The organism is Fervidicoccus fontis Kam940 (assembly GCF_000258425.1).
Taxonomy (GTDB): domain Archaea; phylum Thermoproteota; class Thermoprotei_A; order Sulfolobales; family Fervidicoccaceae; genus Fervidicoccus; species Fervidicoccus fontis.
Genome location: NC_017461.1, coordinates 863,807 through 979,149 on the forward strand (window position 1 = coordinate 863,807; position 115,343 = coordinate 979,149).

109 protein-coding genes, 7 tRNA genes and 3 pseudogenes (2 of these 119 running past the window's edge) are annotated in these 115,343 nt (G+C 36.2%); 54 read left to right on the forward strand and 65 right to left on the reverse strand.

What is annotated here, in order from left to right; genetic code table 11:
• The 6 genes from FFONT_RS04495 to FFONT_RS04520 all read right to left on the reverse strand — a co-directional run.
• Positions 1-545 carry the 5' end (the start) of an OPT family oligopeptide transporter gene (locus tag FFONT_RS04495; protein WP_014558047.1) on the reverse strand. Its footprint begins 1,357 nt before the window's first position, so 545 of the gene's 1,902 nt are visible here — the first part of the coding sequence; it begins with the start codon at positions 543-545; its stop codon lies beyond the left edge, outside the window.
• A gap of 177 nt (positions 546-722) precedes the next feature.
• Positions 723-822, reverse strand: a tRNA-Thr gene (locus FFONT_RS04500).
• Between the two features lie 222 nt (positions 823-1,044).
• A tRNA-Leu gene (locus tag FFONT_RS04505) sits at positions 1,045-1,128 on the reverse strand.
• 50 nt (positions 1,129-1,178) lie between these two features.
• Positions 1,179-1,820, reverse strand: coding sequence for an ABC transporter ATP-binding protein (locus FFONT_RS04510; protein WP_014558048.1), 642 nt, complete (start codon positions 1,818-1,820; stop codon positions 1,179-1,181).
• Entirely contained in the window at positions 1,808-2,533 is a 726-nt protein-coding gene (locus FFONT_RS04515) for an ABC transporter permease (RefSeq protein ID WP_014558049.1), read from the reverse strand. The genes FFONT_RS04510 and FFONT_RS04515 overlap by 13 nt, the downstream gene beginning before the upstream one ends.
• Positions 2,534-2,583: 50 nt before the next feature.
• Positions 2,584-3,564: an ABC transporter substrate-binding protein gene (locus tag FFONT_RS04520; RefSeq protein ID WP_014558050.1), complete on the reverse strand. Its 981-nt coding sequence runs from the start codon at positions 3,562-3,564 to the stop codon at positions 2,584-2,586.
• 896 nt (positions 3,565-4,460) lie between these two features.
• On the opposite strand from FFONT_RS04520, the gene FFONT_RS04525 reads away from it, so the two are divergent.
• The gene (locus FFONT_RS04525; protein WP_014558051.1) at positions 4,461-5,261 is read left to right on the forward strand and encodes a hypothetical protein; all 801 of its coding nucleotides are present in this window, start codon (positions 4,461-4,463) and stop codon (positions 5,259-5,261) included.
• Position 5,262: 1 nt separating this feature from the next.
• Here FFONT_RS04525 and FFONT_RS04530 read toward each other — a convergent pair whose 3' ends face one another.
• On the reverse strand, positions 5,263-5,826 hold the full coding sequence (locus tag FFONT_RS04530) for a nicotinamide-nucleotide adenylyltransferase (RefSeq protein ID WP_014558052.1): 564 nt from the start codon (positions 5,824-5,826) through the stop codon (positions 5,263-5,265).
• A 75-nt stretch (positions 5,827-5,901) separates the two neighbouring features.
• On the opposite strand from FFONT_RS04530, the gene ubp reads away from it, so the two are divergent.
• A complete protein-coding gene (ubp, locus tag FFONT_RS04535; protein ID WP_014558053.1) occupies positions 5,902-6,327 on the forward strand; it encodes a UBP family nucleoid-associated protein in 426 nt (141 codons plus the stop codon).
• On the opposite strand, the gene FFONT_RS04540 is transcribed toward ubp, so the two are convergent.
• Complete coding sequence (locus FFONT_RS04540) at positions 6,324-6,977, reverse strand: peroxiredoxin (RefSeq protein WP_014558054.1); 654 nt, start codon at positions 6,975-6,977, stop codon at positions 6,324-6,326. The two genes, ubp and FFONT_RS04540, sit on opposite strands and share 4 nt — an antisense overlap.
• 200 nt (positions 6,978-7,177) lie before the next feature.
• On the opposite strand from FFONT_RS04540, the gene FFONT_RS04545 reads away from it, so the two are divergent.
• The 5 genes from FFONT_RS04545 to FFONT_RS04565 all read left to right on the forward strand — a co-directional run bounded on the left by FFONT_RS04545 (position 7,178) and on the right by FFONT_RS04565 (position 13,724).
• On the forward strand, positions 7,178-8,545 hold the full coding sequence (locus tag FFONT_RS04545; RefSeq protein ID WP_014558055.1) for a nucleotide sugar dehydrogenase: 1,368 nt from the start codon (positions 7,178-7,180) through the stop codon (positions 8,543-8,545).
• Between the two features lie 307 nt (positions 8,546-8,852).
• Entirely contained in the window at positions 8,853-10,343 is a 1,491-nt protein-coding gene (locus FFONT_RS04550) for a UbiD family decarboxylase (protein WP_014558056.1), read from the forward strand.
• Positions 10,340-11,239 (forward strand): UbiA-like polyprenyltransferase, encoded by a 900-nt coding sequence (locus FFONT_RS04555; protein WP_014558057.1) that lies wholly within the window; start codon positions 10,340-10,342, stop codon positions 11,237-11,239. The genes FFONT_RS04550 and FFONT_RS04555 overlap by 4 nt, the downstream gene beginning before the upstream one ends.
• A 483-nt stretch (positions 11,240-11,722) precedes the next feature.
• A complete protein-coding gene (locus tag FFONT_RS04560) occupies positions 11,723-12,478 on the forward strand; it encodes a DUF2208 domain-containing protein (RefSeq protein ID WP_014558058.1) in 756 nt (251 codons plus the stop codon).
• A 400-nt stretch (positions 12,479-12,878) separates the two neighbouring features.
• On the forward strand, positions 12,879-13,724 hold the full coding sequence (locus FFONT_RS04565; RefSeq protein ID WP_014558059.1) for a hypothetical protein: 846 nt from the start codon (positions 12,879-12,881) through the stop codon (positions 13,722-13,724).
• On the opposite strand, the gene FFONT_RS04570 is transcribed toward FFONT_RS04565, so the two are convergent.
• A complete protein-coding gene (locus tag FFONT_RS04570) occupies positions 13,689-14,057 on the reverse strand; it encodes a hypothetical protein (RefSeq protein ID WP_014558060.1) in 369 nt (122 codons plus the stop codon). The two genes, FFONT_RS04565 and FFONT_RS04570, sit on opposite strands and share 36 nt — an antisense overlap.
• 171 nt (positions 14,058-14,228) lie before the next feature.
• Here FFONT_RS04570 and FFONT_RS04575 point away from each other — a divergent pair, with 171 nt between their 5' ends.
• The 8 genes and pseudogenes from FFONT_RS04575 (at position 14,229) to FFONT_RS04605 (ending at position 21,783) form a co-directional block, all read left to right on the forward strand.
• Complete coding sequence (locus FFONT_RS04575; protein ID WP_014558061.1) at positions 14,229-14,903, forward strand: archaellin/type IV pilin N-terminal domain-containing protein; 675 nt, start codon at positions 14,229-14,231, stop codon at positions 14,901-14,903.
• Positions 14,904-15,176: 273 nt separating this feature from the next.
• A complete protein-coding gene (locus FFONT_RS04580) occupies positions 15,177-15,860 on the forward strand; it encodes a hypothetical protein (protein WP_014558062.1) in 684 nt (227 codons plus the stop codon).
• Between the two features lie 13 nt (positions 15,861-15,873).
• On the forward strand, positions 15,874-16,362 hold the full coding sequence (locus tag FFONT_RS04585) for a flagellar protein FlaG (protein ID WP_014558063.1): 489 nt from the start codon (positions 15,874-15,876) through the stop codon (positions 16,360-16,362).
• A 1-nt stretch (position 16,363) separates the two neighbouring features.
• Positions 16,364-16,879 (forward strand): hypothetical protein, encoded by a 516-nt coding sequence (locus tag FFONT_RS04590; protein WP_014558064.1) that lies wholly within the window; start codon positions 16,364-16,366, stop codon positions 16,877-16,879.
• Positions 16,880-16,882: 3 nt separating this feature from the next.
• Positions 16,883-17,587: an ATPase domain-containing protein gene (locus tag FFONT_RS04595; protein ID WP_014558065.1), complete on the forward strand. Its 705-nt coding sequence runs from the start codon at positions 16,883-16,885 to the stop codon at positions 17,585-17,587.
• 4 nt (positions 17,588-17,591) lie between these two features.
• Positions 17,592-18,806 (forward strand): annotated as a pseudogene (locus FFONT_RS07320) (type II/IV secretion system ATPase subunit); the annotation flags it as partial.
• A 12-nt stretch (positions 18,807-18,818) separates the two neighbouring features.
• A pseudogene (locus tag FFONT_RS07325) lies at positions 18,819-20,129 on the forward strand (Hint domain-containing protein); the annotation flags it as partial.
• Positions 20,130-20,142: 13 nt separating this feature from the next.
• Positions 20,143-21,783 (forward strand): type II secretion system F family protein, encoded by a 1,641-nt coding sequence (locus tag FFONT_RS04605; RefSeq protein ID WP_014558067.1) that lies wholly within the window; start codon positions 20,143-20,145, stop codon positions 21,781-21,783.
• Between the two features lie 4 nt (positions 21,784-21,787).
• Here the strand turns inward: FFONT_RS04605 and metG are convergent, their stop codons facing one another.
• A complete protein-coding gene (gene metG, locus FFONT_RS04610) occupies positions 21,788-23,494 on the reverse strand; it encodes a methionine--tRNA ligase (protein WP_014558068.1) in 1,707 nt (568 codons plus the stop codon).
• Positions 23,495-23,714: 220 nt separating this feature from the next.
• Between metG and FFONT_RS07100 the strand changes: the two genes are divergently transcribed.
• Genes FFONT_RS07100 through FFONT_RS04625 form a run of 3 tightly spaced genes read left to right on the forward strand, consistent with a single transcriptional unit; the run spans position 23,715 to position 27,044 of the window.
• Positions 23,715-24,839 carry a 4Fe-4S binding protein gene (locus FFONT_RS07100; protein WP_014558069.1) on the forward strand — a complete coding sequence of 375 codons (1,125 nt, stop codon included), beginning with the start codon at positions 23,715-23,717 and terminating at the stop codon, positions 24,837-24,839.
• Positions 24,840-24,849: 10 nt separating this feature from the next.
• Positions 24,850-26,088: a 2-oxoacid:ferredoxin oxidoreductase subunit alpha gene (locus FFONT_RS04620; protein WP_014558070.1), complete on the forward strand. Its 1,239-nt coding sequence runs from the start codon at positions 24,850-24,852 to the stop codon at positions 26,086-26,088.
• Positions 26,085-27,044, forward strand: a complete 960-nt coding sequence (locus FFONT_RS04625) for a thiamine pyrophosphate-dependent enzyme (protein WP_014558071.1) — start codon at positions 26,085-26,087, stop codon at positions 27,042-27,044. Before FFONT_RS04620 ends, FFONT_RS04625 begins: the two co-directional genes overlap by 4 nt.
• A gap of 70 nt (positions 27,045-27,114) precedes the next feature.
• On the opposite strand, the gene FFONT_RS04630 is transcribed toward FFONT_RS04625, so the two are convergent.
• Entirely contained in the window at positions 27,115-28,371 is a 1,257-nt protein-coding gene (locus tag FFONT_RS04630) for an aminotransferase-like domain-containing protein (RefSeq protein ID WP_014558072.1), read from the reverse strand.
• A 390-nt stretch (positions 28,372-28,761) separates the two neighbouring features.
• Here FFONT_RS04630 and lysS point away from each other — a divergent pair, with 390 nt between their 5' ends.
• The 5 genes from lysS (at position 28,762) to FFONT_RS04655 (ending at position 34,470) form a co-directional block, all read left to right on the forward strand.
• Positions 28,762-30,321: a lysine--tRNA ligase gene (gene lysS / locus FFONT_RS04635; RefSeq protein ID WP_014558073.1), complete on the forward strand. Its 1,560-nt coding sequence runs from the start codon at positions 28,762-28,764 to the stop codon at positions 30,319-30,321.
• Positions 30,322-30,471: 150 nt separating this feature from the next.
• Positions 30,472-31,920, forward strand: coding sequence for a proline--tRNA ligase (gene proS, locus FFONT_RS04640; RefSeq protein WP_014558074.1), 1,449 nt, complete (start codon positions 30,472-30,474; stop codon positions 31,918-31,920).
• Between the two features lie 50 nt (positions 31,921-31,970).
• Entirely contained in the window at positions 31,971-32,204 is a 234-nt protein-coding gene (locus tag FFONT_RS04645) for a hypothetical protein (protein ID WP_148683661.1), read from the forward strand.
• A gap of 16 nt (positions 32,205-32,220) precedes the next feature.
• Positions 32,221-33,111, forward strand: coding sequence for a VIT1/CCC1 transporter family protein (locus tag FFONT_RS04650; RefSeq protein ID WP_014558076.1), 891 nt, complete (start codon positions 32,221-32,223; stop codon positions 33,109-33,111).
• A gap of 99 nt (positions 33,112-33,210) precedes the next feature.
• The gene (locus FFONT_RS04655; protein WP_014558077.1) at positions 33,211-34,470 is read left to right on the forward strand and encodes a glycosyltransferase family 4 protein; all 1,260 of its coding nucleotides are present in this window, start codon (positions 33,211-33,213) and stop codon (positions 34,468-34,470) included.
• 501 nt (positions 34,471-34,971) lie between these two features.
• On the opposite strand, the gene FFONT_RS07330 is transcribed toward FFONT_RS04655, so the two are convergent.
• The 7 genes and pseudogenes from FFONT_RS07330 to yciH form a co-directional block, all read right to left on the reverse strand.
• Complete coding sequence (locus tag FFONT_RS07330; protein ID WP_014558078.1) at positions 34,972-35,121, reverse strand: CBS domain-containing protein; 150 nt, start codon at positions 35,119-35,121, stop codon at positions 34,972-34,974.
• Positions 35,112-35,255 carry a hypothetical protein gene (locus FFONT_RS07105; RefSeq protein ID WP_211206219.1) on the reverse strand — a complete coding sequence of 48 codons (144 nt, stop codon included), beginning with the start codon at positions 35,253-35,255 and terminating at the stop codon, positions 35,112-35,114. The genes FFONT_RS07330 and FFONT_RS07105 overlap by 10 nt, the downstream gene beginning before the upstream one ends.
• 15 nt (positions 35,256-35,270) lie before the next feature.
• A pseudogene (locus FFONT_RS07360) lies at positions 35,271-36,190 on the reverse strand (chloride channel protein); the annotation flags it as partial.
• Between the two features lie 1,007 nt (positions 36,191-37,197).
• Positions 37,198-38,334: a peptide chain release factor aRF-1 gene (gene prf1, locus FFONT_RS04670; RefSeq protein ID WP_014558082.1), complete on the reverse strand. Its 1,137-nt coding sequence runs from the start codon at positions 38,332-38,334 to the stop codon at positions 37,198-37,200.
• Positions 38,335-38,367: 33 nt separating this feature from the next.
• Positions 38,368-38,441: transfer RNA gene (locus FFONT_RS04675), tRNA-Pro, on the reverse strand.
• Positions 38,442-38,530: 89 nt separating this feature from the next.
• Positions 38,531-39,481 (reverse strand): transcription initiation factor IIB, encoded by a 951-nt coding sequence (locus tag FFONT_RS04680; protein WP_014558083.1) that lies wholly within the window; start codon positions 39,479-39,481, stop codon positions 38,531-38,533.
• 104 nt (positions 39,482-39,585) lie between these two features.
• Positions 39,586-39,885 (reverse strand): stress response translation initiation inhibitor YciH, encoded by a 300-nt coding sequence (gene yciH, locus FFONT_RS04685; RefSeq protein ID WP_193803949.1) that lies wholly within the window; start codon positions 39,883-39,885, stop codon positions 39,586-39,588.
• 218 nt (positions 39,886-40,103) lie between these two features.
• On the opposite strand from yciH, the gene FFONT_RS04690 reads away from it, so the two are divergent.
• Both FFONT_RS04690 and FFONT_RS04695 read left to right on the forward strand, forming a co-directional pair.
• Positions 40,104-40,179, forward strand: a tRNA-Arg gene (locus FFONT_RS04690).
• 393 nt (positions 40,180-40,572) lie between these two features.
• Positions 40,573-40,818 (forward strand): ATP synthase subunit c family protein, encoded by a 246-nt coding sequence (locus FFONT_RS04695; RefSeq protein WP_148683849.1) that lies wholly within the window; start codon positions 40,573-40,575, stop codon positions 40,816-40,818.
• Positions 40,819-40,865: 47 nt separating this feature from the next.
• On the opposite strand, the gene FFONT_RS04700 is transcribed toward FFONT_RS04695, so the two are convergent.
• A tRNA-Ala gene (locus FFONT_RS04700) sits at positions 40,866-40,938 on the reverse strand.
• Positions 40,939-41,390: 452 nt separating this feature from the next.
• Here FFONT_RS04700 and FFONT_RS04705 point away from each other — a divergent pair.
• Positions 41,391-41,765 (forward strand): hypothetical protein, encoded by a 375-nt coding sequence (locus FFONT_RS04705; RefSeq protein ID WP_014558086.1) that lies wholly within the window; start codon positions 41,391-41,393, stop codon positions 41,763-41,765.
• 110 nt (positions 41,766-41,875) lie between these two features.
• Here the strand turns inward: FFONT_RS04705 and FFONT_RS04710 are convergent, their stop codons facing one another.
• Genes FFONT_RS04710 through FFONT_RS04730 form a run of 5 tightly spaced genes read right to left on the reverse strand, consistent with a single transcriptional unit; the run spans position 41,876 to position 46,664 of the window.
• Complete coding sequence (locus FFONT_RS04710) at positions 41,876-42,505, reverse strand: V-type ATP synthase subunit D (RefSeq protein WP_014558087.1); 630 nt, start codon at positions 42,503-42,505, stop codon at positions 41,876-41,878.
• On the reverse strand, positions 42,502-43,887 hold the full coding sequence (locus FFONT_RS04715) for a V-type ATP synthase subunit B (RefSeq protein ID WP_148683850.1): 1,386 nt from the start codon (positions 43,885-43,887) through the stop codon (positions 42,502-42,504). The genes FFONT_RS04710 and FFONT_RS04715 overlap by 4 nt, the downstream gene beginning before the upstream one ends.
• A gap of 40 nt (positions 43,888-43,927) precedes the next feature.
• Positions 43,928-45,709, reverse strand: coding sequence for a V-type ATP synthase subunit A (locus tag FFONT_RS04720; protein ID WP_148683662.1), 1,782 nt, complete (start codon positions 45,707-45,709; stop codon positions 43,928-43,930).
• Positions 45,706-46,323, reverse strand: coding sequence for a V-type ATP synthase subunit E (locus FFONT_RS04725; protein ID WP_014558090.1), 618 nt, complete (start codon positions 46,321-46,323; stop codon positions 45,706-45,708). Before FFONT_RS04725 ends, FFONT_RS04720 begins: the two co-directional genes overlap by 4 nt.
• Positions 46,324-46,349: 26 nt before the next feature.
• A complete protein-coding gene (locus FFONT_RS04730; protein WP_148683663.1) occupies positions 46,350-46,664 on the reverse strand; it encodes a V-type ATP synthase subunit F in 315 nt (104 codons plus the stop codon).
• A gap of 130 nt (positions 46,665-46,794) precedes the next feature.
• Between FFONT_RS04730 and FFONT_RS04735 the strand changes: the two genes are divergently transcribed.
• From FFONT_RS04735 to FFONT_RS04760, 6 genes are all read left to right on the forward strand, one after another.
• Positions 46,795-48,798 (forward strand): V-type ATP synthase subunit I, encoded by a 2,004-nt coding sequence (locus FFONT_RS04735; protein ID WP_014558092.1) that lies wholly within the window; start codon positions 46,795-46,797, stop codon positions 48,796-48,798.
• A gap of 15 nt (positions 48,799-48,813) precedes the next feature.
• Entirely contained in the window at positions 48,814-49,479 is a 666-nt protein-coding gene (locus FFONT_RS04740; RefSeq protein WP_014558093.1) for an NERD domain-containing protein, read from the forward strand.
• A 12-nt stretch (positions 49,480-49,491) separates the two neighbouring features.
• Complete coding sequence (gene thyX / locus FFONT_RS04745) at positions 49,492-50,310, forward strand: FAD-dependent thymidylate synthase (RefSeq protein WP_014558094.1); 819 nt, start codon at positions 49,492-49,494, stop codon at positions 50,308-50,310.
• A 211-nt stretch (positions 50,311-50,521) separates the two neighbouring features.
• Positions 50,522-50,926 (forward strand): CopG family ribbon-helix-helix protein, encoded by a 405-nt coding sequence (locus tag FFONT_RS04750; protein WP_158308317.1) that lies wholly within the window; start codon positions 50,522-50,524, stop codon positions 50,924-50,926.
• Between the two features lie 115 nt (positions 50,927-51,041).
• On the forward strand, positions 51,042-51,515 hold the full coding sequence (locus tag FFONT_RS04755; protein ID WP_014558096.1) for a RecB-family nuclease: 474 nt from the start codon (positions 51,042-51,044) through the stop codon (positions 51,513-51,515).
• Between the two features lie 38 nt (positions 51,516-51,553).
• Complete coding sequence (locus FFONT_RS04760) at positions 51,554-51,730, forward strand: preprotein translocase subunit Sec61beta (RefSeq protein ID WP_014558097.1); 177 nt, start codon at positions 51,554-51,556, stop codon at positions 51,728-51,730.
• A 631-nt stretch (positions 51,731-52,361) separates the two neighbouring features.
• On the opposite strand, the gene fbp is transcribed toward FFONT_RS04760, so the two are convergent.
• From fbp to FFONT_RS04790, 6 genes are all read right to left on the reverse strand, one after another.
• Complete coding sequence (fbp, locus tag FFONT_RS04765; protein WP_014558098.1) at positions 52,362-53,462, reverse strand: fructose-1,6-bisphosphate aldolase/phosphatase; 1,101 nt, start codon at positions 53,460-53,462, stop codon at positions 52,362-52,364.
• A gap of 79 nt (positions 53,463-53,541) precedes the next feature.
• Complete coding sequence (gene rtcA / locus FFONT_RS04770) at positions 53,542-54,630, reverse strand: RNA 3'-terminal phosphate cyclase (RefSeq protein WP_014558099.1); 1,089 nt, start codon at positions 54,628-54,630, stop codon at positions 53,542-53,544.
• A 13-nt stretch (positions 54,631-54,643) separates the two neighbouring features.
• The gene (locus FFONT_RS04775) at positions 54,644-55,627 is read right to left on the reverse strand and encodes a thiamine-phosphate kinase (protein WP_014558100.1); all 984 of its coding nucleotides are present in this window, start codon (positions 55,625-55,627) and stop codon (positions 54,644-54,646) included.
• Positions 55,614-56,219 (reverse strand): tRNA(Phe) 7-((3-amino-3-carboxypropyl)-4-demethylwyosine(37)-N(4))-methyltransferase, encoded by a 606-nt coding sequence (locus FFONT_RS04780; RefSeq protein ID WP_014558101.1) that lies wholly within the window; start codon positions 56,217-56,219, stop codon positions 55,614-55,616. The genes FFONT_RS04775 and FFONT_RS04780 overlap by 14 nt, the downstream gene beginning before the upstream one ends.
• Positions 56,220-56,650: 431 nt before the next feature.
• A complete protein-coding gene (psmB, locus tag FFONT_RS04785; protein ID WP_014558102.1) occupies positions 56,651-57,286 on the reverse strand; it encodes an archaeal proteasome endopeptidase complex subunit beta in 636 nt (211 codons plus the stop codon).
• Positions 57,287-57,686: 400 nt separating this feature from the next.
• A complete protein-coding gene (locus tag FFONT_RS04790; RefSeq protein WP_014558103.1) occupies positions 57,687-59,252 on the reverse strand; it encodes an acyl-CoA carboxylase subunit beta in 1,566 nt (521 codons plus the stop codon).
• Positions 59,253-59,371: 119 nt separating this feature from the next.
• Between FFONT_RS04790 and FFONT_RS04795 the strand changes: the two genes are divergently transcribed.
• Together FFONT_RS04795 and FFONT_RS07000 are read left to right on the forward strand one after the other, a co-directional pair.
• A complete protein-coding gene (locus FFONT_RS04795) occupies positions 59,372-59,584 on the forward strand; it encodes a biotin/lipoyl-containing protein (protein WP_014558104.1) in 213 nt (70 codons plus the stop codon).
• 181 nt (positions 59,585-59,765) lie between these two features.
• Positions 59,766-59,930 (forward strand): hypothetical protein, encoded by a 165-nt coding sequence (locus FFONT_RS07000; RefSeq protein WP_014558105.1) that lies wholly within the window; start codon positions 59,766-59,768, stop codon positions 59,928-59,930.
• Between the two features lie 93 nt (positions 59,931-60,023).
• Here FFONT_RS07000 and FFONT_RS04800 read toward each other — a convergent pair whose 3' ends face one another.
• Entirely contained in the window at positions 60,024-61,193 is a 1,170-nt protein-coding gene (locus FFONT_RS04800) for an MFS transporter (protein ID WP_014558106.1), read from the reverse strand.
• Between the two features lie 116 nt (positions 61,194-61,309).
• Here FFONT_RS04800 and FFONT_RS07345 point away from each other — a divergent pair, with 116 nt between their 5' ends.
• Positions 61,310-61,480 (forward strand): hypothetical protein, encoded by a 171-nt coding sequence (locus tag FFONT_RS07345; protein WP_425276990.1) that lies wholly within the window; start codon positions 61,310-61,312, stop codon positions 61,478-61,480.
• Between the two features lie 174 nt (positions 61,481-61,654).
• Here the strand turns inward: FFONT_RS07345 and FFONT_RS04810 are convergent, their stop codons facing one another.
• Entirely contained in the window at positions 61,655-63,268 is a 1,614-nt protein-coding gene (locus FFONT_RS04810; protein WP_014558108.1) for a hypothetical protein, read from the reverse strand.
• A 282-nt stretch (positions 63,269-63,550) separates the two neighbouring features.
• On the opposite strand from FFONT_RS04810, the gene FFONT_RS04815 reads away from it, so the two are divergent.
• The gene (locus FFONT_RS04815) at positions 63,551-63,733 is read left to right on the forward strand and encodes a ribbon-helix-helix domain-containing protein (RefSeq protein WP_148683665.1); all 183 of its coding nucleotides are present in this window, start codon (positions 63,551-63,553) and stop codon (positions 63,731-63,733) included.
• Positions 63,718-63,996 (forward strand): PolB1-binding protein PBP2 family protein, encoded by a 279-nt coding sequence (locus FFONT_RS04820; protein WP_014558110.1) that lies wholly within the window; start codon positions 63,718-63,720, stop codon positions 63,994-63,996. The genes FFONT_RS04815 and FFONT_RS04820 overlap by 16 nt, the downstream gene beginning before the upstream one ends.
• 2 nt (positions 63,997-63,998) lie before the next feature.
• Here the strand turns inward: FFONT_RS04820 and FFONT_RS04825 are convergent, their stop codons facing one another.
• From FFONT_RS04825 to FFONT_RS04845, 6 genes are all read right to left on the reverse strand, one after another.
• Complete coding sequence (locus FFONT_RS04825) at positions 63,999-65,339, reverse strand: glycerate kinase type-2 family protein (protein WP_158308318.1); 1,341 nt, start codon at positions 65,337-65,339, stop codon at positions 63,999-64,001.
• A 68-nt stretch (positions 65,340-65,407) separates the two neighbouring features.
• Positions 65,408-66,073, reverse strand: a complete 666-nt coding sequence (locus tag FFONT_RS04830; RefSeq protein ID WP_014558112.1) for a hypothetical protein — start codon at positions 66,071-66,073, stop codon at positions 65,408-65,410.
• Between the two features lie 19 nt (positions 66,074-66,092).
• Positions 66,093-66,548 carry a universal stress protein gene (locus FFONT_RS04835; protein ID WP_014558113.1) on the reverse strand — a complete coding sequence of 152 codons (456 nt, stop codon included), beginning with the start codon at positions 66,546-66,548 and terminating at the stop codon, positions 66,093-66,095.
• Between the two features lie 278 nt (positions 66,549-66,826).
• Complete coding sequence (gene pyrH / locus FFONT_RS04840; protein ID WP_014558114.1) at positions 66,827-67,522, reverse strand: UMP kinase; 696 nt, start codon at positions 67,520-67,522, stop codon at positions 66,827-66,829.
• A 48-nt stretch (positions 67,523-67,570) separates the two neighbouring features.
• Positions 67,571-67,744: a hypothetical protein gene (locus tag FFONT_RS07005; protein WP_158308319.1), complete on the reverse strand. Its 174-nt coding sequence runs from the start codon at positions 67,742-67,744 to the stop codon at positions 67,571-67,573.
• 50 nt (positions 67,745-67,794) lie between these two features.
• A complete protein-coding gene (locus FFONT_RS04845; protein WP_148683667.1) occupies positions 67,795-68,289 on the reverse strand; it encodes an HIT family protein in 495 nt (164 codons plus the stop codon).
• A gap of 120 nt (positions 68,290-68,409) precedes the next feature.
• Here FFONT_RS04845 and FFONT_RS04850 point away from each other — a divergent pair, with 120 nt between their 5' ends.
• Together FFONT_RS04850 and FFONT_RS04855 are read left to right on the forward strand one after the other, a co-directional pair.
• The gene (locus FFONT_RS04850; RefSeq protein ID WP_158308320.1) at positions 68,410-70,014 is read left to right on the forward strand and encodes a dihydropteroate synthase-like protein; all 1,605 of its coding nucleotides are present in this window, start codon (positions 68,410-68,412) and stop codon (positions 70,012-70,014) included.
• Positions 70,007-71,164 carry an iron-containing alcohol dehydrogenase gene (locus tag FFONT_RS04855; RefSeq protein ID WP_014558118.1) on the forward strand — a complete coding sequence of 386 codons (1,158 nt, stop codon included), beginning with the start codon at positions 70,007-70,009 and terminating at the stop codon, positions 71,162-71,164. The genes FFONT_RS04850 and FFONT_RS04855 overlap by 8 nt, the downstream gene beginning before the upstream one ends.
• 79 nt (positions 71,165-71,243) lie before the next feature.
• Here FFONT_RS04855 and FFONT_RS04860 read toward each other — a convergent pair whose 3' ends face one another.
• Complete coding sequence (locus tag FFONT_RS04860) at positions 71,244-72,251, reverse strand: DHH family phosphoesterase (RefSeq protein ID WP_014558119.1); 1,008 nt, start codon at positions 72,249-72,251, stop codon at positions 71,244-71,246.
• Positions 72,252-72,563: 312 nt separating this feature from the next.
• Between FFONT_RS04860 and FFONT_RS04865 the strand changes: the two genes are divergently transcribed.
• Entirely contained in the window at positions 72,564-73,361 is a 798-nt protein-coding gene (locus tag FFONT_RS04865) for an inositol monophosphatase family protein (RefSeq protein ID WP_148683669.1), read from the forward strand.
• A gap of 15 nt (positions 73,362-73,376) precedes the next feature.
• Positions 73,377-76,337 (forward strand): isoleucine--tRNA ligase, encoded by a 2,961-nt coding sequence (ileS, locus tag FFONT_RS04870; RefSeq protein WP_014558121.1) that lies wholly within the window; start codon positions 73,377-73,379, stop codon positions 76,335-76,337.
• Here the strand turns inward: ileS and FFONT_RS04875 are convergent.
• Complete coding sequence (locus FFONT_RS04875) at positions 76,324-77,136, reverse strand: carbon-nitrogen hydrolase family protein (protein WP_014558122.1); 813 nt, start codon at positions 77,134-77,136, stop codon at positions 76,324-76,326. The genes ileS and FFONT_RS04875 overlap by 14 nt on opposite strands.
• A 93-nt stretch (positions 77,137-77,229) precedes the next feature.
• On the opposite strand from FFONT_RS04875, the gene FFONT_RS04880 reads away from it, so the two are divergent.
• Entirely contained in the window at positions 77,230-77,841 is a 612-nt protein-coding gene (locus FFONT_RS04880; RefSeq protein ID WP_014558123.1) for a VIT1/CCC1 transporter family protein, read from the forward strand.
• 104 nt (positions 77,842-77,945) lie between these two features.
• Positions 77,946-78,233, forward strand: coding sequence for a 30S ribosomal protein S26e (locus tag FFONT_RS04885; protein ID WP_014558124.1), 288 nt, complete (start codon positions 77,946-77,948; stop codon positions 78,231-78,233).
• A 35-nt stretch (positions 78,234-78,268) separates the two neighbouring features.
• On the opposite strand, the gene FFONT_RS04890 is transcribed toward FFONT_RS04885, so the two are convergent.
• The 9 genes from FFONT_RS04890 to FFONT_RS04930 form a co-directional block, all read right to left on the reverse strand.
• Complete coding sequence (locus FFONT_RS04890) at positions 78,269-79,111, reverse strand: TIM barrel protein (protein ID WP_014558125.1); 843 nt, start codon at positions 79,109-79,111, stop codon at positions 78,269-78,271.
• A gap of 47 nt (positions 79,112-79,158) precedes the next feature.
• Complete coding sequence (locus tag FFONT_RS04895) at positions 79,159-79,944, reverse strand: ribonuclease Z (protein ID WP_014558126.1); 786 nt, start codon at positions 79,942-79,944, stop codon at positions 79,159-79,161.
• Complete coding sequence (locus FFONT_RS04900; protein ID WP_014558127.1) at positions 79,937-80,947, reverse strand: TRM11 family SAM-dependent methyltransferase; 1,011 nt, start codon at positions 80,945-80,947, stop codon at positions 79,937-79,939. The genes FFONT_RS04895 and FFONT_RS04900 overlap by 8 nt, the downstream gene beginning before the upstream one ends.
• 6 nt (positions 80,948-80,953) lie before the next feature.
• Positions 80,954-81,832: a ribose-phosphate diphosphokinase gene (prs, locus tag FFONT_RS04905; protein ID WP_014558128.1), complete on the reverse strand. Its 879-nt coding sequence runs from the start codon at positions 81,830-81,832 to the stop codon at positions 80,954-80,956.
• Between the two features lie 26 nt (positions 81,833-81,858).
• Positions 81,859-83,889, reverse strand: coding sequence for a DNA topoisomerase I (locus tag FFONT_RS04910; RefSeq protein ID WP_014558129.1), 2,031 nt, complete (start codon positions 83,887-83,889; stop codon positions 81,859-81,861).
• A gap of 48 nt (positions 83,890-83,937) precedes the next feature.
• Complete coding sequence (locus tag FFONT_RS04915) at positions 83,938-84,234, reverse strand: DNA-directed RNA polymerase subunit K (protein WP_014558130.1); 297 nt, start codon at positions 84,232-84,234, stop codon at positions 83,938-83,940.
• Between the two features lie 90 nt (positions 84,235-84,324).
• A complete protein-coding gene (thsA, locus tag FFONT_RS04920; RefSeq protein ID WP_014558131.1) occupies positions 84,325-85,989 on the reverse strand; it encodes a thermosome subunit alpha in 1,665 nt (554 codons plus the stop codon).
• Positions 85,990-86,563: 574 nt separating this feature from the next.
• A complete protein-coding gene (locus FFONT_RS04925; RefSeq protein ID WP_014558132.1) occupies positions 86,564-86,845 on the reverse strand; it encodes a carboxymuconolactone decarboxylase family protein in 282 nt (93 codons plus the stop codon).
• 242 nt (positions 86,846-87,087) lie between these two features.
• A complete protein-coding gene (locus FFONT_RS04930) occupies positions 87,088-87,999 on the reverse strand; it encodes a hypothetical protein (RefSeq protein WP_148683671.1) in 912 nt (303 codons plus the stop codon).
• A gap of 360 nt (positions 88,000-88,359) precedes the next feature.
• Between FFONT_RS04930 and FFONT_RS04935 the strand changes: the two genes are divergently transcribed.
• A complete protein-coding gene (locus tag FFONT_RS04935; protein WP_014558136.1) occupies positions 88,360-88,680 on the forward strand; it encodes a hypothetical protein in 321 nt (106 codons plus the stop codon).
• Positions 88,681-88,932: 252 nt separating this feature from the next.
• Complete coding sequence (locus FFONT_RS04940; RefSeq protein ID WP_014558137.1) at positions 88,933-91,494, forward strand: adenosylcobalamin-dependent ribonucleoside-diphosphate reductase; 2,562 nt, start codon at positions 88,933-88,935, stop codon at positions 91,492-91,494.
• A gap of 44 nt (positions 91,495-91,538) precedes the next feature.
• Here the strand turns inward: FFONT_RS04940 and FFONT_RS04945 are convergent, their stop codons facing one another.
• Positions 91,539-92,426, reverse strand: coding sequence for an MBL fold metallo-hydrolase (locus FFONT_RS04945; RefSeq protein WP_014558138.1), 888 nt, complete (start codon positions 92,424-92,426; stop codon positions 91,539-91,541).
• A gap of 185 nt (positions 92,427-92,611) precedes the next feature.
• On the opposite strand from FFONT_RS04945, the gene FFONT_RS04950 reads away from it, so the two are divergent.
• Positions 92,612-92,719 (forward strand) — tRNA-Met (locus FFONT_RS04950).
• A 210-nt stretch (positions 92,720-92,929) separates the two neighbouring features.
• Here FFONT_RS04950 and FFONT_RS04955 read toward each other — a convergent pair.
• From FFONT_RS04955 to FFONT_RS04965, 3 genes are read right to left on the reverse strand one after another with little or no spacing between them, the layout of a single operon-like run.
• Complete coding sequence (locus tag FFONT_RS04955; protein ID WP_014558139.1) at positions 92,930-93,979, reverse strand: ABC transporter ATP-binding protein; 1,050 nt, start codon at positions 93,977-93,979, stop codon at positions 92,930-92,932.
• Complete coding sequence (locus FFONT_RS04960; protein ID WP_014558140.1) at positions 93,964-94,764, reverse strand: ABC transporter permease; 801 nt, start codon at positions 94,762-94,764, stop codon at positions 93,964-93,966. The genes FFONT_RS04955 and FFONT_RS04960 overlap by 16 nt, the downstream gene beginning before the upstream one ends.
• On the reverse strand, positions 94,761-95,888 hold the full coding sequence (locus FFONT_RS04965; protein ID WP_148683672.1) for a substrate-binding domain-containing protein: 1,128 nt from the start codon (positions 95,886-95,888) through the stop codon (positions 94,761-94,763). Before FFONT_RS04965 ends, FFONT_RS04960 begins: the two co-directional genes overlap by 4 nt.
• 274 nt (positions 95,889-96,162) lie before the next feature.
• On the opposite strand from FFONT_RS04965, the gene FFONT_RS04970 reads away from it, so the two are divergent.
• Positions 96,163-97,284 (forward strand): mRNA surveillance protein pelota, encoded by a 1,122-nt coding sequence (locus FFONT_RS04970; RefSeq protein WP_014558142.1) that lies wholly within the window; start codon positions 96,163-96,165, stop codon positions 97,282-97,284.
• Positions 97,285-97,455: 171 nt separating this feature from the next.
• On the opposite strand, the gene FFONT_RS04975 is transcribed toward FFONT_RS04970, so the two are convergent.
• The 4 genes from FFONT_RS04975 to FFONT_RS04990 form a co-directional block, all read right to left on the reverse strand.
• Positions 97,456-98,502: a radical SAM protein gene (locus tag FFONT_RS04975; protein ID WP_014558143.1), complete on the reverse strand. Its 1,047-nt coding sequence runs from the start codon at positions 98,500-98,502 to the stop codon at positions 97,456-97,458.
• On the reverse strand, positions 98,502-99,227 hold the full coding sequence (locus FFONT_RS04980) for a nucleotidyltransferase domain-containing protein (protein WP_014558144.1): 726 nt from the start codon (positions 99,225-99,227) through the stop codon (positions 98,502-98,504). Before FFONT_RS04980 ends, FFONT_RS04975 begins: the two co-directional genes overlap by 1 nt.
• A gap of 135 nt (positions 99,228-99,362) precedes the next feature.
• Positions 99,363-99,857, reverse strand: coding sequence for a DUF2286 domain-containing protein (locus FFONT_RS04985; RefSeq protein ID WP_014558145.1), 495 nt, complete (start codon positions 99,855-99,857; stop codon positions 99,363-99,365).
• 97 nt (positions 99,858-99,954) lie between these two features.
• The gene (locus tag FFONT_RS04990) at positions 99,955-101,175 is read right to left on the reverse strand and encodes an aminotransferase-like domain-containing protein (protein ID WP_014558146.1); all 1,221 of its coding nucleotides are present in this window, start codon (positions 101,173-101,175) and stop codon (positions 99,955-99,957) included.
• Between the two features lie 388 nt (positions 101,176-101,563).
• On the opposite strand from FFONT_RS04990, the gene FFONT_RS04995 reads away from it, so the two are divergent.
• The 3 genes from FFONT_RS04995 to hypF are packed head-to-tail and all read left to right on the forward strand — an operon-like array spanning position 101,564 to position 105,635.
• Positions 101,564-102,526: an ATP-binding cassette domain-containing protein gene (locus tag FFONT_RS04995; protein WP_280101546.1), complete on the forward strand. Its 963-nt coding sequence runs from the start codon at positions 101,564-101,566 to the stop codon at positions 102,524-102,526.
• Between the two features lies 1 nt (position 102,527).
• Positions 102,528-103,289, forward strand: coding sequence for an ABC transporter permease (locus FFONT_RS05000; RefSeq protein WP_148683674.1), 762 nt, complete (start codon positions 102,528-102,530; stop codon positions 103,287-103,289).
• Positions 103,290-103,322: 33 nt separating this feature from the next.
• Positions 103,323-105,635 (forward strand): carbamoyltransferase HypF, encoded by a 2,313-nt coding sequence (gene hypF / locus FFONT_RS05005; protein ID WP_014558149.1) that lies wholly within the window; start codon positions 103,323-103,325, stop codon positions 105,633-105,635.
• Position 105,636: 1 nt separating this feature from the next.
• Here hypF and hypE read toward each other — a convergent pair whose 3' ends face one another.
• From hypE to hypD, 3 genes are read right to left on the reverse strand one after another with little or no spacing between them, the layout of a single operon-like run.
• Positions 105,637-106,695 carry a hydrogenase expression/formation protein HypE gene (hypE, locus tag FFONT_RS05010; protein WP_014558150.1) on the reverse strand — a complete coding sequence of 353 codons (1,059 nt, stop codon included), beginning with the start codon at positions 106,693-106,695 and terminating at the stop codon, positions 105,637-105,639.
• A gap of 6 nt (positions 106,696-106,701) precedes the next feature.
• Positions 106,702-106,938, reverse strand: a complete 237-nt coding sequence (locus tag FFONT_RS05015; RefSeq protein ID WP_014558151.1) for a HypC/HybG/HupF family hydrogenase formation chaperone — start codon at positions 106,936-106,938, stop codon at positions 106,702-106,704.
• A gap of 2 nt (positions 106,939-106,940) precedes the next feature.
• Positions 106,941-108,134, reverse strand: a complete 1,194-nt coding sequence (gene hypD, locus FFONT_RS05020) for a hydrogenase formation protein HypD (protein WP_211206224.1) — start codon at positions 108,132-108,134, stop codon at positions 106,941-106,943.
• Between the two features lie 176 nt (positions 108,135-108,310).
• On the opposite strand from hypD, the gene FFONT_RS05025 reads away from it, so the two are divergent.
• Genes FFONT_RS05025 through FFONT_RS05040 form a run of 4 tightly spaced genes read left to right on the forward strand, consistent with a single transcriptional unit; the run spans position 108,311 to position 112,242 of the window.
• Complete coding sequence (locus tag FFONT_RS05025; RefSeq protein ID WP_014558153.1) at positions 108,311-109,354, forward strand: 4Fe-4S dicluster domain-containing protein; 1,044 nt, start codon at positions 108,311-108,313, stop codon at positions 109,352-109,354.
• A complete protein-coding gene (locus FFONT_RS05030; protein ID WP_014558154.1) occupies positions 109,341-110,180 on the forward strand; it encodes an FAD/NAD(P)-binding protein in 840 nt (279 codons plus the stop codon). The genes FFONT_RS05025 and FFONT_RS05030 overlap by 14 nt, the downstream gene beginning before the upstream one ends.
• Positions 110,177-110,959 carry an NADH-quinone oxidoreductase subunit B family protein gene (locus tag FFONT_RS05035; RefSeq protein ID WP_014558155.1) on the forward strand — a complete coding sequence of 261 codons (783 nt, stop codon included), beginning with the start codon at positions 110,177-110,179 and terminating at the stop codon, positions 110,957-110,959. The genes FFONT_RS05030 and FFONT_RS05035 overlap by 4 nt, the downstream gene beginning before the upstream one ends.
• Before the next feature lie 11 nt (positions 110,960-110,970).
• The gene (locus FFONT_RS05040; protein WP_014558156.1) at positions 110,971-112,242 is read left to right on the forward strand and encodes a Ni/Fe hydrogenase subunit alpha; all 1,272 of its coding nucleotides are present in this window, start codon (positions 110,971-110,973) and stop codon (positions 112,240-112,242) included.
• A 5-nt stretch (positions 112,243-112,247) separates the two neighbouring features.
• On the opposite strand, the gene FFONT_RS05045 is transcribed toward FFONT_RS05040, so the two are convergent.
• From FFONT_RS05045 to iorA, 5 genes are all read right to left on the reverse strand, one after another.
• Positions 112,248-112,931, reverse strand: a complete 684-nt coding sequence (locus FFONT_RS05045) for a pantoate--beta-alanine ligase (protein ID WP_014558157.1) — start codon at positions 112,929-112,931, stop codon at positions 112,248-112,250.
• Positions 112,921-113,742, reverse strand: coding sequence for a diphthine synthase (gene dph5, locus FFONT_RS05050; RefSeq protein WP_148683677.1), 822 nt, complete (start codon positions 113,740-113,742; stop codon positions 112,921-112,923). The genes FFONT_RS05045 and dph5 overlap by 11 nt, the downstream gene beginning before the upstream one ends.
• A 206-nt stretch (positions 113,743-113,948) precedes the next feature.
• A tRNA-Lys gene (locus FFONT_RS05055) sits at positions 113,949-114,025 on the reverse strand.
• Positions 114,026-114,108: 83 nt separating this feature from the next.
• Complete coding sequence (locus FFONT_RS05060) at positions 114,109-114,720, reverse strand: indolepyruvate oxidoreductase subunit beta (RefSeq protein WP_014558159.1); 612 nt, start codon at positions 114,718-114,720, stop codon at positions 114,109-114,111.
• 2 nt (positions 114,721-114,722) lie between these two features.
• On the reverse strand, positions 114,723-115,343 hold the end of the coding sequence (iorA, locus tag FFONT_RS05065; RefSeq protein WP_148683678.1) for an indolepyruvate ferredoxin oxidoreductase subunit alpha. 1,281 nt of this gene lie beyond the right edge of the window; the window shows 621 of its 1,902 coding nt (coding positions 1,282-1,902); its start codon lies beyond the right edge, outside the window; the stop codon is at positions 114,723-114,725.

Consider the following 115,343-nt stretch of genomic DNA (forward strand, 5'->3'; position numbering starts at 1 on the left):
ATTCCTTCTAAAAATTTGAAAATTCCTCCTATAATTCCTCCAGTGAGGAGAGGCTTTGTTGAAGCACCTCCTTTGTCTCCTACTATTAAGACCTCTGCGCCAGCTTTTCCTTCGGGGAAAGGAAGCTTTTCTTCTTTTATGTATGGCTTTCTAATGATAGTTGTTAACGCCGCTCCAAGTGTTCCTGCAATAGCAACTAATGCGGTAGTAGTCCAAAATGGCAAGTTCATATAGATATTGATAATTATCAGTGCTGGCAACGTGAAAATTGCTCCAGCCGCCAAAGCCTCTCCAGCGCAAGCTATTGTCTGAACGATGTTATTTCCAAGTATGTTTCTAGTACGCATTGCCCTAAAGACGGCTATTGCTATGATTGCGGCAGGTATGCTTGCACTTATAGTCATTCCAGAATATAAACCTAAATATGCATTTGTCGCAGCGAAAAGCAAGGCAAGGATTATACCGAGAATCAAGTATCTCAGAGATAGTTCGGGCATAGCTTTTTCAGGCGGAACATAGGAAGTCTCTTTTTTCTCTTCACCCATTATGAAATCACCTTTTTTTAAACTTTTATTACAAACATTTAAAAAAATAATCTAAATTTTGCACTATATAAAAAATTTGCAAAAAGAATTAAGTTAAATAAAAGTTTTATAAAAAACTATTTAAAAATGTTAAATAATTATTTAACATAAAAAATAAGACAAATAAAATAAAACAGAAGCCGCCGGCGGGACTCGAACCCGCGACCCCCGGCTCTCCCTGATTTTTTAATTTAAACCGTACGAGGCCGGTGCTCTACCGGGGCTGAGCTACGGCGGCAGTCATGCAAATTAAATTTTTAAAAAATAGAAGTTTAAAGTTTTTACTTCAAATTCATTAAGATCAAAGTATCTTTAACTAGATTAGTTTAATTCAAATTCCTATAAAAATATCTAATCAAATTTTTTGATGAGTATTAACTACAAATAAAACCAGTAAGATAGAACCTTAGTCTCAAAGAAGATTGTTGCTTTTACAATTAACTACATAGCAAAAGAAAGATGCGGGGGGTGGGATTTGAACCCACGCAGGCCTTCGCCAACGGATCTTAAGTCCGCCCCCTTTGTCCTGCTCGGGCACCCCCGCTCTTCAATTATTAATTAAATCTTCCACTTTTATTTCTTTAACTGCACCTTTTATTTTTTATTTGCTTCTATAACATCCTTAATTCTTGCAGGCCTATGAGTCAGAACAATTATCCTATCGCTTATCTCCATCAGCTCATCCACCTGATGAGAGACAATTATAATTCCAAGTCTAATTTCCTTTTTAAGGTTCTTCAAGAGTGTTTGAAGGATGGATATAGAAGAGGAGTCAAGTCCAGTATATGGTTCATCCAAAATTAAAATATCGGGCATTATTATAAGGGCTCTAGCTATAGAAGCTTTCCTTGCTGTTCCCCCGCTCACCCTATTAGGATATTTGTCTAGGTGATCATTTAAGGAGAGGAGCTCGGAGACATAACTCAGCCTTTCTTCTATCTCTCTCTCACCTGCTCCGCTTATCTTCAGTCCTATGACAATGTTTTCTCTAAGTTTGAGCCATGGAAGTAAGAGGTTATCCTGAGGCACATATCCGATCTTCCCCCTAATTTTCACCTCTCCGCTATCTTTATTTTCAAGCCCAAGGATCGTTCTTAGCATAGTAGTCTTCCCGCATCCATTGGGCCCCATTATTCCGAGTACTTCACCTCTATTTAGTTTGAATGATATGTTGGAAATCACAGGACCATCGCTGAAGCTTTTAGTCAAATTTCTAACTGCGATCAGTTCATCCACCTTCTCGACCACCCTTCTATAGGCTTGAGAACAGCTTCATCTAAGAGGATCATGAGCAGAACTAGAAGAATGCTCCAGGCGAACACTCCTTGCTTATATCCTAGGTCGTAGGAGTATAGAAGCATATATCCTATCCCCCCGCTTGCCCCAAGGGCTTCAGCGACTACAGTGATTCTCAAAGCGCTTCCGATCGCTGCTCTACTCCCTCCGATAAGATAGGGGAGAGTGCCAGGAATAATCAAATAAAGCAGCTCATGCCTTTTCTTTGCACCGAAGACCTTGAAGAGTTCTCTGTACTTCCCCTCTATGCTCTGCATTCCGCTAATTCCAATGCTCAAGAGGATAGGGTATGACGTGGCAGAGACGACGAAGATAGGAGGAAGACCGCTGGTCACTCCATATATGATTACAAATATTATGGACCATACCAGGACGGAAATGCTCTGAATAAAAGTGTTCAACGCAGTTATGAAGCTCCTTAAATGTAGGTTTATGTGATAGGCGATCAGAGAAATCATAGCTAAAGCAAAAGATAAGGCGAAACCTAAAAAGGTGTTCTCCAGAGTTTTAAAAACGTTTCTAGCTATGGAAATGATCCCTTGGATTTCTATGTAAAGAGCTACGGATGAGAGAGAAGGTATAGCGTAAGGGTATGTCCTCTCTAATGCTATCCATAGTATGAAGAGAAAAATAATAAGGTAAATCCATCCCAAAATACTAAGTCTTCTCTTTAACTTTCTCTCACTCCTAAAGGGCGAGTTTTTTATTTGTAAAATACTTGATCACCTATACTACTTGGATCACTTGTGAGATATCCTCCGATCCATGCAAGCTTCCAGGAGCTTCTTATTCCATCTATAACGCCCTGGCTTAAGTTGTTGTCGAGAACTGTTACCCTAGAGTAAAGGTACTCAGCCGTCTTTTCATTTAAGTTGTAAATGCTCATTAAAGCAGAGATGGTTTCATTTTCATTCCCGTTCCAAATATTAACGGCATCTTCCCTCGTCTTAAGGAAGGAGTTAATAAGCTCCTTATTGTTAGATGCGCTCGGAGAAGCCACCCATATGAGCATTACCGGCTCACCGCTCATGTTTGCCTCCTTCCAAAAAGTTTGGTAATCAGCGATTATAGAGGCATTGTAATTGACTACAGCCTCAGAAACGAATGGCTCCCATGCGATAATTGCATATATGTCATTTTCCCTCATTACGTCCAGAAAGGATCCTGGAAGCGTGTTTATGGCATAGATCGTGTCATTTCCCTTTCCCTGCTCGCTAACTGTTATGTTGTATATATACTTCATGTAAGCCTTGAACATCATATATGTACCAGTAGAGAGGAGAGTCGCGACAGTCTTACCCTTTAGTTCTTGAGCTGAGATGTTTCCCTTTACAGTCAGGATCGCCTGGTTTTGAAGCATTTCAGGAGCTATTATTTTTACGGAGATATTTTGAAGTAACATGTTAGCAGCCATTTCGCTCGGTATAACTGCTACATCTATGCTCCCGCTTGCAAGAGCATTTATTATATCTGTAGTCTTGTCGAACCTATATACTTGAAGCTCATAGCCGTATTTTTCGCTTAAGTTGTAGTACTGCATTATGTCTAACGTGCTTATTCCTCCCTGCAGAGTACCGGCCCTTATTATCATAGGGGAGGACTCCTTCTCTCTGTAAAATGCATAAGATGCGCCTAAAGCAACTGCAACTACAACTATTATTATTAAAATATATTTTGTATTCATGGTATCACCCGAGATCATGAGATAAGCATTTGAGCATACTCAACTGACCTCCTCCCCGCCCTAAAGGGCGAGGGTTCCCTTTAGGGAATTCATCGGTTCCCCGCATCTATTCGGGCTTACATCTTTCATCTGCGGGGCAGTCGAGGGGATCAGAGATCCCCTCATCTGGAGCTTGTTTATGGGGTTGCCGAACCCTCATCCAGCAGTTGGGGAAAACCCCTCATCCTCGACACACCTCTCCAGATATTCATCATCAAAACAAAATAGAGAACATAGAGCTTAAAAACCTTCACCCCACCTTAAAAGGCAAGGGTTTCAGTTGTAATATGATATCTCAGCCCAATGTTTGGACTTCTTAGAGCATGTTATTGTTTTATATCAAATCCTCTATCCTTGAACTCAGAGCGCCCGGAGAGTCCTTCTTTTGTGACCCATATCATTTGCATTCATCCCTCTTTAATTGGCCTCAACTTGTAGTTCACCTCTCATAGAGAGCTCGAGGTAATCGCTATAGGGAAACTCTACATCTCTGAAATTTTATTTTAAATCAATATTTATAGGAACTTTTATGAAATTCAAACACTTTGCAAAGGCATTTATAAAGCATAACTCTAATAAAAATAAAATTGATTATTAATCCGATGGTTGTTTGTCTTAAAGATAAACGAGGTCCGTTTAGTATTAAAGTGTATAAAAAAGTATATACTAAAAATTTAATAATGTTTTTACAATAATTTTTTTACAGTATTTAATAAAATCTGCTAATTTTATAAAAAAATACGGTGAAAAAACAATTTATTAAAAACAAGTGAATTTTTTTACCAAAAATATTAAAAATAAAAACTTTCAAATTTTATAGAGTTAGATTTAGAAAACTTGTTAAAAAAGGGAGAATTATGGAAAGATATCCAATAAATGGTTTATTTGCATATTCTGCTCCTATTGGAACTAATGTATCTTGTATAGATGTGCTGATAAGAGAGAATATGGCAAATAATACCAACAAGACTATTGCAAAGATATTGCAAGAAGTAGTATTGATGGGCCTGCCAATATTAGATATGAAGTATTCCTTGAGTGAGGATGGAGAAGCTGGAATAATGTTCTTGGTACTAGCATCAGGTGAAGATCAGGCGAAGATGTTAATTGAAAGGATAAACGGCTTTTCCTCGAACATTAAAGCATCATTAGGAAGAAAATACAAGAGGACTTGCTATTCTAATATTGCTTTTCCAGTAAAGTTCTCCGGTAGCCGTTGGATATATATGGGACCTGCAAACCTTGACGGCATACTCTTTGATTTGAAGAAGATCTTGGGGAAGCAAGTAGAGTCATACATTTTAAGGCAACTGGGAAGATATATAGGAAAGAACATTTATGAGTATTATACAGAATCCCTGGGACATATCGATTCTCTAGAGGAGACTATACGCTTTCTTTCAATGCTCTTCCAGATTTCGAGTTGGGGGATTATTGAAGAATACGAGATCTCCGAAAACAGGATAATGCTAATCATCAGAGATCTGTGGGAAGTGGTCGTTTTGAAAGAGAAGCAGTCTAGCGATAAGCCGAAGCTGACTCTAGGAGTAATTGAGGGTTTCTACAGCTCATTAACAAAAAGAGATATTAGAAGCGAAGTAGCTTTAGTGAAGAAGGAGGAAGGAGTTTATAAGACAGAAATACAGGTTTACTTTTAAATTAATCTAATGAGTTTTCTTCGCCTAAGATGTGCCTTTCGCTTGGGCTAGTAATGTTTTTAAGCCTCTCTGTTGCTTTTATTGAATCAAGAAATTCTGCGACACTCTTAGGTACGAGCTCCCTCCACTTGTCATTCTGCTCAGCCATATACCTTCTAATAAGAGTCCCATTGTATATTTCCCTCTTATACGGCTTTGGCACTATAACATTGAACCCTGCCTCCCTCAGTATTTGACTCACTATCGGGTTACCTATAAAAATTGCCTCTGAATGTGGTGAAGCGTAAATTGCGTGATGCGCAGATGCTATATGTATCTCAAGAGTTGGAAGAGCAGATGTTATGACCCTAGAGAGGTCAAAACCCGCCTCCTTCATGGCTAGCCTTATCATTTCTATCCTCTCTCCAGCGGTGAATGGGTTCCTCTCTGTGTGGCTTTCTGTGCTCATGCCTACTAAGAAGACGATTTCTTCATACTCTTTCAGAATGTTTTCTGCGACATATAAATGCCCTTTATGGAAGGGCTGAAACCTTCCGAAGAATATCGCTCTTCTCGGGAATTTCATAAGAATCACTTTTTGAACATAACGAATTGTTTATTAAATTTCAAGCTTAATAAAAACTTATGTTCCTCTCTCTGAATGGTGAAGGCTACGAAGCTTGTCGTGAGAAATGAGAAGATAGTGAAGGCTTTTGAGTGCTATAAAGAAAAAATAAAGGAATATAACAAAAAAGTCAGCGGAATGGGGTACTATCTAAAGCCTGTACATATAGTGACTAAAAAGGTTGGGGAAGAAATTAGAATATATAGATATTTTGGAAAGTACTGGTGGAAGATAGAGTATTTAGGCTTAAAAGGAAATAAGCCTGTAATAAAGTGGATATACATAGGAAAAAATAAGCCGATAGAATCCCTTCCAGATCCCCCGATCAACCCTCTAGAAGGATTTTCCTTTTACACATTAAAGGGGGACAAAGATCATATTTATGTGAGCGAAAGGACTTATACAAAATTTCAAAATAAAATAGAAAAAATATTGTTGGGAGAAAAAATCTGCTCTGATTAAATGCTTTTGTAGCAGAACCACCAATCGAAGCACTCATGCTTCTTTAGCCTTTCAGGTATATCATTTTTGTTGTCAACTGGACTTAATATTACCTTGTCTCCTATAAGCTCATTGTTCGGCCAGTTCGCAGGTATAGCAACTCCGTATTTATCGGAAGTCTGCAAACCTTTAACCATCCTTAAGATCTCATCGATGTTTCTTCCAAGCTCTTGCGGATAATAGAGGATTGCCCTTATAATGCCTTCTGGATCAATGATGAATACTGCTCTGACGGTTGATGATCCCTCGGCTTGGGCGTGGAGCATTCCGAATAGTGAGGCGACTCTTCCCGTGTTGTCGCCTATTATTGGAAAGGTTATCTCTATGCCGAACTTCTCCCTTATCCACTCATCCCATTTAATATGGCTGAATACCTGGTCAACGCTCAAGCCTATAAGCTGTACATTAAGCTCCTCGAACTGCTTTATCCTTTTTTGAAATGCTACAAACTCAGAAGTGCATACCGGCGTGAAATCTGCTGGATGGCTGAATAGCACTACCCATTTACCCTTAAAGTCGTCTGGAAACTTGATCCTTCCATATGTTGTCGATGCCTCAAAAGATGGCGCTTTTTCTCCTATTTTTGGCATTACGTTCACATTTGAACTCATTTTTCCACCAAATAATAATCATTTATAATTTTTAAAAAGATATGGTATATATTTTTAATTCGATAACTCTATATATGCTTTCATATATATCCAGTAAAGATGTGAAAAAGTTCTTTGAAAAGTTTGCATTTTAAAAAAATTTATAAAAAATTAAAATTAATATTTAAATGATCAAATAATTTAATGTGAGGAATGCAAACATGGTACTTCTTGGAAAAAGCAGAAATGAGGCGTCCAATCTTCTCTTAAACGGTGAGCTTACTGTTTCCGTTTTTGGCTTGGGCAAAATGGGTCTCCCCCTTGCTCTGGTTTTCGCAAGCAAAGGAGCTAAAGTATACGGGGTGGATCTCAATGAAAATGTCGTTGAAATGGTAAACAGAGGGGAAAACCCGATTAGCTTTGAGCCCGGGGTTGGAGAGCTCCTGGAAAAGGCCGTCAAGGAAAAAAGACTTACCGCTGTAACAGATGGGGCACTGGCCTCATCTAAAAGTGATCTGATAGTACTGCTTGTCCCAGTATATGCAAATGCGAAAGGAATTAGAATGGAGCTTATGGAAAAGGCTATAGATGAAGTCTCAAATGGGATCAGAAAAGGGGCTATAGTAGTAACAGAGACTACATTGCCTCCAGGAACTACGGAATCTTTTATACCTAAAATTGAGAATGTATCTGGATTCAAGGCAGGGATTGATTTTGGAATTGCTCATGCGCCTGAGAGGACTATGAGCGGGAGGGTGATAAAGGATATTACTGAGAGCTACCCCAAAATCATCGGCGCTATTAATGAAGCTACGTTAGAGCCGCTGATCGGAATCTACTCAGCAATAAATAAAAAGGGGGTTGTTCCTGTATCAAGCATAAGAGTTGCCGAGGCCGTGAAGGTCTTTGAGGGGGTTTACAGAGATGTTAATATTGCTCTTGCAAACGAGCTAGCTCTGATCTCTGAAAGGCTTGGCATAAACGTGAATGAGGCTATTGATTCCGCTAATACTCAGCCATATAGCCACATACACAGACCTGGTGCTGGCGTGGGAGGACACTGTATAGGTGTATATACATGGTTTCTCATTCATTCATTCCCAGAACTTTCAAAAATAATGAAGATTGCGAGGGAGACAAATGATAGCATGCCTCTGCATATAGTTGAGTTAACTGTTAAAGCTCTCAACCTTGTAAGAAAGCCTGTAAATGGAGCTAGAATTATTGTATTTGGATTGAGCTATAGAGGTGGGATTAAGGAAACGATAAACTCGCCGAGCTTTCCGCTAATCAATGAGTTTTTGAAGTGGGGGGCAAATGTTGAAGTCTACGACCCGTACTTTTCTAATGAAGAGATCATGAGTTATGGATTTAAGCCGTTTAACGGAAACTTTGAGGGGGCAGATGCAGTTGTTGTGGTAACAGATCACCCACAGTTCAAAGAAGTTGACTTAAGAGATCTTAAGGATAAGATGGCTACTCCAATTATAATTGATGGAAGATACATATATGCGACTGCAAAGGGAATCGAAAATTTCATTTACGCGTCACCTGGAATCCAGATTAGGTGCCCGAAGAGCTTTCAATAGAAACCAAAATTTTCCTTTTGGCCTAATTTTAGCCTAAAAAGAGTGTCCCATTAAATTCGATCAATTATTTTCCTTATCTATTTGGCTTAAATTTTAATTTAATGTAGGTGAGGAAGATTGAGATCTATTACCTTGGCCCTTTACTAAACCCATATAAACAACCAGAGTAAAATCTTTAATATATAATGCTCACAATAAGATTAATGTCTTATATAAACTGCTATAGGGAATTTGCTACAGTATAATATTTAAAAGAGCCCAATCCCGTTTGATTGCTTCAAAGTTCGTATTGAGAAGATAAAAATCGGTGATTCTGTTGAATCCTCTATTAGGAATTAAAGAATATGTAGAGTGGCTTGAAGAGAGGGAGCTCTTGGTCAGAGTTAAAGAGCCGCTTTCTCCTATTCTTGAAATACCTTACTTTTTGAGAAAAGTTATGTACTCAAGCGGTCCAGCTGTTTTATTTGAAAGCGTAAAGGGGTTTGAAGGATGGAGAGTTTGCGGGAATCTCTTTCCTAGTGTTTTCACTATTTCTTCTGCACTTGGCATAAATAGCTTTGAAGAAATTTCGGAAAGGCTTATATCTCTTATTACACATCAGCAAGCTCAAGGCATCACTGAAAAGATTAAAGCATTTAGCGATGCAAGCAAACTATTAGGCTACTTTCCTAAGAAGGTGAACAAAGCTGAATTCGAGGAAAAGGTTATCGAGGGCAAGGATAATCCGTTGGATAAGATACCGTTTTTTAAGACATGGCCTATGGATGGGGGAAGATATGCGACATTCCCAATGGTGATAACAAAGGATCCTGCAAAAGGAATCATAAATATGGGAGTGTATAGAGTAATGATTGTAAACGGCAGAAAGGGAATAATCCACTGGCAAGTACACAAGAGGGGAGCTATGGCATATTCGGTGACGAAAGAAATGAAAGCAAAAGAAATGCCAGTGGCGATAATTATCGGAAGCGATCCTGGCACGATGATCTCAGCCGTATCTCCTGTTCCATATCCTATTGACAAGATGCTGTTTGCAGGAATGGTTAGAGGAAGGGGAGTTGAGCTGTTTGAGCTCGATAACGGCATACCGGTTCCGTCCAATTCGGAAATTGTAATCGAGGGAAGCGTGAGGGTGGATGAGCTTGCAAGCGAAGGCCCGTTTGGGGATCACTGGGGGTATTATGATACTCCAACAGAAATGTACCCAGTTTTCACTGTAGAGAGAGTTTACATGAGAGAAAACCCGATCTATTACGGAAGCGTTACGGGTCTTCCCCCGCTTGAAGATGCTGTCATGGGAAAAATCGTTGAGAAGATGTTTAAGCCTTTCATAAAGCTCCTCCTTCCAGAAGTAGTTGACATAAGCTATCCTGTATATGGGATCTTTCAGGGAATGGTTGTAGTTTCGATTAAAAAGAGGTACCCAGGGCAGGCTAAAAAGGTGATGAATGCTCTTTGGGGCTTAGCCCAGTCCTCTCTTACAAAAATTGTAATTGTAGTTGATGAAGACATTGATGTGAACAACTTAGATAAGGTGATATGGGCTGTTTCCAGTAATGTAGAACCGCAGAGGGATGTGGTGGTAATTCCTTACACGCATACAGATGCTCTCGATCCTGCGAGTATATCACATTCTTACGGTGGGAAGCTCGGCATTGATGCCACTAGAAAGCTTCCTGAAGAGAACTTCGGTAGGGAGTGGCCTAAAATTGTTGAAGATGATAAAAATGTGAAGGAAAAAATTGATCCTCTTGTTGAAAAACTGCTTAAAAGCTTTAAGGGGTTGGATAGATTTTGAGCCTAAAATGGGATCCTGGAGAAGTTAAGAAGAAAAGCTCACTAAATGCAATTTTAAAGCTACTAAGAATAGAGCACACTCTTCTCGATCTTCCTTTCACATATGCTGGAATGGCTCTTACCCACTATCCCATTACGTTAAGAGAAGTGGTGCTCGCCACTTTTGCAGTAATTGGGCTAAGAATAGCTGGAATGACCTACAACAACATAGCAGATGCAGATATAGATAGAAAGAACCCAAGGACTGCTAGGAGACCTTTACTCACTGGGGATGTAAGCTTCAGAGATGCTTGGATCCTTGTAGCTTTAGGAAGTTTGATCTATTTCGCCTCTGCATTTTTCCTCAGCTTTTATGCTTTCATCTTATCTCCTATTTTATATATAGTTATTATGACCTACCCGTTTGCAAAGAGGTTTCACCCGTTTCCCCACCTTCACCTAGGTTTGTCCCTCGCTCTTATAGTATTCGGAGGCGCTATTGCAACTTCCGGAGAATATGTCAATAATTTAATGGAGGCAATTGAATCTGTCCCATGGACATATTTTTTCGCTGTGCTCTTCTGGGGGAGCGGCTTTGATGCTATATACAGCATAATGGATGAGGAGTTTGATAAAAGCATGAAGCTCGGAAGCGTTGCAGCAAGGTTCGGGAGCAGGGGCGCACTGATGTTTTCCCTTGCAAATTACATAATCTCGTCTTTATTTCTCCTAATTGCTTGGAGGCTATATAACTTGGGGCTTTTAACCTTGGCATCAATGATCATTTCGATCTTTATTATGTTTTACCAAGTTGCATCATGCTTCATTGACATAAAAAATGTTCCCAAGGCCTTTAACTTAAATTTAATAGTAGGAGTGATAGTTTCTATATGCATCCTAATAGACTTGCTTCTTTAATTTTAAAGCCTAGACAAGCTGTTTTGGGGTTTCATAAAAGTTTATAGGGACTGATATTGATTAACTGATTTGAGATAGAGAATATATTCCTCAAATACTGTGCGCGTGAAATCCCCAAAGCCACATGTAGAACCAAGAAGGGATGCACCAACTAATATAAACTTATATAGGATTTGAACCTCATTTTTATAAGTAAATGCAAAATATATAAATTAGCTTTTAAAATTCTTCAACTATATATAATTCCAGAGAAAACTTGTAATTTACAACTGAAACCCTCGCCCTTTAAGGCAGGAGGAGGTCAGCATAATAAATCCAAAGATATCTTTTCCTCTTTCAACTGAACCCTTAGTTCTTCAAACATAAATGATGTATAACTGTAAACTTTGACATTTTCTAATTGACGAAATTAAAAATATTTATAAGTCTTAAAAATCAAGTTTTTAGTTCAAGAAGGATTTGTCAATTCGCTGGAGGATAATAATGTCAATGCCTTTTCAGAGCAAAAGACAGATCGCTATTGGACAAGCCTCAATAATTATTTTCTCGATAGCAGCTGGATTTTTGGGGAGGAGCGGCGCTGTATATTGGCTCTTCATAATACTCTACTTTATCTTGTACATGATAATAATGACTAAATTTGGACAACCAAAGCTTCCTAATACCGCAAAGGCAGATTTAATTTCTAAAGGAAAGGTACTGTTTGAGGAAAACAAGGCAATGGAAGTTGCTAGCACTGACAGGCAATATGTAGTAGAGATGCAGGATCAGCTTAAAATGCTTCAATTTACAACTCTCTTCTCCTTTCTTGTACTGATATATTTCTTTATAGCAATAGGACCTGTAACATCTCTTATAGCTCCAAAGTTCTCTAATGAGAAGATTGGGTATTCCGTCTCATATTTTATTTTGTTTGAAGGTAGCTTTTTGCTGAGCATTTTTGGTCAGTACCTTTCAGTAAGAAATTACAGTAGGAGTGGAAAGAAATTCGTTACTATTAACATGCCAAGAACATTTTTCGTTACAAGCGAAGGAATAGTGCTCAAGGGAATGATGAGCTCAACAGGTCTAAAGTTTCCTTTAACTGCCTACAAGATAGTTCTTAATGAAGAGAGAAAGTTCGTTGAACTGGTTAATGAGACGCAAAAGGCAATAAATAAGATCAGGCTGTATACGAAAAGTCCAAATAAGCTTTACGAGGTAATTTCAAATAAAAATAGCTCTGCTGATGAGAAATAGAATGAAAATAATTAGACTTATTTTTAAAGCAATGATGATAAATTACTAGCGGAGCGGATGCAATGAAGTCACCTGTCTCAGCTGAGTTGTATCCATTATAAATACAATTTGGATCGATTTTTTGAAAGAGACTAAAAGTTTTACATCAAATTGCTAAGTAGCTTTCCTCTTTTTTATACTATCTTCTAATCGGTCTGAAACAATATGGTATTTCCGCATTTTGTAATTAAGATTTTCTTTATTTTTCATTACAAATAATATTCAGAACAGTAATATTTGGGCTTATTTGTTTGCTAAATTTTTGTGGCATTATCTTAAAATATAATTATGTAAAAAATTTTCTTGAAATTTTACAATATATATTATATTTTATTTATAACAGCAATAATGGTAAATGTTTATGATACTTGACAGTAGTATAGAAGAAAAGTTAAGGACTTTAAAAAGACTGGATGGAGTAATAGACTTTTCAAAATCCTCCGTTCAAATTGAAATAGTCTTCCTATTCTTAATTTATGGAAGGGATCTCACTCCCACTGAAATTTCCGAAAGTGCAAATGAAAGGAGGAAGGCTGTTTTAGATGCCCTTAGAAAGCTTCAGCTTAAAGGGATAGTGAAGAAAGTAGGAGAAAAGGATGGAGAGCCTCTTTATGGTCTAAGCGAAGAGGGAAAAAAGTATTCTGAGGAGCTGTTGAGAGCTTTAGGTTTAGAAGGATTCAAATTGGCTTCACATGTGAGCGAAGAGGAGAGCATAAGAGAAAGACTAATCGTCCAAAAGAAAATAATTGAGGCCAATTACATATATAATGCCATATGTTACCTAGCGACTTCAAAGGATCAAACATTAAGCTTGAAAACTATAAGCAGGCTTCTCAATCTGAGTGAAGAGAGGGCAAAAGAATATTTGGATATATATTCAAGACCTCCTGAGAGGCTGTTCAGGAAGATAATAAAGCCAGATACAAGAGAAACTTACTATAAGCTAGAAAAGGAAGGTCTTTCAATTTTTTATAGAACACAGAACTATCTGAGTTTTAAAAATAGTCCTATATATAAGTTAAAGCAAAAGCTTTATGCAAAAATTCCCCATCCAAACAATTTGAAAAGACTTTTTTCAATTTCTTCATTCTTATCTTTTCTTTTATCGTTTTTACTCTCAATTTTAAATCTTTGTTCTCTCTTTTTTTCTGTACTGATGTTTGTGCTTGGTTCAGTAGTCTTTGTCATTAAAGAAGTTATTTTCTAGCTTTCCGCGATCGTTTAAGTACTTCAAGTAAGCACTACTTAGCTTTTCTGCAATTTTTTCTGCATTAAAATCGTCCCTGACCCTAAATAGAAGAATATTTTTATTTATAACAAGACCTATGTACTTCTCCTTCAATCTATCGCCGCCTAAAACGAAGTATAAACCTTCTTTCAAAGGAACAGAAGTTAGATCGGAAATCTTTTCAATCTCATCATCATAGTATTCAGGAGGCCAATATGTAATGATTCCCTCTTCAAGCCTCAATAGGTAGACGGCAAGTATTATCTCTCCGTCAACTAAAGACTTCAAGAACTCTTGGCTTTTTTTCTGCATTTTTTCACCAATTCTTCATCGAATTGCTCAGTTTAAATATTAAGCTAAAACGGCGACTATCCGTCGAAAATCAAGCGATCTCCAATTTTCACTCTCAGTCGCCAAAAATCTTTCTGTTTATTTATAAAAAAGCTGAGGTTATTTTTGCCCTTAAAGGGGTGAGAGAAAGAAATGGGTAAGAAAAGAGGAATTGTAGGTATAGAGGCGGCCATCGTATTAATAGCATTCGTCATAGTAGCTGCTGCCTTAGCATTCGTGGCTCTGAACATGGGACTCTTCACTACTCAGAAAGCGAAGGAGACGATAAGTCAAGGTCTCGGAGAAGCCAGTACCGCACTTGAAGTAGATGGATATGTTGTCGGCATAAGTAATGGAACAACCGTAAACACAGTTTCAATACCTATAAGGACATCGGCAGGCGTCTCTAGCGTAGACTTAGCACCAAGTAGAACCTCTATTGATGCAATTGTAGGAAATCAATCGTTTGAGAACATCTATAAAGCGATATTCTACGTATATCCTAATGGGACTCTTGCATATGCTAACAATGGAACTCTTACAAATCTAACAACTGACTTTTCAACACATAACTTAACAGCTGATATTGAAAGTGTACTTGGAAGCCCATCGACCCCAACCGCATACGTTGTGATAATTCAGAACGTTAACTATAATTCAGTCTTAGAAACCGGCGAAAAGGCAGTTGTTTTGATCGACTTAGAAAATAATGGATTAGGACCATACGGACAACTATCTGTTGAGATAAGACCACCAGAAGGGGCACCTCTTACAGTAGAGAGGAATATGCCTGCTAACATTCCAGCAGGAGCAGTCAACCTAGGGTGATGAGAAATGAAGGAGTGGCCGCCAATCAAATATTTTTTTTAATTTAAATTCAAACTCACTCCCTTCAGTTGGAAAGAGGAGAATAGCGGTGGTAATGGTGATAGGTATCGCGATATTTATATTGGGAGTAATACTGATGTTTTTTAGTGTTAGGAACAAAGGGCTTTCCTTTTTCGCTTTTCTTGTATTTGGTTGCTTGTTGGCTTATATCGGGGGTCATATAGCTATCGTAGGGGCTTTCTCTCTTTCGAATAAACGCGGTGCAGGTAATTCATGAGCAAAAGTAATGAAAATGGGGAGTGGGTTTGCTCCTGCCCAATATGCAGGAGGATAGTTTACCCATTATTAAAAAAGAAAAAGAAGGTGAAAGAAAAGGTGGAAAAGGAACCTACTCAAAATGAGAAGAACAGCATAGATAGTTTGAAAGAAGTGGTAGATGCTTTAAAGGAAAGCGTAGCAGAGCTTAAAGCAACTATAGGTGACCTTTCTAATCCGCTTTTTTCTCTTTCTTCAGAAGCTAAGCAAAAAGAAGCTAAAGAGGTTGAAAAGAGCACAGAAAAACAAGTTCAGATGCCTAAAGAGGAAATTAGAGAGAATAAAGAAGAGGTAGAAGAGGTAAAAACACCGGTTAAAAGAAGAGAACCAGTTCTCTTTAAAGAGACAGTAAAAATGCTAAAGATACTTTACTCACTTTCAGAGAAAATGCCAGGCGACATGATAGACGACTATATATCATTAATGAAGGAGATAGGCATAAGCGAGGAAAAAACTCTCGATGTGATAAGGCTTCTAAATCAAATAGTTCAAAAGGGGATAAAGTCGAACATATCGCTTCAAGATCAGTTGCTTTCTATATACATATTATCGAAGGCAATGGGATTTTCAGAACCTGAAATTGAAGAAGAAGTGGCACAGATACTAATAGATTATATAAAGAAGGGAGACAAGCAGGGTTGAGCAGGGATCTTAGTTGGGCGAATCAACAACTATAACACATGCACTTTTGACAATTGCTGCAATAACAATAGCATCTATATTCGCATTTGTTATGATATCTAAGATTTCTGCCATAAATAGTAGCATTACCCAGATGATAAGCTCAAACGTAAATAATATGGAGAGTAGTATAACTATTATAGATTTTTTCTATAATTCTTCTGGAGGATCTTTTGTGATATATGTAAAAAATGTCGGCACCTCCGACATTTCCCTTTCAGCCCTTCAAAATACTGACGTTTATATTGGAACTTATAATTCTCCTCTTACACTTTATACATATCTTTCCAGTGCCTATCCAGGGCACTGGAATTACACGCTTGCTATAGGGGGGAGCAATTCCTGGTCTGCTGGAAGCACAATTATTATTTATCTTTATAATCAAACCTCGATCTCTCCTCCCTACTATGTAAAGATAGTCCTTCCGATTGGAATAGGAAGTGAGCTGGTAGAGGGGGGATAGTTTGGGATTCAGTGTCACTGCAAGCGGAATCATTGTAATGGCAGTTTTAATAATTTCAGTTCTTTCTATGGTCTCGGTAATAATGAAGGGATATGGCATGATTACAAGTTCTATTGAAAGGAAGGCTTTAAGCTCTGTGAGATCCTCCCTCTCTATCACATATATAACCAATGTTACGGTTAATCAAAACAACCTAACCATGACTTTTATATTTTCCAACAACGGAAGCTGGTCATTTTGGGACTTCGACCATTTCGACTTCATTTTAATTTACACATCAAATAAAACAAATAGCGAGAGCTCTAAGGTTCTTGTCTACGGAAGAGATTGGAACATAACTGCCATACTGATAAATGGGGGTCTTGTAGAGCGGTTCAACGGGGTAGTCGATCCGAGCGAATCTGGTATAGTGTACGCTTCTCTTCCGCCTGATATAAGTTTTTCTCAGCCCATAACTATTGTTTTTGTGAATCAGTATGGATTTAAGGCTTCATATACCTTCTATTCAGGTGTATAATTAATGAAAACCACTGTTTCAACGGGAAATGATGAGTTAGATGTAAGGCTTCAAGGAGGGCTTCCTTACCCCAGCTTAATACTTATAGAAGGAGAGCAAGGAACCTCTAAGACTGTCTTAGCACAGCAATTTGTCTATGGAGCTTTAAGAGATGGGCTTAGAGGAATTGTATTAGAGACAGAGATGCCTTCAGTAGATTTCCTGAGGAAAATGAAGCTCCTTAAGATGGACATAGTAGACTACGTAATAAAGGGCAAAGTACGTTTGCATTCGATCCTTTCCAAAAATTTGGAAATAAACGATGTGGTGCTTTCAAATGCATTGACAGTTTTTGAAAAGTACATTAATTCTAAGCTAGATAACTTTGACTTCCTTGCGATAGATTCATTGTCTATGCTTGTAAAGTTTGCAAAGTACAGCGAAGTGCTAGAGTTTTTCTCTAACCTAAAGAAGATCTCAACAAGCGGAAAGCTGATCTTTGCCACGATGCACTCTAGTATATTAAGCGAAGACATTCTCACAAAGCTGAGGGCTTTTTGTGACGGTTACATAAAGCTTGGGATATCTAACATAGGCGGAAGGAGCGTAAAAGTCATGAACATAGTTAAGCTCAGAGGAGCGCCGACGAGTTTTGACTCAGTTATATCGTTTGATGTAGATCCCGCTTTTGGAATTAAGCTTGTTCCGATAGCATTGGCGAGGGCTTGAAAAGATGTCGTTTCTTCAAATAAGGAAAAAGAAGGGTATCGAAAATATATTAAAAAGCATTGGAAAAGAAGAGGTAGATTTCGGAGAAAGACCTCAATATTTGGAGGAATATGTAAAAAACGTTGAGAGCCAAATAGGAGAAAGACCACAGTTAGTTGAAAAGCTTAGCGGAGAAGCTAAAAAGCTGAGGGAATTCAATTTCATCTATCCGCTTGGAAACGGGATATTTGTCCACGTTACAAGCAGGCTGAAAAGCGAAAGCGGCTACAATAGATATATTGTAATTGAGCCGCCAAAGCCAGAAGCGAAGAAACTTTCGTTGATAGAGGAAGCTCTTGCATATCACATTTCAAGCGAGTTTACTCCCCAATCAAGCGAAGAAAAGAAGGCCATACTTTTGTATCTTCTAAATAAAATATTGGTTTCTAGAGGAAAAGCCAACGAAAAGGAAGAATTAAAACTAGCGAAGAAGGGTAAAGTTCTAGTAAAGGAAGGCGAAGAAAACTATATAAAATACCACGTAGTTAGAGAGAAGGTCGGAGTCGGTATCCTAGAGCCCTTTCTCAGGGATCCGTATTTAGAAGACGTATCGGCGAGCGGTATAGGCAACATATTCGTTGTTCATAAGATCTTCGGATCGCTTGAGTCAAATATGGGATTTTTAGGAGATGAAGAGCTGGATGAGTTTATAATAAAACTTGGTGAGAAAATAGGAAAGCCGATAAGCTCGGCAAGGCCTGTAGTAGACGCGACTCTTCCAGATGGAAGCAGGATAAATATAGTTTTCGGTTCTGATGTGAGCTTAAGAGGTAGCAACTTCACAATAAGGAGGGTTTCAAAATCGCCAATAAGTGTGACACAGCTGGTTGATTGGGGAACTTTTGATGCGAGAATTGCAGCTTATGTTTGGATGATGTTAAGAGAGGGGATGAGCCTGTTCGTTTGCGGGGAGACAGCAAGCGGGAAGACCACCAGCCTAAACGCAATAAGCGTTTTCATAAAACCGAACGCTAAAATAGTCTCAATAGAGGATACAGCCGAAGTGGTATTTCCTCATCCAAACTGGACTAGAGAGCTTACAAGAGATACGGGTCGACCTGAGAGTAGCGTAACCATGTTTGATCTTTTGAGGGCAGCGCTTAGACAGAGACCAAACTACATAATAGTTGGAGAAATAAGAGGAGCGGAAGGAAACATCGCATTTCAAGCAATGCAGAGCGTCAGCAGAGACACTCCAATAATGATAAAAAGGGAAGGGGAAAATGCCTTGCTTACAAATATAGGAGATTTCGTTGATAGCTACTATAAAGAAGGCGAAGAGGGAAAAAAGTTCGTAAAGGACGTAAGTGTTCTTTCTCTTTCTCCTAATGGGAAAATTATTTTCTCTCCTATAGAATATTTGCTGAGACACAGAGCAGAGGAGATCTATACAATTATCCTTGAAAACGGTTCTAACCTGAAAGTTACAGGCTCCCACAGCTTGTTTGTCTTCGACCCTTCAACGGTTCAAATTGTTCCGAAGCCAGTTTACAAGCTAAAAGAAGGAGATTATTTGATAAAGGCTGAGCTGAAAAAAGAAAGACCATTGCTTAGAAAAAGCGGCGGAGAAATAAGAGGAGGTGTCCTTGTTTTCGAGAGGGACCTTGGAGTCAGCAGTAAAATTGAGGAACTTTGGAAGGAAAGCTTGAGAGTCAGAAGGATGAATTCTATTCGTCTATCGATTTTAAATAAGATATTTGAGAGATTTAACATCATAGCTTCAGAGATCACGAGATTTGCTGGAGAAAACAGCTCAGAGCTTTATGATGTGGAAATTCCCGTTAATGGTATCATGAAGCTTTTCCTATCTTCGCTCTTTAACAAATTAAAAGGTCAGGCAAGGGAAAAAATGAAAAGGCTGTTTTACCTGCTCGAGAGCGATTTAGAGTTGGTTATGGTTAAAGAAATACGTAAAGAAAAATATGAGGGATTCGTATATGACGTTTCTGTTCCAGGTACTCAGCTATTTCTTGGCGGAGAAAGACCTTTTGCCCTCCATAACACAGGACATCCGGTTATGTCCACCTTCCACGCAGCAGACATTTCCAAACTTATTCAAAGGCTTACAAATCCGCCAATATCTATACCAAAAACGAATATGGATAACCTAAATATAGCGTGGTTCCAGAGCGCTGTTTATGTAAAAGGGTTTCCTGCCAGAAGAGTAATTAACATTAATGAAATCATAGGATACGATCCTGCTAGCGATGCAATTGCGACGATGCCTGTTTTCACCTGGGATCCTGTTGCTGATAGATTTCTGTTTTCAGGCAAGGGATCAAGCTATTTGCTTGAAGAAAAGATAGCTGTTATGAGAGGCATACCTAGAGGCAGGATAAATGAAATCTATGAAGAACTTGAGACCAGGAGAAGATATATTCAGGATCTTGTAGACCTTAAAGTTTTCGATTACGATAGAGTCTTCAAGGCTGTGATATATGCAGAAAATGTTGGTATTGAAAAAGCTCTAAGAGATCTAGAAAGCGGAAGGATTTCGTTTTGAATAAGGTGGTCGAATGAAGCTAAATAGGGAAGAAGCAGTATTCCTCTCTTTGGGAATTGCGGGGATATTAGCTGGAGTTGTCCTTTTTTTGATGATAAAAACAACATTGTTCTCTATTATTTCAGGAATAATACTTTCAGCTTCCATTATTGGGGGGATTATTTACCCCATTTTTCTCAGACCTAGGTTAGGATCTACAGAAGTCGATGCAGACTTTACCTTTTTACTCCAGCACTTGCTGAGCGTCTCTACAGGCAATCCCCCTAGGTCATCTCTATTTGAGGTCGTAAGCAAAGAGAACATATATCCAAAATACTCACCGATTTTTTTAAAGATTTATAAGCTTGGAAAGGAGTGGGGATATAGCTTTCCGCAGGCATGCAGACTTGTCGGAAAAGAAGTAGGCAATAAAGTTCTTAAGGAGTTTCTATCAAGACTCAGCATAGTGCTTTCTGTAGGAGAAGATGTTGAGCAGTTTTTGAGAACAGAGCTCTCCTCTATATTAAATATATATGAGACACAGTACATGAGGACCATAGAAGCCATGAACGTATTTCTCGGAATATATACAAGCCTCTTGGCAGCAAGTGTGTTCATGCTAGCCAACTTTCTGCTTTTAGCTTTCTTCTTCGGTGGGGATATAAGCATGGTCACTATGAGCTATGCTTTCGTAATAGCTACAATAGGCATAGTAGCTCTAGTACTCTACATAACAGTTCCACAGGAGGCCTTTGAGAATAAGCTTGAGCCTAGACCTAGGGCTTATGCTGTGACCAACATATTATCTATAGCAATTACCTTGACTTTTTCTGTTGCCTTTTTATTTTTAGCTTTAAAACACATGCTCAGCTTCTATAGCATAGGGATATTGCTTATAGCATATGGCGCCTTCCTTTACATTCCAGGAAGGATTGCAAAAGGGATTGAGAATCTAATCGAAAACATTGACGATTTCTTTCCGGTTTTTATTAGAAGCTACTCCCTTAACTATGAAACAATACCAAATCACGCAAAAGCTTTAAAGCCTATGTTGCTTGTAGAACTGGGAAAGCTGAGCAAAATACTTAAAAATCTTTATGCAAGGCTCATGAATGGTATAAACCCTCAGATAGCATGGATGATGATGGCGGCTGAGACAAGGAGCGAGCTTGCTAGGAGGTTTTTGAAGATCTTTGAAGATACGATCGAGAAGGGAGGAAAGATATCCCAGGTCGGTGCTAGCATAAGCGGTCACTATAATACTATAGTTGGCCTTAGGAGGAATAGGCTTCAGGTCGCAAAGACGTTTGAAATGACGACATACATAATGCAGGGAGCAATAGTTGTTATCAACATATTCGTTTCGAGCCTTCTGCAGGGCTTTTCGCAAATGCTTTCATCCATGCGGTCTTCAATTCCAGGAAATGTTTTTGGAATAATGTTCGGTAGCAACATATCCATTCAACTAGTTATGATATTTGCCACGGTTTTTTCTTTCGCGACTGCACTTTTGAATGCACTTTCAATAAACAAAGTGACTCCAGGAGTCTCAAAAAGCTTTTGGTATTACTTTTCTATATTGCTGGTTGCTACTGGTGCTGGAATTATTGCAGGAGAATTCATGATAAGCTATATACTGAATTCTGCTCTGCAGGGAATGACAAATTTAATTTAAAAAATTAAAATTTCGGTCTTTTCTGTGCAACTTTATCCCTTGCATTCGAAATTATTGAGTCTATCTTTTCTAAGAAGTCCGGAGGTAATTTTTTGAATATGGGTTGCGGTTGCCTTATGCTCTTCCCGGATTCAAGCTTTTCCTGAATTATTCTCCTCAGACCTCCTTCCTTAGGACCATTGATATTTAAAATTGAGTAAAAAGCCTCCGATGATGATGGAGTTATAGGCCAGAGCAAAGTCATTAGAACATTCACATAATTTAACATGTTGTAAATAATAGTGCCTGCTCTCTCTCTGCTCTCTTTAATTTCGTCCCACGGTGCTTGAGAATTGAGATACTGGTTTCCCCTTCTGGCCATTTCCAATATCTTATCGCTTGCAAGTTTAAGCTTAGCGTTGCTATAAGCAGCGATCGCCTCATTGTAAAATCTTTCCATATCATTTAAAAGTTTAATATCCTCTTCGCTCAGCTTTGATTGATTTGGTACAGAGCCATTGAAGTTCTTGTATGTAAATGTCAGAACCCTGTGTACAAGGTTGCCTATATCGTCGTTCAGTTCTGAGTTAATTATTCTGTAGAACTCACTCCAGCTGAAGTTTGTATCCTTAGCTTCTGGCCTCATTCGTATAAGTGCAAATCTCCAGTAATCTGCTGGGAGAATCTCGAGCGCTTCATCTGCCCAGACTCCAATCCCTCTGCTTTTGCTGAACTTCTCTTCTTGAAATAGAAGATATTCTGTAGCGCTTATCTTCCAAGGCAGAGGATAACCTTCTCTAGAGGCGATCAGCATTGAAGGGAATATTATCGCATGAAATGGGATGTTGTCTTTTCCAATAAAGTATATGGTTTTTGTGTTTTTGTCCTTCCACCACTTTTCAAATTCATCGCTCCTTCCTATTTTTTCGAAGTGCTCCTTAACAGCACTTATATATCCTAACAGTGCGTCGAACCATACATAGATAGTCTTTCCCTCAGCACCGGGAAAAGGTGCAGGGACTCCCCAGGAAACATCTCTTGTTATACTTCTTTCTTTCAATCCTTCTGCCACCCAATTAATGCTGTAGTTCTTAACATTGTCGTCAAGCTCATCGTTGTTCTTTAGCCATTCCAAAAGCTCATTTTGAAGCATGTCCATTTTGAAAAACCAGTGCTCAGTCTCCTTGTATATTGGCTTTGAGCCGCAGAAGACACAATGCGGATTTATAAGCTCGGTAGGAGTCAGCAATCTACCACAGTTATCGCACTGATCTCCTCTCGCTTTTTCATAGCCGCAATATGGACAGGTGCCTTCTATGAACCTGTCTGCAAGAAAGATCTTGTCAACTGGGCAATAAGGAAGCAACTCCTTCTTTTTAACTATATAACCGTTTTCATATAATTTCATGACGAAATCTCTAACAAAATTTATGTGTACAGGATTGTGAGTTCTCGAATAATTTGTGAATGTGATTTCCCAATCGTTAATCAGTTTAGTTACATAGCTATGCATCGCATCAGTCATTAACTTCGGTTCTATCCCTTTCTTTTTAGCTTCTACTTCTATGGGGGAGCCGTGCTCATCACTTCCGCTTACATATACAGCATCCTCTCCCAATAGCTTTAAAAATTTAAAGTAGACGTCTCCTGAAAGCAAGCTACCTATCATTGTTCCAAGATGAGGAACGTTATTAACGTATGGCCATGCAGCGCAGACAACGTATTTTCCCATTTCAACCCGCCATTTAGTTTCTAGTTTTTAAAATGTTATTTCATTGTTATTTTAAAAACTTATTTATTAAAATATGAAGTAATTAGCTACGAAAAGCTTACTTTATAATAAAAATTAGCTAAAAATCTCAAGTGTCAGTATATATTCTACTTTATATCTTGTATTATATGTATAATAGTGTTATTAAAAATATATGAGGTGCAGAAGCTCATTGAAACTCGTGAAATTCACACCAAAAATAGAAAGGTATTTTGATTATGAAAAACTTGATTGGATTATATCACACGGAATAGGCGTCGATCATACCGCAGATATGACGGCTTTTTCGCAAACTTTAGCTCAAGTAGGAGCACTCAAGGGAATTGAGACATATTACTACATGAGGTATGACGACAGCCCTGAAAGGAACTACATTCCCATGATCTTTTATACGGTGTTTGGCAATCCAAATGTTCCTGTGCTTCTTCACGAAGAGGTTGAGCCTGTTGGCGAACTTTTCAATGTTATTGCAGTTTTTAGCTCAAGTCTCCTGCTTCAAAAGACATCTCAAAGGGCTCTTTTATTCGATGGCGCAAAGAAGAATGCTATACTTGTTGTAAACACATCGATATCTCCTGATGACGTAGTCAAGCTAGTTAAAAAATACAATCTAGCACAAGACTGGTTCGGAAGGGTTGTAACTATAAGCGCGGCTAGGATAGATTCTGCTATTGCCTATCCTATGCTAGGAGCAGTAGCAAGTGCTTGGGACAGAGTTGACCTAGATTCTCTGCTTGCTGCGGCTGATATATTTGGTAAAGAGAAAAAGAAAGAATCTATAAGAAAGGGTTACGAAAATTCGTCAGTCAAAGAGGTCCATATACTTGCTGAGGAGACAGAGATGTTTAAGAAAATAAAGAACGAAATCGAACTTCCTGAATATACTGGAGAGTTCTGGACTCCAGAAGTCTACTATACATATCAGAAGGCAGCAGCCGAAGCTCAAACATACTCTTCAAGAATAGCTTCAATGCCTAGGTGGGAAGTCTTAGCACCTGGTTTGATCGAGTTTGGTCCAAAGCCTGGAAATAAAAACATCGGCTTTACGACTCAATGGAGGTGGCAGAGACCCATTATTGATTATAAGAGATGCACAGATTGCAAACTATGCCACTACTATTGCCCTGATGGCGCAATCAGTTTCAATCCAATAAAGATCGACTATGATTATTGCAAGGGCTGTGGCATTTGTGCTAATGTATGCCCCGCAAAGGCTATAAGTATGGTATCGGAACTTGAGCATCTTGAAGGCTTAAAGGATAGAGAGGTGCTTAGGAGATTTGACCAAAGAGAGTACGGATTCTGAGGTGATCTAAATGTCATCCGAAATAAAAAACATTCCCCCAGTTGCAATTGAAAAGCCTAAATTCAAAGTATGGAATGGAGCTAGAGCGATAGCAGAGGCTGTTAAGGTTGCTGATGTTGATGTAATTTCCGCTTATCCGATCAGACCTTATACAGGAATAATGAATGCGTTAGCTTCAATGATAGCTAATGGAGAGTTCATTGCTGATGTTGTGATTGCTGATTCTGAGCACAGTCAATTTGAAATAGTTAAGCATGCTTCAGCCGTAGGAGCGAGGACGTTTGTAGGTAGTAGCGGTGTTGGACTGGCTTATGCGGCAGAAGCTATTATAGTAACAGCATTGAGTCAGTTGCCTGTAGTCGGTGCTATAGGGACTAGAGCTTTAGATGATCCAGGGAACTTTGGAATGGAGTGGAGCGATGTATTAATGTTTAGGGACTATGGGTGGCTTATATCATGGGCTAAAACAGTCCAAGAGGCCCACGATATGACTTTGGTCGCATATAGAGTTGCGGAAGACAAAAGGGTGCTCCTTCCTCATTTTGTAGTGTTGGATGGTGCGGCATTAACTCATGTTGCTACTCCAATTGTGCCTGTGACGAAAGAACAGGCTACTGACTTTTTGCCCCCATATAAACCTCCATACAGAATTGATCCAATTGATGGACCGGTAACTAAAGCTCAGCACATAGCACCATCACTTATAGGACCAGAACAAAGAAAGTTAGTAGACGTCGCTACAAAGAGGGCAAAAGAGGTAATAGTTGAAGCTTGGAAAGACTTTGCTACTTATACAGGAAGAGAGTACCCTCCATTTATAGAGGCTATTGGAATGGAGGATGCTGACTTCGCCCTCATTGGTATGGGAGCGTATATGAAGGATATAGAAATAGTTGCAAAAAGAATGAGAGAAAAAGGAGTTAAAATCGGTACTATTAGGCTGAGGTATGTGAGACCATTCCCTGCTGAGGATTTACTAAGAGTCATTGACGGAGTCAAGGCTGCTGGGGTAATAGAATTCGGCTATTCATTTGGCTCTCCATTTGGAACAGGTTCACTATATCACGAAATAGCGACATCGCTCTATGAAACGAATACAAGGCCAGAACTTTTGGACTTCCTTTTCCTAGGAGGAAGAGAACCAAAGGTAGAGCACTTTATGAAAGCTGCTGAAATGATAATCGAGTCGGTTCACAAGAAACCTCAGAAGAAAGCTTATTGGCTCACGCTCAGAGGTGAAGATATATGATCATGCAATCAGAATTTAAGAGTTTGAGAGAAATTCCTCCTATTGACTACTATACAGCAGGGAGGAGGACATGTGCAGGCTGCGGGCCTGCAATAGGATATAGGCTTATATCTAAAGCTGCAGGTCCGAATACGATATTCATAGGACCAACGGGATGTATGTACGTAGCAAATGCTCATCAATTTCTAACATCGCCATATTCAGTTCCGTGGCACCATACTCAGCTTGGAGGGGGAGGAGCAGCTGCTATAGGCATTGCTTCTGCGCTAAGGACACTGATGTTAAAAGGCAAAAGGAAGCCCGAAGATATCAATGTGATAGTAATGGGCGGAGACGGAGCAATGGCAGATATAGGGCTTTCAGGATTGTCTATGGGATTATCTTATGATTATCAAAGATTGCTCTATATTGTATATGATAATGAGGGATATATGAACACAGGTGTACAAGCTTCAAGCACAACACCTTGGGGAGCTACAACCACATTTACTCCATCAGGTAAGGTAAAGCCTCTAGGAAACACCAGATATAAAAAGAACGTGGCTTTAATTGCAGCATCTCATCCAAATGTAAAATACGTAGCAACAGCGACTCTATGGCCACCTCTTGACTTAATGAATAAGGTAGTTAGAGCTCTAAATTCAGGAGGACCATCTGTAATACACGCTCTGTTTCCGTGTCCTAAAGGATGGTTCACATCTCCAGCTGATACGGTCATGCTTTCAAAACTTGCAGTTGAAACCGGCATGTGGGTGCTTTGGGAGCTGATAGAAGGACAATTTAAGCTGAATTACAGGCCTAATCCAAGAAAGCACGTCAGGGAGTACTTGTCATTACAGGGAAGATTCAGACACTTGAAGGATGAAGATATTGATAAAATGGATAAGATGATCGAAGAGGAATGGTTTTATTGGAACGAATCAGCTAAACAGGAAAAACTAATCCTTCCATATTAATTTTTTATAAATCTAAATACAAATATTCTGATGTTCCGATTTCAAAAAATCTTGATGATTAGTAAAAAAGTTAAATTTTGCTTTTTTTAATTTCCTCCTTAATTGTTTCTGCAAGCCTGCTTATTCCTTCTCTAATCTTTTCTTCTGAAACATATGTGAAGTTTAGCCTCATAGCATTCTTAACTTCTCTATGTGCATAGAACGCCTCTCCTGGCACATATGCAACTCCTTTTGCAACAGCCTTTTCAAACATAAGCTTTGTATCTATTCCTTCTGGCGCTGTTACCCAGATAAACATTCCCCCTTCAGGTTTTGTCCATTTAACTCCCTCTGGCATGAAGTCTTCAAGAGCCTTCAGCATAGCATCCCTCCTAGGTTTGTAAAATTCGACTATCTTTGGTATTTGCTTATCTAGATACCCTCCCTCAATGTATTTCCATGCTATAACCTGGTTAAATGTGCTAGTACATAGGTCGACGCTCTGCTTCGCTATCTCAAGCTTATTTATAAAGCGAGGATCTCCAGCTATCCACCCAATTCTGAAGCCTGGAGCTAAAACTTTTGAAAGGGTTCCTAAATAAAGAACTCTTCCATCATCATCCCATGATTTGATAGGCCTAATAGGGCTACCAGAGTAGCGAAGCTCTCCATAGGGGTTGTCTTCTATGATTATAAAGTCATACTGTGAAGCAAGCTCAAGAATTTCCTTCCTTCTCTTTTCACTCATAGTTACTCCTGCAGGATTCTGGAATATTGAGATTGTGTAAACAAACTTTACGCTTTTTCCCTGAGACTTAAGTTCCTTCAGCTTTTCTTCAAGAAGGTCGATGCGAATCCCCTCATCGTCTAGAGGAATTTGAACAAATTCTGGCTTGTAGTATTCGAAAGCCTGAAGAGCTGAAAGATAGGTTGGAGCTTCTGCTATCACGACATCTCCAGGATTGATAAATACTCTTCCGATTAAATCTAATGCTTGCTGTGATCCGGTTGTTATTATTAAATTATCTTTAGAAATTTGAATGCTATACTTCTTTTTCATCCACTCAACTATAGCATTTCTTAAAGGAGTGAAGCCATTAGTGGTCCCGTATTGAAGTGCCTGTGCGGCATGGTTTTTTATTACTTCTTGTGTGATTTCTCCGATTATATCTACAGGAAAGGTTTCAGGAGCTGGCATACCTCCAGCTAGCGAGATTACATTTGAATTTTCTACAAGTTTCAAAAGTTCTCTAGTTTCAGAAGCCTTCATTTCTAGTGCTTTTTTAGAGAAGAATTTTTCATGTTTTAAAGATAAAGCTTCTGTTTTTTCTATAGACCTTTCTTTCATACTATTACCCATATATTTATTACGATTGGAACTTTTTTAAAAGTTTTCTTTTTGATCTTTTCTTTTTGATTGCTTTTTGATTTGTTTATAAATATTTTTTAAGGTTTTATAATTGAGAGTATCGCTTTTAAGATAAAACTCAACATTAAATTTTAGTAATATTGTTTCATGTTATTAAATTCTCTACTTTAAAGTTTAGGAAATCGTAATGTTGGAAAAGAGCCGAGCTTTATAGCAGAAGATAACTGTAACATAGATCCTATCGTTTTTTTATTTTAAAAATAAAGTAAAACTTAATTATGTAGAAAAAAGAAAAATAAAAAATCAACACTTCCTATGGAAAGCATATCGTAATTAGACCATAATTATAATTATTGGTAGGGAAAGAAGATGGTACAAGAAACTTGGGTAAAAAATCTAGTAGAAAAAATTTCAAAATTAAGAGATTTGGGTTTGGACCCGTATAGGGTCGCTTATAGGTATGATGTTACGGCATTTTCTGAAGATATAAAGAATAAGTACAGCCATCTTCAGCCTGGTGAGGAGACCAATGATACGGTCTCAGTTGCTGGAAGAATATGGCATATTAGAAGACACGGAGGCATACTATTTATAGATCTCTATGATCAGATGGGGAGGATACAGATAGTATTGAGGAGGGATACAGTCAAGCCTCCTAAAGATGCCCTTTTAGATTTGATCGATAAAGGAGATTTCCTTGGAATTAAAGGTAGGATAATAAGAACAAAAGCGGGAGAGATATCAATCCTTGCAGAAGACTTTGACCTTCTCTCTATCGCATGGAGACCGATACCTTTCCACGAGTTTGGAGTAAAAGATCCTGAACAGAGGTATAGAGAGAGGTACTTGGATATACTCCTTAATTCGAAGGTAAGAAAAGCTTTAGTAGATCTGTACAAAATTGAGATGACTATGAGACTTATACTTGATAAGAAAAACTTTGTTGAAGTCCATACCCCAAAAATACAGCCTATATATGGGGGGGCACTTGCGAAACCCTTCGTAACAAAAATAGAAGCTCTTGACAGGATGGGATATTTAAGCATCGCCCCGGAGACGTATCTAAAAAGACTAGTTGTGGCTGGATTGCATAGAGTATACGAGATAGCCGTATGCTTTAGAAATGAAGATATAGACGTTACACACTATCCTGAGTTCATACAACTAGAAGCCTACAAAGCGTTTGGAGACTGGAATGACATTTTAGATTTGACTGAGGAGCTTGTTGCGGAATCTGTTAAAGCAGTATACGGAGATTATAAAGTTGAAATAACAAAACCAGATGGGGAAAAAGAAACGCTTGACTTCTCCAGGCCATTTAAGAAAATGACTTTAGAGGAAGCTGTTGAGACCTATGGAGGGATAAACATAAAGAACAAAACTCACGAAGAGTTAGTGGAGATAGCAAAGCAGCTTGGAGTAGGAATAGACGACCCCAGAAAAGGGAAGCTAGTCGAAAACATTTTTGAAAAAGTAGCTGAGAAAAAGCTGAGGAACCCGACATTTATAACACTGTTCCCAAGAGACATTTCTCCGCTTGCTAGACCATATAGGGTAGATCCTAATTATGCAGAAAGATTCGAGCTCTACATTGCTGGAATGGAAGTTGGAAACGGATATTCCGAGCTTAACAATCCTATAATACAGTATATGGCATTTAAAGAGGAAGAAGAGTTGAGAAAGAAAGCAGGAAGAGGAACGGAAACGCACCCAATGGACAAGGACTTCATAAGGGCGTTAGAATATGGTCTGCCTCCAACAGGAGGTACGGGCATCGGATTATACAGACTAATCCAGATACTTTCTGGTCTGCCATCTATAAAAGATGTTATACCATTCACTTACGTAATACCAGACGACTTCCAGACGCTAGCAGAAATAGAACCTAAGCTCATAGAGTTCTATAAAGATTTATATGTTAAAGAATAGTACAAGATTTTACTTTACACTTAAATATTTTTCAAAATGATTACGAATTTCGCATAATTTTCAATATATTATTCGCATTTTAAAAATTAATATTAAGCCTATTTTTATAATAGATGTTTCAAATGCTATGTTTTTGCATTGAATCGGAAGGTGAGGTATTTGGATGACATAAATCCAGAAGAATTTAGTGAGTGGTTTGACACTGTTATTAAAGAAGCAGAGATTTATGACTATGGAAGATATCCAGTGAAAGGAATGGGTGTATGGATGCCATATGGGTTTGCATTAAGAAAAAATATTATAGAGCTGATAAGAAAAGAGCACGATTCTAAAGGTCACGAAGAAATCCTACTCCCTCTTCTTATACCTGAGGACTTGCTAATAAAAGAGGAAGAACATATAAGAGGGTTCAGAGATGAAGTATATTGGGTCACACATGGAGGCCTCGATGAATTAGATGTCAAGCTTGCCCTGAGGCCAACAAGCGAGACTTCTATAAGCTTGATGGAGAGTTACTGGCTTAATAGTTACAAGCAACTACCGAAGAAATTCTACCAGATAGTAAGCATTTTCAGATATGAGACCAAAGCTACAAGAGCGATGATAAGGCTGAGGGAGGTATCGACTTTTAAGGAAGCGCATACTGCTCACTCAACTTTTGAAGATGCAGACAGGCAGGTAAGGGAAGCAATTGAAATATATAGTACAATATTTGACCAGCTAGGGATCCCATACGTCATATCAAAAAGACCTGATTTTGATAAGTTTGCTGGAGCGCTTTATACAATAGCTTTTGACACAGTTATGCCTGATGGGAAAGTTCTCCAAGTTGGAACGGTTCACCACTTAGGGCAAAACTTCTCAAAATCGCTTGATGTTAAAGTATTGCAGGAAAATGGAGAAAATGACTATGTGTGGCAGACAAGCTATGGATTATCGGATAGAGTAATTGCATCAACCATTTCGATACACGGAGATAAAAGAGGGCTCATTCTTCCATATATTATCGCTCCTATAAAAGTCGTTATAATACCTATATATTTCAATGATGAGGAGAAAAAAGGCGTCATAGAATATTCGGAAGAGATTAGGAATGAGCTAGAAAATTGTGGAATCAGAACTGTTATTGATACTAGAACAGAGCTAACTCCTGGAAAGAAGTTTTATGATTGGGAGCTGAGGGGGGTGCCAATAAGGCTAGAGATAGGAAAAAGGGAGATCTCTTCTAAAACAGTGGTCATAGTAACAAGGGATGAGCTAAAGAAAAAGAGCATAGCCAGAGAAAAAATCTGTGAAAGTGTCAGGAAGGAAGGAGAAGAGATAGATAAGAGATTGAGAGAAAGAGCGAAGAAGAAAATGGAGGAAAAGATATCGAAAGTAGAAAAACTAGAGCTGACTATGGAGTATGGAGAAAGGGTCAGGGGAATAATAGAGGTTCCTTGGTGTGGTAGCGAGGACTGCGCTTTAAAGATACAGGAAAGAACCGGCATAAGGGTTCTTGGCTCTCCGATAGAAAAGCCCGAATGGATAAAGGGAAAAACCTGCCCAGTGTGCGGCAGGAATGCAGTTACTTCTTTAAGGCTGGCAAAGACTTACTAAACTAATAAATAAATCTTTATTCTTCTACTTTTATAGTGGTGAGAGATTTTTTGAAGGAAAAATATGAATGCGTTGTTTGCGGAAAGGTCTTTTATGAAGGACAAGGCATAAGAATAAAGAGAGAAGGCTTGCAACTAGACTTTCATTCATCAAAATGTGCAGCGCTCTTTTTTAAGAGATTAATAGAAGAATCTCCTTCAGCCGAATGCGTTTCAGAAACAGCAAAAAAATTAATAGATGAGTTTAAAGAGTTAAGAGAAAAAAGATCTAAGAAGCATATATAAATATGAGGAGAGGATAATGGCTAACGAAATATTGGAAAAGGCAAGGGAGTTTTGCGAGCAAGAGTACGAAGATAGCATGCTATACGCGTATATTGCAAGCAAAGAAAAGGATGAAAATAGGAGGAAGATTTTAGAAGCGATCGCTAAAGATGAAGAAGGGCATTATAAATTCTGGAAAAAGCTTTACGGAAAAGATTGCAAGACGGAGAGTATTAATTCAAAGATGCTCTTCTTTCTTTTCTTGCGAAAGCTATTCGGAATAACTTTTACTTTAAAATACTTAGAAAATAAAGAAAAAAAGGCAATTGAAAGCTATAAGAAAATGCTAAGCGAACTCAAAGGCGAAGATGCTCAAGTGCTTATGAAGATAATTCAAGACGAAGAAATTCATGAGAAGACAGAAATTCAGTCTTTAGATGAGAAGGTTGTTAGATATATGAGCTTTATAATATTGGGACTTGCAGATGCCATAGTTGAGATAAACGGGGTTCATGCAGGATTCTTGGGAGTCACCGAATCGACTATTGTTACGGGAATTGCTGGTATGGTAGTCGGAGTTTCCGCTGCGATTTCAATGGCATCTGCAGCATATTTACAAGCAAAGCATGAAGCTGGAAAGTCTCCAAGGACTTCCGCGCTCATGACCGGTTTGGCTTACATCTCTGCGGTTTCAGTATTAGCTCTGCCTTACTTTTTAATAAGGAAAATGCTAACTGCATTTTTGGTATCAATATCAATCGCAATTTTAATGATCGCAAGTTTCACTTATTATGGTTCTACGCTTCAGGAAAAAGATTTTAAGAGGGAATTTATTGAGTCTACTTTATTAATGCTTGGAACAGCTTTTGTGACATATTTCTTTGGCGATCTCTTGGGTACGGCTTTCGGAATAAGAGGGATTCTTTGATCCGAATCTCGAATGAGTACCGAATAAATCCCGACTTTTTCCACAGATTGTTCATTTTATTTTTTTTATTTGACATCATGATATGGTGCAGAAGTCTCGATGAAATCGGCTGAAATAGATGCTTTTAAAAGCGATGCATTAGTCGCACACCACTTCTGGAATACTGCAGGAGGATCTGAGCTTTTAAGCGCCAGCGTTGCCTTAGCTTTTAGCCTTATAGGTTATATGCCAACTCTCGTCTCTGTATCTAAGATAGATGACCTTGTTATTAAGAAATCCTTTGGAATTGATCTTTCTTCGTTCCCGAGAACTCATGCTGCAATTAGTATAAACAGCTTTGGGCTAATGATGAGAATACTCCTGAGAAGGGAAATAAATAAAGTTATAAAATCTACAGACCCGGAGTTTCTCTTTGTGGACTCTCCGTTCTATGATGGTAATAAAGTAAGAAAAAACGGCATAAAGGTTATCGAATATATACATTTTCCAATAGAAGCATATTTTATGAGCTTAAATGATAGAAAAATCAACTTAAACGGTGACCCTTACATCAAAGAGAACTATAATGGAATAATAGGTTCACTATATTTTTCGATGTTTGGAAAGATTTCATCAAAATTTAAAAGAGAGAATCCTTTCGATAGTGCTCACCTTGTTCTCGTTAATTCAGAGTATGTTGCTAAGATAGTCAGTTCTATATATTCTCAGAAGCCCAAGGTTCTAAATCCTCCTATTCCTCCAAACAATATTGACCCTTCAGAACTCAAGGATTTTTCATCTAGAGAGAACAGCATCGTGCTACTGGGAAGATTTTCAAGGGAAAAAAGGTATCATTGGGTAATAGAAAATATTGTTCCTAAAGTTGTTAATGAAGTTGGTGATTCGAAGTTTTATTTTGTAGGATATTCGAAAGGGAGAAGGTCGGCTTCTTATGTAAATGAGCTTGTAAGCATTTTAAACAAACTTAACATAAGCTACTCTTTCGATATTAGAAAAAATGCAAGAGTTTATCTATTAGAGAACCTTGATAAAGAGATAGTTAACGAAGTGTTGAGGAGATCTAAGGTTCTTCTTCACGCTACTATTAATGAGCACTGGGGCATTTCAATAGCTGAAGGAATGTCATTTGGACTTCCAGTTGTTATTCATAAAAGTGGAGGACTATGGAGCGATCTAGCACTAGCAGGAAAAAGCGGAGTTGGATATGAAAATGCAGAAGAAGCAATACAGGAAATAGTAAAGTTAATAAACGATGAAAAAACATGGAGGCATTATTCCTCAATGTCATTGAGGAGGTCAGATGATCTAAGAATCGAAAAATTTGTCCAACGTTTCAATGAATATATAAAGAAAATGTAATCTCCTACCTATATTAAAAAGAAATAACAAATTTCACTAAGCTTAGAAGACTAGATTTTCTCTTGCAATTGTTATCATAATTGATGCTACAAAAATTTTTCAAATAGAGGTCTAATGGATTGGTAATTAGGAGTTATGCTATATCAATAAAAGCATCAACGGATAGTGTTTTCGTAAAAATATCAAAAAAGATAGATTCGCCGATCATTTTATATGTTAACAAAGATGATATAAATCAAACATATATGGTTATAATTCATACAAATTTACTAGAAATTGGAACTGTTTTAAATTTTCTACAAAAAATAAACATGAACGAAAAACGAAAATATTAACCGTTAAAGAATATCGAATATCTAGAGATCGTTATCAGCCGTAGTCCAAATAAGCAATACTGCAACTATTCCTCCGAGCACCGGACCAAGCGTTCTTAAAAGTATAAGTCCTGGATCGGCATAAAATCGTTTACTTTACCTTTCGCATTTATCATATCAAAAAAGTTCAATATTCAACAAAATTGTCATCTTTATCGATTACTGGTAAAGAGGAAAGCCTATGTTTAAGCATTACGTTCAGTGCTTTGTTAGCATCATCGTCTGAATTAATTACCAGTTCTTTTGTACTTTCACAGTCTTTAACTTTTAGTTCCATAAAAAGAGGGGTACAGAATGTTCTTTAATATAAGCAGGAGAATCTCTTTTTGTCGGAACTTGAGACCTGTATATGCTGTAATCTCCAGATACTGTATATGCAGTAGCTACAGCAATCATTGCATATGGTAACAAATGATAACTTCCCGTGCCGTAACTAGTACCCAAGATTTCAGGAAAAATTAAGCCAAAAATTCCTGTTATGAGCCCGCCTATGACGGGTTTTTAAATAATTGTTAGCTTTCCAATTTTTAAACGAGTCATTTATGAAATAAAAAATTTTAACATATAATATGGCAATCAAGCCGTCAACTATACCAAGAATGAAGTATAAGGGGAAGGTTGAAGGGACAAAAGATCCTATATAATTTCCGAATATGGGAGAGAATCCAATTACAGATCCAAAAATAGTGTATCCTACAGCGGATGCAACAAGTGATGGAAGTATAACCTCAGTTTCAAAGTCTTTTTTATATATAATATTTCTCCAGCAAGAAGCGCTCCTCTAATAGTGCTTTAAATATAGATCCTATACCAGTTCCTATACCTATTGCTACCATCATCCTTCTATCTTCAGGAGATAGATGAAATAAGTCTGCAATTATCGAACCTATTCCTGCACTTAACTGCGCTGTTGGTCCCTCTCTTCCTGCACTTCCTCCGGATTATATCGTTATTGCAGAAGCAATAAGTTTAACTAATGGTATTCTTCTTCTAATTTTACCTTGCATTCTGTGAAAAGCATTTATTGCAGCATTAGTTCCATGTCCTTCAGCTTCTGGTGTCCATGTATAAACTATTAACCCTGAAATTAGCCCCCAAAGCTGTAGAAATAGGTATTAGCCAAATTCTTTTTTGCCTGATAGTAGTAGTTCAACGACCTACTTTCGCCCAGCAGGGTTAGTAACTTTAGCCCTACGAATTTTTCCATGAATAGGAATTCCATAAACTTATAGGGAAAAATAAAAAGCAAGTGCTGAAAGTCCAGCAGCTACACCTAAAATAATTCCAAGAATATACCACTTTGTATATGGAGATATCTCGTCAATTTTTTCATCATCAAAGATCATCTCTAATTCCTGCGAATAGTACAAGACATCTTTAATATTGATTATAGGTGGGTAGTATAGCTACTAAATACATATAATAAAATAAAAAAAGCTAAAAAGCATTAAGATTACAAGGTTCAAAATGACGGTGATTGTCCGTAAAAATACTAATACTTTCAGACATACATGGAAATTATGATGCGCTTTAAACAGTAATTGATCATGTTAAAGCTTGGAACGAAGTATGGATATCAAGAGATTTAGTGGATTACGGCCCGAGCCGGAAAAAGTTATAGACTTAGTAAGAGATCAATCCAAGGATTATACTTTCAGGAAATCACGACTTTGCTGTAGCCTACAATATTGATTGTGGATGCGGAGAGAAAACGAATGAATTAAGCGTATATACCAGAACCGAAATTTCTTTTAAGATCCTATCGGAAGAATATATAGCTTGGCTTAGAAGCTTCAAACCTATAGCAAACCTCGAGTTAGATGAAGAGAAAATAACTTTAGTATACGGCTCTCCAAGAAACCTGCTTTACGAATATATGTATCCAAGCTTATCATTTGAAATTTTAGGACGATGCTCTCTTCTTCTCTATTGTTACATGATAAGAAAAAGAGATAACGAGCAAAGAATTGCCTTCGCAGGTCATACACAATATTCTCATGGATTTAAAAATAGATTAAAATCGAGTTCTAAATCCTGGCAGTGTAGGTCAACCAAAAGATGAAGGTTCATGAGCTTCTTTTGGAATTTTAGATACAGAAAGTTTTAAATTCGAAATATATCTCGTTAAATACGATATAAGCAATGTCATTGCTAAGCTTAAGAATCTACTGACCTCCCCTCCCCCTTGCCCTAAATGGCGAGCCTTCAGTTGTAAAGGACAGAAATAGTTATGAAAAATTATCTAATATTTTAACAAATGGAAAAGCATAAGCTCTTAAGCAGAAAGCAGAATTTTGAACACAAAATTGCGTTATTATAAAATTATAAAAATATACGTCTATTTTTAAATATTCTAATAAAGTTTATATCTTAAAATTCCAGCCACTCCTCCAAAGGAAGATTTTAGCCACTCACCCTCTGGGGTGTCTTCAGGTACTATTACTATTTCAGCATTTGACTTCTTTGCTACTGCTTCCATTTCATCTATATTAGGATGAGACTCAATTATCAGCAATGTCTGCAAGGCGCCAATTTCTGCAGCATGCTTCACCTCTTCAATCCCAAAAACATAAAGCCCATCGGCTTTTGCCATGTGAAGTTTTAGCTCTTCAGCTTTCTTGACAATATCAGAATATCTGTGATCTTGAAGCACATCCTCAGCCTTTAGGACGAGCTCTCTTAGTCCCGCTTCTCCCTGATAGCCGACATCTATTAATTTATTTATGACCAAGTCTCTGAATCTTTTTTCAAGATATTCTCCGGTGACGAAATCTTGTTTGCTGTAGCCAGGGCCTCCAATTAATATGCCTTTGAGCTTTCCTTCGAGGAGTAGCGGCTCAAATAGTTGCTTCGCTCTTTCTGCAACGGTTTTGTAGAAGTCCTCGACCATCTGTTCAATAATCCTGTCGAACCTCCTTTGGCTCTGTCCTCCTTTTGTGTGCTTGCCAGGGATGTAACTCATAAAGTTGTCAAGCATTTGGATCGTTGTACCTTTAAGTAGCCCAATCGTAGCCTCATCTCTTTCTATCAATATTAGACCATAGTAATCCTTCTCAGATATCATATCTTCAAGATATTCTACATGGAACCACTTGTCTGTTCTGTAGAAATAGATCTTCACTGGTTCAGGCGGAGAAAACATCAGGCATATTTCTTTATTAGTATCGCTGTTTTTCCCGCAAAAAAGGACAAGCCCGTTTTCAGGAACTTTATTTATACTAGATAATCTATCTATAGCCATGCTAAGTGATGTCTGAACAGCATCTTTCGTCCTTTTTAGCTTTATGTTATCAGTTATGCTAAGCTCTTCTCTAAGCATATTAACAACATCGCTTATCGGTCTGCCTGGAGGAATGTACAAAGATAGTAGAGTTGTTGCTGGAGCTACCCACTGCTTCAGCTCCTTAACAATAGCTTTAAGATGTTCCTTAGAAATTAAGTAGCTTGACGACACTTCTGGCACCAACTTCAGTCTTGAACTTTTAAACATTTAAAATCAAAGGTAATCAATTTTTCTGAAAAGTGGGGCCGCGGGGATTTGAACCCCGGACCACGAGGGCCCAAGCCTCGCATCCTACCAAGCTAGACGACGGCCCCTTGTAATATTTTTATTTTAAATGCAGGTTTTAAAAATTGCTAACATTCTTTTCAATTATTAATTTTTTGCTAAAAAATTTTTTAATTGTTTAATCTTCTTCAGGAATGTCAAGCTTTAATTCATTGACAAGCTCTTTATATCTATTCCTTACAGTGACCTCTGTGACTCCTGCAATATTTGCTATTTCTTTCTGAGTTCTCTTCTCGTTTTCTAATAAAGTTGCAACATATATTGCAGCCGCCGCTAAGCCAGCAGGATCCTTTCCTGCAGTAAGGGCCTTCTGTTTAGCGATCTTGACTATCCTTGCAGCAATATTCATTGCCTTTCCACTGAGATCTAACAGGCTACCCATCCTTGGAATGTAATCTATAGGATCTGCTATGGGAACTTTAAGCTGTAGCTCCTTTACCAGAAGCCTATAACATCTCGCGATCTCTTTCCTATTAGCCCTTGTATGCAGAGAGATTTCATCGAGCGTTCTAGGTAGCTTCTTCAATCTGCATGCAACATATACTGAAGCGGCGATAACGCTTTCTATACTCCTCCCTCTAACTAATCCCTTTTCTACAGCTTTTCTATAAATAACTGCCGCTTCTTCTCTTACTGCTCTATTTAAGTGAAGCTGATTGGAAAGCCTATCTAGCTCGTTCATAGCTTGAGCGAGGTTTCTATCGATGCTAGACTGTATTCTACTTCGTATCTGCCACTTCCTATATCTAAGAAATTCGAGCCTCTTTTTTGGCTCAAGCTTTTTACCGCTGGCATCACGGTCTCTCCAGTCAATTAAGGTTGTCAATCCTCTATCATGAACAGTTGGAGATAGTGGCCCCCCTATTCTGCTCCTTTTTTCCTTCTCTTCTGGCGTAAAGGCGCGCCACTCGGGTCCTTGATTAACCAACTTTTGCTCTAGAACTTCTCCCGTTTCTGTGCAAATATACTCTCCCCTTTCCGGATCAAATACAATAGCGTTTGGCGGGCAACCACTTTCATTTTCGCTTTTTCTAGCTTCTTCCTTCTTTTTTTTCTTTAGAAGCTTCAGAACTCATAACAAATTTCCACCTGATTAAGAAAGAAGATCCAATTTATATATTGGTTTAAAAAATAGTATATAAAATTTTCGGTTAATTATTTATAAATTTTTCGTTAGCTTACTACTATTATACTTTCTTCAGGAAATCCGAACTGTATGAGAATTTCTTTAAGAGCACTTCTATGATCTCCCTGGAGCTCTATCCTGCCATTCTTTGCAGTACCGCCTGTCGCCAATTTAGTCTTTAGCTGAGAAGCAAGTTTCTTTATATCTACTTCTTTTTCATCAATACCTTCTATTATTGTTACTTCTTTTCCAAACTTTCTCTTTTCAAGCCTAATTTTTATAAGTTGCTGTTCTTTTGCGAGCTGTTCACAGAGTTCGGGTGGTAGACCTCCACATATAGAATCTATATCTTTCTTCTCCATTTGTATTGCAACCTTCCTCCATCAATAAGATTAAATGCGAGAACCTATATATAAATTTTGGTTAAAATTTTTTTGAGCTTATGATCTTCTGAATTCTGATCGCATAATAAATATTAATATTAAACTAATCACCAAGAATTAAAAGTAGAAATCTTTCACTTCAAAAATTTGAATAAAACATTTTAGAAATTGTTGCAAAAAAAGGGCCCGTCGCCTAGCCAGGATCAGGGCACCGGCCTGCGAAGCCGGGGATCCCGGGTTCAAATCCCGGCGGGCCCGCATCTTTTTATAAAGATTTTTATATTCTTTCAAATGAAAGAAGTATAGGATTTTACTTAAATTTATTTAAATTTATGCAAAGTATTGAACTGCCATCCTCTCCTACTCTAAATATGCAGGCTTTAAGTTTCAATATAACTATTTTATAGCATGGAAATTTGCAAATAAAGAAATAACGAAAAGTTTAAAAAGTTAAATATATTTTTAACATTGAAAAATAAAAATATACTTAAGCTAAAACCATAATCTTTTTATTTCTTTTTTTAAATAACTAATTTAAAATATATAACTAAAATATACTCATAGGTGTTAGAGTTGCAAGGTAAATCGCTCAACAGGCTAAGATTACTATTATTATTTGCTTCAATACTTTTGATTTCAATTATAGGAACAATGGCATATGCGCAGACAACAACAGGTTCAGAAACTGCTGGATATAAGGCAATTGGCGCTGGATTAGCTATAGGACTGGCAGGTATAGGAGGGGGCATAGCAGTCGGTAGGACAGGAGCAGCTGGATTAAGTGTGCTCTCTGAAAAGCCCGAAGCATTTGGGACAGTACTTCTCATAGTGGCACTTGGAGAAGGAATTGCTATATATGGGCTAATAATTGCAATCCTTGTAATAATAATTCTTTAAAACATTTGAATAAATAAATCGTTTTCAATCCAAAAATGTATAAAAAGTGGACCGGCCGGGACTTGAACCCGGGACCTCTGCCGTGCGAGGGCAGCGCTCTTCCAGCTGAGCTACCGGCCCTCAAACAATTTTTAGTTATCTTTTTTAGGTTAAAATAAGTTTTTGGAATTAGTGGGAATCCTAACTTGATTTCAAATAACATTATCAGTTTAAATTTATAAATAACTTATAAGTGAAGGATTCAGATCTCATATAAGTTCATATTAGTTGATGCATCCCTTCTTGGTTCTGCATATGGCTTAAAGGCTTTCAAGAGCAAGGTATTTGGAGAACATGTTTATGCATGCAACAATATTCTAAAGCATCTGAGGGTTCTATAGATTTTATCGCGAAGCATCTAAAGAAATTCTACAATCTTCTTATCGCTGTTCTCTGGAAGGGCTCTTTTCCCTTCACAGAGCAGCTCAACTCTAGAATTCAAATGCGGAGAGATTTATAAATAGCAAAAAAAACATTAACATCAAAATATAAACTTTTATGAAACTCAAAACAGTTTGTTAAGGCAAATAAGTTTGGTAGAAAAAAAGCTTCCATTGCTTGCTTCAGGAAAACTTGGTGCCAACTATGAGCTTATATTTAAATACTGGGAAATTGCAAAAAGAGAAAGCCCAGAAAAAGAGAAGGATGTTGTACTCAGTACTGATGATTTAGATTATGCGGAAAAGCTGATCAGAGAAAAAAAGACAAGATTAAAAGTTTCAGAGATAATAGATGAGCTCGTTGCAAAAATAATTAACAGAATTGATAGCGGAATAGCCTTAAAGGCATATGAATCAGTATATGGAATAAAAACAGATCCTTTTTCTGCAAGAAAAGAAGTAGCGACTGTAGTTGCATTGTGGATTTTAGAAGCCCTTGAAAATGAGGGAAAGCTCGTATTATCATAATCTATTTCGAAATTGTTTTTTGGTGAAAACTATGGATTTAGTTTTTAAAGATTTCCTCTCTTACGATTACAACTGAAAGCCTTGTCTTTTAAGGCGGGGATGAAGAAAGTTTAAGCTTCTTCATGAATCTTCTTTATCATTTTTAGTCTAGAGAATTCCTCTCTTTCTCTTTCGTCCAGTACAAGTGAAATATACCTTATCGTTTTCTCGTAGTTAGGAATAATCGAATAATCTATAGAGTTTATCAGTCTCTGTGTAGTTTTCAGTTCGTTTATTATAGTAAACAGTGTATTTTCAACTTCAATTAATCGTAGGAGCTTCTCAAAAACTTCCTTTAGCTTCTCTCTCGATTCTATCAATGAAGGAGGGACATCAGAGGGGAAGTCCATTTTTGGAAAAGAATTCTCAGCTATAGAGATGTAAGGAACTTTAACTGCAAAAAGCGCTCTTATCTTAACATTTACTCTTAGAGTAGAAGGGACAATATCAGATATTTCCTTGGATCTGTTATAGCCTATAGTTAGAAGGCTTGCTTGCAAGGTATCGTATGCCTTCTTTAATTCTGAAGAAGTCTCATTATAAAGCTTTTCATATTCTTTAATCATTGTATTAAGATATAAAAGTAGCGCTGATCTCTTCTCTTCTAAAACCTCTCTAACTCTTCTTATAAGTGTAAGGTCTCTCTTCAATTTGATTAGATTGATTTTTGTTGGCAATGTGCTTCTTTTATCAAAGCTCATTTCGGTTCAGCTTCCATGCCTTTCTTATAGTACTTATTGATGAGCTCTGTCCTAATGTTTGTGAGCTCAGATTCTGGCAAAATAGATAATATAGACCAGGCTAAGTCTAAGCTCTGCTCTATTGACCTATTTTCTGTAGGAGACTGATTTATGAACGTTCTCTCAAACGATTCAGCGAATCTTAAATACAGTTTATCAGTAGAACTAAGGCTTTCTTCCCCAATGATCGTTGCTAAACTTCTAAGCTCTTGTGCTCTGCTATATGCTGCATATAATTGGTTATAAACATCGCCGTGATCTTCCCTAGTTTTATCTGGACCTATTCCTTCTTTCATAAGCCTTGATAGGCTCATTAAGACGTTTATTGGGGGATAAATACCTTTATTGAATAGGCCTCTGTCTAAAACGATCTGTCCCTCAGTAATATAGCCAGTTAAGTCTGGGATTGGATGCGTTATATCATCGTTAGGCATTGACAAAATGGGCATCTGTGTAATGCTCCCCTTCTTTCCGATAGCCCTTCCTGCCCTCTCATAAATTGAGGCGAAGTCGCTGTACATGTATCCAGGGTATCCCTGTCTGCCAGGTATTTCTTCTCTAGCAGCACTAATTTCTCTTAATGCTTCAGCATAATTTGTCATATCAGTTATAATTGCAAGTATGTGCATGTCTTTTTCATATGCCAAATATTCAGCTAATGTCAGAGCAACCCTTGGAGTAATCAGCCTTATCATTGCAGGCTCATTCGCCAAGTTAACAAACATTGCTACTTTGTTTTTTGCTCCGCTTTCCTCAAAGAATCTCTTGAAGAACAGGAAGTCATCGTACTTTATGCCTACTGCTGCAAACACCACAGCGAATTCTTCTTCTTCACCCCTAACTACTGCTTGCCTCGCGATTTGTGCAGCTAACATATTGTGCGGTAAGCCTCCACCGCTGAAAATTGGTAACTTTTGCCCTCTAACAAGAGTATTCATTACATCTATAGCACTTACTCCAGTCTGTATAAAGTCTTTGGGATAAGCTCTAGATGCAGGATTTAGCGGATCACCGTTTATATCTCTCTTTTCGGTGGCAATTACCATGGGACCACCATCAATCGGGTTTCCGAGCCCATCAAAAATCCTGCCGAGCATATCTTCGGAGACTCCAACTTCAAAAGTCTCTCCTAGAAATCTTACAGTTGTTCCTAGAGATCCTATCCCAGTCGTCCCCTCAAATATTTGTATTACGGCTAAATTCTTACTAACATCGAGCACTCTTCCCCTCCTTTTCTCACCATCTTGCAACTCAACTTCAACAACTTCATCAAAAGCGACTCCTGAAGAAACCTTTACAAACAGAAGGGGGCCTCTTATCATTTCTATTTCTTTTGACTCCATTACTCCATGAATTCTTCTTGTGCTCTCCAATATTATCACCTCAAGAGTTTTCGTACTTCTTGACCTTTTCAAATATGCCTCTTATTATGTTATCGAACATTTCAAGCTTATTATGAGGAATAGAATATCTTCCTCTTACAAGCGACGATATATCGTCCTTTATCAATTCCTCTAATTCTGACATGTTTGCCTTTCCACTTGAAATTATGGCATTAAGCTTTTCATATACCTCAAGAATCGATTTTAGCATCTTGTATTGTCTCTTTGGCTCACTAAAGGCATCTATAGGATCGAATGCATTTTGCTTAAGAAATCCATCCTTAAGAACGTTTGCTATAAACAAAATGAGCTTATCGCTCTCGCTTAAACCCTCTGTTCCAACAAGCCTTACAATCTCCTTAATCTCATTCTCTCTATACAAAATATTTAAGGCCTTCTGTCTGTCCTCGGCCCAGCTAGGACTGACATTCTTTTTCCACCATTCAGCAACAGTCTCTGCATATGCGCTATAGCTGGTCAGCCAGTTAATAGCAGGATAATGCCTGGAATAAGCTAATGTCGTGTCTAGTGCCCAGAATACTCTCACAAACCTTCTTGTATGGCTGGTTACTGGCTCTGTAAAGTCCCCACCTGGGGGCGATACTGCACCGCCAAGAGTAACTGATCCTATCCTCTTTGGATCGCCAAGTGCTATAACTCTACCAGCTCTTTCATAAAATTCAGCAAGTCTTGATGCTAAATAGCTTGGGTATCCCTCTTCAGCAGGCATCTCTTCAAGCCTGCCTCCAATTTCTCTAAGTGCTTCAGCCCACCTGCTGGTTGAGTCGGCTACAAGCAAAACATCATATCCTTGATCTCTGTAATACTCTGCAAGTGTCACTCCGACATAAATGCTAGCTTCTCTTGCAGCAACAGGCATATTGCTCGTATTTGCAATAAGTATAGTTCTTTCCATCAGCGGTCTTCCTGTCCATGGATCTTTGTAATGAGGAAACTTTTCAAGAACTTCCGTCATTTCATTTCCTCTTTCACCGCACCCGATGTAAATGACCACTTTTGCTTCACTCCACTGAGCAATACCATGAAGAGTGACTGTTTTTCCTGTACCGAAGCCTCCAGGAATAGCGGCTGTTCCTCCTTTTGCTATTGGAAAGAATGTATCTATTATTCTTAAGCCAGTGATAAGTGGTTCTGTAGGCTCGAGTTTTTCTTTAAAAGGTCTTGGAATTCTCACCGGCCAATTATGATATAACTTTAATTCTCTTTCTTCATTTTCCTTAGTAACTTTTGCTATTACATCTTCAACACTATAATCATCTTCTTTAGCCAAAAAAGTCAATTTCCCACTAATATTAGGCGGGACGAGTATTCTGTGCTCAATAAGTTCTGTCTCCTTAACGCTACCTAGCACTGTGCCGCTACTTACTTCATCTCCTGTTTTGAGCTCTTTATTTGGCATAAAGTGCCATTTTTTATTCCTTGGAAGTGCAGGGCTCTTAATACCTCTTCTAATAAAAATTGAACCACTTTTTTCTTTAATTACTTCTAAAGGTCTTTGTATTCCGTCGTATATCTGTGTCAACAGTCCTGGTCCGAGCTCAACAGAGAGGGGAGAACCCGAGGATACAACTATATCTCCTGGCTTAATACCTGAAGTTGATTCATATACCTGTATATATGCGTCATCGCCTACGATCCTCGTGACCTCTCCTATGATTCCATCGCTACCAACTTCTACAACTTCGTACATCTTTACTCCCTTCATCCCTTCAGCTACGATAAGCGATCCTGAAATCCTCTTGATCTTACCTGTTATTGCTATTTTTCTTCACCCCCGAATAAAACATTATAAACAATTGAGGCTAGTTCAAACTTAGAAAGTTCAAATATCTTTTTCAAGGTAAAATCATAAACAGTTGAACCGTCTTGAGAGACAAATTTAATTCCTCCAGTGCCGGAGGGAAGATCGTCAATAATTTTAATCTTTTCTTTACTATCTTCTAATTTTTTCTTTATAATCTTAGAAACAAGATCTTTGTCTTCCTTTTCAATGTGGATCTCTCCGTTTGTCAACTTTATAGACTCCTTTAGTTTTGAAAGTATTGCTTCGTAAATAATTTTCTTTTCCTCTTTATCAAGCTCATAAAAGATCTTCTTCTCAACTTCTTTAAGCGCAAGGTCAACGATTTCCGCTTTTTTTTCTTGAGTTTTTATTTTTATTTCATACTGCCTTAATGACCTTAAGTTATTCACGCTTTCAACGTAATTCTCATAAAGGTCGCTAAGCTCCTTAACTAGAGAATTCTTCGTATTTTTATATGCATCGTCGAGCAATTCATGTGCATCTTTACGCAATTCTTCAACGGTATCCTTGAATTCATTTATTACCTTGTTGATAACATATTCAAGCAAGGACTCAATATTACCTTCTTCCAAGGCAAACCACCAAAGTCAATTATTATTTATAACCCTAAAGCTCTCATGACCATTTTTCTGATGTCCGTAGGCTCCATAGCACTTGAGGGTGAAGGCAAGTAAAAAATAATCTTTCCAGTCTTTTTTCTAATGTTTTCGATATCTGACGATATAAGCTCTCCTAATTCTTTTTCAACCAAAATAACGCTGATATCTTGCCTTTTAGCATAAGTTTCTATAATCTGTGCAATATTGTCTGGGTTTCTCTCTTCTATTCCTTCGCAACCTATCATCTTGTACATCAGAACTAAGTTCTTTCCTCCGATTACTAATACTTTGCCATTATTGATCTGAGCACTCATGTGTATCCACTTAAACTTATTATAGTAATTAATTAAAAAAACTATAAAAATATTGACATTAATAGAAATAATTAAAATTTAATTAAAGTTTGCTTTCTGTTTGATTAGAAATCTTTCAAGGTAAATCAAGATGTTTATTCCGAATAGCGTTACAGGCATTACGTTAATTGTTCCTAAAGATTACAGTGACAAGCTTGTAACATCTTTGATGCTTACAGAAAAGTTTCATCCTGCAGAGCTGTCTATAGCCTATCCAGGGTCATATAATAATGAAATTTTAAGATATTCGCAAGAAATCGAAGGTAAGGTAAATAAATTTTCAAGTATTTTAAGTGATATAAATATATATGGAATTCGAAATGGAGGAGAAATAAAAGTATCAAAATGGATAGAGACTGCTAAGAGTATCTCTGCAGAATATGATATGCTTGAGAAGGAAATCGAACCTATCATATCAGAGCTTAAAAGCTCAAAGAGTGATAGAGAAAAAATTGATGCGTTTTTAAAAGAGATTGAACCATTGAAAGATCTTGATTTTGACTTAAATGAAGAGAAAAAATATGGCTATTTGGGATTTAAAGTTGGTTATATAGATATCGAGATGATACCTTCATTTCTTGAAAAAATGAGAAAATTCAACTGTTATATATTTGTTGAAAAAGGAGAAGAGAGCAATGTTGCTGTAATTTTATACAAAAAAGAAGATGAAAAGGAGATAGAAAAAATACTTGCAGAATCAGGGTTTTCTGAAGTTGTAATACCAAAAGATCTTCCCTCAAATTTCCATCTTGCATATGAAGAGCTTAAGAAAAAGATAAGTGAGTTTGATAAGAAAATAGAAGAGTTAGAGGAGAAAATTAAGGCAAAAGAAGTATATCTAAAGGATTTGTATTCTAGAATGTATACAGTTAAAGAAGCATTGAGAATTTATTCACAGATCAAAAATACCGATTACTTTTCTTATGTTAGAGGCTACATTCCTGCTTACGAAGCAGAAAAAATCATTTCTTTTATAAAGAAAGCTCTTGACAATAGAATATTGGTAATATGGGAAGAAATTACACTTAAAGCTGTTAAAGAAGAAAAACTTCCCACAGAAATTAAGGTTAATAAATTGCTGAAACCTTTCAGTATGCTTGTAGAGAATTATGGGTATCCTTTGCCGCATGAAATTGTCCCCATATATTTTATGGCTATCACGTTTCCCATAATTTTCGGCATAATGTTTCCTGATCTAGGACACGGGCTACTCGTTTTGCTCTTTGGTATATATATGATAAAAGCATCGAAAGGGAGAGAAGGTTGGTACAATACAGGTCTCTTGGCAATATATTTAGGCATAGCAGGCATGGTGACCGGAATTTTATCAGGAGAATTTTTTGGAAGCCTGACTAATCTTTCACAGTTACTTTGGAACGGACATCCAATAATTCCGTCCCCATTTGAAGAAGGCTCGCTATCCATATACTTCCTCATAAATATCTCTCTTAAGATAGGCTCCATTCTACTAATTTCGGGCACACTATTTGGACTTATAAACTCTTTGATGGCAAGAGAATATTTTGATGCGGTAGCAATAAAATTGCCAAAATTTCTCGCATTCTCGCTAGCTTTGTATCCCTTCCTCATTTACTCTCCAAGCGTGGCAGGAGGATTGATAAAAGAAGCAGTCTTCGGAGGTCCAGGCTTTGAGGTAATGCTAATAAGATTCGGTGTTTTAGCCTCTCTTTTTATGCTTCTTTTGTTTGAGCCTTTATTTTATGTCTCAAAGAAACGAGTAAAGGCAGGGATCTCAGCATTGACGACATCGTTCATTGAAACTTTTGAAACGGGCATAATGCTCATAGGCAATACAGCGAGCTTTTTAAGAATTTTGGGTCTCAGCGTTGCACATATTGGAGTTATGTACGCATTTACTATTATGGCTCTTCTCGTCTGGAAGGGTACCATCGGCGCAATTGCAGGGATAACAATATATATTTTTGGGAACCTTCTTGCAGCTGCTTTGGAAGGAATCGTAGTGTTTGCTCACACAATGAGGTTGCACTATTACGAATGGTTCACTAAATTTTACAGTGGAACAGGAATACCGTTTAAACCTGCCACACCATTTGCAAGGATAGTAATGATTTAACAAAGGTAAATCGATTTGGAAAGCATTGTAAATTATCTTCTAAAAGAGAATAAGGCGACGATCTCTTATCTTGCGGAAATATCGTTAACAAACGAATTTCTAGTTAAAAAGCTAATAGAAGATCTAAGAGGGATCAATATAGAAGATGGCATTGTCAGTGTAGAAAATAGACTAGAACTTGCTATATCTGCGATACATAAAGGTATTTCACCTTATGTGGTTTCCAGATACTTATCTTGGAAAGACTTTGAAAAAGAGCTAAGTGAAATATTAGAACAATATGGGTATGAAGTCCTTAGAAACTACAGAATTAGAAAGCCTTCTCGGGCTGAAATCGACATAGTTGCAATTAAAACAGGTTTAGCTTTAATAGTTGACTGCAAGCATTGGTCCCCAAGATCTGCCTCAAGAGGAAGGATAGAATTTGCAGCAAATAAGCAAGTGGAAAGGACAAAGCTTTTGCTAGAAAATGAGGAATTCTTGTTATTGCTTGGCAATAAAGCATGCATAAGAAGGCCGTGTGAAGTTAAATTGGTTCCAGTTTTAGTTACTTTAGTTTCTAAAAACTATGGATTGCTAAACTCAGTCCCCGTCGTTCCTATTAAGAGCTTTTTGAACTTCCTCATAGAAATAGATAAATTGCTAGAACTGATAATTAGAATCAGTGTTAAAATTGAATAGTAGGTAAGAAAAATGAAAGTTACGCTGATAAGCTATACTAAAGAATGCGAGAAGCTTATCGCCGTAGCTGCCAAGCAGACAATAACTCAAAAGGAATTCTCGGAAAGCTGGAATGAGATGAAGGAAGATGAGAAAAAAGAGTGGCTAAAGGAGACGATGTCAAGAGGACATACAAGCCCTTGGGAGCACTGCACATATACCTTTCTTATTGAAGACGTATCAAGAGTTCTTACGCATCAGCTTGTTAGACACAGGCTTGCGAGCTATAGTCAGCTAAGTCAAAGATATAAGAGAATTAAAGAAATTGAAAATTATTACGTGATACCAAAAAGCATTCTGAAGAAGGGAGACAAAGCTTTAGAGAAATATATAAATTCTATAAAGAAAAGCTTCGAAGAGTATCAAGAATTAATAAATATGGGAATGCCTCCAGAAGATGCGAGATATGTTCTACCGCAAGCAGTAAAAACAAAGATCGTAGTGACTATGAATGCAAGAGAGCTTCTTAATTTTTTTGGTTTGAGGATGTGTATGAAAGCACAGTGGGAAATTAGGGCACTAGCTTGGAACATTTATTACATAGTAAAAAGCATTCATCCAGATCTTTGGAAGTTCGTTGGACCAAGATGCCTTCAGCTGGAAAACATGGCAAGAATGAAACCTATAGAGCTTGAGGAGTTGCTTAAAAATGACAATATCAATTTAATTATAGAGAAATGTCCAGAAGGAGTTGCAAGAGAAAACATAAAGCTCTGCGTAAGAACGGCATTAAATGACATCAGAGAGTTTCTAGAGAGCGCAAATCCGAATAACGGAGAAAATAAAATATGAGCGATAGCATTTAAAATTAAATAACAATATGGGCAATAAAATCATTACATTTTTAAAGATCACTTGTTTTTAATTCGGAACTAATCCTCCATATAAGCAATCAAAGATAAAAACTCCACCAGTCCTGAAACTCTTAACATTAAACTTAAATAAGAAATGATGCCTTAAGAATTATATAAATTTGTCATCTTTACCATAAATGGCGAGGCTTTTGGTTGTAAAATTCGGTGTTTCATTTCCATATGAGTTATATAAAGAATTAGAGGAAGTTTCAAAAGAGCTGGGAATAAATTCTAGATCCAAGGCTTTGCAAAATGCTGCAAGCGAGTTTGTTGCGAGAAACAGGTGGTTACTCAGTAAAGGATCAGTAGCAGGAGCTATAATTATGCTTTATAACCATGAAACTGGTAGGTTGGAGGAAAAGATAACTGATATTCAGCACGAATATATGGATGTCATTGTTTCAGCTTTGCACGTTCATGTTAGTAAGGAAGAATGTTTGCTTATAATTGCTATAAAGGGTGAGGTCAGCAGAATAAAAAGACTGTATCAATCTCTAAGCGGGCTACATGGAGTGATGCAGATACAGTATTCCATCGTTCCATACAAGAAATAATTGCAACCTTCTATGAAGAATAGAAATCGTTTCCGTTTTTATTTAATAATCTATCAAAAGTTTTTTAGGGATAGAAAATTAATTTCGATTAAGCCATATGGTGAGATGAAGAGTAATGGTAGAAATAGTAGTTGGATTGCACGATATTAGTAGCACATATAGGCTTTCGGATTTCTTTAAGACTGTGCAAGCGTATAAAAAATTCATAAATACTTTTGCGATTTCAAGGGTTACAGGAGCTGCAGCGCAGTATGGGATCGCTGAAATAAGCAAAGCGTTATTTAAAAGTAACGTCAATTTTTTAATTTTGCAAGATATCGGGGATTTTCTACAATTTTTTCAAGGATATAAAATATTTCAGTTTACTCAAGCTTATGGAGTTGAGTTTAAATCTTTAGAACAGCTTGGACTTAAGGATAATGATAGAATATTACTTATATTCTCTGGTAATGACGTAGGCTTCGGAAAAAATGAGCTTCTTCCAAATGCCACATATTTAAAAATATCTGGCATAGAAAAAGAGTTGCCGCCGCAGGTTGAGTTTGGAATCTTCATGAGTATGTTGGCAAAAAATATTTTAATTTCTTAACATAAATATAAATATCAAGCATCGCAGAGGAAAAAACGATGTCATCAAAATCTAAAGAAAAGAAGAAAAAACCAAGCGGGTTAATGTCTGCTGCTGGGCTAATAAGCTTTTATGAAGATACTAGTGCAAAAATTACAATAACCCCTACAACTATAATCATAATTTCAATAGCTTTTATAGGTATTGTTGTAGCCTTAAGGGTGCTCTTACCCTAAAAAGCTTCTTTTTCACTTCCTAGGTGGCACAATTTCCAAATTTCATACGCATGCGCTTTATTGATGATTGAACCTATGGAAAAGATGAAAGACTGACGGCTTAGAGAAAAGATCTGGAGAGGTTCTTTGACCATTCTTATGTATTTCAATTGAAAGAATGTGTACACGAAAACATACGGAAGGAAGCAGAATAATATTTACAGATTTCTATTTTTTGCTTATGATAAATGCTTCGTCATTTATGAAGATTGGAGACCATTGTTTTTGAGATATTTGCTATACGTTTCAATCGACAAATAAAAGATACACAACTTTCTTCTATATAAAGCTCAAAATCCGAGGAACATTGAGCATTATCGACACAATAGAATTCAAAGTTCATAAATATTTTTGCAGAAACCAAAAACCGATTTTCCCCCGCTGCCAACACCCCCATTCATTGTCCCGTTTATCTCGGGTCTTATGGGAGCTCTCTTAAAACAGCGGGGTATAATATAATTGGTCTTTTACTTTCCTAATATTTTTATTCATATTTTTTCAATTCTTATTATTTTTTAGTGAATGAATTTTTATTTAAAAACTTCCTGATATTAAACAAAGAAATATCAAATCATAATAAAAAATAAAAAATTTAGATTTTCTTTTCTTCTAACTTTTTCAAAACTTGAGGAAGAGTGGTATATTCCATTTCTTCTGGCCCTAATCTATGTGGCATGAAAGGTCCATGCCTTCTCATATAATCGGCTATTATCTGGGCTGTTCTTCTGGTTTCATCAAACGCAGGATCATCAAATAGGTCAGTTGGACCTATAAGCTTTCCATCTTTTATATTGAAGCCTAATGCTATTATTCTCGGAGGACCATCAAATCTAGTACATCTGGCATCTTTTTGAGAGACTGGCATTAAAGGTCCATTATGGCTACCTCTCATCCATCCGGCTACTAGATGTGGAAATGAAAATGGCTCTAGTATTTCTCCTAAAGCTGGAAATCCCGACTGAGCTCTCGCTATAGCAACAGGGTCGTCCTTTCCTACATATTTTCCTGCAATTAGGTTAAGTCTTTCGCTACTTACTGCAGCTGCAATCTCATTATTATCTTTTCTGTAAACTCTTTTTATAGTAAATCTACCGGTTGTTCCGATAAGCGCCAATATGTCATAAGAATCTTCTGGAGCATTCAAGAAATACTGTTTATGTTCAATTAGATCCCAAATTTCAAATTTGAAACCACTGTGTAACTTAGGATCTATGACAAGCCCAGCTGTATTAAATGGATCAGCATAGATCTTGTAAAATGGAAGGTTAAATGCACCAGGTTCAGTTTTATCTGCCATAAAAGCAACGACAGGTTCACTAGTTCTTTCGATAAATTCCATTTCCGCTACGCCTGGACCCATGCCTCTTACATTTCCGGAAAATGCATCACTCAACAAATCCTGACCAGCTCCATAAAGACCTAGCTTTTGTGCAACTTTTGTCGCTTCTTTGAAAGTATCCCACGCTAACGAGTGAACATCTTTGCTATCCACGCCTCTGTAGTGTGTCATTATGAGTTGCAGATCATCACCAACATTAGTGACATAGAAATCTTCTATTATTCCGCTCTCTTTTGCTTCTGAAAGCATTCTAGTGGCTGTTGCTATTAGGTCGGGATGCACTACATGGTGTCCAGCAAGACCGCCTACATCTGCTTTTATAATGCTCAATGTAACTTTTTTACCAGTGCTCATTTAATATCACCTTAACAAATATTTTATCTTTTTATGTACATCTAATAAATATATTCTCTTAGAAAAACCGCTTATTTACTCATTTAACATACAAACTGAAAGGATCAATTCCATCAACTTCAACTATAAAAGGTTCTTCTTGCTTGCCTAATACTTTTGCTTTTATATTTAGTATTTTTTCAATTACAAGAATATTTGTAATAGCGTGTAGCGTCAGCCTAGAGCCGCCCACTTTGCTTTTACCTTTTGCTAAAGCTAAAAATGGTATTATCATATCGCTCATAAATCTGTCAAGCGCCATTTGAGTAGAGATATCTTCAATTAAGACTTTTGCGGCATCTTCTCCTACCTTTTCCGCAGGTTTTCCTTTCTTTCCAAGAGAGTCTCCTCCGAGAATACTTTCTTTTGCCTCAGCTATTATAGAAATAGAAGTCCCAGGACTAAATGATGCGAGTTCATGATTCTTTTCATCGTCTTCAATTTCTGTCTCGTACAGGATACCCTGAAGTCTTTCTTCTAAAAAACTTTGAGCAGATAACGCCTGCCTTTTTGCTATATGTGATGGTAATTTGTGAGCAACACTAAATATTTTTATTTTTTTCAATTCTCCCCGCTTTACTAATTCTATGTTTTTTAACCTTCCTTTTGGGCTCTCTATAAATATATCAACAATTCCTCCTCCCTTTGGGTAATATCCCCTTCTTTTAATATTCGCCTTCATGTCGATTCCAATACGCTTTAAAAGCTCCAATGTTACGTTTTTAAAGTAATCAAAGGTAGGAGCACCAGGAACATCTGTTCCTCCTTTTAATACAATTTTGGTGCTGGTTTCAAGGAAAGGTAAAATAGGAAGAATTGCCTGAAGTACAAGCATTACACTTCCAGCAGTTCCTACATCAAATTCAAAATTCCCACCAGAGAGCTTATTTGGGTAAAAAAGTAGCTCTTTACTTCCTAGATAAAGACCCTCAGTTTTTGCATTACTTAAGGCAGAGACCACTTTTACTGCAGTTATGTGTTGATGCTGTAGTCCCGGGTTCTCCCTTTTTGCTCTTATGTTTATTACCTTCAATGGCATGCCGAGTATAGCTGAAAGAGCCAAAGAAGTTCTTAAAATTTGCCCTCCTCCTTCCCCCAGGCTACCGTCGATGGTTATAATTTTATTCAATGTGGTCACCCAATTAAGTGCTTAAAAACTGATCCCAGCCCTCTGGTTTTATTTCTCTATTGTTAAAAATGATTTTCGGTTTGTCACTCTTTTCTATTACTTTTCCTATCTTTATACATTCTATTCCAGCACTCTTGCAAACTCGTATAACTCTATCTTCTTTTTCACTGGTAGTAAAAATTACCTCGTACTCTTCTCCGCCATAAAGAGCAAACTCTTCAATATTTAAGTTGAAGTTTTTAAGATAACTGATCACTTTTCCATGAATCGGAATATTGTCAATATGAATTACAACATTGCTTGATTTTGCTAAAATCCATAAACTCTTTGCTAAACCATCGCTTGAATCTATAGAAGAATTCACTTTAATTGCTTTAGAAACTAATGGAAATTCCTTTACCGCCCTCGGCGTGTAATTCAAAAACTCTCTAGGAAGCTTGTTCCACAGTCTGTTTTTGTAAGCAAAAAATAGCAAAGAAGAAGTCCCATATCCATTTACTAAAGTAGTGAACACGAGGTCGCCCGCTTTTGCTCCAGATCTTGGAAATATATAAGAGGTGCTATGCGTCCCTAAAGCTGCTACATCTATCCATGCATATTTGTAACTTACATTAAGATCTCCTCCTAAAAAGCTCAAATCATATTCTCTCATAGCTTTTTTTATGCCAATTGATATATCTTCAAGTTTGCTCAAGGGAAAGTTTTTCGGAAGCCCTAAACTGTAAACTACTCCGAAAGGAGTATATCCCTTTGCATAAAGATCGCTTACAGTTCCAGTAATAGCTCTCCACCCCCAATTGCTCCATCTTTCCCATGGGTACCTACTATATTTCTCGCAATATCCGTCAATTTTTATAGAGATCTTGCAGTTATAGAAAGCTTGAACGTCATCGTCTATAGGAAAGCAAAAATCCTTCCTATAAAATGCTTTGTATTGCTTTAAAAGTCGCTCTATAGCTTTTATTTCTCCAACGCTTGAAAGCTTATCGGATCTCATTTTCCTTCTCCTTTAAAAACTGATTAAGTTTCTCTAGCTTTCTCCTTCCATCAACTAGAGCGCTATTTGCAAGCTTAGCTATATAATCTATTTTTTCTATGTTTATCAAATAGCCATTTTTGTTTTTTATTGGGAAATTAAACTGAGTTCCGCTTATAAGTTCTACAAGGTAGCCATCTTCAGAATAGCTCATTATTCCTGAATGCTTAAATCCTGCCTCCCTACCCGCATTTAAAATAAAAAGCGCTTCTTCAATGTCTAAAGTTCTCACATGAAGTATTGGACCGCTTACGATAAGCCAAAATGTATTCATAGGTTCTTTTTTAAATATTGAAATTAATTCTTCAGAGCTAACCTCAGAATGTTTTTTAAATATTAAAGGAAGCTCATTCCTTTTCCATAAATAATCTGTATCAACAATCGATATCCGTCCTGAGCAGGAGCTTGTAGTATAGCTCTTCTCTCTTTTGTTAATTAGGGATAGAGTCTCATCTATCCCAGGATCTAAATATCCTATCTCTCTATCACTTTCGATCCTTTTGATGAACATCGTTTTTTTATTTTTCCAAACATTGACATCTGCAACAAGCATTTTTGATCACTCAACGATTTTAATGTTTGATTGCGTGCTAAAAATGTTTACTTACTTTAATTATTTTTTGGCTAGAACTTTGCACGATTTTTAAGTATAAGCATATGCGTCAATTAAATTTTTTGCTATTTTTTTACTAAGAGCTTTATTTGTTTCTTACAACCGAAAGCTTTGCCTTTCAATGCGGGGATAAAGTTCTATAAGCTTTTCTAAGCTTTAATTTTCATTGATGATGCTATTAAAGCAGTGTATGTATTGAATGAGGGATTGTTTCAGGACTCAAAGATGGATAGCCAACCCAGATAAAGTTCCAGATAGGGGATCTCTGACCACTCCCGACTATTTTTCATGAGAGAAACGGAAAAACAAACGGATGCGGGAAACTTATAAATCGCTCAAAAGGAACTTATTCCTGAAGGGAAGAAAGTAGGTCAGGGTTGTACAGGATCACTGAACTCCTTTATCCCTTCACTAGTAATTATAACACTATCAACTCCATCTCCGGTTGCAGAATCTCTCTTTAATGCCATCTGTACAGCCTTGACTGCAAGCTTCCTTGCCTCTTCAGGGCTCATATTTTCCCTATATCCATCTTCGAGCACCCCTATTGCAATTGGAGATCCGCTTCCAGTAGAGGTATATTTCTCTTCAACCAAGCTTCCATATAAATCTAAGGAGAATAGTCTTGGAGCAGTATCGTATCCTCCTAGTATAAGCTGAACGTAAAATGGAAATAGTTTGTATCTGTATAGCAAGAGGGAAAGAAGATGGGCTGCCTCTCTTACTGTGACAGGTTGCTTCTTTGTTATTGTTAGATAATTCATTTGTGTGTTAAGCCAGTCAGCAAGAACTTGTGCATCAGCAACTAAACCCGCTGTTGTAAGCGCCATTTTATCGGTAATTTTTAATATTTTTCTTGTTTTTCTATGAGCAATGAAGGTCCCCGCAGTTGCTCTCCTATCAGCTGCAAGTATAACAGCATCCTTTGCTATTAGACCCACAGTTGTTGTTCCATGAAGAGCTTTTTCATATATTTCAGAATTCTTAACGTTTCGGTCAAAATACACTATAATCACCCTTTCGTTAACTTATAATTAGAAGACACGAATTTAAATATTTATTACTATAATCTTGAAACTCAAACAGCTTACAAACTAGTCTTGTAGTTTCTGCTTCTAATATTTCTCCACTATATACTAGGAAGAAGAAAATCATAAAAGACCAAATTAAATCTGGATTATAAAGATGGATTCTCAGAAAACTTTTCGCTTAAGCGGGAGAGGTTGGAACGTAAAGCTCTATTTGAATACAAAAGCCTCACTCTTTAGGGTGAGGTAGCTTATGTTCAATAACATCTTTAAAATCTAATTTTGATTAAGTATAGGTCTATGGATTACTAGATAAACGTCTCTTAGAAAATTGTCAAATAGAATAAAAACCAATATAAAAATGACATATATAGGATTTTCAAACTGGCATTATTCCGTGTTTTTTATTAATTTGCCTTTCTTCCTTCTTTTTTGACGCAAATGCTTCAAGCGCCCTCGCTAGATAAGTCCTCGTTTCACTTGGGAAAATTACATCGTCAATATAACCTCTAGATGCGGCAACATAAGGGTTGGTAATGTTCTCTCTATATTCTTTGGCTACTCTATTTAAAAATTCCTGTTTTTCTGACATATCCTTTAAAGATGCCAATTCTTTTCCGTAAAGAATTTCAACGGCTCCCCTTGGACCCATAACAGCAATTTCAGCAAACGGATATGCTAGAACATAATCAGCGCCAAGGTGTTTGCTTCCCATAGCAATATAGGCACCTCCATATGCTTTCCTCATTATTACAGTAATTTTCGGTGAAGTCGCTTCACTATAAGCATATATTACTTTAGCGCCATGCCTTATAACCCCGCCATACTCCTGAACAGTTCCTGGCAAGAAGCCAGGCACATCTACAAATGTTATTATAGATATGTTGAAGGCATCGAGAAATCTTATGAACCTTGAAATTTTATCTGAAGAGTCTATATCCAAAGACCCTGCCAAGTACATTGGTTGATTAGCAATTATTCCGACAACTCTTCCTCCGATCCTTCCAAATCCTATGACTGCATTCTGCGCCCAATTAGGCTGTATCTCAAAGAAAGTGTCCTTATCTAGAACTCTAGTAATTACTTCCTTAACATCATATGGAGCGTTTGGATCTGTTGGTATTATAGAGTCAAGCTCTTTATCTGCTCTTTCCACAGGATCCTCACTTTTCACATAAGGCGGATCCTCTCTATTATTGCTTGGTAGATAGCTTAAAAGCTTCTTTATTAAATTTAAAGCCTCCTCTTCCGTTTCGCCTACTAAGCTTGCAACTCCGCTTTTCTGTTCATGAATTTCTGCCCCTCCCAAACTATATTCGTCTACTTCTTCTCCTATTGCGGCTTTAACAACCTTTGGTCCTGTTACAAACATATAGCTGTTCTTTCTACTCATTATTATAAAATCCATTAGAGCAGGACTATATACAGCTCCTCCCGCTGCTGGTCCCAATATAGCTGCAATTTGAGGAATAAATCCAGACGCCTTCACATTTAAGTAAAATATATCTCCATATCCTTTAAGACTATCTACTCCTTCCTGGATTCTAGCCCCTCCACTGTCATTCAAAAAAATCATTGGTGAACCAGATTTTATTGCTAAATCTAGCACTCTTACAATTTTTTCTGCATGCGCTTCTCCAAGACTCCCTCCCATAAAAGTAAAATCTTGTGAAGCAATAAACACAGTCCTTCCGTTAATTTTGCCATAACCAGTTATAACGCCATCTCCAAGCTGTTTTTTTGTCTCAAGTCCGAATCCCGTTGCTCTATGGGTCACAAATGCCCCAATTTCCACAAAGGAACCGGGATCAACTAGGAGATCTATTCTTTCCCTTGCTGTTAGCTTACCTTTTTCATGTTGCTTTTTTATGTACTCACTATCACCTTTAGAAATTTTATTCCTCAATTCGATAAGTTTTTTAAATTCTTCTCTCAGTTCTTCCATGACCTTCAACTCATGTATTTCTGTCGAAAATTTTTATAAAAAGTTTTAACAAATAACGTAAATAAGCATTTGCAAAAATTATTAAACTTTTAAGTTTTATTTAGAAAGAGCTGATAGCTATGGTAGTAGTTACAAGTAAGGTTCCAGGAAAAATTGTTGATATCCTTGTAAAGGATGGAGACGAGGTAAAGAAAAACCAAGTTTTACTTAAGATCGAATCAATGAAAATGATAATAGAAACAAGATCTCCGAAGGACGGGAAAGTAGAAAAAATATTTGTAAGCAAAGGCGATTTTGTTCAAAAAGATAAGCCTTTGCTTGAAATCTCTTAAATTTTTAAACAGAAAATATTTTTATACTAAGACAGTATGATATTCTATGATAGCTAGAACATCACCTTTTATACATTAACTTTAAAACAATAATTTTTTATAATAAAAAGTAGTACGATTAGGCTTATTTTACATGATTAAAATTTCTAAGCTTTGTTTCTCAGACAAGCAGAGTGAAAATATGAAATGGCTGGAAAAATATGCGAGAAGAACAATTAAAAACATGCTTAAAGAGAATATCAATGAGCATGTAGGATATAGGTATTGGATTTCAATAGATAAAAAAAGAAACTTAATTTATGTATATGATAAGAAGAAGGGCAAAAGGTATGTTTTCTTAGGCTAGAATCAGACCTTCTCCGTTCTGAAAGGCGGAACTTTCAGTTGAAAAAGAAGCGGGGATTTTCAGTGCTCTTTTGTGGAAAAAGCGCTTAAATAATTAAATATCGATTGAGATAAGGGCAATTGTGCACATTAAAGCGAGTGATATTATTATTGCCGTTAACCCAAAGGTCATTATCATTCCTGCTATTAAAGAGCCAAACAGCGTTCCCATCTCTCTTACAATGAAATAATTGTTTGCTCCGTATCCACTATTTGTTTCTGAGTATAAATTGTAAAATATCGTATCTATTGCAGAAGAAGATAAATACATTATAATCAAATATAAGATTAAGCCTGAAGGTTTGAATAATAACGGAATACCTAAAGCTAGCCATAATCCTCTGAGCAGAACAAAAAAGGTCGCACTTTTTTTGCTACCTTTAAGGATTTTTGACATAAGCACTAAAGATATACCGATTACTATTCCAGTTATTCCATGTGATATCCATAAAGTATTCAGTGAGATATCTCCTTTAATCAATAATGGCATAATAGTAAACATGAAATCTCCCATTGCTATAGCGAAGAATAGGGAGAGAAGTATATTTTTCGAAGAAACGCCCCCCTCTTTTAACTTAAATCCTTCTAGTACCCCTTGCAATCCTGTAGGGTTTTCCAAGTTTATAGCAGCAAGGCTTTTCATATTTGAATATTCTATAACGTTACTAACATTTTTGTTGATAAGATGCAATTTTCTTTCAATATTAACTCCAATCGAAGGCAAAACTATTGCTGAAATGGCAGCAATAGCAGTAGCGATCATCAGAACTTGGAAAATGCTTAGGCTCAAAATTCCCGTAGAGATTAGTAATAATGTCGTTCCTCTAATCAAATACACTAAAAGCCTTTGTGCGGCTGAATACTTCCACCAGCTTTCACTATCAGTAAGCTCAAAAATGCTAGAACTAACGGAAAGATTCGCGGTAGATACACTAATGGCATGAAACATATAGGCTATTGCGATATAGGCAAGGCTTCCTCTAGAAAAGAGAAAAGTTGCTACAAATATGTTAATCAGTGAAATCAGCATTAATAGCTTATTCTCACCTTTATCAGCAAGATTACCAAAAAGCTTGTTAGAAATTATGTAGATAAGGCTCCAGGTAGCGGCAATTATTCCATAAACTAAAGGGGATACGTTAAACGAATAGCCTATATATGTAAATATGCCTAAATCGAGGAATGATAGCAAAGACAAAAAGAGGATCGCTATGAAAAACCACATAAACTACACCAAAGGTTCATTAATTGTTAATTTAGGTTTTAAAGTAAAAACACTTAGAAATTGCAGCTGTTGACCCTAGGAGAACATCATCGACGTGCCCAGTATGCGGATCTAAGCTGAGGGAGAACGGCTACAGAAGATTAAAATGCCACAGATGCGGTTTCGAGGGAAAGAGAGACCACATAGCGATTCTAAACATTGAGAGGAGGGCTTTATCCATTCTCCATATGGGGGGGATCAGAGATCCTCTCGAATGCCCTGCAGATGAAAGATGTATTCACGAATAGATACGAGGAACCGATGAATTCCCTAAGGGGAACCCTCGCCCTTTAAGGCGGGAAGGAGGTCAGATTCCTCCTGTCTATAGAACATATACACTTTTAATATCGTTGAAAGATTTTCTTCAAAGTTAGAAGTTTTAGTTTAAAATTCTGTTAAAATCATATTGATTTTCAAAAAGATTAGCCAGCTGGTATCGCTTTAAAGTAAAGTGCAACGGGCGGGGAGAAAGTGCAGTTGGAGCACCAAAAGCAGTAAGATGGAGGAGGGACGATATAGCTGAGCTTACTCACCCTCATGTCTAGGATTACTGGAACGTTATATCCGTATTCAAACAGTTGCCCCTCATTCTGTACTACCCCGTTTATCATGTATAATGGATCCATTGATGAGAGAGAGTTGGAAAATGTCGAGACAAATTCTGTAGCAACTCCGCAAGCAACACCTTCTAGACCTGGAAGAACACTGCATGCTGAGCTACCAAGCAAGGATCCTATCGCTAGACCAACTTCAAAGTTTGTTTTACATTTGTCATAGTAGTTGAACAAAATTGCGAAAGGAATAGATCCATTCACTGGAAGTATCCCACCTATCGTGAAAGTGGGAACAGCCACTCTTGTCTCGTTAGTCCCAACGAATAAATTGTTCATAATGGGCTGTGGCGGTAACCCACTTTCAATTCCCCCTTCTATGGCATTGTTGTAGGAAAGCACATCCGTTACAAGTGCATATACTCTATCTTCTGTATAATCAGCGTAGGATATTGGGTTGTAGTAGTGGATTATAGTGAACTTTATGACTGGCCTTGCCCATATGTATATCCACTTCGCACTTCCCGGAGGGACATTTATCATATAACCGAAATAGTAGGATCCCCAAGTTTGCCCGGAGCCAAGCCTTATATTTACGTTAGGCAATATCCCCTGTGTTAGGCTATTGAAGATGTCGTTTCCTGCGGAAAAAGCAGGATATATTCCTAAAGAGTAGTCTTTTGCTGCGTTTATATTTATATCAATCGATCCTCCCATTGTGGCTGAATTGTTGGACTGGGTGTTGTCAATGATGAGTATAGGTACCTTCATGTAAAGCTTTCCGTTTTCTTGTTTGAAGAAGTCTCCAGGAAGAAGGCCCGTAAGGTTCTCTGGAGCTATATAAGATATTGTTGTCTCGATCTGGGATAAGGGCTGGGTGTGTTTACTTCCATTAAATGTGCTATTTGTATTTTCAGGCTCAGCGAGGAGTATGGGAAGGCTTAATATCCACAAATTCTTCTCATCAAAGCTTACTCCATTACCGTCTATGTTCAACTTTACCAGCACGCCTTTTGGAAAAGAGAAGTCTATAGGTCTATACTTCATCGTGTCGAATGCACTGTAGAGGATTTTTCCATCAGTTTTGTTGAAGACCTCTACAGAAATTATGAGGGATGTTGTGAAATAATTAGGATCGAGGTGCCTTTGTTTGAGCACTGTAAGCCACGAATCTACAACTGGTTTAAATGATTCGTAAGGTATGTAAGCGGCACCCTGTCCTGAATAGCAGGAGTCGAGAAGGTCTACGAAGTCATTGTTCGAGAGGAATGGAGCTATTGCGGAAACATGTATGTGCCATACAACGTTTTTATTATCAAGAAGAGAAGATATATCATTTGTCATGTTCGATTCGAATGAGTATAGAGAGGGGGAAAAGTATAAGCCTGGTTTTGGCGAGAGGAAGAGGGCATAAGATATTGTAGTAATGACAAGAATCGAAACAATAACAACAATTAGAAAAAACCTTCTCAGGCTTTTCACCATCTAAATTATCGCTTTTTTTAAATATATAAAATTTACTGTATAGATATATTTTTAATTTTTACAAGTTCCTCTTATATGAAAGACATATCTTCTACTAAATAAGATCAGACCCCCTGAAAAGAACATTCTTCTTCATGGAAGGCAAAGAGATCAGATAAAGCTATATTAATACAGACCTAATTGCACTTCTAAAATGTTGAGAGAAAGATTATATCATAGGGAACGGTCAGTTTAAAAACCTAAGCATTTTTAATTCTTATATTGGAAAAGAAGTGATTTTTAATGCCAAAAAATAAATTTGTGCTGGTAACATGTAAGATTCCGCCAGAAATGGCAAGTGCAATAGATAGACTGGTAGAAGATAAGATCTTTCAAAGCAGAAGCGAAGCGATAAGATATGCCATTGGATCTCTTATCTCGACACATTTTAACAAAAAAGGGAAGGAAAGTTGGATAGAGGAATAAGACTTTCTTTATCAGTATTTAAAAAATTATACCCAGGACTAAGCGAAGAAGAGTACAGAGTCATGGATTATTTTTTGACAAACTTATCTGTAGGGGAAATCTTGGCTGTTAGAGAGCTAGAAAGAGTTTATGGGATAAAAAATCCGGAAAGCGTTATAGAAATATTGATAAGTAAGGGATTGCTAGAAAGAGGCACTGGGTGTTACAATCTTAGTAAAACTGTAAGAGAGAAGTTAAGATCGTATAAGAAACAGCTCATATAAGATCAATCGATTAAAATACAAATGAGATTGTTCAGATTTGAGCCAGTTGGACCTGTATAGATTGTGTACCCAAGCGAGTCAAGTAATTCATAAGAATTGTTATTTCTCAATTCATCAAAAGCTTTTAAGCCATATTTTTTGAATATTTTTCTCCATGTGTTGCAATCTGCAAATGCACCTGCTGATGTAGTACTACCATCCATGCCGTCCGTGTCTATAGCAAAAATACTTATTCCATCAATTCCTGCTATTTCCCTCGAAAAGTAAGCTACAAGTTCCATAGCCCTACCTCCCTTCCCACTACCTTTTACTTTGACATTTGTCTCACCGGCTAATATCAGTGCTGTAGGAAGAGCAAAGGAAGTATTTCCCTTCTTCGTATCAATTGCAATTGATGAGAGAGCCTTAGCTACCTCTCCACTTTCTCCCTGAAGTATTGATGTGAGCACATAAGAATTGTATCCTATTTTTGAAACATAACTTGAAACCTCTTTTGCTAGATCTGAGGGTGCGGCGATTAAAAAGTTGTGCGCTCTTTCAAAAACTTTATCTAAAGGTTTTGGAGTTTCCTCAATTTCTCCTCTTAAACCTTTTTCTATCACTTCTAAAACGCTTTTTGGTATTTTGTCGAGAATTTCATATTGCTCAAGAATTCTATAGGCATCGCTATAAGTACTCATGTCTGGAGCTGTTGGACCGCTAGCAATTACATCAATATAGTTGCCAGGGACATCACTTGCAATTAAGGAGACAACCTCAGCAGGATAGGCTTTTTTAGCAAGTTTTCCTCCTTTGATTTGAGAAATATGCTTTCTTACGGCATTTATTTCGTGAATTGTTGCGCCACTTCTTATTAAAAGCGAAAAAGCCTTTTCAGCATCTTCCAAAGTTATAGGATCTATAGGAAGTTCCACCATAGCTGAACCACCTCCTGAGATTAGAAAAAGCATCAAATCATCTTCGCTAGCATTTGAAATTAAATTGAGAATACTCTTTGCTGCTTCTATACTTCCACTATCGGGAACCGGATGATTCGCCTCTATTACCTTTATATTTTGAGGAAATTCAGAGATCTTTTCGGCAAACTTAAGCTTTACAACTATTCCATCTATAATTCTACTGCCTAGAAGGTTTAAAGCAAACTCAGCCATCTTTTGAGAAGCTTTTCCAAAGCTTATAAGATGAACTCTTTTGTTTTTTATGGTTATTTTATATTCTTTATTCTCCTTTTCGTTCTTTATAATGAGACATTCCCCCTCAAGCCTAACTCTTTTCTTCATGTAATATTGAATATCTGCAAGCCTAACGCTTTCTTTTAATATCGTTTCTAGCTTTTCGGGCATTTTTTTCCCAGTTTTTATTACCATTTTTTAAATCACACTCGAGACACAACTAGTTTTGCTAGAAATTTTTAAAGTGATCGAATAAGATTAAATCTAATGATATCATTATCTATTACATATTCAATATTTATACTTCTAGGTTCAAAAAATCTCATTTTTATTAGTTTAATATATCTTCTGTACGTTTTTTCGTCAAAATATGCTTTAAATAAAATATCGCCGTCATAAAGCATGTATGAGTTTCTGTTTCCTATAACATTCTCATCAATGAAGAAAGTTATAGTTAAATTTTTATTGGTATTTTGTTTTGCTTTTTTTACGGACTGAACAAGCCTAAAAAGCATTTTTTCATCGTTTTCGCTCAAATAGGGAATGTAGTAATATATGTGGTCAGCACTCCTGAAATTAAGCTCTAGAGACTTTATCATTTCTTCTATTGAAGTATAGTACCTATAGTGAATATTCGTTAGGCTTAAAAATTCTCTGAGTTTAGAAATCAATGGGGTAGGATATGAGGAAACAGAAATTAAATTCTCTACATCTTCACCATAACTTCCGACAAAAATCTCTTTGTTAGCTTCTAAGTTAGCTCTTAAATATATGTTATAGAGAAAGAGAACATCAGGAGACACAAACGGATTTATCATATAAATTATAAATGCTACCGGCGGATAAATCATACCGCTCTCTCTTAATACTGGTATCTCCGGATAATTTGGTATATTTTTAAACAATTTGCAAAACCCATTGTACTTAATCAGTTGGTTCTATATATGGGGTTATGAGTACATCTATGTCTTTGCTTAAGTTTACTATAGATTGACTTACGCTACCCAGTAATACTTTTTCTAATAAACCCTTTTTGCTTTTTCTTCCAACAACAATTAAATCTGCCTTTATATCTGTTGCGGTTTTCATTATTTCATTTGCAGGTACTCCATACTTTACCATGTAGTTCACGTTTTTTATTTTATAATTTGCAGCAATCTTTTTAGCTTTTTCAATAATCATATTTGCAGCTTCTTTTTGTTTGCTGATTTCAACATCAGGTATTGGCTCTCCATAATAGACATCTAAAGGCTCAATTACCAAAACTACGTTAAGTTCTGAGCCAAATCTTTCCCCTAACTCGCAAGCCTTCTGAAGAGCTAATCTTGATGAAGCGCTACCATCGAAACCTATTACTATTTTCTCGTAAATATTTTTCACCCCTAGTACTAAAATGTATTATTAATATTTTATATATAAAGCTATTTTCATATGTTTTAAATTTTTATTAATAGCTCATAGCTTTGGCCCTTCATCATCATGTTTCAGATTTAAGAAAAAATCATCGCTGATTGTCTATTGACTTTTAATATTATTTAATTTTTATAACCAGAAGTCTCTATTATTTAAAGTTTAAGTATATTATTACAACATGAAAGTTTTACTAATATAAAAAGAGTTAATTTTGAACGAAAAAGCTTTTTGTAGCTTAGAAAAGATCAGAAATCACTTGGCAGTATGACACTTCCTACTTCCTCTGTAAATGCTTTTTTAATATTCTCCGGATCTTTTCCACTGATTACTTTAACGATTAATTTGCTTCTCTCAATAATAGATAAGCTTAAAGGATCAAAGAGTTCGTATTTTCCTGCCTCACTGCTGTGTTGTTTTAGCAGTTCTCTAAGTTGCAAAGTTGTTATTTTCTTTATAAGCTTTGCATCTTTATTTAAAAGAGGATCCTTATCATATATTCCATCAACTTTTGTTACATTGATTATATTTTTTGCACCAATGACTTCAGCTAATATTGCGGAAACAGCATTTGTAGATTGACCTGGTTGCAGACCACCCATTACTATGATTCTCTCAAGAGGGTCATCCTTTACTTTTAAAATATCATTTATACTTTCTAGAGGATATGGAACTGCATAACTGCCTAGCGATAGTATAAGAAGATATGCGTTAAGCCTAGTTACTTCTATCCCTATAAGATCAAGAACTGATTCGTTTCCGCCTAATTTTCTTGCTGCATTAATGTAATCTCTTGCAGTATTGCCTCCACCAACAACTACTGCTGGCCTATAGCCGCTTTCCCATAATTCTATTAATACATTTGAAAAATTTCTTATGGCATCAGGTTTGTCAGGCTGAATGAAACTGCCACTAATTTTAATAACTATAGGGGTTCTACTCATTCTAGAATTACCTCGGAATACATCATTTCAAGTTTGAGGATTATTCATTTAAGTTGCAACTTTAGATAGTATATCCTTAGCCTTACTTTTTGCTTCTTCTTCCGTATCTGCTGCAACATTCAAATATATTTTTGTTTTCATGTCCCTAAAAACATACCTTTTAATTCCATTTATAACATAAGTATTTATAAGTTCTAGTCTATCTTCAACTTTAGAGCTCATAATTAACGCCTTCATCATTTTTCAGAGATCGAGGACAAAATCATCGCTAATTATTTTATTTTCTGAAAAGCTTCTTTAATCTTTGCATATGCCTCAGTTAGGTTCTCTGATATAACTCTAGTTTCTCCGATAACCGGCATAAAGTTTGTATCGCCTATCCACCTAGGAACTATGTGAACATGTATGTGGTCTTCAATCCCCGCGCCAGCTGCTCTGCCGATGTTCATACCTATATTGAACCCGTCGGGTCTGTACAGTTCAGTTAATACTTTTACGCTTCTAACGATCAACGTTGACAATTCAAGTAACTCTTCATTATCAAGATTCTCTATACGAGAGACATGTTTATAGGGCACTACCATTAAATGCCCCGAGTTATAGGGATATTTGTTCATTATAACAAACGTTTTATTTCCTCTGAAAACTACTAAGTTTTTATTATCATCTTTTTCAGCAATAACTTTACAGAAAATACAGCTTCCCTTTTCTTCCTTAGAAATTTCTTTAATATAAACGGAGCGCCATGGAGCCCATAGAATTTTCATTTTTCTCATCTCAGTGTAATTGATATTTTAACCAAATCACTATCTTATTATTTTAAATTCAAAAGGAAGATTAAATATTAAATGTTAAAAAGCCAAAATTCACTGAAGAAGGAACGAAAGATGAAAATCGGCATAATTACTGGTAAAAGAGCATATGATCTGGTGAAGCAAAAGATAGATAATAGCTTTTTTGGGGAATCAATTACAATAAAAATCTTTAAGTTAGAAATAGAAGTTGCTGCAATGTTAACAACGTCTATAATTTTAGAAATGCTCAAGAAAGATGAAGTTTTGGTTAATGAATTAAGAGAAATGGATGTAATTCTAATACCAGGCACAGTGAGTGGTAGCACAGAAGAAATAAGCATTTTAATTGGAAAACCCGTTTACAAGGCATCTAGGGATCTCTCTTTATTGAAAGAACTAATAAATTTTGTATCATCAGGAAAAAAGCTCTCTTCGACGATCTCTGCAGATGAGATTTTGAACTTAGATAGATTAAAAAGATTTGAAGAAACTTTAGAAGAGATATACAAGAACAAATATCCTGTAGCCTTTGAAATAAAAAACATAAAGATACCTGTTAGAGGACCGCCTATATTTATCGCTTCTGAAACACCTACAGGAGTTTCACCACAGGACGTAGGAGAATATGTGAGATATCTAGAAGATAGCGGCGCAGATATCATAAATGTTGCAATTCCTATTGGAGAAAGCTTTGAGGATAGTATAAAAAGAATAAAAAATGTTGCAGAATCAATAAGGAAAAGCGTTTTGGGAATAGATACCATAAATACAAAGCTTATGCTCGAGGCATATGATTATGGTGCGGAAGTTTATTTTTCGCTGGACAGTAAAAATATCGAAGAACTAAAGAGGATTAAAGAAAAGTCATTTGTAGTAATTCCAAGCGAAAAGACTTTGGATATGGGCAGAGAAAATATTGTTTTAGAGTTAGAAAATACAATTAAAAAAGCAGAAGAACTAGGATTCAGAAAACTAATTGTTGATCCTATAATAAAGCCGCCATGTACAGGTTTTGTCGATTCTCTTATTTTATTACATGATGTCTCTGAAAGAGTGAAAAATTATCCATTTATGCTTAGTTTTTCAAATGTTATTGAACTAATGGATGCAGACTCGGTAGGTATAAACGCTATTCTATCTACCATTGCGGCGGAGATGGGAGCTTCTCTAATTCTCGTATCTGAGGAATCATGGAAGGCTAGAGGGTCAACGCTCGAAGCAAGGATTTCTTCTCTTATGTCTTCTTATGCCTTTAAGAATAAAACCCCTCCAATTAATATCGGAACCGATCTGTTGCTATTCAAGTCTAAAAAGAAGCCTGTCAGTATGAAGCCTCCAGAAGAATTCAAGAAAATTGTAACTGTTGAGAATCAGGGAGAACCGATTATGGATAAAGGTATCTATGTTTTGATTTTCGTTGACCATGAAAAAAGGCTTATATATCTCTGTGTTCACGGAGAAGAAAAATTATGTTATGCTTCAGATAATGGAAAGGATCTTTACAAGAAGTTGACCAGATCTGGCGTAAAATTCTCGAACGAGCATGCGTCTTACATTGGATATGAGCTTGCAAAGGCAGAATTCTCGCTCAAGCTAGGTAAACAATATGAGCAAGACTTTAGCTCTTTCGTAGAACCGAAAGAAAAATATTTTGATATCTTAAAATACTATAAAAATCTGGTGAGAGATATTGAGTAGCACAAAGGATTTCTCTTTAAGCTTTAGAGAAACTACCCTTTATTTTGGCATAAATTCTACAGAAAGGATATCTAGATCGATAAAGGGCTTTAGAAGGGCGCTCATAGTTACTGGAAAGACATCCGCTAAAAAGAGCGGCGCTTTAGATGATATTTTGAAAATACTTAATGAAAACGATATTGAATACACAATTTATGACTCTGTAACATCTAATCCTACGGTAGACAAGATAGAGGAAATTACAGAAAAAGGCAAAATCTTTGATACCGATTTGATTATAGCTATTGGAGGAGGAAGCGTAATAGATAGTGCTAAATTTGCTAGTGTAATACTTTCTATAGGTGGGAATCCAGTAGATTACATTAAAAGGAAGATAAAACCGGTCTCTCATACTTTTCTCGTTGCAATCAACCTCACACATGGAACAGGAACAGAAGTTGATAGATACGCAGTTGCAACTATAAGTGAAACCAAGGAGAAATTAGGCTCGTCTATAGCATATCCAAATATTTCTGTTGACAATCCGAGATATATGGTTTCTTTGTCTCCACAACAAACGCTTTTCACCAGCATTGATGCATTTTATCATGCTCTTGAATCAAGTATAGTTGAATCATCAAACCCATATGTTCAAGATCTTTCAGAAAAATCTGCTTACTACATAAAAACGTATATTCAAGTTGCAATGAAGAATCCTTCGGATATTGAGGCGAGATATTGGCTACTATACGCAAGCATGTTAGCCGGAATTTCAATTGACTTGGCAGGTACAAGCATAATTCATGGAATGGAGCATGGATTAAGTGGGGTAAATCCAAGCCTTGAACATGGAGCAGGTCTAGCTATTATAGGTCCCTTGTTTCTACCATTGTTGTACAAGGCGTTTCCAGAAAACTCCTGGAAAGTTATGAAAGTCTTAGATCCATCCCTTAGGCCAACTCCTGAAGATGCAGAAAAAGCCGGAAAGATTCTGGACGAATTTCAAAAGAGTATCGGTTTTAATTATGCTCTTAAGGATTACGGCTTCGATAAAGAATGGCTAAAAGACGCTGTAGAGGCTGGATGGAGAATTTTTGAGCCTAGAATTCCAAAGGATAAGTTTATTTTAACAAAAGAGCAGGTTTATAATATGTTGCTTTCTAGATTATAAGGGTTTTTATTTCTCAATTTTTATGTTTCCGAATCAGCAAGAAACATTAAACAGACAGGATCGGAAGCTAATATGTTTCTCATGTTGGAGCGATATCCGTTTCGCTTATACAATAATTTACTTTTTTCATTACCTTTTTCTTAATCAAATAATCGAAAAGAGGTTTTAAGATAATTTTTAAAGGAAAATAGTAGAATGGAAGCTTTATTTCAGCTCCGCTAGCTAATTTATGCCCTCCACCTCCAATACATCTAGCTATGCTGCTGACATCAACCTGCTTAGATCTAAAAGACAAAACTCCGCTCTCTCTGTATATTACTACTATATCTGCTCCAGTTTTGGATAGCAGATAGTGACCAAGTAGACTAGCATTTGGAGGTCCTGGCTTTTTATATAAGTATGCTACATTAATCCTTTTACACTGTTCAGTAAAAACTTCCCTTAATGCTTTGTTATAGCCTTCAAGCTCTAAGTTTATGTACTTTTCCACAATATCATCAAAAGAGTCCGACCAATACCTTCCATTGCTAAACTCCTCGATTAAAAATCTTTTCCATTTGTTGCTTCCAACATCAATATCCCCGCTACCTAATATCCTATATAGAAAAGGAGAGAACCATTCTTCCCACTTCCATAAGTCTGCAGAACATACCGAGTCAACGAAAAACCTAGTGTTATCGTCTTCAGGGCTTAGACCTCCAAAAGCATGTCTTGAAACCACACCTGCAGCACAGGTATCCTCCTCGACAAATAGCTTCACTCCTATGCTATTAATTGCATCTTTGAATTCTTTTGGCCATATATGATGATCATACCATTCTACGGTAAATCTTTTAGTTAATTCGCTAAGAATGCTTAATACTTTTTCGAAATTGCTCCTGTTTACTCCGATATCCATAATAGCTATAATGCTACCGCTTTTATATGGCGAAATAGTCGAGGAGAGAGCCTTATCTAAATTGGTTGGTTCTACAAAATTAACAGAATAGTTTATATTGCTCAGCTTTTCTTTAGCAATTTTTATGTATATAGAGGCAGAAGCTATTCCGTCTAAATCTCCATGTGTATATAGTTGTAACTCGCTCAATTTAGATTACCTTTTGAACTATTCTAATGTGGAAACCTTAGATTTATCATTAGAATGATTTTTAAAGATTTCGTTTGAATTTCTAAAATTTCCTGGTTATATGATTTATTCTATAGCGAATATAATATTGATAAAAGAGCTTTTAGCAATATAACTTTTTGAAAAAGAATTAGAATTTCCTTTTTAAATGATAAGAAAAATATTTATTTTCATAAAACTCAAATATTTTTCAACATCTAACTTAAATGGAAAAAGCCTCTATTTTGTAAAAATTTGGAGGTGTCGAACTTCGATTTAAATTACGAAGAATTGATGAACATAAGCAGAAAGATCGCAGAAGAAGCTTCCAAAGAACTTGCTAAAATTTCACAGGATGAAAGATCTTTTGAACATTTAGACAAAGGAAAAGAAACAATAAAGGCAGACAAGTTATCAGAAGATTTAATAATCGAAATGCTTAAAAACGAAGGAATCAGGGGAACAATAGTTACTGAAGAATCTGAAGTTATAAAAGAAGGCAATGAAAATATAATTGCGATAATAGACCCTTTAGACGGTTCAAAGAACTACGCCAGAGGAATTAAGTGGTGTTCTGTTAGTATAGCTTTCGCAGAACAAAGAGGAAATGGTATTAATGATATTGTCGCGGGAACAGTAAAGCCGGTATTCTTTAATGAGTCATTTAGTTTTTATAAAAGAGGGGGAGTTTTTGTCAATAACGAAAAATATTACATAAAAAAGCAGCCAGGCATTGATAAAGAAAAATACTATGCTGTATATTTTGACAACGATAATGCTATCGAGACGGTAAAAAACATACGGGAAAAGCTTATTAATAGGGGATATATAGCGACATTTAGAAGCCTTGGAAGCGCTGCACTTGAACTTGCACTCGTTTCTATAGGAAAAATTGACGGTTTTATAGATGCAAGGTCAAAATTGAGAATTGTAGATGCTGCGGCAGGAATTGGTATGATAATAGAAAATGGTGGAGTAGTAAGAGGATTAGATGGTGAAGATTTTTTAGACATTGATCTTAAAAAGATGTATAGATTTAAAAGTTTGATAGCCTTAAGTTCAATAGAAGAAGCAAGGACTGTTTTTGGATGAGATGAGGGGAGGATATTGAGCTGGAATCTAATTTCAAATTATGATCCGCTTAAAATAGAAGAAATTGTGATAAGATACTGGACTGAGAATGGAATAAGGAAAAAGGTGCTAAAAGAAGTTTGGGATTCTAGAGAAGGATCCGAAATTTTCTCATTTTTAGAAGGTCCTCCAACGACAAATGGATATATGCATGCAGGACATGCGAGAGGGAGAATATACAAAGATGTGATGATTAGATACCATATGATAAAGGGCTTTAGAGTTTGGGCTCAAGGGGGATGGGACACTCAAGGTTTGCCAGTTGAGTTAGAAGTAGAGAAGAAGTTTAAGGTTAAAAGCAAAAAGGAGATAGAAGAGAAGATAGGTGTCGAAAAGTTTATTGAAGAATGCAAGAAAAGCGTTGATCATTATATATCAGAATGGATATCTGATAATGAAAGGCTTGCGGTATGGCTTGATTATGAAGATGCTTACCAAACAAGGAATCCTAAATATTTAGAGACCGTATGGTCTTTCGTTAAAAATGCATATGAAGAAGGTCTTCTGTACAAATCCTACAGCGTCGTGCCGCGATGTCCGAGGTGTGGAACAGCTCTTAGCAATCATGAATTAAGCTTGGGAAGCGAAATAGTAAAAGATCCGAGTTTGTACTTTAAGGTAAAGAGCCTGGATGGAGATTTTTACTTTGCTGTTTGGACAACTACGCCGTGGACTATAATCGCGAATAGAGCTTTAGCCGTTAATCCTCAATCAGATTATGTCCTAGTAGAAATAAAAGGAGAAAAACTCCTTATAGCCGAGCCATTACTCAACTCCTTGCTGTCTAAGTTGCAAGTAAAGGATGCAAAAATAACTGCCAAATATAAAGGAAGTGAGCTAGTTGGAAAAAGATATGTTCATCCGCTTTCAGAAGAAGTTCCAAAGAACTCTAATTGTAGCCCACCAGAATGCACTGTTGTGAGTGCAGATTATGTGACAATGACTGAAGGTACAGGTATAGTTCACACAGCACCTGCCCATGGTCCTGAAGATTTTGAGACTGCGAAAAAATATGGATTAGAAGTATGGACTCCATTAAAAGATAATGGGTATTTTGGAGAAGATGCAGGGATATTTTCAGGTATGTGGTTCAAAGATGCAAGCAAAGCTGTTGTTGAAGCTCTTAAGGAAAAAGGTCTAGTTTTGCATTATGAAGAAATAGAACACGAATATCCTCATTGCTGGAGGTGCGGTACGCCTCTAATATACTATCCGACTAGTCAGTGGTTTATTAAAACTACTGCTATTGTCAATAGGATGAGGGAGTATCTCAAAAATGTTAAGTTCAGGCCTTCTTGGGGATATAATAGAATGGATGCTTGGGTGGAGGCAAGTAGAGACTGGTGCATTTCAAGGGAAAGATATTGGGGAACTCCTCTGCCAATATGGATATGTCCGAAGTGTGGGCATATAGAAGTTTTTGGGAGCATAGAAGAGCTTAGTAAAGCTGCAGGAGTGGATGTAAAGGATCCGCATAAGCCATATATAGATCAGTTGCATATAAAATGTCCAAAATGTGGCGAAGAAATGAAAAGAGAGCCATTTGTTATGGATGTCTGGGCAGATAGCGGTGTTGCCCATACAGCTGCATTAAAGCAGTTAAATAAACAACATCTTCATAAGTATATATTCCCATATTCATTTGCTTTGGAACCTCCTGAACAGGTGAGAGGTTGGTTCTATACGCTTTTAATAACCAGTACTGTTCTGAACGATTCATCGCCATTTAAAATGCTCGGTATGCATGGGTTAATACTAGATGCTGAAGGGCAAAAGATGAGCAAAAGCAAAGGGAATGTCGTGTTCGCTAGGGAGGCTTTAAAAAAGCACGGGGCAGATCAGCTTAGGCTTTTCATGTGCTATAGGAACTCACCTTGGCAGGATATTAGATATGTCGATAAGGAGATTTCAGAAATAGGAAGTAAACTCAGAGTATTCTATAACGTTGTTAAATTTTTCATATCATATGCAGAGTTAGACAAATGGAATGCGTCTGCTATTGAAGAAGATATGAAGAATATAACAAATGTTGACAAATGGATACTGACAAAGGAAGAAAGCGTAATGAAAAGCGTGTATGAAAGCATAGAGAACTTCGATTTGCATAGCGCTTCTAAAGCATTGTTTGATTTCTTGGTTGAAGACGTAAGCAGGAGATATATAGTTGCAGTAAGGCCGAGAGTTTGGACCGAAGAAAATACTAAGGATAAAAGAGCAGCATACGCGACAATATTCACTTTGCTAAAGCACTCAATACCGCTTATAGGCATTTTTACTCCATTCATTGCTGAATACATATATCAAACAGTGTGGCGCAAGGTTGGGATCGAACCCAAGGAATCTGTTATGCTTGAAGTCGCAAAACCATTGCCCAAAGATTATTTAGATAATACCGCATTTGAGAATGTAGAGGAAGCAATGAAGGTTATAGATACTATTGTGAGTTATAGAGGAGAAAGAGGCATAAAGAGAAGGATGCCCTTAAAAAAGATCGTAATTCTCTGGTCGAATGAAATTAAAGAAAAAGAAGAATACATATCACTAATTTCTACAATGGCGAATATTACAAGCGTTGAATTTGTAGCCAGACCGCCAGAAAAATTTGTAAAAGAGCTTCAAGCAATTGGAGGAAAGTCTAAGATTTACATTATTGAAGAAATTGATAAAGAAACCTATGAGCTCGGTCTTGCAAAAGAGGTCATTAGAAGGATACAGATAATGAGGAAGGAAAACAACTTGGAGTATAGCGATAAGGTTAATGTGAAGTATTATACAGATTCTGAAGAGCTGGAAAGTGCGATTATAAAACATATCGACTACATTAAGAACGAAACTCGTGCGGTGGAGATAAGTAAAGAAAGCATAAGTGAAGGAAAAAGATTTGAAATAGAAGAGTATGTTATAGTGCTAAAAATTGAGAAGATCAATAGCCAATAAAAGAATCGAGCCTTTTATATACTTCCCAAAGTGCTGATTTTTTCACATCTTCAAGATAAACCCATCGTTTTCTTTGGTTTTCTAAAACGTTCTTATCTAGTGTTACTCTGACAATCTCCTCAGAAGCTCCTGATTTGAGTATAATCCTTCCTCCCGGATCAACAACTATACTCCCTCCAAGTACTTTCCTTCCATCAGGATAGCTTGTTCCAGTTAATATTACTGAAGCCCAATACACGGTGTTTTCAGAAGCTCTTGTAACAGAAATGCTTTCCCAAAGTTGAACCCTATTTTCAGGAATGCTGGAAGGATTAAGAATAAGTTCGGCACCTCTTATAGCCAATAGCCTTGATAGCTCAGGATACATAGCATCAACGCAAATTATAACTCCGATTTTAGTAAATCCTAAATCTTCAACCTTGAGAAATGATCCCGGCGATATTTCATTTCTTTCCTTCATTGGATAACTCGGAAATATCTTTTCAGAAATTGCTTTAGATTCTCCCTTTGGTGAAATGATATAACTCTTGCTTAATGCCTTTCCATTTTCTCTAACATAAAACGCTCCTGGTACCATCCAAACTCCAAGTTCATTGGATAAAATTTCAAGTTGCGTTAGAAATGATTTAAGTGTGCTATATTCTAAAATTTCTTTTGTCAGCCATACTTCCGGGAGGACAATTATTGAGTTTTTTTCTATTTTTATGGCCCTAAGATTTTTTATTAGACGCATTAAATTCTTTTCTAAATCATCTTCCCTTTTATGCTGTACAACAATTAATTCAAACTCACTATTCATTCTTTGCACCAAACTTCTAAACTAAATATTTATTTTAACTAGTATAAATAAAAATTACTTAGTTCAACTTTTGTGCTTAAGTGTGAATTTAGTATGGGTTTGTTAAAGTCAATTGAAAAAACCAAAAAAATGCTTAGAATGATGGAGAATGTTGATGTTAAGAGCATAGCAAGAAGGCTTTTTGTGATGAATAGCTTTGATGGTCTTCTAACTTCAATAGGCGTTATAATTGGGACACATATAAGTGGAAGCAAGGATCCGATTGTTTATATATGGGCAATTGTTGGAGGGATAATAACAGTTGGCATATTTAGTAATTTTATCGGTGTATATATGACAGAGAGAGCTGAGAGAATAAATGAGGTAAAAGAAATAGAAAAGCATCTCCTCACTGAACTAAAAAACACATACTACGAAGTATTCATTAAATTGGTACCAATATATATAGCAACATGGAGTATGATGGGGGCTCTTTTCTCTCTTATTTCGATACTACCTCTAATTCTAAGTCTAAAAGGAGTAATTTTATTAGATCACTCTTTAATATCTTCAGTAGTTATGTCGAATATTCAGATTGCATTCATAGGAGCTTATTTAGGGAAGATCAGCAAAGAAAGCGTGATAAAAGAAGCTGCAAGATTTTCTTTAATCGGTCTAAGTGCTACTGCCTTTCTTTACATTGTTTCTTTGTTTTTTGAACGATAAAGTTAAAATCTCTAAAAACTTATAAAAATACATCTGTACATCGCACATAATGCATATTTATGTTAAGTATTAAAGATTAAATGAAATTTGTGTGGGGAAAATAGATGCCTAAAAAAAGAGAAAGCAGAGGTAGACATAAAGGAGGAAAAGGGTACGTAGAAAGAATACAATGTGATAATTGTGGTAGATTAATACCTGAGGATAAAGCTATATGTGTTGAGAGATACTATAGTCCTATAGAACCACAACTTGCTAAAGAACTTGAAAAGAAGGGCGCAATCATAACAAGATATCCTGTAAAGAAGTGCTACTGTGTTTCTTGTGCTATACATCTTGGTATAGTGAAGGTCAGGGCTGAGGAAGAAAGAAAGGCAAAACAAAATGTTCTTTAGAGTGGGTACTCTTTTTTAATAACTTATCTTAAAATTCATTCTTTACAAATATTTTTCATTTTGATAGCATCCCTTTCTAATATAGGGCTTTCACTTATGATTACAGCTTCTATACCGGTTTCTTTGTAAGCTTCACAGACAATTCCAAATTCCGGACCGAATTCATTTTCATCAAGCGTATGATGTTCTTTTTCTCCTCCACTGTTATACTCAATTTTAGAAAAGTGCGTGTGGAGGGGATGAACACTTTCATTTCCAAGCTCTTTTTCAATAGTATCAATTATTTTTACAACTTCATCTTTACTCTTTATAGACATTCCTAAGCTTCTAGCATACAAATGTGCCCAATCAACCACCGGACGGCATTTTTCCACATTTCTGCAGATTTCTATGGTATCATCTATAGAACCTACCTGTTTCTTTTTTCCAGTCGTTTCCGGTCCTAGCCATGTATATTTCCATCCTTTGCTATTAGCTTCCTCCCTCACATCCTTCAGTGCTTCAATTACTAATTCTACAGCCTTCTTTACGCCCCAGTCAAGATAGTATCCAGGATGAAACACAACTACATAGCTTTTCATCCATTCACTAGCCCTTATAGCATCAAGTAACCTTTCCTTGCTTTTTTCAATAGTATCTTTCTGTTGTGCAGAAAGATTTATGTAATAGGGTGCATGCATGCTGAGAAGCACATCATTCTCTTCCGCTATTTTTCCAAACTCTTTAGCCTTAGATTCGCTGATATTAACCCCTCGTACTGCTTCATACTCCATAGCATCAAGTCCAATCTTCTTTAGAAATACTGGGGCTTCTAACAGATCTCCCTTTAAATCTATAGGCTTTCCAGCAGGTCCAAACCTAAATCTTCGGTTACCCAATTTTCGACACCAAATAAATTATCAACTTTCAAATATTTTAATGCTATTCAAATGTAGAATTTCATTCCGTCTTCGGCTAGAAAGGTATTTTTAAAAATTTTTAAAGCATTATCTAGGATCATCTCGCTTTTATCGTTATATCTATTGCTTATATGGAAAAGAATTAAAGATTTTACACCAGCCATTTTAGCAACCTTAGCTGCAATAGAGCTTGTTGAGTGTCCAAAAGCAATTGCTTTTTCAACCATAGAGGAATCAAATGTTGAATCATGAATAAGTACATCTGCGCCCTTAATTTTCTCAATAAGCTCTTCACATGGAGCGGTGTCTCCTGTATATGCTAAAGAGAATCTTTCCTTTTTTTCTTTGCCAGTACCGAAAGCTTTTATTATATACCCAAAAGATTCAATATTAGTATGACAAGTCTTAAATGGATAAACAGAGATGTACTGTTCAAGCGAAATTTCTCCTTCCGGCTTAATTATTTCTATAGGGAATTCAAGCTGATATGAAGTTATTTGAGAAGCAGCATTTAGTATTTTTTCTATACCTTCAGGAGAGATAATACTTAGCTTTCTTTCCCTCCCTTCCATACTCATAGTCTGGATAATCCCCGGCAAGCCAAATATATGATCGCCGTGCAGGTGAGAAATTAAAATGTGATCTATCCTGTTTACTCCTATTCCGTTTTTTATTAATGATCTTTGGGATCCTTCTCCAATATCAAGCAAAATATATTTTCCTCTATACTGAAGCAAAATGCTCGGTAAACCCCTTTTCTTACTCGGTGTTCCAGCTGCTGTTCCGAGAAAAAGAATCCAAGCTTCACTCAACTTTCTGCATCACCATAATAATTCTCGTTAATCTATTATGAACATACATAGGGCATCTACTCTTTATTTTTAAGCCTTCAGGTATTATCAGTTTTTCAGCTATGTTTCTATCTAGAGAAAAAACAATTTTTCCTCCAAAATCCAATATGTTCGCTAACTCTTTAAGAGAATCTTGTGATAAGTTTGTACTGTCCGAAAAAAGAGATTTAACGGATCTTCCATATGGAGGATCTGTTGCAACAAAGCCAATGCTTCTCTCTCTTATTGGAAGATGCCTTGCATCAGCTCTAATTATTTCAAATTCGTTAACTTTCGAAAGCGTTTTTAAATTTCTTTTAGCTCCATAGCACATATCCTTTCTGATATCGCTACAGATAGAAATAAACTCCCAATCGTTTAATGCAGATAAAGGTAGGCTACCAGTCCCACAAAAAGGATCGTAAAAGACTCTTCCCTCTTTGCTTATAGAAAGATTGACTAAAAGTCTAGCGAACCAAAAATTGAGAGCCCCAGGCTTATAAAAAGGCAAGTTATGAGGATTTTGAGAAATTATATCCCCCTTTCCTCTATCCGATAGAAGCTCACCAATTATTAAAACTCCGTCAGCTGCTATCACTCTTACGGTTTTTTTATCTTCTTTTCTGCTTTCTATGCAGTTCTTTTTAATAAACGAAAGGGCAATTGATACTAAAGCATTTCCATCTAAACTCTTCAAAAACCCCTGTATTCTATGAGGTTTTATGTAGATTTTCCCGTTGGGGCAATACTTGAAAAATAAGGGTTCTCCTTTTGAGGGAATAATTCCTATAACTCTCCCAACTTCTTTGATAGTAGAAGACCTGACTTGAATGTTTATGGCATCGGTCTCATCTTCTACCTCAAAGATTGTTGTATTTGTCAGCTCTAATACAATATTTCCTTCATAAAATTCTAAAAGAGAAATAAATTCAGATCTACTAAGGCAGGGGTATTTTCCGCTTAATAAAGCATAAAACAGGGGCAAAACACTTCACTGTTTTAGTATTTCAGCTAATTCAGGAATTACATCGTAATATATTACGCCACTTTTCGGTGGAAGTGTATTGGCTGAAAGTACAGAATAAACATTTGCTTCTTTCAATTTGTTAATTGCATCACCCGCTAGTAATGCGTGAGAAACAGCTACAAAAACTTTCTTTGCTCCAAGCGAGTAAATTTTTTTAGCAGCTTCAGCTACAGTACCTCCAGTACTTATAATATCATCGACAATTACAACATCTCTATCTTTTAAATTAACTTCATGGAAGCTTATCTCAATTTTTCCTGTGTACACATCTCTTTTCTTTTCCATGTAGTCAAAGTCAGTCGAAAGTTCGTTAGCTAACCTTCTAGCCCTTTCAAGCGCACCTATATCTGGTGATATCACAAATGGATGTTTTGCCATATTCCTTATCATGTTTGCCATAGATTTGAAAGGTATAATATTATATGAAGTCCCATTAAAATATGAAAGCGTGTTCGGCTTGTGTATATCTATAGTGTATATTGAGCTCATTCCCATTTGCGACAAAATTTGTAACAACGCTTTAATGCTTATAGGTTCTCCATTTAAGAATATTTTATCCTGTCTCGAATACGCAACATATGGTATATACCCATTAATCTCTTTTATATCCAATTCTCTAAGCGCTTCAAGGATAAGAATAAGCTCCCAAATCGAATCATTCTGGGGAGGTGACAGAGAATGTGCAAGAATAACTTTTTTTCCACTAACTTCTTCTGGTACTCTTATATATGTTTCTCCGTCAGGAAACACTTTATGGAAAACCTTCAATGACTTTATATTTAATGATTTGGATAAGTTGTCGCAGAACCAATCCGACTTAGTTCCACACAATATGATATCCATAATTTTCACCAAATGATCATAAAAGTTTATATTAATATAATGGTTTTATTTTTTATTGCGCTTGCAACTTCTCTTACAGCTTGACCAAGGCTCTTGTTTTTTTCTATCTTAGAAATGCTAGTTTCTTTATCTTCACCTGTTTTCTTCATCCATTCTTCCAACCCTTCTGAAAGCTTTTTTAAGGCACTATAATGAATTATACATAACCCATTTACTTCTCCTGGCAATTCGCACAGAATGCATCTTTTATCTTTTGGAGTATTCGAGTAAAGCATTAGCTCTTTACCGATCTTCTCATTTTGAGCCTTCATTTGAGATATTATTTTACTCATTACTTCTCTCGCTTCTTTTACTACATCGCTTCTGCTTTTTTTATTTTCCCTTATTTCCTGCAATCTTACTTCAAAGCTTCTCGTAAGTGAAACATCTGTAAGTTCTGACACGTATTTTTTAAGAGCCAGGGAAACCACAATTCCTAATTTTGTCGGTATAATACCTTTTGAAGTCGACTTCAAATATCCTCTTTTGAATAAAGTTTCTATAATTTGTGCTCTAGTCGCCTCAGTACCAATATTTTGCGATTCCATCCACTTAAGCAAAGAAGTTTTAGTATGAAGTTTGGGTTTAGAAGGATAATAAGAAGCAATTTTTATACTTTCAATACTAACAATATCGTTTAATTTTAGGGATGGAATCGCTTTTTCTATAGTGTAGAACTTGTATGCTTTGAGCCATCCTTTAGATTCGATAATAGTTCCATTGGTTTCAAAGACATCTCTTTCTCCAACATTAATTTTAACCCTTCTTTTTATTAATACTAAATCATCCATGAAAGTAGAAATATATCTTCTAACTATAAGGTCATAAAGCTTTAATTTATCACCTTTTAAGTCCTTAGGTATCTTTCCTGTGGGATATATGGCTGGATGCGCTGGGTCTTCCTTTCTTCCTTGTCGAGGTATGTATGAAGGATTCCTTTTTTTCACTTCTTCTATCTGTTTTTCATATTCTTTAAGCACAGAAAGATTTTCTAGAATATTTTTATGCGGTATGGATGGAGGCAACTTTTGACTGTTAGTTCTTGGATAGCTAATTAATACATCTAAGTATAGGTCTTCAGCGATTTTTTGCGTGTAACTTGGAGAGAAACCATATATCCTAGAAGCTTCATATTGTAAATCGCTTAAATTAAAAGGAGGCGGAGGAGGAATCCTTTCTTTTTCTTCTTTAATATCGGATACATTTCCTCTCTTAACATTTAATGCTCTCTTTTTTGCTTCTTCAGCATCTTTTTTATATTCAAATGGAGAACTTATATGTGAACTGCTGAATTTGTAACTATCTTTAGAGAAAACAGCAGTCAATTGAAACTTTGGCGGAGAGAAAAAACTTCTCTCCTCAATATATCTGTCAAAAACTTCAATAAGAGCTGGACTTTGAACCCTTCCAGAACTAAGGACAATATTCTTTCCGCTGGCTTGTTTGTATATATGCATTAACGCTCTGCTCGTATTAATTCCCCATATCCAGTCCAATTCATGTCTGCATATTCCTGCTTCTATCATGTCGTAATCAAACGGTCCAATTTTTTTAAAAGAATTAAGCAATTCTTCTTTCGTCAAAGTTGAAAACTTCATTCTTTTCCCTTTTGTTTCGTTGCCTAGCAATTTTATTATCATGTATCCTATAACTGATCCTTCTATATCATAATCACATGCATTAACATATTCGCTTGCTCTTTTTGAAAGCTTGGAGAGCAGATAATAATATTTTTTCAAATGAAAGGCGCCTTTTTCTACCAACCATCTAGGAACCCATTCATAGTCAAAAACAGGGTAGTCTTTGCTATTAGTAGAAAGAGTAAAAAGATGCCCAGCAGTACTGGCGATAACAGTGGTCTTTTCATTATTGTTTATTACATAATAAGTTATGTTATTATCTTTACAGGATATGGGCTTATAGCTAAGTGCCTCAGCTATAGCTTTTGCAGCTTTAGGTTTTTCCGATATTATTAACGTATAATTCCCTTTTTCAATAACCTCTTTACAAAGGCTCAACTTAAGTTTACCTTAATAAATTTAACATTTAAAACAATGTTAAAGTTTTCATTGCTTTATAAGATAGTATTCTTTTTTCTCTTCTTCTATTAGCCACTTTACTGGTATAAGTTGCTTAACCTCTCCTCTAAGCCATCTAACAATGGTTAATGGAAGAACCCCCATTTCTAGTTCTTTTTCAGCTATAATAATTGGATCTTTTGGTAAATTAGAAACATCAATAAAAGGGGGGGCGCCCATTGAAAGTTGAAGAGCTCTAGCTCCAATTATCCTAGCTCTTTCAAACCTCGTCAGTTTTTTAGGAGGGATTATCTCTTCTGGTGATTTAGGCAGTGATATAGACATAAGTATTGACCTCAAAAACTCTACTTGATAACATAAATTTATAAGAAAAAACTAGTTAAATGAGGATTTTAAAACTTTTTTATTAAAAAATTAGAACTCAGGCATTCCTGCTCCTTGAGGCATTCTTCCTCCTTCAGAACCTTCGCCTTTCTCCTCTTTCTTCTTTGGAGCCTGTGCAGCAATAAGGTCATCGATTTTTAGTATAGTGATTGTTGCTTCAGATGCACTCTTAACTGCCTGCTTCTTAACAATTATAGGTTCTATAATATTTTCTTCAAAAGTGTTCTCGATGATTTTTTCAGTCAGTGCATTAACTCCTGCAAATATTTTGTTTTCTGTGTGAAGCTGCCTTAGCTTCATTAAGGCTTCAAGCGCATCAATACCACTAGTCTCAGCTAGGATCATGGGGATTGTTTCCATAGCATCGGCAAAGGCTTCAATTGCTAGCTGCTTCTTTCCTCCTACCGTTGTCGCAAACTTCCTTAGTTGTAATGCTAGCTCGATCTCAGGAGCTCCTCCTCCGCCAACAATTTTTGGATCCTTCATAACGTTTCTTAAAACATGCAACGCATCATTGATGCTTCTTTCAGCTTCATCAAGAATTATATCATTGGCTCCTCTTAATAATATAGTTACACTTTTCGCGTTTTTCACTCCTTCTACGAACAGCATCTTTTCATTTCCGACTTTTCTTTCTTCTACAAGAGATGCCTCACCTAAATCTTCAGGTCTTAGATCTCTAATGCTTGTGACAATTCTTCCTCCTGTCGCCCTCTCAAGCTTCTCCATATCGCTCCTCTTCACTCTTCTAACAGCAAGTATTCCCCTTTTCGCGAGGAAGTGTTGCGCAACATCATCGATGCCTTTTTGTGCTATGACTACATTCGCTCCAACTTCAGCTATTTTATCAACCATTTCTTTCAATAACTTTGTTTCTTCATCTAAGAAGGACTTCATTTGTTCTGGACTAGTGATGTTTATCTTTGCACTTATTTCGGGTTTCTTAATTTCTAGCGGGGCGTCAAGAAGCGCAATTTTCGCATTTTCTACTCTCTTAGGCATCCCTGGATGGACTACTTCTTTATCTAGGACAATTCCTTTAATTAGCATTGAATCATTTAATGATTCTCCCTTCTTTTTCTCAATCTTTATGTTGTCAAGCCTTAGTTCGTATCCTTTTCCTTGTGGCTTGGGTTCGGCCACTAATTTTGCCGCTTCAACTATCAAATCTGTAAGCTTTTCAAGCGTTTCGCCGCTACCTATGTATTTGCTTGAAATAGAGGTTTTAACAAGTTTTTTCAGCAATTCTGTGTCTTCAGGCTTTACTTCTACGGCGATAGAATCAAGAATTTCCAATGCCTTATGCATTGCTAAGCTGAAACCGTCCATAATTACTGTTGGATGTATATTTTGGTCGAGAAGAGCTTCTGCTTTTTCGAGAAGTGCCCCAGCTAATACAACAGCAGTAGTTGTACCATCTCCCACTTCTGCATCCTGAGCTTTTGCAACTTCTACTAGTAGTTTAGCAGCAGGATGATTTACTTCCATCTCTTTTACAATTGTAACTCCGTCGTTGGTAACTGTGACATCTCCAAAGCTATCAACTAGCATTTTGTCTAATCCTCTTGGTCCTAGGCTCGTTTTCAATATTTCTGCTAGAGTTCTTGCTGCCATTATGTTTGCTCTTAGAGCGTCTCTACCAGTTGCCCTCTGAGTTCCTTCTTTTAATATTAGAACAGGTACTCCATAGCTCATTCGTTAATCACCTTACTAAAGCTAATTAATTAGCTTATGTTAAATCAATTTATAAGTTAATGAGTTCAAAAGATTATGAAATAAATACTTCTATAAAAACTTTTCGCTCTTTTTTAGCTTTAATAAAAATTTCATAAGTAAGTTATTAGCAAATCTGCTTTTTCCTTTTTAACTAAAATTAAATACATTAATTAGCAAGGGCGGGGTAGTTTACCTATCATAGGTGAGGTTTTGAGTTTTCAGCGACATTCATAATATGCCTTCATGTTCTTTTTGGGTGTTTACGTACCCTCCGACCGGCCCTAAAGGGCGAGGCTTTCAGTTGTAACATACCTACGAGACTTTTAGTTCTGCCTTCAGGGAGTATCCTCCGAGTATTAAATCTCATATTAGTACTTATATTTATGATCCACCCTCCTGCAACAGGTCTTTGATGAGATAGATTAAAAGTAGAGAGATAGTTTACTGAAAATTTAAAAAAGGTAAGAATTAGTTAGAAATATTTTAATCTCTTTTTAGCTATTCCGTAGAGTTATTTATCAAACTTTTATTAAAAAATATCATTCATTATCTTCTATTGTTTGCTATAAGGTTCATTTATGGCTTTAATAAGCGGTGCATATAGAGCTTTTATTACGTATTCTAGATGAGCTAAGCTTGGACCTCCATCCATCAGGACAGCAACCCAAGCAGCTTCGAGTATTTCCTCTCTGGAAGCTCCCAATTTCATTGCTTCATTTAAATGATAATAAATGCATGTCTCACAGTTTTTAACTATTCCTATGCTCAATGCAATAAGCTCCTTCGTTTTCGCATCAAGAGCTCCATTTTTTTCAACTTTATTTACAAAGTCCACAAAAGCGTTTGCTTTTTTCAGGACTGATTTTTCCTAATACCTTCATCATGTCATTGAATTCTTTTAGTTTTTCCATAGAGTTCAATCCTCTAGAATTTTTTGCACAATTTAACATTATTTATTATTATTCATAATTTTATTAAAAATTTGAACTATTTAAATTTTTTCTTAAAATCTTTATTATTTAAAATAAATATGAACATATAAGGATACTAATAATTTTTATCAAAGTTTTTTAATTTTTATTCTAAACTAATAAGCTTAAACGGGGGAGTATTTTTTTCCGAAATATACATATCAAGATAAGTTTTGCAGAACCTACAAACTTCACTAGAAGAAGTCCCTCCACAGTATTTACACTTCTTTAGCATACTTCCTCTTTCTTTATACAGCCAAGAAAGGGATTTATTTACTGAAAAAATGACTTCGCCACTCTGCATTCTTGAAGCATCAGTTAAAATTCTTTCAGTATATTTTTCATATATATTTTTTTCATAATTTAAATTTCGTATTTGGAATTCATAAATTTCTGGAAAGTTATAATAAGCCATGAAGCTTGTTTCGTAACATGAAATACCACTAAAAGCATTAATGAAGTTCGTTCCATTGCTGCTAGAAATCACTAGAACTCCTTCGTTTATTCCTTCTACTATGCTTCCAAGTATTGATGACAACTCAAGCAATATTAGTACGTCTTGGCATAATGGAAGAACAATAGCGTTGCCAGTTATATTCTTGTCCAATAGACTCAGCATTCCCCTAACAACTCTTAATCTTCCAAGCATGCCTTCATGAGAAATATCTTTCTCTTCATTATCAACTATTTCTAGAGAGTAGAAAACTTCGCTTGGTAGCTTGCCCAAAACTGATAAACTCTTTCTAACAATCGGAGAACTTTCAAATATGACCGTTAGTTTATTATTATATTTCCTTTCTATTTGTCTTAATATCTTAATTAGTACTAACCCTTCTGCAGTGAATGATCTCGGTACAAATACAGAGAGCTTTCCTCCATAGCTCAAAACATTACTTCTTGAGAGGTTTCTTTTCAGTCTCTTGTAAAAATATGTGCTGTAGCAGTCTGCGCATAAGAAGTAATTCGTATATGGTACCTTAAAAATTGCCTCCTTCTTCCCGCATTTTGTACATTTCATGCAATTCGCCTTTATGTGCGAATTTCTTATACTGCGCAAAATCTTTCTTAATTTCATATCAAATTATTGTATCAATTTTTCCATATTCACATCGTATTTTATATGATTCATATATCCTACCATTTTTAATACAATTTTAAGGATAAAATCTTTAGCTATTTGCTTTTTTAAATTAAAGACTTTGTCGCAACCTTCAGTTAGATAAGATACCTGATTTTTTCCACCATAAATGACGAGGCTTTCACTTGTAATAGGTGTAATAAGCAGGATTTGAAATTTTCCGAATAAAAATGAAAACTTAAAAAACCTCGGTTTAAAAAACATTAATTGTAGCTGACTTCTAGTGAGGGAGTAGATGAAATGAGAGCTAAATTTACAGCCAATATCGATATACTTGACTATTACATAGGAGGCTTAGTTGATAGAATAGTTATGAAAGGGTACTATGACATTGATTTGGACAGAGAATATGACCACTTAATGTGGTATATTTACGAAAAGCTTGTTGTTATACTTTTTAAAGGCAAAGAGCCCACTAGAGAAGAGTTTGAAGAAAAAATGAAGAAAATAAGAAGAAGAGATGCAGATAAGCTAAAAGTATTGATATCTTACTTGATAAGCAAATATATGAAAATGAGAAACATACAATCTACAGGTAAAAGAAGCCAAGATGATTTTTAAACATTTTTTATGCTGAAAAATATGCAATAATACTTCAGGTAAAGTCTTTCCTTTAGAAAAAGAAAAAACCTCTATATCCTTACAGAAATTTGTATTATCGTGTTCAGAATTAAGATATCCCTTTACGCAAAACAACTTTTTAATCTTTAAACGGGAATATTTTTATTTACATAGTTATCCGGGCAAATGCAATTATTGCTCAAACTAAAGAAAATGATCTTTTAATATCATTTTGTTTGGAGGGATGCTAGTTTGATAGAATTTAGCATCATCGACCCAGAAACAGTAAACAGCATTGTTGTTAAGAAAAGAAATGGAAGCACCGAGCAATTTAATTTGGAAAAGCTAATGCAATCTGTGAAAAAAGCAGCCAATGGATTTAATGAAATTGATGAGGAGCAGATAAAAGAGGTAGTTGAAAGCGTAATTAAGGATCTGACCTTAAAAGGAAAGGAGGTTCCTTCCTCTGTAATTTCAGATCTTGTAGAAAAGCATTTTGTGTCTAGGATACTAATTTCCCCAATATGGGAAGAAGTGGCAAAGAGATATGTACTTGCAAGAATTTATAATCATGTTTTTGGAAAGGGGAAATGGAATGATTTTGACCCGGTGGATTCGTCTTTTACTTTTAACGCACTGAAGGTCCTTGAAGCAAGATATCTTTTAAAGAATACAGAATCGCTTCGCTTTACCGAAACGCCATCAATGATGTTTAAAAGGGTTGCAAGGCATCTCGCATCGGTTGAAGGGAGATACAATAATAATACTGAAGTGTATGAGAGAGAATTTTACAAAATTATGTCAGAGCTAAAATTCATACCAAACTCTCCCACACTTATGAATGCTGGAACTAGAAACGGTGTTTTGAGCGCATGCTACGTTATACCAGTTAGAGACTCTCTAACTACGAGAAACAATGATGGAATAATGGATGCTGTAAGAGCCCAAGCACTAATACAGCAGCAGGGGGGAGGGACAGGTTTTGATTTCAGTGAATTGAGGCCAGAAGGAGACATAGTCGGGTCAACACAGGGAGTTGCCAGCGGTCCGCTGAGTTTCATGAGACTTTTCGACGTTACTACAGAGGTTATAAAGCAGGGAGGCAAAAGAAGAGGAGCTAATATGGGAGTTCTTCATGTTTGGCATCCGGATATAAAAAGATTTATAAAGGCGAAAACCGGTGAGCTCAAAGACGTATTTTTACAGAACTTTAACATAAGCGTTGGAGTGTATGACTCATTTATGAGGGCAGTGGAAAACGATGGCATTTTTCCTCTAATAAATCCAAGAAAAACATGGCTCAAAAACACTCTTGATATTGATAGCAAATTCTATGCAGTGAATTTAATGAGATACAGCATAGAGGAGGAATGGGTTCAGGAAGAGCTAATAAAAGAACTTGAAAAGAATGACTGGAGCATCCCGCTTCATGAATCAAAGATCATTACTTGGGAGGAGGCTTTAGCTATAGCAGAAAACGAAAAAGCCATAGTCAATTATGTTAAAGCAAGAGATCTATTTAAAGAGATGACGGATAGTGCATGGGAGGGTGGAGATCCAGGAGTTCTTTTTATTGATACGATAAATAGAAAACATCCAACATGGTATCTTGGAAAAATAAATGCAACTAATCCATGCGGAGAAGAGCCCTTGCTTGAGTGGGAAAACTGTAATCTTGGAAGCATAAACTTGACCAAATATTTAGTTGAAGAAAATGGCAAATATAAGATAAATTGGGTTGCATTGGGCAATGATGTAAAGATTGCCATTAGATTCTTAGATAATGTCATCGACGCTAATAGACATCCTCTATCGCAAATAACAAAAGCTAACTTGAAGACGAGAAAAATAGGACTCGGCGTTATGGGATGGGCACATCTTTTAGCTATGATGAAAATACCATATGACAGCGTTGAGGCCATTGTTTTGGCATATAAGCTATCGGAATGGATAGCTTATAATGCATACCTTGAGAGCATTGAGCTTGCAAAGGAAAAGGGCCCCTTCCCGGAATTTAAGCCAGATCTATATAGACCAATATGGAGAGATGCTAGAAAAATAGAAGATTTGCTATCTATAGCCAATATAGAACATGGCAATATAGAGAGCATAATAAAAGCGTTCGATACACCGGAAATCGATTGGAATAAGCTAGAGGAAGAATACAGAAAGTACGGCCTCAGAAATGCAACCGTGACAAGTATAGCTCCAACAGGAACAATAAGCATTATTGGAGGCACAAGTAGCAGTATTGAGCCTCTTTTCGCTCTTGCATTCATGAGGATAGTTTCTGTTGGAACTTTTATAGAAATTGATAAAGTATTTCTAAAGGAGCTTGAGAAATTAGGGCTTGATACTCCCAATTTGATCTCAAAAATCGCGGAAACGGGCTCAATTCAAGGCATGGATGAAATAAGCGAAGAATTGAAGAGAGTATTCAAAACTGCTCATGATATTGACCCTATATGGCATATGTTACAACAAGCATCTTGGCAGGTTTGGGTAGATGCCGGAACAAGCAAGACGATAAACCTGAGAAGAGATGAGCCTCCTGAAACTGTCTATAACATATATTTGCTAGCTTGGAAGCTTGGGATCAAAGGCATTACTGTATATAGAGATAAGAGCAAAAGCATTCAAGTGCTCGAAAAAGGCATAAAGAAAGAAAATAAAACAGTTGACAATCACGTTAAGGAGGCTGTCGGAGAATTACATGAAACTAGAAAATCTGTGAAAAAAATCAGGATAGGAAAAAAAGAAATTGTTGCTGCTGAGGAAGACTATGCCGGCGGTTGTCCTACCTGCGAAACTTGATTTAAACGATATTTGAATTGAGCGGGTTTTAGAGGTTTTTAAAGCTAAATCTTTTTTGCTACGAGCCTTCCGTCTTCGGTCTCTAAAGATAAAATTTTTTCATCCAACAGCCAGGCAAAATACGACATTATCGCTGATTTCAGCAAGAAATACTGTGCCAATGGAACATTCGAAAATCCGTAATGATTAAGAACTTGAGAAATTACACTTTCAACTTCTTTTTTAGACTCAAAGCTATTAACAATGAGATCTCTAACCTCTAAAATCGCATTAATGTTTTTTAAAATCGCATCTTCAGCTTCTGATTGGCTTTGGATTAAATCTCCGTGAGAAGGTAAAACTGCATTGAACTTTTTTACCTCTTCTTTTAGCATTAGAAGGGTTAAATATGAGTTCTTAACATTTACATGATATGGTATTTTATGCTTTATTAGGGTATCGATACCAAAAAAGGCGTCAGCGGTAAATAAAAGCTCACCTCCAATTTTCAAACCGATCATGTCAATACTATGTCCAGGCAATCTTATAATTTCTATTCCAAATTCATTAATATTAAATTCTTCAATTGAATTGCAGCTTGACGGTTCGGCAGCGAGAGTTTTTATTGTGAGAGACTCCGGAGGAAAAGCTTCATATAAGTATAAAGGTTCAAGCAAAGGATTTTCGATAAAGGCACATTCATTCTTCGTTGAGTATGATTGAATTTTAAACTTTTTTTCTAAATAGCTATTTCCTCCAATGTGATCAGCATGAGAATGAGAATTGATAATTGCTACAGGAGTTAAAGAATTTTGATTTAAAAATTTTGCAATTTTTCTTCCACTATCCTCATCTATGCCGGTATCAACTATGATAGCCTCTTTATTATCGTTTGTTACAATTAATACATTTGTCCTTCCTTTAAAAATTAAAAACTTAGAAGACTTTTCCATGATATCACGACTTGATCTTTAAAGAAGCACTTATTGTGTACATTTTTCATCTAATTATGTATTAATTTTTATTTGTTTTTAAACAAATCTATTTTTACGATAAAAAGCATTAATAGCTAAGCGAAAACTTAAAAACGTTCTTGATTTTTAATAAAATGAAGGAATACATCAGCAAAGATGTGAGTGCCGCGGTAGCTCAGCCCTGGTGGAGCGCCGGACTCATACGGTTAAAAAAGAAAGGTCGTTCCTGAGAGATCCGGAGGTCCGGGGTTCGAATCCCCGCCGCGGCACCAAGATTGATTAAAGCAAAGTTATAGATATTTCATAAAAATAATTCTTTTCAATACTTAGAAGAAAAGGGATTTTCTTTTACAATATTCACGTTTTTTCTTCATTTAGTATCTATTTCATAATTTTAATTTCATTATTAATATGGAAATTGTGATAAGCAAAAATTTTTCTATAATATTTTTAAAGCATATTTTTTAAACTCAAGCTAAAAATCAAGAATTAAAATTTTCTAGAATAAGCGATGCTTTATTTTTATTTATACAAATATCTAGAGAATCTTTTATAGAGGTTTTTCCTTGAATTCTTGCCTTGATTATGGTACCTTCCTCTATTTCCAATTCTCCATATAGTGAGCCATTTACTTCTGGATAAATTTTTATTAATTTTCCTTTTATCAAAAAACCTTCGCAGTTATCTTCTGATTCAACTATTGAAATATCATTTGACCTTAAAGCTAGATATCCGTCTTTTTCTTGTATATCGCTAAAAATATTCGCATGCTTTTTTACGTCGCTTAGCTTTATAAAATTGTCAAATCCTAAATAAATTGCAGCTTCAAGAACTTTAGGATCTCTAAGAGCTTTATCAGGATCTCCTAGATATAGCATCTTTCCATTTTTCATGAAAAACACATCTGTAGCTATTTTTAACAAGTTTGAAGCATTTTGGCTGACGATGATTGTAGATAGCCCTATCCTTGCAACCGTTCTATCAAGTAAGTCAATTGCATTTACGAAACTTTGAGGATCCAAATTAGAAAAAGGCTCGTCAAGTAGTAACAAATCTGGCAGTATTGCTAAAGCTCTTGCTAAAGCAACTCTCTGTTTCTGCCCTCCACTTAAAATAGAAACTTTTTTATTTAAAAGATCTTCAATTTTTAACTCTCTAGCTAAATTCAACACACGTTCATTCCTTTCATTAAGCGGTATTTTTCTCACCTTCAGTCCGAACTCTATATTCTCTCTTACGGTCATGTTTTCAAAAAGCGCATAACTTTGAGGGACATAGCCGATATTTCTCTTTTCAGTGGGCAGCTTTGTAATCTCTCTTCCATTTAGTATTATGTTCCCCCTTTTTGCATCTATTAGACCAAGAATTACTTTGAGAAGAGTAGATTTTCCAGCACCATTTGGTCCAATGATTAGCCCAACTCCATTTTTCTTTAGGTTTAAATTTATAGGACCAAGGTGGAATCCGCCAAGGTATGCTTCTAAGCCAATAACATCAAGAGAATTGTCGCTCAATCTTATTCCACCTTCCATCTTAGAACAGCCCTGGTTGCTAGATATATTCCGAGAATTAATATAAGCATAGCTACAGAAAATCTTGCGGCTTCTAACACACCTAGACCAACGTATGCCTCATAAATAGCTACAGAAGCTGGGTATACAAAATTACCTGCAAAGTTTACTTGGTAGGCTACTATTAGCAGTGCACCTGCCTCAGAGGATGCTCTTGCCCATGAGGTTAAAATTGCATTTGCTAAAGCCTTTTTTATATTGGGAATAACAACAGAGAAAAAAGTTATAGCTCTTGGTGCTCCCAGGCTTAATGCTACATTTTCAATTTCGGGGTCTAACCCTTTAATTGCACTTTCTATTATTCTTACAGCATATGTCGATGAAACGTAAAGAACGGCAAGCACAGCTCCAAAAATAGTATCTATAACTTTTATTCCAAGTGTCTGCAATAAAGCACCAAATCCATAGTACTGTGCAAAAGAAAGAACAATCATGATACCTACTATCATGTGAGGAACGGCAATAGGAATATCGACAATAGTTTCAATAACTTCTTTGAATCTGAAATTATATCTTGCTAGTATATAAGCTAGGGGTATGCCAAATACAATTGAAGCGAGTGCAGCTAAAGACGATGCGATGATTGTTATCAATAAGCCTAATTCAAACTGTGTTATTTTAAACGAAGATAGAGCTCCGCTAATTCCAACAGCAAAAATAACTGCAATTGGGTATGAAAAGAATAAAAGCAAAATCCCGCTTAATATTATAAAAGTTAGTAAAAAAAGGGAAAATTTTGTGCTCATCCCGGAAACAGACCTTTCATATTGGTTACGTTATCTAATGGTATGGTAAATATTTTTATTTCTTGCGGTACGTCAGTATAGTTTCCATATACTATTCCAGGGTTAATAGGTTGAATTCCGTAAGATTTGAGAACTTGCTGTCCAATTGGGCTATAGATGAGCAATATAAAATCTATGCTCGCCTGCTTATTCTGAACATTAGATGGTATTGTTATCGTATATATCACTGGTTTACAGCTAAAAGTCTTTGTAGTTCCTAGTTGAGTCCAAGTTACATTTACTTGTTTATAATAGTTAACATAGCTCAAGTCTCCAAGATTTATAGCTGAAGGAAGCGTTATATATGTGATGTTATATCCATTTTGCTGATAATATTGTACTTGGGGAATTGCATTAGATAAGTATGCAGAGAGGATGAATTGAACAGTATTATTTGCGGTCATCAGAGAAAGAAGGTCAGTTTCAGTATTTCTCATAATGTATTTAGACGGATTGCTATATATTGCGCTCCATAAGTAACTGCTATTTCCGTAGAAAGTTAGGCCAGCAAGTTTAAGCATGCACTGTGCTTGATAACCGCTGGGATCTGTGAATGGATTTGAAACTCCTACGACTGTATTAGGATTCAGTGCTATTATATTAAAAATTTTTCTCCAAGTATCGTTCCAAGTATCACTATATGGTATTTGTTGAATAGATTGATTCCAAAGAGAGTATACCTCTCTTCCATATGGAGTATTTAAGTCTACAATTATTGTCATTTGTGTATAACCGAAAGCTATTTCATAGTCTGAAAGGTTAGCTGGAAAAAGTACTGATGGAATAGTAGATGTATCTGCTGCAGCTACAATGCTATAAGATTTCGTAGTAACTTCTTTTTGAGCTACTTCTCCGCTACCTGCAAAAAAGGGAGAACCCTGCTGTACTGAAGGAAAATAGTTAGAATATATCGAAAGAAGTTGAGAGAAACTAAATTTAAGCGTCCCGGCTGCTCCTACATTAAATGTAGTTATGTTGGTTGCCGGATTAGCTTTAATTTCATGATTCTGTATAGTATAAACTAAAACTCCACCTATAGCTAATCCTATAATTATACCTATAGTTAGATACCAATATTTATTCATAGAAATCACTATATTCGTTATTAGATTTTGAAAATAAAAAATTATCGGTTTATTGTAAATTTAGTAACATCTGCAAAATATGAAAATTCAGTGAATGTGTTACGAAGGAAAAAAACTAAAACATTTTATTCAAACGAATAAAAATAATAAACATAAAAATGCTTATTGAGAATAAAAGAAGATTCATAGAAATATAATTCCAATTCTACTATTTAGGACAAAAAAAGAAGGTGTGGCATTTAGCGTCTTGTTAAGGATTTGGAGGCAAACTTAAATGAAATATGAATTTATTGACAATAAAAAGACCGTGTTGAAAATAAAAATTGAAAATATAGACGACCTTTGGCTTCTTTATACGATACTTCAGAAGGGAGATCTTATTACTATGAAAACATTAAGAGACGTAAAGCAAAGTGAAGGTGGAAAAAGCAGAAGGTTGCCTATGACCTTAACTATTAGTTTATCACATATGGAATTTCAACCATTTACTAATAAATTAAGAATAAGAGGAATAGTAAAAGAAGGTCCTGATAAGTTCGGGATTTTAGGTAGCCACCATACCTTAAGTGTAGGCGAAGGGGACGAATTAATAGTATTTAGAGAAGAAGGGTGGGATCAATCAACTATAAAACGTATGGAGAAATATAAAAAATCTTTTGGCTCAGTTTTGATTGTGGCTGTAGACTATGATGAATATTCAATAGCATTATTTCGAAGGCAAGGTTATAAGATATTGGTGAGCAACGATCTTCATATACCGGGTAAAGGAGATGAGAGTAGAGAAAAAGCGATAACCGAAGCTATAAATGAAATCGCATCTTTAGTTTTATCTATAATTAATAGGGAGAAAGATATTTTTGGAATAGTAATTTCTGGTCCTGGTTTTTTCAAGGAGGTAGTAAGCGAAGCTATAAAAAATAGCATTAATAAATTGACAATTGTGTTGGAGAATACGAGTATGGGCGGAGTTTATGGAATAAAAGAGACAATTGCTAAAGGTAAGCCAACAGAAATTCTAAAAGATGAAGAACTAAAAAAATCTTTGCAACTTTTGGAAAATATTCTTATAAAGCTATCAGTAAAACCTGAACAGGTCGCTATTGGTTTGGAAGAATGTAAAAATGCATCTGAAATTGGTGCAGTAAGCGACATATTGATATTGGACGAACTTTTGAGTAATCAAGATTTAGAAAGAAGAAAAGAAATCGAAGAAGTATTAAATAATGTTGAAAGTTTTGGGGGAAGAGTTGTGATACTACCTTCCTGCTCAGAGGCTTCTGAAAAGCTTTATGGACTAGGTAGCATTGTCTGTTTACTCAGATTTCCGATTAGTACTAATAAAGCCGATTTTTCTTCCAGTACTAAGAACGAGGGTCTCTCTTCAAGCAGAGAATAGTGCTCGCATAAATTTCAGTTATTTAATTACGAAAATTCGGCCTAGCGCGATCAATGTTATTGATATATCATTCTTTAAGATTTAAAGCTATTTGCATCCTAAATAAGTAGATAAAAGAGTTAAAGATACTTGGACTAAACTCTTGAGACCTGACCCATAGGAGGAAAATAATTAAAATAATCTCGACTTATTAACAATAAATCTCTCTCTCGTAGGATGCGCTTCAACTACATATGCTTTTCCTTTCTTATTGATAAGATCTTTTAATTTTTTTAAATCATCTAAATGAAAGCAAAGAGAATCTCTGCATCTTTGTATCAAACCTTCATCAATAAATTTTTCTATCTCAATATCAGTACTTTCTGGCTCTAAAATTCCGAATTTGATTAATCCTCCATCAGCCTTTTCATAAATTTTGATGTCATTTTGAGCGGTAATAATAAATCGATTTCTGGTTTGGACGGCATCCTTAAATATAGCAGGACAGAAATGTATAGGTATTTTTAAGCTATGCTTTTTTGCGTATTCAATAACTTTCATGGCGGTTTCTCTGCTTCCATTAACAACTATACCGTTATCACTGATAACAAATCCGTTTATTCTTAGATTCTTTATATTTGTCTCATTGGCTTCCAGTTCATTTATATTTAAAAAATCGGCTCCAGCTTTATCAAGAAATTCCGCTAATTTTATCATCCACTCTTCTTTCCCAGGTAAAGAAGGAATTTCGACTCCTACTGAAAGAGAAGTAACTTTTTTTGCAATTACTACTTTCTTTTCTATTCCATCTATCGTAGGATGAATTCTAAGCTCATCCAATCCAGCTTTTTCTAGCTTTTTTAACACATCTTCATTAATTAAAATGCCATTTGTGTACAAATGGATATGAAAATTGCTTCCAAAATTTTGTTTAAGCAATTCGATTATCTTCGTTGTTCTATCAAAAACTATTAAAGGTTCTCCGCCAGTTATACTCGCCGATTTTGCTCCAGATCTTTCTATTTCTTCAAAAATTTCTTCGAAATTTTCAATCTTTCTTTCATTTACATATATCAAATCCTTATTTCTTCTCAAATAGCTTACTGGGCAATAGAAGCATTTTTCATTGCATAAACCTGTTAAAAATATGACCGCTTTGATCCCAGAAAAACATAAGTTGCAACCAACTGGAAGCTTATTTCCATATATAGCAGCTATTTCTGACTTTTTAATGCTCATCAATACTTACCTCTCTCTCTAAGCACCTTCTTTAGAGCAGGATTTTTTTCTGAAGCTTTTAATACGGCATCTTCTATTGGGTCCTCTGGATATAGCTCTATGTTCAAATAAACCCCAGTTCTCCCTTTTTCATCTCTCCTTATCAGCACTCTCTCTCTTTCTAATATTGTATCAATGCTTATTTTTAAAAGACTGGCAATTTCTTCTTCTCTACCTATTATAGAGCTCTTCGTATAACCTTCTTCAATAGGTTTTATGAGCTCAAGCTTTTTGTTTACTCCGGGTACTCTCACATTCTTCATAAGTTGCCCATAGTCTATAATTCCCCCAAAAGAATAGAATTCTACTTCCCTCTTCATTAGCTTTGTCAAGGGAAAGCTCACTACTACCTCTTCCTCGGGGTCCAAAATTAGATATGCCTTTGGGGAGTTCGATGGTGTTGCCTGAACTATTCTCTTGAGAACAGGCAAAATCCCAAAAGATTCAAGGGTTAGCTCAATTACATATGAGGGAATGTCTTGCAGGATTACAATATCTACATCACTTTTACTGTGCACATCTCCTCTTGCCACGCTACCGTGCAAAAATGATCTTATGTTCTTAGATTCAAGTATACCCATAATATTTCTAGCTTTTTTTCTTTTCTCGTTTAGAATTTTTAGTTCTTTTTCACCGTATTCAAAGTAGAATTCATCATAATTTTTCGACACTTTCTCTCTTACCATTTTAGTTCACGTTAAGAAACAAAGTATTGCCTAAGATATGGGAGGAGAGGAGAAGGTCCAAAGCCCCGCATCCTTGGCCGCTAGACTACCCGGCTTCTTATCATATATTTAATATAATTCGTTTAATAAAAATTTTTATTCCTTTTCTACGTCTTCGTCCTCTTCTTCTAATTCTTCTGCAATATTTTCTTCTTTTTCTATTTCTTCTAATGTAGGCTTTTTAGTTGTCTCGATCAGCAATTCAGAAAGAAGTTGCGCATCTTCTTCTCTTATATAAGGTGCAACAACAGAAACTCCTCTATCATGATAGCTGTCTTCACTTATTTTCAGACTTTCATAGACTATCAAGTACACAGGCAAGGTTGCAACAAGAGTATCTTTATCTTTTCTCTTTAAGTTATATTCTTTGTACTTTGAAATTACCTCTTTTGGCAGGCTAGATTTTAATTCCACCTCGAAAATATCCCTAAGTATCATGAAATCACTGAAGGAAGGTAACCACTCATTCAATAAAAACTCCTTTCCAGCATTTTTTACAACTTCTTCAAACTCTCCTTCTACTATCTTCTTATCCTTTACTTTTCCTGAATGAGCGTTTATTATAATAAAAGATTGCTTATTTCCGGACATATGCTAACACCAAAAATTTCACGCATTAAAAAAGGGATTATTTTAGGAGTTTAAAAATTATTCGCCAAACAATTTAAATTCAATAAAAAAGTTAATTTTAAAGTCCGCTTGATAGATATTCATCATAAGCTTCTTTCAGTAGCCTGATTCCTTCTTTTATTTCATCTTCAGTTGGCATGCTAAAGTTTAACCTTATAGTATTTAACACGCTGAAGTCATGATAGAATGGTTGTCCAGAGACGAATAGTACTCCCTTTTTCTTCGCATATTCTAATAGTTTTTGTGTGTTAACTTTCTTGTTGTTGAATTGCACATATATAAACAATCCTCCCTTGGGCTTTGTCCAGTGAGCATCATTGCGGAACAGTTCATCTAGCATTTCCAGCATAATGTCTCTTTTCTGTTTATACCATGGAATAGCTATTTTTAAGAATTCTTCATGAATTCCATTTCTGAGCCAGATTGTCGCTAAATATTGAGATATACCAGAGACACCTAGGTCTATGACTTCCTTCGCAGCAAGAAGGGCTTTAACAATTTCCTTGTTTGCAAATACCCACCCTATTCTAAGCCCTGGCGAAAGGATTTTGCTTAAGGTGCTAGTAAATATTACTCTTCCTTCGGTATCTAATGATTTAATCGCAGGTAGTGCTTTTCCCTCATAGCTCAAATAGCAGTAAGCGTCATCTTCAAATATTAGAAAGTCATACTGAGACGCGAGCTCATATAGATGCTTCCTTCTTTCCATTGGTAAGGTTGCTCCACTTGGATTTTGGTAATTTGGAACGGTATACACAAATTTTATTCTTTTCCCTTCGCTTTTTAGCTTTCTTAGAAGAGTTTCCAACTCATCTGTTTTCATTCCGTTTTCATCTTGATTAACGCCAAGCATTTTAGCTTTATTGTACGTAAAAGCGAATATAGCCTCAAGATAAGTTGGTCTTTCAACTACTATATAGTCTCCAGGGTCTACAAGTATTCTAGAAACCATATATAAAGCTTGTTGACTTCCTGACATGATAATCATGTCATCATCTTCAGTTCCCTTAAGAGACACGTACTTTTCCATAAGCTTTCTCAATTCTTTCATTAGTTCAGGGTTTCCCTTTATTGGTGGATATTGTAGCATTGTTTGATATTCTGTCTTAAAGACCTCTTGTACGTATGGAAGGGCTTTGTCTAATGGAAACCTCGAAAAGTTAGGTCTTCCTTCGCTGAACATTATTACCTTTCTTCCCTGTGGTGGTTCTGGAAATCCTGGTACTTCTAGTGATAGAAAGTCTGAAATTTCCTTATTTAAGAACGAATTATAATTCATATAAAATACCCCTTTATTTAGTCATCTAATTATTTTTTAATTTCTTTTATTAATAAATATATCTTCTTTTAAAAAACCTTTTAATAAAGTATCAGACAATTTTAAAAATAACTCTAATAAATTCTAATAATACATTACTTAAAAATATTATTTTTTGAAAACAACGAGTATATTTAATATCTATATATTTAATTTTAAGAATATACGTAATGACAAATTTGATTTAATTTAATAAATACTTTTTCATAAAAGTTTTATAAACAAATTTTTCATTTAACTATATTAACGAATAATTTTATTAAAAACAACTGTTAGTTAACGAGTTTCTTATAACAGCTTTAAAGGTGTTTTTTTTACGAAAGCAATTGAGATAAAAGGACTTGTAAAAATTTACGATAAATCGGTAAAGGCTTTAGATGATTTGAGCTTTGATGTAGAAGAAGAATCAATTCATGCACTTTTAGGACCTAACGGTGCAGGAAAAACAACTCTTATACGAATACTTACAACTCAGCTTACCCCTACTAAAGGAACAGCATATATTTTTGGTTTAGATGTTAGAAAGAACCCTCAGCAGGCAAGGGGCATGTTGGGTTACGTGCCTCAGGAAGTTTCATTATGGACAGATTTGACTGGATATGAGAATTTACTTATTTATTCGAAGATTTACGAGATTCCAAAAAGCGAAAGAGTTAAAAGAATAGAAGAAGCTCTAGATTTTATGGATTTAAAAGATGCTTCAAGAAGGCTGGTAAAAACATATTCAGGCGGAATGTTTAGGAGGTTGGAGATAGCAGCAGCTTTAATGGTCCGCCCAAAAATACTCATTTTAGATGAGCCAACTATTGGGCTTGATCCTATCGCTAGAAACAACGTATGGGAAAGAGTTATCTCATATAAAAAAGAATTCGGAACAACGGTGCTTTTTGCTACGCATTACATGGATGAAGCAGACAAATATGCAGATATGATCACGATAATAAATAAAGGCAAGCAGGTAATAAGCGGTAAACCAGAAGATCTTAAAATGATAATTGGAGGAGATAGAGTCACTCTAAAAGTAGACAATAAAGAAAAGGTAAAAGCTATAATTGCTGAAAATTTTGGGATAGATATCATAGAGGAGAATTCTGATGTCTTAACATTTCTAGTAGAAAAATCTCAACTTGTTTTACCAAGAATATTAAGTGCTTTAGAAGCAGAAAAAATAGAAGTCAAAGAGCTTAGAATAAGAGAAGCTTCTCTGAATGATGTTTTCATTAAGCTAATGGGAAAGAGGATTGAAGAAGAGGAGGAAGGAAGAATGAAAGAACTCATAAGTGAAAGGAAAATGATAAGAATGGGTGGATAAAATGAAGCAGGAAAATCTTATCTCTATTTTTGCGATGGCTGAAATGGAGCTAAGAAGAATAAGGCACGATCCTGTAGAAATATTTACCAGAGCAATTCAGCCTATACTTTGGGTTGCTGTATTTGGTAGCGTAATGGCAAAGGTAAGAGCATTTCCCTCTACTGGAGATTACGTCACATTTATATCTCCTGGAGTTATTCTTCAGTCTTCAACATTTATTTCTCTCTCCTACGGAATCATGCTTGTATTTGAAAGAGAGTCTGGTGTTCTAAAAAGGCTATTGTCGTCTCCAATGCCCAGAAGTTATATTGTTATTGGAAGATCTCTTGCAGGAGCATTGCGTTCATCAACACAATATATAATAGTCCTTGTTGCGGCCGCGTTAGTTGGTGCAAAGCTTACAACCGATCCTTTAGATCTTATATTAGGATATTTCATACTGACATTTGCATCAATGGGCTTTACAGCCATTTCAATTGTTATCGCATCAACGCTAAAAACTAGAGAGAGATTTATGGGAATAGTTGGCGCAATAACAATGCCACTGTTCTTTGCGAGCAATGCGCTCTACCCAATTCAGGTAATGCCTAGACCTATCCAGGTAATTTCTTTTGTTAATCCACTTACATATACAGTTTCAGCACTTAGAACACTTTTGGTTCAGAGTAGCTTATATATAGGAAGCGACATGTTGATAATAACAATATTTGTTCTTGTATCGATGTTTATTGCTATTAAATTGTTGCCTAGAATTATAGAATAAATTTTTAAATTGAACTGAAAAAGAGGGGGATTAATGAAAATAGCCCATAGGATAAAAATTGTAGGTGTCGTTCAGGGAGTAGGGTTTAGACCATTTGTTTACAGATTAGCAACTAACTTAAACTTGTTCGGATATGTTGTAAATAAGGGAGGAGCAGAAGTAGAGATATTTATAGAAGGAGAAAAAAGAAATGTAGAAAAATTTACAGAATTGTTAGAGAAGGAGAAACCTCCTCCTGCGATTTTTGAAGAAATTAGCATCAGCAATGAAGAACCAAAAGGGTTTACGGAGTTTAAAATATTGAAAAGTAAGCATGATTTTGATAAGAGAAGTATGATCCCCCCAGATATAGGAATATGTGACAATTGCTTGAGTGAAATACGGAGCCCGAGCTCGAGATTTTACAAATATCACTGGAATAGCTGTGCATGGTGCGGACCTAGATTTTCAATGATGTACTCAGTTCCTTATGATAGAGAAAACACTTCTATGGAAGACTTCCCTTTATGCAAAGACTGTGAATGTGATTATAAGGACGTGAGCAACTTAAGAAGGTTTCATGCTCAGGGTATAAGTTGTCCTGTTTGTGGGCCAAAAACCATAGTTATTAAGAATGACGGAACAATAGTAAAAACCGAAGAAGATCCAGTTGACTTTTCTGCTAGGATGCTATTAGAGGGGAAAATTTTAGCCATTAAAGGGGTCGGAGGTTATCATATAGCATCTATAGCTTCAGATGATAAAGTTGTTAGAAAACTAAGAAAAATAAAGAATAGGCCCAGCCAGCCATTTGCAATTATGGCCAAAGATATAGAAACGGTCAAGACTATTGCTTATCTAGACGAAATAGGGGAAAAGATAATTTTATCGCCTCAGAGGCCGATTTTAATTTTGCCAAAGAGAGATAGTTCAAAAGTATCCGAACTTGTAGCTCCAGGCTTGTCTACTATAGGGATCATGTTGCCTTATACTGGTTTTCAGCATCTTTTGCTTGAAAAAATTCCTGATGGATTTTTAATCATGACAAGTGGAAACATACATGGCAGACCAATGTGCAAAGATCTTGAATGCGCATTGAATGAGCTTGGCTCTATTGTTGATTTTATAATCGAGCATGAAAGGAAAATTGTTCATAGGGTTGATGATAGCGTAATTAGATTTACTGATGGTGAGCCTGTTTTTCTAAGAAGATCAAGAGGATATGCACCTTTGTGGATTTCATCGCCATTTGAGTTAAAAGAAATAGTAGCGCTTGGGGCAGAGCTTCAAACAGCAGGAGCTGTCAGCTTTGAAAATAAGATTATACCAACACAATTTATTGGTGACTTAGATGACATTGGGACCCTTGAAGATTTGGAGAGAGAACTTGAATGGTTTATAAAAACTTATGAAATTAAACCAAAAGCTATAGCAATAGACATGCATCCTCTGTATAAAAATAGAAAGTTGGCTCATAAACTAAAAAGCATATATGGTGCAGAAATAATTGAAGTCCAGCATCACCATTCTCATTTAGCCTCCCTTATGGTTGAGCAAGGCTATAAAATTGATGAGAAAGCTGTAGGAATTGCAATTGACGGAATAGGATATTCACCGAACGGTGAAATATGGGGAGGGGAGGCTTTGATAGCTTCATATGAAGGTTTCTACAAGCTAGGAGGAATTATGCCGTTTTGCCTTTCAGGCGGAGACTCAGCTTCTGTATATCCGGTCAAATCTCTCATTTCTATTTTATCTTCAGTTTTAGATGAAGAAGAGCTGATAGAAGTCTTGAGAAGGAGAGAATTGTTGGCATCATTGCCTTATGGCGAGGAAGAAGCAAGGATTACTTATACGCTTTCAAGAAATGGAAAGTGCTTTAAATGTAGTAGCATTGGAAGGGTGATCGATGCTATATCTGTATTGCTAAAAGCCTCGTACTTAAGAAGCTATGAAGGAGAGCCTGCTATAAAGCTGGAAGCTTTGGCTGATAAGGCTAAAAAAGGAGCTGAACTTAACGCTCCAATCGTTTCAAATGACGGAATGTTTTTTATAAATACAACCGAGCTTATTTTAAATATTATAGACCATTTGGACAGTGTTGATTCGAGCGAACTTGCACTTGGAAGTCTAATCGCGCTCGGCAGAGCCTTTGGGCACATTGCTGTAGAAGCTATAAAAGGAAAAAGAAACCTAAGGGGAGAAATTTTAGTATCAGGAGGTGCATCGGTAAATACTTATTTAATAAGAGGTATAAAAGAAGAAGCGAGAGTGAGAAATATAGATGTAAAGATAAACAGAAAATTGCCCCCAGGAGATGGAGGCATTGCTGTTGGTCAAATTGCTGTAGCATCTAGTAAGATTTAGTTCAGCATATTCTAGGAACGAGCTCTCCTCTTGGGGGTTCAACAACTCTTCTTCCCCCAATCGCAGTCTTCATTAAAACTATTCCCATTTCCTTTGCTTCTTTCTTTACCTCTCCAATTATTTTAGCATCACTCAGACCATTTTTTTGTAGCTCATCTAAGATTTCCTCTGATACACTTTCTTCAACTGAAAGGACTGCGACGCCTTCGCTTGCTAAATGCAGGGGGTCTATTCCAAGCATTTCAGTGTACTTTACTACAGGCTCTCTTAAAGGAATAGACTTTTCGTCTATTTCAATTATTAGTTTATTCTGCAATGCCCATTCGTTCAGGACTTCTGATAATCCTCCCCTTGTAGGATCTCTTGCAGCATTAATTTTTTCTCCATATTTTTCAAAAATAGGAAGAAGATATTTAGATAAAGGCATTACATCGCTTTGAAGTAACCCTGCATTGCCTGCTTTATCTTCGAGACCTAATCTATAGAGAGAAATAAGAACACCATGTTCAGCAAGATTACCGGTTACTATGATTTTATCGCCCACTTTTGGTCTATCTATTATAGGCTTTTTAGCTATTCCTATTGCAGTAGTAGTAATGATTATTCCATCAAGTTCTTCTCTTGGCAAAACTTTAAAATCACCGCCAATTATGGAGACTTTTTCCTCTTTTAATGTGCTTATAAAAGACTCCATGATTTTTTCTAATTCGTTAATTTCAAATCCTTCCTGTACTACTATAGAGTCTAAAATCGCTACAGGTCTGCCTCCCATCATAACAACATCGTTTATCGAGCCAGCTGCAGCAAGCTTTCCTATATCTCCTCCAGGAAAGAATAGAGGCTTGACTGTATATGAATCGGTTGATATTACAACATATCCAAGATCTCCTATAGGTATGGTTGCACCATCATCTAGAACATCAATTCCAACACCACCTTCTACACGTTTAAGGGTTTCTTCGACTTTAGAGAAAAGTATTGAATTAAGAATCTCCGAAGTCTCAGGTCCTCCATTGCCATGACTTAATTTTACAGTTTTTCCCTCTTCCAAAATTTTCACCTCAAGCTATTCGTTAAAATCTTTAAAAATTCCTTCTAAAAATTCTATTTGCTCTTCAAGCTCGTTTTTATCTATTTTAGAAATGATTACTCCTGCATGCACAAGAACGGTATCTCCTGCCTGTATATTTTCATCTGGAATTGCATTAATTACCTCTCTTTGTATGCCATCTCCATAATCAACTATAGCTTTTAAATTATCTGAGGAAACGCTCTTAACAAGAGCAGGCGTTGCCCAGCACATCTCTACTCTACCTCAAAGTTTTCAATTGTCCCAAATCTAGCCCAAATATAACATGTTCCTTCCATAGATACCATACAAGGACCGTATGGGTTTTCTGGAGTACACTTTTTCATAAATAAGGGACATTCGATAGGTTTGATTTTTCCAATTATTACTTCACTACACCTACATCCAGGAAGTTTTTCGTCCTTCCAATTTAATGGATCAATCTCCCTTATCCCTAATTTTTTAAAGGAATCATAATCCTCAAATTTTTCTCTAATTCTCAGTCCACTTTTAGGAAGAATCCCTATTCCTCTCCATGCATCATCGCTAGGATAAAAGACTTCATTTATTAAATTTTTAGCGAATTTATTGCCCTCCCAATTAACTGCTCTTTTATATTCTATTACGGTTTCTGCCCTTTTTCTAACGATCTGTTTTAATATTTCCATTATCGAGACTAAAATGTCTATAGGCTCAAAACCGGATATCACTGTTGGAATATTGTAATCATTTGATAGAAATTTCCAGGAATTAGCACCTATTACTGATGAAACATGACCTGGTGCTATTATTCCAAAGACACTTTTTTCTTCTTCTGTCAGTCCTTTTATCGTGTACAACATAGCAGGTGGCGTCAATTTTAGCAGGCTCATTATGCTCATTTTCTTTGGGATTAAGTTCGAAGAAATTGCAATCGCATATCCAGGTGCAACGGTCTCAAAGCCTATCCCTAAAAAAATTGACTCCTTTGAATCACTATTTGCGTATTTCGATGCATCCAATATACTCGTTACTACCTGTACATCTCCGCCCAAAGACTTAACCTCGCTTAAAGATTTGACTCCACTTATGTTTTTTACAGCCATCAATCTGTATGTATCGCCGTAAGTATAGATTTTGTACCCTTCTAAAGCAAGCTTTATCGCTTCTTCTATATAATAGGAGGGCGTAACGCATACAGGACACCCTGGTCCTGCGATCAGTTCAACATTTTTTGGCATTAATGCTCTAATGCCGTATCTTACAATGCTCCACTCATGCGTCCCGCAGAAATTCATTATCTTGATCTTTTTCTCTTCTCCAAACTTGGCTTTAATCTTTTTGCTGAGTTCCTCTATTTTTCTCTTTAATTCTAATGCCAGCTGACTATTATCTTTGAAAACCTTCTCTATCAGTCTCATTTCATTACTGATGTTATCAGAAGATTTCAATAACTTCCACCAAAAATTTTACTGTTATTCTTAAAGTATATAAAATATTTTTTAAAACTTTAATTTTTTATATCTTATTTCTTATTTTTTGCAAATAAATTAATATACTTAAAAGTTAAATTTTGTATTGAAAGTTTTCACTTCGATTAATTATTAATAAGGATGTGAGTAACTATATGAAATTTTATGTTGGAGGAGTAAGTGCGCTAGAAAAACTTTTTTTGTATTTTAAATCCAATGGCTTAAATATTTATGGACCAAAGAAAGATCGCAATAGTATAATCTACGGCGAACTGAACGACTTTTCGCAACTATGCTTATCTCCAGAAGGCATAAGCTCAAAAACTCCACAATCTATAAAAAACATCGTCCATCCATCGTCGCAACTATTCTTAAAGACAAAGAGCGACTATAGCTCTTATGCTGTTTATGATAATGAAAGCGGAGACAAGGTTTTGTTTGGAATAAGACCTTGTGACCTTAACTCACTATATATACTTGATAAAATGCTGTCTGAAGATCCTTATTATTCTCACCGAAGAGAAACGATAAAAGGAATCGTTGTACAGGAATGCACAATTCCCGGGAAATACTGTTTTTGTAGTAAGGTCGGAACAGGTCCAAATACGGAGAGCGGTTTCGATATATCTTATGCTTTTATCGGAGAATATTTGGTAGTGTTTAAATCAGGAAGCAAATTAGGAGAAAGTGTTCTTTCAAAGTTATTTCTTAGAGAGGCAAATGAAGAAGAAGTTAAACTATATAATGAAAAGATAAAAAACGCAAAAGATACAATTGAAAAGAATTTTCCCTTGGATGTTAAAGATATCGAAGGCGCTTTAGAAAAGTCAATAAACGATGCGGAACTTTGGAAAGAGATTAGTAAAGATTGTATTGGGTGCTCTAATTGTAACATGGTTTGTCCAACGTGTACATGCACAGAGTTTATCGATGATATAAGAATGAATGGAAATGCAGAAAGAAAAAGGATTTGGGTGGGGTGTTTATCTCCAGTTTATGGGCAAATAGCAGGAATGCATTTCAGAAAAGAGCAGTATATGCGATATCGTCACTTTGTTCTTCACAAGTTTCTTTTTTCAAAAAAGGAAATTGGAACAAAAATTTGTGTAGGATGCGGTAGGTGTATAGCATTCTGCCCTCTTAGATTAGATTTAAGAAAGACCTTAAACAGTGTGGTGAGCATTTATGGTAAGAAATGACATACTAGTTCCATCTATTGCTAATGTAAAGGAAATAATCAATGAAACTAGCGATATAAAAACTTACAAATTATTTTCCAATGCAGAAAAAGCTCAAAAATTTAAACCTGGACAGTTTGTGATGGTCTACTTAAAAGGATTCGGAGAAGTTCCAATTTCTCTTTCAGACCTTGTTTATGAGGAAGATGGAGGCTCTCTCATAACACTGACAATTAGAGGAACGGGGACGGTGACTAAATACATGCTTTCAACAGTGAATATCGGTGACAAGATTGGGATCAGAGGTCCATATGGAAACAATTGGCCAATAGAAGAGGCTTTAGGAAAGGACATATTAATAGCAGGTGGAGGAATTGGTTTTGCTCCATTGAGGCCTGTTTTAAGATTTGTTTCAAATAACAGACAAAAGTTTGGGCGGTTGGTTGTAATTTATGGCGCAAGGAGTCCTAATGACATTATATATAAATATGAAATTGAAGAATATAAGAAAATTCCTGGCATAGAATTATTTCTAACAATCGATAAACCGGCTGAAGATTGGAAGTGGAATGTGGGGTTCGTCCCAGACATGCTTGATAAAGTAAAGTTGGATGGAGACTTCAAATACTTCGTTTGTGGCCCAGAAATAATGATGAAAATAACGGCTAAGAAGCTGGTAAACAAAGGGGCAGATCCGAGGGATATTTTCGTATCTTTAGAAAGGAGGATGAGGTGCGGGGTAGGAATATGCGGTACATGCCAATTGGGGCATTACTATGTATGTAAGGACGGACCGGTCTTTTCATTTGATCAGGTTTCCCAATACATGGAGGTAGAAGGGATATGAATAAGCTGAGGATAGGAGTGGAAAAATTCGCCTCCTGTTCAGGATGCATAAATGAAATTGTATATGCCCTGCTTTCTGATCCACAAATCATGGAAAAGATACAGATAGATTATTTTCCAGAGCTTCAAGATAAGAACAACTTTGAAGGAAAATTTGATATTTTTCTCGTCGAAGGATCTGTTGTAAACAAAGAACAGATAGAAAGGCTAAGAGAAATAAGAAGCAAAACCAGGTTTGTTTTAGCAGTAGGAACATGCTCAGCTTATGGCGGTATTCAGTCCTTGAGGGATCGAACCAACGTTGAGGATGTAAAGAAAAGTGTGTACATTAAGCCTGAATATATTGATATAGAAGGAGATGTCTACTCTGTTTCGGAGATTATAAAGCCCGACTTTATAGTTCCAGGATGTCCAGTAAATGGAGATAAGCTATTAACATTGTTAAGAAAGGTAGTTTTAGGTGGAGGAGAAATTACTATCACCGAATCTCTTTGCGCAGAATGCAAAAGGAGGGGAAATGAGTGCATTTTAATAACTAAAGGCAAGCTGTGCCTCGGACCAATAGTTTCTACAGGATGCGGTGCACTGTGCCCTAGCTTTGGCAGAGGATGCATCGGATGCTTTGGGATAAGAACAGATCTTTCAATGAATGATATAGAGAGGTTTGCAAACAAAATAGAAGAGCTTGGCATAGCAAGCAAAGAGGACGTTTTATCTTATGTTATGAGGTTTAGCTACTCTAAGGATAAAGAATTTTTCTCTAAAAAACAAAAAGTTTGAGGTGTAAGATAATGGAGAAGAGCTCATTAAGCCTATTAACTAGAGTCGAGGGGGAAGGCAGGGCTAATATTGTTGTTGGAGATGGAAAGATCAAGAGAATAGAAGTTCACATATTCGAAGCACCGAGATTCATAGAATTTGGACTTAAAGGGAGAAAACCTATAGAAGCACCCGAAATAACTAGTAGAATATGTGGAATTTGTAGCGTTTCATATCAGATGGCATCTGCCAAGGCGTTCGAATATGGAATGGGCATAGAAGTTCCCTATGAAGAAGAGGAAATGAGGAAGGCGATTTTTATAAATGAACATATCAAAAGCAATGTTCTGCACGTACTATATCTGCAACTTCCAGATCTCTTGAATGCATCATCATCTTTAGAGGTATTTAATAAGAACCCTGAAATATATAAGATGGCAACAGATCTGTTTATGTGGTCTCGGAAACTTATGAAGGTTTTAGGTGGTAGGTTCCATAATATTGTTAACATTAGAGTTGGTGGAGTCTACAGCATGCCAGAAAAGAAGGAAGTAGAAGCTTTATCTTCGCAATCAGAAAGAGCTATTACATATGCAAGAAAACTTTCCGAATTCGTACTTGACAACCAAGACAAATTCCCAAGTTATGAGCAAAAAATAAAGCCTTTAGTATTGTGTGACTCTATAGAATATCCATTCATTTCAAGGAATATATGTAGCGATGAAATGAGGTTTGAAATAAGTAAATTCGAAGAGGAAGTAGTACCAGAGCAGGTTCCATACTCGAATTCTCTTAGATATAGGCTTAGAAGCGGAGAAAACTACGTCGTTGGACCGATCTCAAGGTTCAATACTTCTTTTTACAATCTTAGAGGAGAAGTCAGGAGAATGCTGAAGTCTTATGGATACATGCCGCCGCTGAAAAATATGAGCTATAGCATAGTTGCTAGAATAGCAGAACTTTATGAATTTATCCTAAGAATAACAGATTTTATCGATAATTATAGATATGTTCAAGTAAACGAAAAAAGTTTTGAGATAAAAGAAGGTACTTACTACGGAGCAGTTGAGGCTCCAAGAGGGATCCTTTATCATAGATATACCGTAAATAAGCGCGGACTCATTGAAGATGCAAATATAATTCCCCCAACATCCCAAAACTTGATCTCAATGGAGGCATTTTCAATGTACCATTTGGAGAAGATTGGATTGATAAACAAAGCTGAACAGTTAGAAAAAGCTCATCAAGAAGTTCAGAAAATAATTAGGCTCTTTGACCCCTGCATCTCGTGTTCTGTTCATTAAAATTTTTAAATGCAGAATTTTTTCATAACTTCCAATATAACCTGCGTGCTACTATTTGGATAAAAATCATTGAACCTATTCTTTAATCTTATTACTTCTACATTATTTAAACCTCTTTTTTTAAGTTCTTCTTTTAATTGTTCCTCACCGAACTTTTGGTCTGGTCCTAAAACGATTATATCTGGAGAAACTTCTATAACTTTTTTAAGATAATCATTTTCATCTCCAAGCATTGCCATTTTTACATTTTTGATAGAGCTCACAATTTTTAACCTGGAATTCTCAGGAAAGATTACTTCTCTTCCCTTATTTTTCTTTGCATTAACATCTCTTGAAACTATCACGTATACATCTCCAAGCTTAGAGGCTTCCTCTATCAATCTTATATGTCCTTCATGCAAAATATCAAACGTACCTGTAATGAGGACTTTTTTCCGTTTCTCTCTTTTCCATTCAATTTTTAGTTTCCCTAACCTCGCTAAAGCATCTAAAAGTCCCTCTGCATATGAAATAGTTGCAAGCGAAGTAACAAGATCTTCTTTTTCAAGATAATATTTGGAATCTTCGAGATATAATTTTGCCAGATTTATTAAATCTGACTCCTCTTTGTTCAAAGAAGATTTTTGGCATTCAGTCTGTTCTAAAGCGTTTTCCACCATTTTTATATATGTAGCAATTCTATCTTTCATTTCGTTCAATTGAAAACGCCTCTAAAGACTGTTCTTCCATAAAGTGGAGCTTTCCAGGAATAATAATAGAATTAGGCGGATTAAATCTCATGTTATAAAGGAGACTTATTTTACCGTAATATATCTTCTCATCAGGCCAGCCAAGTCTTTCTAGAACAACAATTTTTGTTTCAGGCGTAATTATCCCTAATCTCTCTTCTTTTTCCATTTCTATTAGTAACTTAATTGCTTCACTAGCATTCAATGGACCTCTCTCCGCGTCTATGTCCAAAAAGAAAAAAGTATGAAGTCCTCTGCTTAAGTTTCCTGATAAAACTAAATAAGGATAAACTGAAAGTATGCCTTCTCTTTTGTAAACGATTGTTGCAGACGGACCGAATTTATAGTTAAAGAGACCAGTAGCTGACATAGCATAGGAAAAAATGTTTATTCCTGGAATATAATTAACCTTGCAACCTTTTTCTTTCGCGTAGTTTTTTAAAGAGAGATGTGTTGTCGCAATAAAAGGATCGCCTATCACTGCCATTGAAATGTTTTTTCCTTTTAACAATAAATCAATAATTTCTTGTCCAGACTTCTCTTCGATATCTCTTCTACTAATAATCTTGAAACGGTCACTTTTTATACCTATGACCTTCATTGCCGCATTAATTTCTGGAAAATAAAAACTAGTATAGCCCTCTAAAAATATAAAATCAGAGGACTTAAGTTTTTTTATCCCTTCTATTGAGATGTGAGAAAGCGATAGCCCCAATCCAACAAAGCTCAATTCTCCTAAGCACTTTCCATTTGTAATTTCATTGTTGGTCATTATTATTGGCACTCCTTAGAATATTTTAGAATATTTATTATTTATTTTGTATTTATTAAGGCATAAGGGAGCAATATGGTCTAAATTTCGCTCATGACGAGTTATTTCAAATCTTCCTTCCAAAAAAGAAATATAACATTGAACTTATAAATCTTCAATCTTTCCTTATAGATATAAAATGTTTAGGAGCCCATCTTCATTTAATGTGGCGGGCCCGCCGGGATTTGAACCCGGGACCAACGGGTTAAAAGCCCGCTGCTCTACCTGGCTGAGCCACGGGCCCATTATATTCCATGTCTTATTTTATCAAATGATGAAAAAAGATTTTTATTTTTTTCTATGTGTTTTTAAACGTAGCTTCAGTTGTTATTGAGTTGAGAGAATTTCTTTACCATAATTCATTCCAACTTCGAGCGCTCTAATATTTAATTCAACATACTTCCTGTCGAACATTTCCTCAATAGATGCTTTTATGCTTTCTTCCTTTAATGGAAAACCAGGAATGGTCAGCGCAATTCCAATAATTGCTGTATTTAAGAGCAAACTATTTTTTAGTTTTTCTGTAAGCTCATTTCCATTAATTATCAGTATTTTTCCATCAAAGGCGCTCTTCATCATTTTCTTTATTTCATTAATATCAGCGATTTTCGGATCAACTGATATGGTCTTAAAAGGTTCTGTCATCAAAGTATTCATTAATATGAGACCATCTTTTTTCATATATTTTAAGTATCTAAGCGTTTCAATTGCTTCAAGCGAGATTAATAGATCGCCCCTCCCAAGCGGTACAATAGAGCTATATACATCTTCGCCTATTCTTACATGCGTAAATACGCTTCCAAATCTCTGACTTAATCCGTGTATTTCTCCTACTCTCGCCTTAATACCTTGTTTGAACGCAGCAAGCCCTATCAAGTTAGCTATTGTTATTACACCCTGACCTCCAACACCTGAAATTATGATGTTATATTCTTTCATTTTTACTCACCTTCGTGTATAGCGTTAAACGGACAAACACTTACACAACTGCCACAGCCATAGCAAAGGTCTTCTTGAATGAATGCCTTTTTCTTATCAGAGTTCCAGGAAATTGCGGGACAGCCAAATGTAAGAATGCATGTTTTGCATCCTGTGCACTTTTCTTCATCTATGACATATCTCTTAAATTTCTGGCCAGATCTTCTCACTCTTGAAGCGTAAAGCAAAGCGCACTCCCTCCTAGCTACTATAAAGCTTACTCCGTTAACAGATAGAGCCTTTCTTAAAGCTTGTTCAGTTGCCTTCATATCATATGGATCAACAACCTCAACATAGTCTGCACCCATTGCTTTAGCTATGTCTTCTATTTTTATCTCTTTTCCGTTGTTAGAAATAGAATAGCCCGTTCCGGGGTGAGGCTGATGTCCAGTCATTGCGGTTGTTCTGTTGTCAAGTACAAACAATATGAAATTGGACCTATTATAGATAGCATTTGCGAGAGCAGGTAGACCTGCATGAAAGAATGTAGAATCGCCTATTGTTGCTATAATCGGTTTTTTTGAAGCACTGCCCTCTAATGCCTTGCTTATCCCATGAGCTAGACCTATCGATGAACCCATATG

Bases quoted from the DNA above. Each gene is read 5' to 3' on its own strand.
- FFONT_RS04825 (WP_158308318.1), bottom strand. From the start codon at position 65,339: ATGCCCGAAAAGCTAGAAACGATATTAAAAGAAAGCGTTAGGCTTGCA.
- prf1 (WP_014558082.1), bottom strand. From the start codon at position 38,334: ATGTTTAAAAGTTCAAGACTGAAGTTGGTGCCAGAAGTGTCGTCAAGC.
- FFONT_RS04755 (WP_014558096.1), top strand. From the start codon at position 51,042: ATGGTAGAAATAGTAGTTGGATTGCACGATATTAGTAGCACATATAGG.
- FFONT_RS04800 (WP_014558106.1), bottom strand. From the start codon at position 61,193: ATGTGGTTTTTCATAGCGATCCTCTTTTTGTCTTTGCTATCATTCCTC.
- FFONT_RS07330 (WP_014558078.1), bottom strand. From the start codon at position 35,121: ATGGAACTAAAAGTTAAAGACTGTGAAAGTACAAAAGAACTGGTAATT.
- FFONT_RS04775 (WP_014558100.1), bottom strand. From the start codon at position 55,627: ATGAGATCCGATAAGCTTTCAAGCGTTGGAGAAATAAAAGCTATAGAG.
- FFONT_RS04935 (WP_014558136.1), top strand. From the start codon at position 88,360: ATGAGAGCTAAATTTACAGCCAATATCGATATACTTGACTATTACATA.
- FFONT_RS04715 (WP_148683850.1), bottom strand. From the start codon at position 43,887: ATGGAGTCAAAAGAAATAGAAATGATAAGAGGCCCCCTTCTGTTTGTA.
- FFONT_RS05060 (WP_014558159.1), bottom strand. From the start codon at position 114,720: ATGAAAGAATATAACATCATAATTTCAGGTGTTGGAGGTCAGGGTGTA.
- FFONT_RS04960 (WP_014558140.1), bottom strand. From the start codon at position 94,764: ATGAGCACAAAATTTTCCCTTTTTTTACTAACTTTTATAATATTAAGC.
- FFONT_RS04875 (WP_014558122.1), bottom strand. From the start codon at position 77,136: ATGAATAGTGAGTTTGAATTAATTGTTGTACAGCATAAAAGGGAAGAT.
- FFONT_RS04930 (WP_148683671.1), bottom strand. From the start codon at position 87,999: ATGAAATGTACAAAATGCGGGAAGAAGGAGGCAATTTTTAAGGTACCA.
- FFONT_RS04655 (WP_014558077.1), top strand. From the start codon at position 33,211: ATGAAATCGGCTGAAATAGATGCTTTTAAAAGCGATGCATTAGTCGCA.
- FFONT_RS04620 (WP_014558070.1), top strand. From the start codon at position 24,850: ATGTCATCCGAAATAAAAAACATTCCCCCAGTTGCAATTGAAAAGCCT.
- FFONT_RS04540 (WP_014558054.1), bottom strand. From the start codon at position 6,977: ATGAGTTCAAATGTGAACGTAATGCCAAAAATAGGAGAAAAAGCGCCA.
- FFONT_RS04730 (WP_148683663.1), bottom strand. From the start codon at position 46,664: ATGAGTGCTCAGATCAATAATGGCAAAGTATTAGTAATCGGAGGAAAG.
- ubp (WP_014558053.1), top strand. From the start codon at position 5,902: ATGGTGAAGGCTACGAAGCTTGTCGTGAGAAATGAGAAGATAGTGAAG.
- FFONT_RS04570 (WP_014558060.1), bottom strand. From the start codon at position 14,057: ATGCAGAAAAAAAGCCAAGAGTTCTTGAAGTCTTTAGTTGACGGAGAG.
- FFONT_RS04795 (WP_014558104.1), top strand. From the start codon at position 59,372: ATGGTAGTAGTTACAAGTAAGGTTCCAGGAAAAATTGTTGATATCCTT.
- FFONT_RS04965 (WP_148683672.1), bottom strand. From the start codon at position 95,888: ATGAATAAATATTGGTATCTAACTATAGGTATAATTATAGGATTAGCT.
- FFONT_RS04630 (WP_014558072.1), bottom strand. From the start codon at position 28,371: ATGAAAGAAAGGTCTATAGAAAAAACAGAAGCTTTATCTTTAAAACAT.
- FFONT_RS04885 (WP_014558124.1), top strand. From the start codon at position 77,946: ATGCCTAAAAAAAGAGAAAGCAGAGGTAGACATAAAGGAGGAAAAGGG.
- metG (WP_014558068.1), bottom strand. From the start codon at position 23,494: ATGGGAAAATACGTTGTCTGCGCTGCATGGCCATACGTTAATAACGTT.
- FFONT_RS05035 (WP_014558155.1), top strand. From the start codon at position 110,177: ATGAATAAGCTGAGGATAGGAGTGGAAAAATTCGCCTCCTGTTCAGGA.
- dph5 (WP_148683677.1), bottom strand. From the start codon at position 113,742: ATGACCAACAATGAAATTACAAATGGAAAGTGCTTAGGAGAATTGAGC.
- FFONT_RS04530 (WP_014558052.1), bottom strand. From the start codon at position 5,826: ATGAAATTCCCGAGAAGAGCGATATTCTTCGGAAGGTTTCAGCCCTTC.
- FFONT_RS04760 (WP_014558097.1), top strand. From the start codon at position 51,554: ATGTCATCAAAATCTAAAGAAAAGAAGAAAAAACCAAGCGGGTTAATG.
- FFONT_RS05025 (WP_014558153.1), top strand. From the start codon at position 108,311: ATGAAATTTTATGTTGGAGGAGTAAGTGCGCTAGAAAAACTTTTTTTG.
- FFONT_RS05000 (WP_148683674.1), top strand. From the start codon at position 102,528: ATGAAGCAGGAAAATCTTATCTCTATTTTTGCGATGGCTGAAATGGAG.
- hypF (WP_014558149.1), top strand. From the start codon at position 103,323: ATGAAAATAGCCCATAGGATAAAAATTGTAGGTGTCGTTCAGGGAGTA.
- FFONT_RS04955 (WP_014558139.1), bottom strand. From the start codon at position 93,979: ATGGAAGGTGGAATAAGATTGAGCGACAATTCTCTTGATGTTATTGGC.
- FFONT_RS04520 (WP_014558050.1), bottom strand. From the start codon at position 3,564: ATGAATACAAAATATATTTTAATAATAATAGTTGTAGTTGCAGTTGCT.
- FFONT_RS04735 (WP_014558092.1), top strand. From the start codon at position 46,795: ATGTTTATTCCGAATAGCGTTACAGGCATTACGTTAATTGTTCCTAAA.
- FFONT_RS04560 (WP_014558058.1), top strand. From the start codon at position 11,723: ATGTCAATGCCTTTTCAGAGCAAAAGACAGATCGCTATTGGACAAGCC.
- FFONT_RS04880 (WP_014558123.1), top strand. From the start codon at position 77,230: ATGGGTTTGTTAAAGTCAATTGAAAAAACCAAAAAAATGCTTAGAATG.
- FFONT_RS04625 (WP_014558071.1), top strand. From the start codon at position 26,085: ATGATCATGCAATCAGAATTTAAGAGTTTGAGAGAAATTCCTCCTATT.
- FFONT_RS04980 (WP_014558144.1), bottom strand. From the start codon at position 99,227: ATGGTAAGAGAGAAAGTGTCGAAAAATTATGATGAATTCTACTTTGAA.
- FFONT_RS04565 (WP_014558059.1), top strand. From the start codon at position 12,879: ATGATACTTGACAGTAGTATAGAAGAAAAGTTAAGGACTTTAAAAAGA.
- FFONT_RS04815 (WP_148683665.1), top strand. From the start codon at position 63,551: ATGCCAAAAAATAAATTTGTGCTGGTAACATGTAAGATTCCGCCAGAA.
- FFONT_RS04810 (WP_014558108.1), bottom strand. From the start codon at position 63,268: ATGGTGAAAAGCCTGAGAAGGTTTTTTCTAATTGTTGTTATTGTTTCG.
- FFONT_RS04780 (WP_014558101.1), bottom strand. From the start codon at position 56,219: ATGCTTGTTGCAGATGTCAATGTTTGGAAAAATAAAAAAACGATGTTC.
- FFONT_RS04945 (WP_014558138.1), bottom strand. From the start codon at position 92,426: ATGGAAAAGTCTTCTAAGTTTTTAATTTTTAAAGGAAGGACAAATGTA.
- thyX (WP_014558094.1), top strand. From the start codon at position 49,492: ATGAAAGTTACGCTGATAAGCTATACTAAAGAATGCGAGAAGCTTATC.
- prs (WP_014558128.1), bottom strand. From the start codon at position 81,832: ATGGATATCATATTGTGTGGAACTAAGTCGGATTGGTTCTGCGACAAC.
- FFONT_RS04545 (WP_014558055.1), top strand. From the start codon at position 7,178: ATGGTACTTCTTGGAAAAAGCAGAAATGAGGCGTCCAATCTTCTCTTA.
- FFONT_RS04595 (WP_014558065.1), top strand. From the start codon at position 16,883: ATGAAAACCACTGTTTCAACGGGAAATGATGAGTTAGATGTAAGGCTT.
- FFONT_RS04605 (WP_014558067.1), top strand. From the start codon at position 20,143: ATGAAGCTAAATAGGGAAGAAGCAGTATTCCTCTCTTTGGGAATTGCG.
- FFONT_RS07000 (WP_014558105.1), top strand. From the start codon at position 59,766: ATGAAATGGCTGGAAAAATATGCGAGAAGAACAATTAAAAACATGCTT.
- thsA (WP_014558131.1), bottom strand. From the start codon at position 85,989: ATGAGCTATGGAGTACCTGTTCTAATATTAAAAGAAGGAACTCAGAGG.
- FFONT_RS04970 (WP_014558142.1), top strand. From the start codon at position 96,163: ATGAAATATGAATTTATTGACAATAAAAAGACCGTGTTGAAAATAAAA.
- FFONT_RS04575 (WP_014558061.1), top strand. From the start codon at position 14,229: ATGGGTAAGAAAAGAGGAATTGTAGGTATAGAGGCGGCCATCGTATTA.
- FFONT_RS04990 (WP_014558146.1), bottom strand. From the start codon at position 101,175: ATGAATTATAATTCGTTCTTAAATAAGGAAATTTCAGACTTTCTATCA.
- FFONT_RS05015 (WP_014558151.1), bottom strand. From the start codon at position 106,938: ATGTGCTGGGCAACGCCTGCTCTTGTTAAGAGCGTTTCCTCAGATAAT.
- FFONT_RS05040 (WP_014558156.1), top strand. From the start codon at position 110,971: ATGGAGAAGAGCTCATTAAGCCTATTAACTAGAGTCGAGGGGGAAGGC.
- FFONT_RS04580 (WP_014558062.1), top strand. From the start codon at position 15,177: ATGAGCAAAAGTAATGAAAATGGGGAGTGGGTTTGCTCCTGCCCAATA.
- FFONT_RS05030 (WP_014558154.1), top strand. From the start codon at position 109,341: ATGGTAAGAAATGACATACTAGTTCCATCTATTGCTAATGTAAAGGAA.
- lysS (WP_014558073.1), top strand. From the start codon at position 28,762: ATGGTACAAGAAACTTGGGTAAAAAATCTAGTAGAAAAAATTTCAAAA.
- FFONT_RS04850 (WP_158308320.1), top strand. From the start codon at position 68,410: ATGAAAATCGGCATAATTACTGGTAAAAGAGCATATGATCTGGTGAAG.
- pyrH (WP_014558114.1), bottom strand. From the start codon at position 67,522: ATGAGTAGAACCCCTATAGTTATTAAAATTAGTGGCAGTTTCATTCAG.
- FFONT_RS04985 (WP_014558145.1), bottom strand. From the start codon at position 99,857: ATGTCCGGAAATAAGCAATCTTTTATTATAATAAACGCTCATTCAGGA.
- FFONT_RS04695 (WP_148683849.1), top strand. From the start codon at position 40,573: ATGGCATATGCGCAGACAACAACAGGTTCAGAAACTGCTGGATATAAG.
- FFONT_RS04710 (WP_014558087.1), bottom strand. From the start codon at position 42,505: ATGAGCTTTGATAAAAGAAGCACATTGCCAACAAAAATCAATCTAATC.
- FFONT_RS04790 (WP_014558103.1), bottom strand. From the start codon at position 59,252: ATGGAAGAACTGAGAGAAGAATTTAAAAAACTTATCGAATTGAGGAAT.
- FFONT_RS04845 (WP_148683667.1), bottom strand. From the start codon at position 68,289: ATGAAAATTCTATGGGCTCCATGGCGCTCCGTTTATATTAAAGAAATT.
- FFONT_RS05045 (WP_014558157.1), bottom strand. From the start codon at position 112,931: ATGAAAGATAGAATTGCTACATATATAAAAATGGTGGAAAACGCTTTA.
- FFONT_RS04915 (WP_014558130.1), bottom strand. From the start codon at position 84,234: ATGTCTATATCACTGCCTAAATCACCAGAAGAGATAATCCCTCCTAAA.
- FFONT_RS04975 (WP_014558143.1), bottom strand. From the start codon at position 98,502: ATGAGCATTAAAAAGTCAGAAATAGCTGCTATATATGGAAATAAGCTT.
- FFONT_RS04525 (WP_014558051.1), top strand. From the start codon at position 4,461: ATGGAAAGATATCCAATAAATGGTTTATTTGCATATTCTGCTCCTATT.
- FFONT_RS07005 (WP_158308319.1), bottom strand. From the start codon at position 67,744: ATGAGCTCTAAAGTTGAAGATAGACTAGAACTTATAAATACTTATGTT.
- FFONT_RS04650 (WP_014558076.1), top strand. From the start codon at position 32,221: ATGGCTAACGAAATATTGGAAAAGGCAAGGGAGTTTTGCGAGCAAGAG.
- fbp (WP_014558098.1), bottom strand. From the start codon at position 53,462: ATGAGCACTGGTAAAAAAGTTACATTGAGCATTATAAAAGCAGATGTA.
- FFONT_RS04865 (WP_148683669.1), top strand. From the start codon at position 72,564: ATGAACATAAGCAGAAAGATCGCAGAAGAAGCTTCCAAAGAACTTGCT.